This is a genomic window from Streptomyces sp. NPDC002888 (assembly GCF_042888465.1).
Lineage (GTDB): Bacteria > Actinomycetota > Actinomycetes > Streptomycetales > Streptomycetaceae > Streptomyces.
The window spans coordinates 171,770-284,185 of the sequence record NZ_JBIAPU010000001.1; the positions used below are offsets into that span (position 1 = coordinate 171,770).

The following is a 112,416-nucleotide window of genomic DNA, read 5'->3' on the forward strand; positions in this document are numbered from 1 at the left end:
GACTCCTCCGCCCGGCACATCAGCTTCATCGAGACGGGCCGCTCCCGGCCGAGCGAGGAGATGGTGCTGCGGCTGGCGAAGCACCTCGACGTCCCCGTCCGGGAGCGCAACGCGCTGCTGCTGGCGGCCGGTTACGCCCCGCACTATCCGGAGACCCCGCTCGACGACCCGGCGCTGGACGCGCTGCGCGCGGGCATGGAGCGACTGATCCAGGGTTACGAGCCCTACCCGGCGATGGTGGTCGACGCGACGTACCACGTGGTCGCCGCCAACCGAGGCATCACGATGCTGCTGGACGGCGTACCGGAGTCCCTGCTCACGCCTCCGCTGAACGCGATGCGGCTGACGCTGCACCCGCAGGGGCTCGCACCGCGCATCCGCAACCTGCGCGAGTGGCGCGGTCATCTCCTCGCGCAGATGGAGCGGCAGATCGCCCTGTACCGGTCGGAGCAGCTGCGTGCGCTGTACGAGGAGGTGGCGGCGTATCCGGTGCCCGAGGCGGCGCCCACGGCCGAACCCGCCGAGCCGGTCCCGTACTTCGCGCTGCCGATGCAGGTCGAGTACGAGGGCCGGACGCTGTCCTTCATCTCGTCGATCTCCACCTTCAACACGCCGATGGACGTGACCGTCGCCGAGCTGGCCATCGAGACGCTCCTCCCGGCCGACCCGGCGACGGTCAAGTACCTTCACTCGCTGATCACCTGACGTGCCTTCAGCGCGATGTGCTGGAGCGCGGCGAACCCGGCGACGGTGAGCGCCTGGAGCACCGTCCACACCGCGCCGACCGCGGTCGGCGACAGCCAGAGGGCCAGGGCGACGCAACTGACCACTGCCCAGGCAAGGTTGGCTTCGATCACGACCCGCACCGGCAGTGCGGCGGGCCGGGCGCGGGAGGCGAGCAGGCCCACACCGGACGCGAACACCGCAAGGAACGCGCCGAGTTCGAGGAGCAGTCCGGAGCCGACTCCGAGGAGACGGCCGAGGGGGCCGGATGCGGCGAGATAGGCGAGGCCGTTCGCGCCGGTCACGACGGCGTCCAGGGCGAGGAAGCGGCGCAGCATGGTCTGCGGCTCGGAGGTGCGGGCGAGTGGGGCGAGCTGGGTTGCGGACATGACGAATCACCCTCCGTCGAGGTCGGATCGCTGCTGTCGGGGCCCGGGTCCCGGGCCGGAGTGCGCCGGCTCGGAACCCGGTGCCTCCACGATCCCGCCGCCGGGCCTGGGGGTCGATTACCCACGGGGTAATGCCACGCCCACGGCCAGTACTACCGGGAGTAACGGCGTCTCCCGCGCCACGCGTGACGAGTTCCTCCTCGCCGTCCCCGTGAGATGGCGGCCGGAACATGACACACTGACTCGGATCCTTCGGCGCGTAGGGGAGACGTGGCGTGAGTGAGCGGCGGCCGGCACCCACGGTGGGCCAGGTGGTGCTCGGCAAACGGCTTCAGGAGCTGCGGGAGGCGGCCGGCCTCAAGCGTGAGGAGGCGGCACGCGTCCTGCACGTGGCTCCCGCGACCGTGCGGCGGATGGAGATGGCCGAGGTCTCCCTGAAAATTCCGTACCTCCAGGTGCTCCTCGAGGCGTACGGGGTGCCCGAGGCCGAGGCGGCGGCCTTCGTGACGCTGGCCGAGGACGCGAACAAACCGGGCTGGTGGCAGCGGTTCCACGATGTGCTGCCCGACTGGTTCAGCCTGTTCGTGAGCCTGGAGGGCGCGGCGCGGATGATCCGCTCCTACGAGCCGCACTTCGTGCCCGGGCTGCTGCAGACCGAGGAGTACGCGCGTGCCGTGCTCGACTCCGGCACGATCGGGCAGACCACGCCGGAGTCGATCGAGCGGCATGTGTCGCTGCGTATCGCCCGGCAGCGGCTGCTGGACGGCCCGAACCCGCCCCACCTGTGGGTGATCATGGACGAGACGGTGCTGCGGCGCCCGGTGAGCATCCGGGGCGAGGTGATGCGGGAGCAGCTGGACAAGCTCCTCGAGTACGCCGAGCGCGACCGGGTCACTCTCCAGGTCGCCGAGTTCGCGGACGGACCGCACCCGGGGACGTACGCGCCCTTCTCGCTGTTCCGCTTCGCCGAGCCGGAGCTGCCGGACCTGGTGGTCACCGAGTATCTGACCGGTGCCCTGTACCTGGACTCCCGCGCGGAGGTCTCCGCGCACCTGGAGGTCCTGGACCACATGACGACGCACGCCGCGTCCGCGGAGCGCACCAAGAAGCTGCTGCGCGAGTGCCGCGAGAACTTCTGAGCAGGCCGGACAGGGCACGGCCTGCGGGGCCATACTTGGGATACGACCTGGCGGGGGGCTGACGCACACTCATGACGACTCCGAGACCGTCCGGCACAGTCGTGTCCGCGAGCCCGTGGAGGCTCGGCGGGGAGCGCCGTCGGCTCGCGCAGGCGCTGGCCGAGTCGGTGGTGACCGACGTGGCCGCCGAGGAGCTCCCGCTGTTCGAGCGGCGTGCCCGGAGCCACTTCCGCCCCCGGCTGTGGAGCCGTAGGCCCTTGTCTGTCGACGTCTTCGGGCTGGCGACCGACGTGGTGACGCCTGCGGCGCTGTCGGCGGCGGCCGGGGTGCTCGGGGTGATGTCGGCGGAGTTGGTGAGCCGGTTGACCTCGCGCCTCGTGGGCCGGGTGGCGCGCCGTCGGCGGCGGGCCGAGGTCGAGCCGGCCGAGCCGTCCGAGCCCGCCGCGCCGCCGGTGGCGGCGCCCGCCCCGACCGCCGGGGAGCTGGCCCGCTGGCACGCGGCCGCGCTGTCGGGCGCCCTGCGTCACCTGTCCGAGCAACAGGCAGCCGAACGCGTCGCCGACTCCGTGCTGGCGGAACTCGTCCGGATGCTGGCGACGGACACCGACGCCCCCGACCGGCCCTCGGACGAGGCCAGCGGAAACGCGGGCGGGCAAGGAAACACCGACGGCGACGGAGACGGTCCAGCGGCGACCGGGCACTGACGTGGTCGTCCGCGCGCTCCTCTTCTGTGTCGCCCTGATGGCCGCCGCCGTCACGATCGCCCTTCCGGCCACCACCAGTCGACAGGAGGACAACTACGCAGCCTACGGCCGGTGTTGGCCGGGGGCGTTCAGGGAGTTCCAGTTGACCCTGCCAATGGATCCGGTGGAACGCGAGATCCTTCGGCAGGCGCCCGTCTGGCCTCCGCAACCGGTGCCGGACGCGTACGCCCCGGCCCTGAAGCGATACCTGCGGGACCACTGCCCGGCGCGGACGGCCAACCCGCGCGAGTCGCGGGCCGGGCTGGCGCTGGGGGTACTGGGGGTGGGCGGCTTCGTCCTGTACTGGCTCAGCCCGTACCAGCAGATCCTCTTCCGGCGGCTGCTGCGCCTGCACCCCACACCGCGCACGGGAGCGCCCCGCGGCTACCGGCCCGACGTCGCCGACGCCGTGCTCCGGCTGGCGGACGACGCCGGGGTGACCGTCCACGGTGTGTGGCTGAACGCCTCCGACTACACCAAGAACGCGGTGGCGTTCGGGCACTGGCGGCGTCGGCACGTCGAACTCGCGAGCGGCATGGTGACGCTGTTCGACACGGATCAGGGCACCTTCGAGGTCGTCGTCCGCCATGAACTCGGCCACATCCGCCACCGGGACCTCGACGTCACCCATGGCGTCACCGCGTTGTGGGGCGCCTTCAACGTCCTGCTCGCCGCCACGTTCTGCTTCGCCGTGTCCGGGTACGCCGGCGACGGCACGTACCTGCTTCGGCTCTCCTTCCATCTCGCTCTGCTCGCCTGCACGCTCTACGCGGCCCGCAACACCTTCCTCCAGTCACGGGAACTGCACGCCGACGCGTTCGCCGTGCGGGGTCCCGCCGGAACGGGCCGGGGGGAGGAACGGCGACGGAAGCTGGACACCTTCTTCGTCGATCTGGCCGCGGTGCGCGGCGGTACCGGTCTGCCGTTCGCCACCCATCCCGCCCTCCAGCGCCGCAGGGCGGCCCTGCGCCACCCCGCCCTGGCGGGTGAACTCAGTGTCTGGGAAGCCGCGTTGACCGGCTGTGTCGCCCTGTTGTCCGTCAACCTGCTGCTGGGCGACAGCTTCGACGTGATGCTGACCGGGCTGCAACGGGGCTTCCTGGAGCTCGACACGCTCCGCCCCGTCTACACCTGGCTGGCGCTGCCCCTGCTCCTCCCGGCCGGTGCCGTCCTGGGCTCCGGCATCCGGCACACGGTCGCCGCGTGGGGCGGTGCCCGTGGTGGGCGCGCCCTGGCGGGACGGCTGGCGCTCCTCGCCGTGGGTCTGTGGGCGGGGCTGTGCGCCGGGTGCGCGCTCCATCCGACGCAGGCGTTCGGGTCCGGCCGGTCCGTGCAGCTCGGCACGATGTGGTGGGGCGAGATCACCGGCGTCCTCGGTCTCGGCCTCGCGCTGACGGCGGCTCTGACGGTCCTGGCGCTCTCGTTGTGTGCCCTGGTGTGCGACGCCGTGTGCGGGCCGCGGGCGGCGTCCTGGTGGGTCGGGGCGTACGGCGTGCTCACCACGGTGGCCTGGTTCCCGACGGCCCTCCCCGACGGAAGCACCCCGTACGTGCGCGCCGTGGTGGTCGGCGTCGCGCTGCTGAGCGGCGCGCTGCTGCCGTTCCTGCGTCGCCGGGCCCGACGGCCCGCTCCCGTGCCGCTCTTTCCCGCGGAGCCGGTGACACGGACCGAGGCTCCGGACACGACGGGCCCACGGCTCCTGCTGGCCCATGCCGTCACCGTCGCGACGGCCGTCGGGGCGATCGTCGCCGCCGGCCGCCTCCTCGTGGACACGCCGGACGCACCGCTCTTGCTGGTGGCCTGTCTGGGGCTGGTCTGCCACGTCGCCGTCCTCGCCGGAGCGGCCGCCGCGCCGCACGACGCCGAGTTCCGGTGGCGGCTCCGCTGCGCCACCGTCTGCTTGGCCGTGGGTGCGAGCGCGGCCTTTCTCGAGTACCTGATGCGCGCCGTCCTGGGCGTCCTGCCGGGCCTGCTGCTCGCCGGGGCGGCGGTCGGCATGGTGGCGGCCGGCCGGATCTCGGCGGCCGCCCTCTACGCCTCCCGCCACCGCCGGAGCGTGCCGGCACCAGCGCCGCCGCCCGCCCGGTCCGACACCACCTCGCAGCCGTCGTCGTCAGGACCGCGCGGTAAGCACCGGTAGGGCCCGGCGCGCGGCGTAGCGGCACTGCGGACCAGCGAGGCGCCGAGCGCCGAGCCGCTGGAAACGGCCCGGGGGAACCGAACTACGCCGCCCCGCCCTTCGCGTCCCGGTCCTCGTCGTCGACGATCTCCGCGTCCACCACCGTTTCGTCGTCCTGCTGGTCCGGTCGTGGTGGGGTGTCCTCCGTCGGCGTCTCCTGCTGGGCCTGGGCGTACATGGCCTGGCCCATCTTCTGGCTGACGCCGGCGAGTTTCTCGACGCCGTCGCGCAGGGCGGCGGTGTCGGCGTTCTGTTCCAGGAGCTGCTTGAGCTCTGCGACCGCGGACTCCACCTCCGACGTGGTGTCGGCGGGGATCCTGTCGGCGTTGTCGCGCAGGAACCTCTCGGTCTGGTAGACGAGTTGCTCGGCCTGGTTGCGGGTCTCGGCGGCCTCCCGGCGGTTGCGGTCCTCCTCGGCGTACTGCTCGGCCTCCCGCATCATGCGGTCGATGTCGTCCTTGGGCAGCGCGGAGCCGCCGGTGACGGTCATCTTCTGTTCGCGGCCCGTCGCGAGGTCCTTCGCGGAGACGTGCATGATGCCGTTGGCGTCGATGTCGAAGGCGACCTCGATCTGCGGGACGCCGCGCGGGGCGGGCGGCAGCCCGGTGAGGTCGAAGACGCCGAGCTTCTTGTTGTAGGCGGCGATCTCGCGTTCGCCCTGGTAGACCTGGATGCCGACGGAGGGCTGGTTGTCGTCGGCGGTGGTGAAGATCTCCGAACGCCGGGTGGGGATCGTGGTGTTGCGGTCGATGAGCTTGGTCATGATGCCGCCCTTGGTCTCGATGCCGAGGGACAGCGGGGTGACGTCGAGGAGCAGCACGTCCTTGACGTCTCCGCGGATGACGCCCGCCTGGAGGGCCGCGCCGACGGCGACCACCTCGTCGGGGTTGACGCCCTTGTGCGGGTCCTTGCCGGTCAGCTCCCGTACCAGCTCGGTGACAGCGGGCATGCGGGTGGAGCCACCGACGAGGATCACGTGGTCGATCGCGGACAGCTTGACGCCCGCGTCCTTGACTGCCTGGTGGAAGGGTGTCTTGCAGCGGTCGAGCAAGTCCTCGGTGAGCTCCTGGAACTGAGCGCGCGTCATTTTCTCGTCGAGGTGCAGGGGCCCCGCGGCGGAGGCCGTGATGTACGGAAGGTTGATGGTGGTCTCGGAGGACGACGACAGCTCGATCTTCGCCTTCTCGGCGCCCTCGCGCAGCCGTTGCAGCGCCATCTTGTCGTTGCCGAGGTCGATGCCGTTCTGTCCCTTGAACTTCTTGACCAGGTACTCGACGACCCGCTGGTCCCAGTCGTCACCGCCGAGGTGGGTGTCGCCGTTGGTGGCCTTGACCTCGATGACGCCGTCGCCGATCTCCAGCAGGGACACGTCGAAGGTGCCGCCGCCGAGGTCGAAGACGAGGACGGTCTGTTCCTCGCCCCGGTCGAGGCCGTAGGCGAGGGCGGCGGCGGTGGGTTCGTTGATGATCCTGAGGACCTTCAGGCCGGCGATCTCGCCGGCCTCTTTGGTGGCCTGCCGCTGGGTGTCGTCGAAGTAGGCGGGCACGGTGATCACGGCGTCCGTGACGTCCTCGCCGAGGTAGGACTCGGCGTCCCGCTTCAGCTTCTGCAGGACCCGGGCGGACAGCTCCTGGGCGCGGTAGCGGGTGCCGTCCACGTCGCCCTGATCGGGGAAGCGCCAGTGCGCGTCGCCCATGTGGCGCTTGACCGAGCGGGCGGTGCGGTCGACGTTGGTGACCGCCTGCCGCTTGGCGACCTCGCCGACGAGCACCTCGCCGTTCTTGGCGAACGCCACGACCGACGGTGTGGTCCTGGCCCCCTCTGCGTTCGCGATGACCGTGGGTTCGCCGCCCTCCAGGACGGCCACCACCGAGTTCGTGGTTCCGAGATCGATCCCGACCGGACGTCCCATCGTTGTCCCCTTCCGCCAGGAAGCCTCCCGCACTCCAGCTCAGAGGGTGAGTGGGCTCCTGTCAATGGGACACGTTCCCCGCCGCCGGGGTTCGATGCGGCTCGCCGCGCAGCTGCACGGCCCGCCGGGGCCGGTCGGTGACCAGCACGTCCACGCGCGGGTCGGTGAGGAAGGCCCGCATCGCGGTGTCGTCGTTGACCGTCCACACCATGGTGAACAGGCGGTGGCGGGCCGCCTCGCGCAGTACGTTGGCGCGTGCCAGGCGCTGGTGCACGGCGACCCCGTGGGCCCCGCAGGCCCGCAGGCGCCTCATGGGGAACAGTTCGCTCGCCCGGGTGCGGGCCAATCGTGCCGCCCCCACCTCCTGGCGGTCGCGGCCCAGGGACAGGGCGGTGCGGACCTGGGGAAAGGTGCTGGTGATCGCCGCGATCGACTGATCCTCCAGGGTGGTCGCGACGAACCCGTCGGGACCGAGCAGGGCGATCGCCCGGTCGATCAGCTCCCGCTCGTGACCGACCTCCTTCAGGTCGAGGTGTCCGACGAGCTTCCCGGCGATCAGCGCCATGACCTCGTCCACGGCGGGCACGGCGAAACCGGCGCGTTCGCTGAGCTCGGCGTGGGTGATCCGCGCCAGCTCGGGGCCGGTGCCGTTCACCCGGGGATCGTGGTGGACGACGAAGGCACCGTCCGCGGTCCGCCGGATGTCGAACTCGACGTACTCCGCGCCGGAGGCGACCGCGTCCTCGTACGCCTCCCGGGTGGCCGCGCCGAAGCGTTCGGAGCCGCCGCGGTGGGCGGAGACGGCGGGGCGTCGCGGCATGGTCACCTCCCGGATGAGGGGCGTGGGGCGGGCACGGGGGCCCGGGAGTCGTCGGGGGCGGCCAGGAGCGAGCCGGAGCGCCTGCCGGCCCGCCTGAGCAGCACGTAGCCGATCAGGACCAGGACGACGAAGGGCAGCCAGGCCACCACGTAGGCCGCGCCGTATTCTCGCAGGTCGAGGATGGAGCGGTGGTCGTCCACGTCGGTGCCGTTGACTCCGAAGAACGCCAGCAGCAGCGTCGGCGGCAGCGCGATCAGCGTGGCCGCGGCGACGAGACCCGAGATCGTACGGTCGCGGCGGTCGTCCCGGTCCGCGAGGGCGGCGTCGAGGGCCGCCGAGCGGGCGTTGATCACGGAGGTCAGCCGCTCGACCATGCGGGCGGAGTTGTCGAGGCTGTCGCGGACGCCGAGCGCGTCCCGCAGCGAGGACTGGAAGCCCTCCATGACCATCTCGGGGATCAGCAGGCTGTCGACGTAGGCCTCCACGCCGAACGCGAGGTCCAGTTGGAGTTCGTTGACGCCGGCCGACAGCCGGGAGATCAGCGAGCGGATCCCGGACGGGGAGTCCGCGGGCGCCTGCTCGTTGGCCCGCATCATCCCGAAGGCGGCCAGCCGGGTGCGCTGCAGGACGGCAAGGGCGGAGACCATGCCCAGGGCGACCAGGGCCAGGCCGTTCTCCACGTGCGGGGCCCAGCCCGCCTGGACGGAGACGCCGCGGCCGTGCGCGGAGACGGTCACGCCGTGGTTCCTCATGTGCTCCGGGACGATGACGCCGGCGTGGGCAGCGCCGTTGCTGGGGAGTCGGCCGCGGTAGATCATCTCGCTGAGCGGGGCGGACAGCCGGGGGTCGTCGTGGTCGGCCGCGCCGAGCAGGTCGCGGGCCAACCGTCCTCCTGGAAAGACGAGTTGGTGGACGTTCTGTCCGAAGGCGAGGGGTTCCGGCAGGCCGAGGCGTTCGGTCAGCACGTCGAGCAGCGGCCGGTCGCCGAGGGCGAGGCCGGCGCGGTCGAAGCAGGTGGCCGCGAGCCACGGGGCGAGCGCGTCGGACGGGGTCTCATCGGCGAAGTCGCAGTCCACGAGGAGCGTCGCGTCGCCGCGCGGGGTGGTGACGACCAGGACGCGCGCCCCGGCGAGGGCGAGCCCCCGCGCACCGGGCGGCAGTCGCAGCTCCTCGGGGGAGACACGCTCGGTGAGGATCGGTACCGGCAACAGCGGTTCGCTGGTGTGCAGATGGGGGGTGAAGCGGCCGAAGTCGAAGCCGTCGACGAGCCGTTGCCGCGCCCCGAGCTCCGGGGAGACCCGGCCGGCCAGGCTGAACAGCAGCAGGATCCGGGTGCGTTCCCGGACGGCGGAGTCGAGCACCCGGCCGTTGTCGGAGGTTCCCGGCAGCATCCTCATCCTTCCGACGCCCCTTCCGCCGTATCGGCGCAGGGCGTTATACCCCGCCCCCGGTCGCCGAACCGGCGAGCGCGTGGGCCGCCCCTGGGAGGGCGGCCCACGGTGCCGGGCGGTGCGCCGGTTCAGGCGAGCTTGGCCGACAGGGTGATCGTCGTGCCGGTGAGGGCCTGGCTGACCGGGCAGTTCTTCTTGGCGTCCTCGGCGGCGGCGACGAAGGCGTCGTTGTCGAGGCCGGGGACCGTGCCCTCCACGGTGAGGTGGATGCCGGTGATGCCCTCGCCCGGCTGGAAGGTGACGTCGGCGTTGGTGACCAGCTTGGTGGGCGGGGTGCCGGCGCCGGCCAGGCCGTGCGAGAGGGCCATGGAGAAGCAGCTGGAGTGGGCGGCGGCGATCAGCTCTTCGGGGCTGGTCTTGCCGTTCGCCTGCTCGGCGCGCGACGGCCACGACACCGGCTGCTGGCCGATGCCGGAGGAGTCGAAGGTGACGACACCGTTGCCCTCGAGCAGGTTGCCTTCCCAGACGGTGTGTGCGGTGCGCGTGGTTGCCACGGTTCTTCCTTCTTTCACGTGGGTTTCCCGTCGGACGGGTTTTCCGTGTCCCATCCGATCACACTCCGGCTCATCGCACGCGGAAGACCGGCCCCCGCGGGGTGAACGGCAGGCGACGGCCCTGCGGGATCAGGTAGGCGTGCTCGCGCCGCACCCGTACGACGTCGTCGCACCAGCCGTCCGTGATGATCAGGACGGGTGCGCCGGGCGGGAAGTCGTCCGCGCGGTGCAGCAGGTCGACGCCGGGCTGCAGGACCGTGCCGCCGCGGCCGTGCACCCGTACCCGGCCGGCGATATCCGTGACCGGCACATAGCCGGCGTCGTACGGGGCGGAGTCGCAGAAGACGACCCGTGCGGCCGGTACGTCGCGGGCCTCGGCGTAGGAGGCGATGGCGCCCAGGGCCTTGCCGAGGAGGGTGCGGTCCATGGACCCGGAGGTGTCCAGGACGACGCCGAAGGTGCAGCGGGCGATCTCCTCGGGCGGGAAGTAGCGGCCCGCGCGGGGGATGTCGGGGGTGGCGGACTGGCGGCGGGAGGGGCGGGCGTAGGACCGTACGGGCTCGGGGCGGGGCACGAACTCGTCGAACCAGCGGGCCAGCTTGGCGTCCCAGTCCAGCGGCGGGTGGCTGAGGGCCCGGATCTCCTCGACGAGGCCGCCCGGGAGGAAGCCGCGCTCCTGCTGCTCGTGCAGGTCCATACCCTGGGCGAGGCCGCGGCGGTAGAACCCGTCGAGGTCCACGTAGTCGCCCGCCGGGCACAGCGGGGCGCCCAGGATGTCTCCGGCGCCCTTGCCGCGCAGGGTGGCCAGGCGGCGCATCCGGCGCAGGTCGCCGGCGATGCGGTCGTAGACCTCCTCCGCGGAGAGGTCCTTGAGCTCGGGGTCGTACAGCAGCCCGTCGGGCATGGTGCCGACCTGCATCTCGCGCAGCCAGCCGTTGATGACGTAGTCGCAGGCGATGTTGAACAGGTAGGGGTCGCGGGGGCCGCAGCGGTCGCCGTGGCGCAGGGCGGCGTGCAGCATCTCGTGGGCGAGGATGAAGCGCCACTCCTCGTCCTCGAACCCCCGGAGCGGGTTGATGTAGATCTCGCCGGCCTCCGCGTTGACGGCGGCGACGGCGATGCCGTGGGCCCGGGCGAGTTCGGCGTCGGCGACGAGCTTGATGCCGGCCGCGATGCCGCCGAGCAGCGGGAAGGAGGAGACGAACCAGCTCAGGGCCTGCTCCCAGGGGCGTTGCACGGTGGCCTCGTCGTCGAGGGAGTCGCGGCGGCCGCCCGCCATGTCCATCGCCGCGGAGACGGTGCGGGTCAGGGCGGTGGCGAAGGCCAGCTGCCAGTCCTTGGGCTGCTGCCACCGGTCCTCCCACGGCATGAGGAGCTGGTCGGCCTGCGCGCCCGCCGTACCGCAGCGCTCGTACGCCGCCGGCAGCCCGTCGCGTCGCCAGCGGGCGGCGAGCTGTTCCTCGTCGCCGTCGGGGTAGGACAGCGGAAGCTCGTCCGGTGCGCGGCCGACGGGGAAGGACAGCAGGAAGCGGTTGACGACGACACAGCGGGCCGCGAGGTCGTGGCGGTCGGGCTGGACCCGCTCGCCCCTGACCTGCGGGACGTGCCCGAAGCCGAGGTGGAGTACGGCGTGGGCGAGGGACCAGGCCCAGACGGCGGGCTCGGCGAGGCGCGCAGGGTGGGCGTGCAGGACGCCGTTGGAGCTGACGCGGACGAGTCCGTCGCGCGGCGCGAACGCGCACTCCTCCTCGCGGCAGATGATGAAGTCGACGGCGAAGAGTGCCAGGTGGGCGCGGACCAGCCGCATGCCCTCGGTGAACGCCTCCTCGGCGAGGTCCCGCTTCTTGCGCCCCTTGCCGCGGGCGGGGCTCATCGACGCGCCTCGACCAGTCGGGGCATGTCCCGGGCCGCCTCGACGAGGAACCAGGCGGGCAGCACCGGGTTGCCGTCGGCGTCGGAGGCGATGACGGTCTGGGCGACCTCGACGGAGATCTCGGCGAGCTGCACCAGCAGGGACTTGGCGCGGTACGCGGTCTCCCGTCCGTTCGCCGACATGTGCTTCTTGTCGGCGGGCAGTTCCTTGACGAGCCGGCCGCGGAAGGACTCGGCGAGGTAGTAGAGCAGGTCGCGGTCCTCGACGCGGTGCGGCCAGCGGGCGTCGCCCCGGATGACGGCCTCGATGCCGTACTGGCTGCGCACGATCTTGACGTAGCCGCAGAAGGCGGTCGCGTGCGCGGGTGTCAGGGTGCCGTGCGCGAGGACCTTCAGGGTCGGCTCGTCGAGGTCCTGGCCGAAGGAGTGCAGGGCGTCGGAGAGCATGTGCCAGGAGCGGGGCGTGGAGAACGGCTCCTCGGTCTTCGGCGGCTTGGACCACAGGTGGTCGGGCCGGTCGGTGAGGTGGTCGACGATCCAGGGGTGGATGCCGTTGTTCGCGGCCCAGGCCAGCCAGTCCTTGGCGGAGGCCTCCAGGTGGACGTGGGTGAGGCGGTTGACCAGGGCGGAGGCGATCGGGCGGGCGAGGGCGTTGTCGGTGGCCCGGTTGCCGGCGCCGATGACGATGGAGCCCTTGGGCAGCTCGTAGGTGCCGATGCGGCGGTCCAGGATCAGCGAGTAGAACGCCTTCTGCACGTCCGGCGTGGCCGCGTTCAGCTCGTCCAGGAACAGGCAGTACGGCTCGTCACGGGCGATCGCCTCGGGCGGGCAGAACACCGACCGTCCGTCGCGGATCTGCGGGACGCCCATCAGGTCCTCGGGCGCCAGCTGGGTGCCGAGCAGACTCACGCACTCCAGTCCCAGCGACTCGGCGAACTCCCGCACCAGGGAGGACTTGCCGATGCCGGGGGCGCCCCATACGAAGACCGGCCGCACGGTGGCGAGACCGAGCAGCAGGTCGGGTATGCGGGAGGGCGTGACGGTGACGGCTGCCTGCACGCATCCCCCCTTTTGCGCCTGATCCGGCGCCGCTGTCGCGGACGTGGTTGCTCGCCGTCGAGGTTCTCAATTGATGGTTGCGGTCGTCACCCGATTTTTCTGGCGGCACCGCCGACGACGCTGCGCTCAGGCCGCCCTGCGTTCTTCTCGGGCCGTGATCGGCCCCTCGGCGCCGTCGGACTCCTCCAGCCAGCGCCGCAGGACGTGGTGGACCTGTTCGGCGCCGACGAGGTGCTCACCGTCCACGACGGCTGCGGAGAGGACGAGCGGGGCCAGCAGGAACGGCCTGGCCTGCGCTCCGCCGAGGCCGCCGTGGGAGCCGATCTGCTCCTCGAAGGCGAGGACTTCGCCGTCGGCCGGGTCGTGGAAGGAGTTGACCATGATGTCGGCGGTGTGCGGGAAGGAGTGGGTGCGGCGCACGGCGTCGGCGGCACCGGGGCCGAACCCGTCGAGCGGTCCGGGGTGGTCGTCGGTGAGTTCGTGCAGCGGTATCTCCGCGCCGCGCGCGCCGAGCACGAGCCCGCCGTGTTCCTCGCTGCGCACGAGCAGGAAGCCGACGCCGGGGTGGTTGGCGAGCGTGGTCAGCAGGGCGGGGTGGCGGGCGTCGATCTCCTCCTTGGTCATCCGGTGCGGCACGTCCGGGAAGGAGACCAGGCCGAGGTTGCCGGAGGCCAGCGCGATCGGCTCGGAGTCGCGGCCCGAGGGGTACTGGTGGGCGCGGCCCTCCTCGACGGGCCGGCGCAGCGCCGCGCGTACGGCGGCGCGGGCCTCGGCGCCGCTGCGGGTGCGCTCGGCCTTGCGGGGCACGGGCAGGCCGCAGCCGGCCCGCACCAGGTCGCCGAGGGTGAGGCCGTAGCGGGCGCGGAAGGTCTCGCCGGGGCTTTGTCCGTGGTCGGACAGGACGACGATCCGGTATCTGCGGGGGGCGTGCTCGGCGACGTTCTCGATGAGCTCGAGCGACCGGTCGAGGCGTTCGAGGACCTTCTCGGCGTCCCGGCTGTGCGGCCCGGAGTGGTGGGCGACCTCGTCGTAGGCGACGAGGTCGGCGTAGACGGCGGTGCGTCCGGCGAGCAGGTCGCCCATGACCGCGGCGACGACGACGTCGCGTTCGACGACGGTCGCGAAGGCGCGGACGAAGGGGTAGAGGCCGCCGCGTCCGACGCGCGGGCGCTGTCTGCGCAGACGGGCCCGGGTGGACTGGCCCATCTCGCGGCCCACCTCGGCGACGAAGGAGAGGGCGGTGCGCACGGCGTTGGCCGGGTCGCTGAAGTAGGCGAAGTAGCCCGCCCTGGAGCGGTTCTCGCGGCTGCGCCGGCGGGTGGCGATGGACAGCACCAGGGCCTGTTCGCCGGCGCCGCCGCTGAAGAGGTTGCCGCGGCTGGCGCCGTCGACGGCGAGCAGTCCGTCGTCGCCGGTGCGTTCGACCGCGCGGCGCTGGAGATCGGCGGCGCTGGTCGGGCGGTTGCTGACCATCACCTCGCCGGTGTCCTTCTCGTACCAGCGGAAGGCCGGGACGTCGTGGTTGCTGCCGTGCAGGATGCCGAGCTGGCTGGCGCCGGTCTGGCTGGACCAGTCGGTGCGCCACGGGGTGAGCCGGTGGGTGGGGACGCTCGTCGTGCCCTTGCCGAGCCAGCGGGCGACGGTGGGCATGAGTCCCGTGGCGACCGCGTCCAGCAGGACGTCGTGGCCGACGCCGTCGAGCTGTATGAAGACGGTGCCGGGGCAGGTGGGGCAGGGCGGTCCGCGTCTGCGGCGGCGGTCGGCGAGGCGGTAGAGCCGGCGGCGGTAGGCGTCGTCGTCGCGCACGGCCAGCGCGGCGCCGGTCGCGGAGGCGACGGCGGACATCACGGCGGCGACGATGACGGCGGTCTCGGGGGCGGCCTCGCTGTCGCCGGAGGGGTTGAGTCTCAGCGCGAGCAGCAGCAGCGAGCCGTTGAGGAAGAAGACCAGCAGGCCGAGGACGAGGGCCGGGACGAGCAGCAGGAGCCGTACGAGGAGCGGCCAGACGAGGGCGGACAGCAGGCCGAAGACGCCTGCGCCGATGCCGGCCGTGACGGCGAGTTGCGTGGTGCTGTCGTCGTCGGCGGACTGGAGCTGGAAGTCGGGCAGCAGGCCCGCGAGCACGAGCATGGTGACGGTGGAGACCGCCCACACGGCGACGCTTCGCCCGATCTGACTGACGGCCCGCCGCCAACGCCCCTCACGCACGCCCAGCACACCTCACGTCCCGGCCCCGCCGCCCGCGGGGGCTCGGTGTCCACCCTGTCACATGCCGTTGCCGGGCGATCCAGCGTCCCGCGTCCCGTGCTAGTGCCCCGGCAGGCAACGTTTGCCCGTCAAGGAGCGGCGTCCGGTGCGTGCTCTCGGCGTGCCGGGTGCACGTCCTCGTACTGGATGTACTTGGGCTTGTGCCCGGTGCGGCGAGAGGGCGTGCCGGGCGTCGCGACGGGGCGAACGTTGCCTGGTGGGGCACTAGCGGCCGTCGTACCCGGCCGTCGGCATCGACAGCCTGCGGTGCACCCGTGCCTTCATCTGTGCGTCGTACGACGGTTCCGCGCGGCCCACGGTCTCGACGCGCACCCCGCGGCGGGCGCACTCGGCGGTGAACTCGTCGACGGAGGACAGCGCGCTCTCCAGGACACGGCGGCTGGGGGCCACGAAGAGGTCGATGCCCGGCCGGATGCCGTCCCACAGCACGCAGTGGTCGGGGCGCAGGCCGCGCACCAGCAGTTCCCGGCTGACGACGAAGCCCCGCTCGGCGGCCCAGCGGGCGCACATCGCGTGCTGGCTGCGGGAGTCCACCAGGAAGGGATCGTCGTCCAGTTCCTCCAGCGGCGTCAGACTCGCGATCGCCGTCACATGAACCGGTCCCATGGCGTCCCCCTCACCTCCGGGTTTCGCCGCCGACCCTACTCCTGCCCGTAGGCTTCGGGGGAGTCGCGCGAAGGAGGCAAAGAGGTGCCGGTGGAGGTCACGTGGTGGGGTCACGCCACCTGCACGGTGCAGGATTCGAACATACGCGTGCTCACCGACCCTCTGTTCGTGCGTCGGCTGGCCCACCTGCGGCGGCGCCGGGGCGCGCTGCCCCCGCCCCATGCCTGGAACGTGGACGTGGCGCTCGTTTCCCACCTGCACGCCGACCACCTCCATGTGCCCTCCCTTGCGCGCCTTGCGCCGGGTACGCGCCTCCTCGTGCCCCGGGGTGCACCGCGCGCCGTGCCGGGGCTGCGTCGGCTGACGCGGCTGCGGGTGACCGAGGTGGCTCCCGGGGACGTGACCCGCGTCGGCGATCTGGCCGTGCGGGCCGTGCCCGCGCTGCACGACGGGCGGCGCCTGCCCGTCGGCCCGCACCGCTCCCCCGCCCTCGGCTACGTCATCGAGGGTGAGGCGCGGACGTACTTCGCCGGGGACACGGGCCTGTTCGACGACATGGCCGAGGAGGTCGGGCCGGTCGACGCGGCGCTGCTGCCGGTGGGCGGCTGGGGGCCGTACCTCGGCGAGGGGCATCTCGACGCGGGGCGCGCGGCACAGGCGCTGGCCCGGCTGGCGCCGCGCAGTGCCGTGCCAGTGCACTACGGCACGTACTGGCCGATCGGGATGGACGCCGTGCGCCCCCACGAGTTCCACGCGCCGGGCGAGGAGTTCGTTCGCCTCGCGGCGGAGCGCGCGCCGCAGGTCGAGGTGCACCGGCTCGGGCACGGGGAGAGCGTGCGGCTGGAGGCCCCGCGGTGACCTGGCTGGTCGCCGCCGTCCCGGCGGTCGTACCCACGGAGTCGACCCAGCAGGCGATCGGCTATCCGACGCTGTTCCTGCTGGTGCTGGTCGGCGCGCTGGTGCCGGTGGTGCCGACGGGGGCGCTGGTGAGTTCGGCGGCCGTGGTCGCCTTCCACCAGACGGCACCGTTCTCGCTGCTGCTGGTGTTCGTGACGGCGTCGCTGGCCGCTTTCCTCGGGGACGTGGCGCTGTACTGGCTGGGGCGGCGCGGGATGGGCTCGAAGAACGGCTCGCGGTGGCTGGAGGCGATCCGGTCACGGGCGCCCGAGGACCGGCTCGCGCAGGCTCAGGGGAAGCTGGCCGATCACGGGGTGGCGGTCCTGGTGCTGTCCCGGCTGGTGCCGGCGGGCCGGATCCCGGTGATGCTGGCCTGCCTGATGGCGAAGTGGTCGCTGCGCCGCTTCGCCCGCGGCAACCTGCCGGCCTGCCTGGCCTGGGCAGTGACGTACCAGCTGATCGGCATCCTCGGCGGCTCGCTGTTCAGCGAGCCGTGGGAGGGCGTCCTCGCCGCGATCGCCCTGACCCTGCTCCTCGCCGCGATCCCGAGCGTGTGGCGCCGGGTGCGCGGGACGCGGGCTGCCTAGTGCCTGAGGGTGCGCGGGGAATTCGGGCCCGCGCCGTGTGGCATACTGGATCTTGTGAGCACGCCACAGAACTCCTGTGAGTGCGCCGCGCGTTGGTGGTCCAAGGAAAGACGTCCCGCTTCCTGCGGGAAGATGCAGGTGCAAGGCCTGCCCGGCGCTCCAGAAGGCCCCGCCCCGGTTGTCCGGGGCGGGGCCTCTTGCATGCGGCTTCGGCGCCCTACTCCAGGATCCGGGAGCCTCCTACCGGCAGGTCCCAGAGGTTCTCGCGCGCCAGGCCCGCCTTCTCCCAGGCCGCCCGGACGCGGGTGAGCGGTTCGAGGACGGGTTCGGCGGACAGTACGAAGGTGGCCCAGTGCATGGGAGCCATGCGGCGGGCGCCGAGGTCCTGGGCCGCGCGGACGGCCTCCTCCGGGTCGCAGTGCACGTCGCTGAGCCACCAGCGGGGGTCGTACGCGCCGATGGGGAGCAGGGAGAGGTCGATGCCCGGGTAGCGGCTGCCGATGCGGGAGAACCAGTGGCCGTAGCCCGTGTCGCCCGCGAAGTGGACGCGCAGGCCGTCGGGGGCGGTGAGGACCCAGCCGCCCCACAGGCTGCGACAGGTGTCGGTCAGGGTCCGCTTGGACCAGTGGTGGGCGGGGACGAAGTCGAAGCGGACGCCGTCCAGTTCGGCCGCCTCCCACCAGTCCAGCTCGGTGACCCGGGTGAACCGGCGGCGACGGAACCAGCGTCCGAGGCCGGCCGGCACGAACACCGGGGTGTCGCGCGGGAGCCGGCGCAGCGTGGGGGCGTCCAGGTGGTCGTAGTGGTTGTGGCTGATGACGACCGCGTCGACCGGTGGCAGCGCGCCCCAGGGGACGCCGACGGGGGTGATGCGGGCCGGGGTGCCGAGGATGCGGCGGGACCAGACCGGGTCGGTCAGGACGGTCAGGCCGCCGATCTGCACCACCCAACTGGCGTGCCCCGCCCAGCTGACGGCGAGGGTGCCCGCGTCGACGCGGGGCACGGGGGCGGGTTCGACGGGCAGCCGCGGGATGTCGGCGAGGCCCTCCCGGCCGGGCCGTACGGCGCCCTCCCGGGCGAAGCGGGCGACGGCCTTGAGGCCGGGCAGCGGGGCGGTCAGCCGGTCGTGGAACGACCGCGGCCACACCCGGCGTTCACCGAGCGCTCTGGGGGCGGCGAGGGGCGGGAAGGCGGGGTCGAAGGGCGACGTGGCCGCATGAGGGCCGGCTTCCTGGGTGCTCGGACTCGTGGTGGGCGACTCGGGCTGCTGCGTCATCGAGGAGGCTCCCATCGCTGAGCGTCGTCGCGGAGATCGTCGAAGACCGACCTCAAGGTGATCAACGCGCGTTGCACGTGAGGCAGTTCCAACGGCGAGGGTGAAGTGAGGGATTCCGCGCGCTCCTCGGGCGTACCGCCCAGCAGCGGGCCGGTGGACAGCCTTACGCGCAGCGCCTCGAGGTCGTCGCCGAAGCGGTGGCCGCCCGGGGCGGGCATGCCGAGCCGGGCGGCGAGGAAATCCTCCAGGTCCTGCGCGTCGCCGACGCCCTGCGCGGAGAGCGCGGAGCGCAGCGGGCCGAGGTCGACATACAGGTGGCGCCCGGCCTGCGGGGGCAGGGACAGGGCTCCGGCCGCCACGACGACGCCGTGCGCGGCCTCCGCCACGCGCGCGTGCAGGCGTACGGAGGCGGCCACGCGCGCGGTGACCGGTTCGGGCTCGCCGAGGGCGTGTCCGGCCGCGACGGCCACCGGGGCGGCGACGCGGGCGCCGAGCGCGGTGAGCACGTCGAGCACACGCGCGTGGAGGCCGTCGCCGGTGGGTCCGGTGGGGAAGCGGGCGACGGCGGCGGGCCAGCCGGAGGGGAGCAGCGCGCCGGCCAGGTCGGTGATGACGGTGACCCGGTCCGGCAGCATCTCGGCGGGGCTGAGCAGGACGGTGTCGTGCGGGGCGTGCACGGTGTCACGCCAGGTCTCGTCGCTGACCAGGTGCAGGCCCTCCCCCGCGGCGGCCTCCACGGCCTCGTGCAGCACCTCGGGGGGCGCCACGGTGGCCGTGGGGTCGTCGGCGACGGACAGCACGAGCAGCCGCGGGTCACCGCCCTCGTCACGCACGCGGCGCACGGTCTCCAGGAGGGCGAACGGGTCGGGGACGCCGCCGCACTCGGCGGGTGTCGCCACGTGGAAGACGGGTCTGCCCAGCAGGCGCGCGTACGGCGCCCACCAGGCGGCGCAGGGCCGGGGTACCAGGACGTCACCGCCGAGCGCGGCCGTCAGCGCGACGAGCAGTGCGGGGGCGCCGGGGGCGGCCGCGGTGCGGTCGGGGCCGCAGGTCAGGCCGCGGCGCTCCCAGTAGCCGCACGCGGCCTCCAGCAGCGCGTGGCCGCCCCCCACGGGCTCGCTCTCGGGCCGGGCGGCGGCCGCGGCGAGGAGCGCGGAGAGCTCGGGCAGGACCGGCAGTCCGTCCTCGGGGAGCGGTGGGCCGTAGCGGACGGGGCCGTGCCCTTCCGGGTCCGTCCGCCGCATAGGTACCTCCGCGCAGTCGCTGGTCCCGGTGCCGTCGGCGTCGGGCGTGTGCTCTTGTGCCGCCTGGGCTGTGTCGCCGGTGGCCTGCTGGTGCGCATGACTCCGGTGTGCCCTCGGCGTCCAAGTACCCAGGGTGCCCCCACCCCATGGCCGTCCGCACGGGTTGCGCTGATCACAGCGGCCGACGTGGCACTGGCACCGCCGCCGGTTCACGGGTCAGCGGCCCGCGGGATCCCGGTGGCGCACCCGGTGCACGGCGGCACCGGCCGCGCCGGCGATCAACAGCCCGCCGACGGCCAGCGCGGGCACGGAGGCGCCGAGGGACCCGCCCTCTCCGGCCCGCACGCCGCGCTGGATGACGGCGGCGCAGTCGCGGGGGGCCTGCGGGCCGTGGGGCTGGGGGCAGGGTTTGGCGGTGGCTGTGGCGGTGGCGGTGGCGGTGGCGCAGCCGTGGGTGGGCTCGCTGCCGTGGGACGGCGTGCAGGGCTTGGTGGTGGGGGTACCGCAGCCGTGGGTCGCGTCTGTCATGTCGGTCGCCTCGGTGCCGTACGGCTGGGGGCAGGGCTTGACGGGGGCGGGGGCCGGGCCGGTGGTGCCCCGGGACACGTCGAGCGTCGCGCTCCAGGGCTGGCCCTGCCCGCCGGGCGGCGCGGGGCAGGTGCCGTCGACGGTCCACGCGGAGTCGCCACCGGCGACCTCGGGAGCGACGTCGGCCTCCTGGTCGTCCTCGTCGTCCTTGTCGTCCTCGGTGGGGGCGATGCGGGCGGTGCCGGTGTAGGCGGGGCCGGACAGTTCGTCGTCGTCGCCCGGGACGTGCTCCAGCTTGACCGTACCCCCGTCGAAGGCCGCCGAGGTGGCCTCCAGGGTTTCGGGAGCGGGGCCGCCGAGGGGGTCGCACGAGATCGAGACGGTGACGTCGCCACCCGCGGAGGCAGTGCTCGGGCTTACCTCGACGTCCGGGTCCGCGGACACGACCGGCGCGGCGGCGACCAGGGCCGCCGCCGCCAGGGCGGCGACGGACAGGGCGCGGGAGGTGCGGCGCATGGGACGAACTCCTTCGACCAACGATCACGGGACCCGAGGTTCGCGCCCCGCAGCCATCACAGCCCGCCCGCCCCCACCCCGCGCGCGGCCGGACACCATTCGCGGGACGGGGGGCGGCCGAGCGGGTGAGATTTTGGGGGGGGGCGGGGCCCGGGGCTGAGCAAGCGGGGCCGACGGACGGAGGCAGCAGGCAGCAGGCAACAGGCAACAGGCAACAGGCAGGCGAGACGGTAAGCCCGAGTGGCGTAGCCCCATACGGCAGGCCCAGGCGACCGGCCGGACCGCGGGGGCCGGGCGTGAGCCAAGCGGACGGGCCCGGGCGCTGTGGGCGCGGCGCGCGCAGCAGGCGCCGTGGGCGCGGCCGGAGGGAGGCGGATCGGCCTTGCCGACCTCGTCCGCGCCGGTCGAGTCGACGTGGAGACAGGGCGCCGGGTGGGCAGCCGGACGTAGGCGGAACGAGGCGAAGCCGGGCCGGACCCCGCGCGTGAGACCGGCGGCGGGCGCGTGACGCTGCGGGGCCGGGCCATCCGAACCGAGGCACCCACCACGATCCCGGCACGGTCAGGTACGCACCAGGACCGCGACACGGCTACGGCCGCACAGGCACCGCAGCCGCCCACCAGCGGCCCGCCCGGCGGGCACCCGGCCCGCGGGACGACGGGCGAAACCCGAGCGGAAGAGTCGGGCGGGGCGCCCCGGGCGCATCAAGGCCGGGCCGGCAAGACAGGCCGGCCGCGGCGGGCGGGGCGGTGAGCCGGCCGCCCCGGACGAACTCAGTTCAACAGTGCCGCCAGGTCCCGTTCCAAGCCCCTCCCGCGTCGGCCCACCACCGCCGAGGCGACGTCGAAGAGTTTGCGGTTGGAGTCCTGGGAGACGCGGCGGAGTACGCCGAAGGCGGTGTCGGGGTCGCATCCGAGGACGTGCATGACGATGCCGCAGGCCTGGTCGACGACGGGTCGGGAGCGCAGGGCCGTGCCGAGCTGGTCGAGCTCGGTGAGGGCTGCGCGGTAGGAGCGGTCGCGGACCAGGCAGGTCGCCGTGACGTCACCGAGCGCCCGCGCGGGCCCGTGCGGGACGTCCGCGAGCGCGCCGGGCCGGAAGCTGTAGAGGCTGAGGGTGATCGTGAGCCCCCGGCGCCGGAACGGCAGCGTCACGCTGGAGCGGACCCCTGCGTCGAGCGCCACGGCGCGGTACTCCGGCCAGCGTTCGTCGCGCAGCAGGTCCGCGCTGTCCACGGGCGTTCCGCGGTCGAGCGCGGCCGGAATCGGCCCGTCCCCGCTGCGCAGTTGCACGGCGACGAGCGCCCCGAGGTCGGGATGGGTGACGGTCGCGTGCCGCTCGGGACTGCCCTCGGCCACCATGCTGCTCGCCCCGCAGCAGTCGGCGGTGCAGCGCACGGCCTGTTCGACGAGCTCCGACAACCGTCGCCCCGGCAGGGCCGATTCGGGGGATTCGGCCCCCTCCGTCTCCCACCGGCCGGGACCTTTCGTGGCCGACATGCCGCCCCCTCCTCTCCACCGCCCGCCGTCTCTCCCCCGCGCCTTCCCGACACCCCACCACGGAAACCGGGTTAGGTTCGTCGCATGACGCAGACGGAGGAATTCGGTGAGGAACTCGCGGACTTCGTGCGCCGGGTCGCGGAACTCAAGGCCTCACGGTCCGTGTCGGTGGGCGACCTGCCGAACGTCCTCGATGCGGCTATCTTCGAACTCGACCATGTGGCGGGCCAGTTGTGGCCGTGGTACGAGCGGCTGTCCACGGAGGGCACGCATCGCACCGCTCCTCCCGACCGTCAGGAGCAGCAGTTGCTGCGCGCGGTGTTCCAGAGCGTCCCGGTACCCGTCGCGCTGATCGACCGGGAGACGGTCGTGCGGCGGCTGAACCTCGCGGCGACCGCCCTCACGGGAGCCCGCGCCGGCTACGCGACGGGCCGCCCGCTGACCGGGCTCCTGGCCCACGCCGACCGCGCGGCGTTCCGCTCGCAGGCCGCCGCCGTGGCCCGCGGCGAGGGTGACCGCAGCCTCACCGTCCACCTCCAGCAACGTCCGTCCGTACCGGTCCACGCCACCCTCGCAGGCGTCCACCCGCCCGGCGAGCCCCGCACCGCGGTCCTCGTGGTGCTCCGGCCCGCCGGCGCCCAGTCGCCGACGGCACCCGACAGGCCGTCCGCCCAGGCCCCCGACCTGACCGAGGCGACTCGCCACGCGACCCTCATGGACCTCCTCGACGCGATGACGACGAGCCTCCTCACCGCCCCGCCCGGAGACCACGAAGCAGTCCTGGAAGGCGCGGCCCGCGTCCTGCACGCCCGCTTCGCCGACTGGGTCATCGCCGACGCGGGACGGCTCAGACTCTCGCGCGCGGCCACCTTCGCCCCCTCGGAACAGGAGGCGGCCGCGCTCTCGGGCCAGGACCCGATCGACAACCCCCTGGTCGTCGAAACGGCCCGCAGCGGCATCACCTCACTCCAGATCCGCCCCGAGGACCCGAAGTCCTTCGGCCAGGACGCGACCGGAACCCCGTTCCTCGTCACGGCCAACGTGACGTCACTGGTGTGCGTACCCCTGAAGGCCGAGGAGACCGTGCTCGGCGTCCTGACCCTCTTCCGCTGCGGCTCCCGCCCCCCGTTCTCACTGGCGGAGGCCCAGACCCTGGACACGATCGCCCGTCACATCGCACTGACGCTCGGCCGATCCGCGTAGGGGTGCCGAGAAGTCACCCGCACCCCTAAGGCTCCCAATGCCTCACGCCACGTCGTGCATGACCTGGTCCCGCAACCGATCGCAGCACCGGCTGATCAGCCGCGACACATGCATCTGCGAGATCCCCAGCTGCTCGGCGATCCTGCTCTGCGTCATGTCCCCGAAGAAGCGCATGTAGAGAATCGTCCGCTCCCGCTCGGGCAGCGCGGCGAGCCGCGGCTTGACGGCCTCCCGGTCCACGACCGTGTCCAACGCCGGATCGGGTGAGCCGAGCGCGTCGCTGAGGGAGTACCCGTCCTCGCTGCCCGGCAGCTCCGCGTCGAGAGACAGCGCGGTGAAGCTCTCCAGCGCCTCAAGACCGACCTTGACGTCTTCCTCGGTCATGTTCGCGTGCGCGGCGATCTCGGCGATGCTGGGCCGGCGGTCGGAGACGGACTGGGACAGTTCCTGGCAGGCGAACCGCACGCGGTTGCGCAGGTCCTGGACCCGGCGCGGTACGTGCAGGGTCCACATGTGGTCGCGGAAGTGCCGCTTGATCTCACCGGTGACGGTGGGCACGGCGTAGCTCTCGAACGCGTTGCCGCGCTCGGGGTCGTAGCGGTCGACGGCCTTGACCAGACCGAGGTAGGCGACCTGGCGGAGGTCCTCGTAGCTCTCGCCGCGGCTGCGGAAGCGCCCGGCGAGCCGTTCGGCCATGGGCAGCCAGGCTTCGATGATCTGGTCTCGGAGGGTGTCGCGCTGCTGGCCCGGGGGGAGCGCGGCGAGCCTGCGGAACGCCTCCGAGGTGTCGGGGGCGTCGTCGTGGGGGTGCTGCTTCGCGCTCGCTCGGTTTCGCATGGTGCGTCGCATCTCCCTTGGAAGGGTGCTCTGGGTGGACGGTCACCGTGGGCGTGCGCACAGCCCGGACAGATGTGCCGGGGGCTGTAGAAAGCACCGCTCTCCCACGGACGTGCCTCCTGTCCGAAGCACTGGTTCCGCGCCTGCCCCCCGCCCCTGCCCGCAAACTCCCCCGCAGGTTTTCCGTTCGCGGCGGGGGTGACTCGGCACCGTGCCAGGACGCATGTCACGACCGGGAGGTCCGTATGAGCACGCAGGTGTCCGACCACATCCTCGAACGACTACGCGAGTGGGGTGTGGAGTGTGTCTTCGGCTATCCGGGTGACGGCATCAACGGGCTGCTCGCCGCCTGGGGCCGGGCCGAGGACCAGCCGCGCTTCATCCAGTCCCGCCACGAGGAGATGGCCGCGTTCGAGGCGGTCGGCTACGCCAAGTTCAGCGGCCGTCTGGGCGTGTGTGCGGCGACGTCAGGACCCGGCGCGATCCACCTCCTCAACGGCCTGTACGACGCGAAGCTGGACCACGTTCCGGTGGTCGCGATCGTCGGCCAGACGCATCGCACGGCGATGGGCGGCTCGTACCAGCAGGAGGTGGACCTGCACACGCTGTTCAAGGACGTCGCCTCCGACTTCGTGGAGACGGTGACGGTCCCCGAGCAGCTGCCGAACGTCCTCGACCGGGCGATCCGCACCGCGTACGCGCGCCGCGCCCCCACGGCGGTCATCATCCCCGGGGACGTGCAGGAGCTGGACTACTCGCCGCCCACGCACGAGTTCAAGATGGTGCCGTCCAGCCTGGACCAGAGCACGTGGACGGCGGTTCCGGACGAGGAGTCCCTCCGGCGGGCGGCGGAGGTCCTCAACTCCGGTGACAAGGTGGCGATCCTGGTGGGTCAGGGCGCGGCCGGCGCCCGGCGGGAGGTGGAGCAGCTCGCCGAACTGCTCGGTGCGGGCGTGGCGAAGGCGCTGCTCGGCAAGGACGCCCTGAGCGACGAACTGCCGTACGTCACCGGCGCGATCGGGCTGCTGGGCACCCGCCCGTCGTACGAGCTGATGCGCGACTGCGACACCCTGCTGACGATCGGCTCGTCCTTCCCGTACACGCAGTTCCTGCCGGAGTTCGGCAAGGCGCGGGGCGTGCAGATCGACATCGATCCGCACATGATCGGGATGCGTTACCCGTACGAGGTGAATCTCGTCGGCGACGCGCAGGCGACGCTGAAGCGGCTGATCCCGATGATCCGGGGCGAGGAGCGCGGCCGCGAGTGGTACGACACGGTGTGCGACAACGCGCGGCGCTGGCGCGAGGTGATGGAGCGGCGGGCACAGCAGTCGGCCGACCCGATCAACCCGGAGTACGTGGCGCACGTACTGGATCCGCTGCTGCCGGGGAACGCGATCGTCACCTCGGACTCGGGGTCGGTGGCGAACTGGTACGCGCGGCACCTGACGATGAGGCCCGGCATGCGCGGCTCGCTGTCGGGGACGCTGGCGACGATGGGCTGCGGGGTGCCGTACGCCATCGGTGCGAAGTTCGCCCATCCGGACCGGCCGGCGATCGCGCTGGTCGGGGACGGCGCGATGCAGATGAACGGGCTGGCGGAGCTGATCACGGCGGCGAAGTACCGGGACCGCTGGGAGGACCCGCGGCTGGTGTTCGCCGTGTGGAACAACCACGATCTCAACCAGGTCACCTGGGAGATGCGGGCCATGGGGGGCGCCCCGTCCTTCCTGCCCTCGCAGGAGCTCCCTGACGTGCAGTACGCGGCGTTCGCCCGTTCCCTGGGGCTGACCGGGGTGCGGGTGGAGAAGCCGGAGGACGTCGAGGCGGGCTGGCGTACCGCGCTGGAGGCGGACGGGCCCGCGGTGGTGGAGTTCCTCACCGACCCCGCCGTGCCGCCGATCCCGCCGCACGCGAGCTGGGAGCAGATGGAGGCTACGGCCGCGTCGATCCTGAAGGGCGACGCGGACCGAACCTCGATGGTCCGGCAGGGACTCAAGGCGAAGGTGCAGGAGTTCCTGCCGGGGCGGGAGAAGAAGGAGAAGTAGGCAGCGCCGGGGGCGGCGCGAGACGCGTCGCCTCCTTCTCGGCGGGCAGCAGCATCTCCTCGTAACGGCCCAGTGCCAGCACGATGCCGAGCATCAGGACCGGGATGAGCACAGCGAGCAGCTCCATCGTCCGTCCTTCCCCAGGTGGGACCGTGGGGGGTGTGATCCGGGTCTCCCCCGATCGGACGGACAAACCCCACGTTGATCCGGACGGGGGACCTCACGCCGATGCGCCCGGCGGGCCCCGGGTCGCTCGGCCTGGCGGGCCCCGGGTCGCTCCCCCGGGCGGACGACGTGTGGATCCGCCCGGCGGACGACGTGTGGATCCGCCCGGCGGACGACGTGCAAATCCAGCCGATCGGCCGCGTGTGGATCCGGCCATCAGCCGGGCGTGGAGCCGACCCCGGATCCCCATGTCGAACCGGCCGACAATCCCCATGTCGAACCGGCCGACGATCCCCGTGTCGATCCGGCCGACAATCCCCGTGTCGGCGTCCGCTCCTCGGGTACGCGGTGGCCCACCCCCGAAGCTCTGGAGGGAGACATGCAGCGAGGCAGCGACCGGCTGAGCGTCCACCGGGACGAAGAGATGAAGCACGAACTGCAGGGGTTGCTCAGGTCTGGGCACCCCACGCGGACCGAGGAGTGGAACGACCCGGAGCCGACCGCCGACGACGACCCCGAGATCTGGCGCGGACCGGTGGCGCCGGGGAGTTCGCACGCCTCCCTGGAGTCGGTGCGCCTGGAGCTGGCCCGCATCCTGGGCCGCAGCTCCTTCCCGGCGAGCCCGAGCGAGCTGACCGGCGTCCTGCGCCGTAAGAACGCTCCGGACGACCTGGTCGACGCGGTGCGGGATTTGCCGCGCTCGACGCGCTACCCCAACGTCCAGGCCCTGGCGGAGGCGCTCACCACGCCCGGTTCGGGCGGGCAGGAGGGCTCGCGGTGAGGAGGGAGCGCGTGCGCGACGTGATGACGCCGGGCGTGGTCACCGTGCGCCCCGACGCCTCACTCGTCGAGGCGGCCCGGCTGATGCGGGCGCAGGACATCGGGGACGTCCTCGTCGCCGACGACTGGCGGGTCGTCGGCGTGCTCACCGACCGTGACATCGCGGTGCGCGCGGTCGCCGAGGGCGTCGACCCGCTGGCGGTGCCCGCCGAGGCCGTGTGCACCCCGCGCCCGGTCGTGGTCGGCCCGGACGACGCGGCGGAGACCGCGGTGGAACTGATGCGGGAGCACGCGGTACGACGGCTGCCGGTCGTCGAGGACGGCCGGCCCGTCGGCATCGTCAGCCTGGGCGACCTGGCGCTGGCGCGGGACCCGGACTCGGCACTCGCCGACATCAGCCGGACCGATCCGGACGCCCGGGGCCGCGCGACCAGGTGAAGTCGCCGGCCCGCGGGGGACGGGGCGATCCGCACGCCTGGCGCCTGGTGCCGCGCCGGCGCCCGCTGTCGCGCGGGGATCGCGGTCGCGATCGGCGCCTGCGTGGCCCTGCCGTACGGCGAGGAGCTGCTGCGCTGCCTGCGTACGGCCAGGAAGAAGAACAGGCGCGCCAAGGGCGACGCGGCCCGTTGGCGTGCCACGGAAAGCCGATGACCGAAAGGACGTTGACCAGTATGCGCATCGCTTTTCTGACGGCACCCGAGGGCGTCGAACAGGTCGAGCTCACCGACCCCTGGCAGGCCGCCAAGGACGCGGGCCACCAGCCGGTGCTGGTGTCCACGCGGCCCGGCGAGATCCAGGCCTTCAACCACCTGGACAAGGCGGACACGTTCCCCGTGGACGAGGTCGTCGGTGAGGTGCCGGCGGAGTCCTTCGGCGGGCTAGTCCTGCCGGGCGGGGTGGCGAACCCGGACTTCCTGCGCATGGACGAGAAGGCCGTCGCCTTCGTCCAGGCCTTCTTCGAGCGGGGCCGCCCGGTCGCCGCGATCTGCCACGCCCCGTGGACGCTGGTCGAGGCGGACGTCGTACGGGGCCGGGTGCTGACCTCGTGGCCGAGCCTGAAGACGGACATCCGCAACGCGGGCGGCTCCTGGGTGGACGAACAGGTGCAGATCTGCGACCACGGACCGAACAAGCTGGTCACCAGCCGCAAGCCGGACGATCTGAAGGCGTTCTGCGAGGCGTATCTCGACGTGTTCGCGCAGGAGGCCGCTTGATGTCCTCCCCGGACGAGCGCACGCAGGAGCAGCGCGAGGCCTTCCGGGCGGCCGACCCGGCCGACGGGCCCCTGACCACCGACCAGGGTGTGGTGGTCGACCACACCGACGACTCACTGACCGCCGGCGCGCGCGGTCCGACGCTGATGGAGGACTTCCACTTCCGGGAGAAGCTCACCCGCTTCGACCACGAGCGGATCCCGGAACGGGTGGTGCACGCCCGGGGGGCGGGCGCGTACGGCTACTTCGAACCGTACGAGTCCTGCGCGGAGTTCACCCGGGCGGCCTTCCTCCAGGACCCGTCGGTGCGCACGCAGGTGTTCGTGCGGTTCTCGACGGTGCAGGGCCCGAAGGGCTCGGCGGACACCGTGCGGGACGTGCGCGGTTTCGCGACCAAGTTCTATACGTCGGAGGGCAATTACGACCTGGTCGGGAACAACTTCCCGGTGTTCTTCATCCAGGACGGCATCAAGTTCCCCGACTTCGTGCACGCGGTGAAGCCGGAGCCGCACAACGACATCCCCACCGGCGCGTCCGCGCACGACACGCTGTGGGACTTCGTGTCGCTCCAGCCGGAGACGCTGCACGCGATCATGTGGCTGATGTCGGACCGGGCGATCCCGCGCAGCTACCGCATGATGCAGGGCTTCGGCGTGCACACCTTCCGCTTCGTGAACGCGGACGGCAAAGGCACGTTCGTGAAGTTCCACTGGAAGCCGAAGCTGGGCGTGCACTCGCTGGTGTGGGACGAGGCGCAGGAGTGCCAGGGCCGCGATCCGGACTTCAACCGGCGCGACCTGTGGGACGCGATCGAGGCGGGCGAGTACCCGGAGTGGGAGCTCGGCGTCCAACTGGTGCCGGAGGAGGATGAGTTCGCCTTCGACTTCGATCTGCTCGACGCGACGAAGGTCATCCCGGAGGAGCAGGTGCCGGTGCGGCCGGTCGGCCGGATGGTGCTGAACCGCAATCCGGAGAACTTCTTCGCGGAGACCGAGCAGGTCGCCTTCCACACGGCGAACGTGGTGCCGGGCATCGACTTCACCAATGACCCGCTGCTGCAGGCCCGTAACTTCTCCTACCTGGACACGCAGTTGATCCGGCTGGGTGGCCCCAACTTCGCGCAGCTGCCGGTGAACCGGCCGGTGGCGCCGGTACGCAACAACCAGCGCGACGGCTACCACCAGGGCACGATCCACCGGGGCACGAACTACTTCCCGAACTCCCTGGGCGGCGGCTGCCCGGCGCACGCGGGCGGCGACCCCGAGGCCTACCGGCACTATGCCGAGCGGGTCGACGGGCACAAGATCAGGCAGCGCAGCGAGAGCTTCAAGGATCACCACAGCCAGGCGGCGCTGTTCTGGAACAGCATGACGGACTGGGAGAAGCAGCACATCGTCGAGGCGTTCCGGTTCGAGCTGGGCAAGGTCGACGCGCGGACGATCCGGGCCCGTACGGTCGAGGAACTGGCCAAGGTGGACGGCGAGTTGGCGGCGGCGGTGGCGCGGGGCGTCGGGATACCCGCACCCTCCGGGAGTCAGGCGGCGTACAAGCTCGCCTCCCCCGCCCTCAGCCTCGACGCGGAGTCACTGCACGGCGACGGCTCGATCCGCACCCGGCAGATCGCGGTGCTGGTCAGCGATGGTGTGGACGCCGAACAGGTTACCTCGGCGCGGGAGGCACTGGCCGCCGAGGGGGCGATCGTGGAGGCGCTGGCGGATACGGACGGCACCGTGACGGGTACCGACGGTGAACAGTATGCGGTCGACCGCGCACTGCCGACCGTCGCCTCCGTGCTGTACGACGCCGTCCTCGTGCCCGGCGGGCCGCTGGACACTCCGCCGGCGGCGGCCGACCCGGACGCGATGCGTTTCGTACGGGACGCCTACCGGCACGGCAAGCCCATCGGCGCGCTCGGCTCCGGCGTGGGCGTGGTGGCGGCGCTGGAGCCCGAGGGGCTAGCGGTGTCGACCGAGTTCCACCGCGCTTTGAGCGACCGGGGTGTCGTGACGGACACCTCGCCGGGAGCCGCGAGCGCGGAGTTCATCCAGGCGTTCGTGGACGCGATCGCCCAGCACCGGCACCGGGACCGGCCACCGGTGCGCGGCTGAGTCACCCGGTCCGCGGCCGGGTCACCGGGCCACTGGCTCGTGCGGCCCCGGTGGGTTCACTTCCCGCCGGGGCCGTTCGTCGTTCTCCGGCCCCACTTGCCCACCAGTTCGTGCTGTTCCCTGCCCCGCTCGCGGGCGCCCTCGCGGGTGCGGCCCTGGGCGACGAAGCGGCGCGGATTGCGGCGCAGGTACTCGCCCTCCAGCTGCGCCATGCGTTCGTTGTGGGCCCGCAGTGCGTCGTTCGAGCCGTGCAGGAGGGTGTCGTGGCGTGTGCGGTGGATCGTCTCCAGCTCTTTCATGAGCTGCTGGTCGTCCAGCCGGTCGGGGTCGACTCCGGTCATCGCGATGTCCCGCTCGTCGTGTTCGTTCATGCGGTTCGGGTACCCGCCCGGGAGCACTACCCACGAGCGGTATTTGGGAGGGAGCCATGGATCTCGCTTTTCTGCATCCACTCTACGAACATTCCGGCCCTTGGGCCTCTGTGTACGTCGACACCTCCCGTCACACGGAGAGCACGCCCCACGAACGGCATCTCACAGCCGCCGCGCTGGCCAGGGAACTGTCCGGTCAGGGCGCCGACGAGGCCACCTGCCGGGCCGTGGAGGACGCCGTGGAGGACCTGCGGCACTCCCCGGAGCCACACGGGCGGGCCCTGTTCGCCCGCGCGGGCCAGGTCGTCCTGGATCCGCCGCTGGCCAAGGCCCCGGAGGGCAGCTGGGCCGAGTGGGCGCCCCTGCCGAGGGTCACGCCCCTGCTGGACCTGGCCGACCAGGAGCCGATCTGCGTGGTGGCGTACATCGACCGCAGGGGCGCCGACTTCGAGCTGCGCACCGCGCTGGGCAGCCAGAAGGCCGGGTCGGTCACCGGACGGCAGTGGCCTGTGCACCGCACGTCCACGGTCGACTGGTCGGAGCGGCACTTCCAGCTGAAGGTGGAGAACACCTGGGAGCACAACGCGGCGGAGATCGCCGACGCGCTCACCGTCTGCCAGGAGGAGACACGGGCCGACCTGCTGATCCTGGTCGGTGACGACCGGGAGCGACGGTCCGTGCACGAGCGGTTGCCGCAGCGGCTGCACGACCGGGCGGTCGAGAGTGCCCACGGCACCGGCAGCAGGCTTCTCGACGATGAGGTGGAGGAGGCCCGCGCCGAGCACGTGCGCCGGCGGACGGAGACCGAATTGGAGCGGTTCCTGGCTGCCCGCGCCCCGGACGCCGAGGGGCGCTCCGGTGCGGTCGAGGGCGTGCCCGCGCTGGTCGAGGCGGCGCGTGAGCACCGTATCGACGAGTTGCTGATCCGCACGGACGGCCCGGACGCGCACCGCGAGGTGTGGATCGGCGAGGACCCGGACCAGCTCGCCGTGCGCCGTACGGAGCTGAAGGCCCTCGGCGAGCAGCACTCCTGGGCGGCCCGCGCCGACGATGCCCTGGTGCGCTGCGCGGTGGCCACGGACGCCCCCGCCCTCGCCGTCCCCACAGCGGCCGAGGAGGCCCCGGTGGGCGGCCTCGGCGCGCTGCTCCGCTGGAAGTGACGCCCGAGCCCCTCGGCGCGCGGCCACGAAGACGCCCCGCCCGACCGCAGCCCCCGCGGGGGCCGGCTTCCACGCCGGCCCCCGCACCCGGCTGTCCTCACACGCCCCAGGAAGACCCCCGGGCGCTAGCGGGCCCGTTCCACGCGTCGTTCGTCCCAGACCGGCGCCGGGGTCTCGCGGACGTGGCCGTCGCTGCCGAAGACGAGGTAGCGGTCGAAGGAGCGGGCGAACCAGCGGTCGTGGGTGACGGCGAGGACCGTGCCGTCGAAGGCCTCCAGGCCCTCCTGGAGTGCCTCGGCGGACTCCAGGTCGAGGTTGTCGGTCGGCTCGTCGAGGAGCAGGGCGGTGACTCCCTGCAGTTCCAGCAGGAGGATCTGGAAGCGGGCCTGCTGGCCGCCGGAGAGGCGGTCGAAGCTCTGCTCGGCCTGCTGGGTCAGTTCGTAGCGGCGCAGCCGGGACATGGCCGCGCCCCGGTCCTGGGCATGCTCCTTCCACAGGATGTCCAGGAGGGTGCGGCCCTGGAGTTCGGGGTGGGCGTGGGTCTGGGCGAAGTGGCCGGGGACGACCCGCGCGCCGAGCTTCCACTCCCCCGTGTGCGTCACGTCGTCACCGGCGAGCAGGCGCAGGAAGTGCGACTTGCCTGAGCCGTTGGAGCCGAGGACGGCGACGCGTTCGCCGTAGAAGACCTCCAGGTCGAAGGGCTTCATCAGGCCGGTCAGCTCAAGTCCCGTGCAGGTGACGGCCCGTACGCCGGTGCGGCCGCCCTTGAGGCGCATGGTGATGTCCTGCTCGCGCGGCGGCTCGGGCGGCGGCCCCACTTCCTCGAACTTGCGCAGCCGGGTCTGGGCGGCCTGGTAGCGGGAGGCCAGCTCATGGCTGATGGAGGCGGCCTGACGGAGGTTCAGCACCAGCTTCTTCAGCTGGGCGTGCTTCTCGTCCCACCGCCTGCGCAACTCCTCGAAGCGGGCGAAGCGTTCACGGCGGGCCTCGTGGTAGGTGGCGAAGCCGCCGCCGTGCACCCAGGCGTCGGCGCCGGCCGGCCCCGGTTCGACGGAGACGATCTTCTCGGCGGCGCGGGCGAGGAGTTCACGGTCGTGGGAGACGAACAGGACCGTCTTGCGGGTCTCCTTCAGCCGTTCCTCCAGCCACCGCTTGCCGGGCACGTCGAGGTAGTTGTCGGGCTCGTCGAGGAGCAGCACCTCGTCGGTGCCGCGCAGCAGCGCCTCCAGCACCAGCCGCTTCTGCTCGCCGCCGGAGAGGGTGCGGACCTCCCGGAACTGCGCCTTGTCGTACGGCACCCCGAGCGCGGCCATCGTGCACATGTCCCACAGCGTCTCGGCCTCGTACCCGCGCACCTCGGCCCAGTCGGCGAGGGCCTGCGCGTACGTCAGCTGGGCGGCCTCGTCGTCGACGGTCATGATGGCGTGCTCGGCCTCGTCGACGGCTTTGGCAGCCTCGCGGATGCGGGGCGGCGCGACGGACACGAGCAGGTCGCGTACGGTCGTCTCGTCCCGTACGGAGCCCACGAACTGGCGCATCACACCGAGCCCGCCGCCGACGGTGACGGTGCCGCCGTGCGGTTTCAGTTCGCCGGAGATCAGCCGCAGCAGGGTCGTCTTGCCGGCGCCGTTGGGTCCGACGAGCGCCACGACGGCGCCTTCGCCCACCCGGAAGGACACATCGCCGAGCAGGGTCCTCCCGTCGGGGAGGTGGTACTCGAGGTGCGCGGCTTCCAGATGTCCCATGAGGACGCATTCTGCGGCGCAGGGACCGGCCGGGCAAACTCTTATGCCGGGCAGACTCTCATTCGGTGGCGTCCAGTGGCCGTCCGGCCGGGCCGCCCTCGCCCGCCGGGGTGACCGTCGCGCCCGCCCACGACAGCGCCTTCCAGCCGTCGGACGGCGAGCCCTCCAGGACCACCACGCCGGTGTTGTCGAGGCGGTGCGCGGCGGCGAACGGCACGTCGACGTTGTCCGCGCGGGCGGCCGACCACATGCGGATCGCCGCGCCGTGGCTGACCAGGGCGACCGCCTGGGCCCCGCTCGCGGCGGCCTCCGCGACCACGGCGTCGTAGCGCGCGAGGACCTCGGCGCCGCTCTCCCCGCCCGGCATCCGCAGCGCGGTGTCCCCGGCCGCCCAGGCGAACACGGTCCGCATGTAGAGCTCGCCCTCCTTCGACTCGCCGGGCAGCATCTCCAGGTCGCCCGCGGAGATCTCCCGGATGCCGTCCCGGACGAGGACGTCGAGGCCTCGGGCGGCGGCCAGCGGGGCGGCGGTGAGCTGGGTGCGGACCAGGGTGGAGGAGTAGAGGGCCTCGATGTCTTCGCCGACGAGGGCCTCGGGCAGCTTCGCCGCCTGCTGTTCGCCGAGGGCGGTCAGGCCCGGCCCGGGCACGGCGGTGTCCAGGAGGTAGTCCACGTTCGTGGGGGTCTGGCCGTGGCGGACGAGCAGCAGGCGCATGCGGTGATCCTCTGTGCGGTTGACGCCCCGGACGTGACGCCCGGACAAGAAACGGCCACTTCAGGGTACCCGCCACGATATGAGCCCAGACGTCGACCTCACCGTGCCGAAGCCCGGACCGCATCCCCTTCGTGACCGGCTGCTCGCCCTGGACTGCCGGGTGTTCGAGTTCGCCGCCGAGCGCCGCTGGCCCGGTGCCGAGCGCGTCCTGCCGCGGCTGAGCCGGAGCGCGAACCACGGTGTGCTGTGGTTCGCGACGGCGGCCGCGGTGGCGGCGGTCCGCACGCCCCGGGCCCGCCGGGCCGCCGCCCGCGGGCTCGCCTCCCTGAGCCTGGCCTCGCTGACCATCAACACCGTCGGCAAGCGCTCGGTGCGCCGCACCCGGCCCGTCCTGGACCCGGTGCCTCTGGTGCGTCAGCTGAAGCGGCAGCCGATCACCACGTCGTTCCCCTCGGGGCACTCGGCGTCGGCGGCGGCCTTCGCGACCGGCGTGGCCCTGGAGTCCCCGGCCTGGGGCGCGGTGGTGGCTCCGGTGGCGTTCTCGGTGGCGATGTCCCGCGTCTACACGGGCGTGCACTTCCCGAGCGACGTCCTCGCGGGGGCCGCTCTGGGCGCGGGCGCCGCGTTCGCCGTACGGGCCATGGTGCCGACACGCGCCCAGATCGCCTCGTCGGCCCGGCCCCGCGCCGAGGTGCCGGTGCTGCCCGACGGCGAGGGCCTGGTGGTCGTCGCCAACACCGGCGCGGGCACCGCCGACCGGGTGCGGGCGCTGCGGGACGCGCTGCCCCTGGCTGAGGTCGTGGAGTGCGAACCGCAGGACGTGCGGGGCGAGTTGGAGAGGGCGGCGGCCCGCGCCCGGGTGCTCGGTGTGTGCGGGGGCGACGGCACGGTGAACACGGCCGCCGAGGTCGCCCTGCGCCGCGGGCTGCCCCTGGCCGTGGTGCCCGGCGGCACCCTCAACCACTTCGCCCACGACCTGAGCGTGGAGGACGTACGGGACCTGGCGCGGGCGGTGCGCGGCGGCGAGGGCGTGCGGGTGGACCTGGGCCGGTTCACCTGCGGGGACCGGCAGGGCGTCTTCCTCAACACCTGCAGCCTGGGCGTCTATCCGGAGCTGGTGCGCGAGCGGGAGCGCTTCTCGAAACGGATCGGGGGCTGGCCGGCCGGGGTGCTGGCGGCCCTGCGGGTGCTGCGCGCCGACCGTCATCCGCTTCAGGCCGAAGTGGGCGGCCGTCCCCACCCGTTGTGGCTGCTGTTCGCGGGCAACGGCACGTACCACCGCATGGGGCTCGCTCCCGGTCGCCGCGTCGACCTGGCGGACGGGAAGCTCGACGTCCGGGTGGTGCACGGCGGGCGCAGGCCCGCGCTGCGGCTGTTCGCGGCCGCCGTCGCGGGCCCGCTGACCCGCTCCCCCGCCCATGCGGCGGTCCAGGTCGGCCGGCTGCGGCTGAACGGCGTCGCACCGGGCACACTCCTCGCGCACGACGGCGAAGTCACCGAGGTGCAGGGCGAGGTGACGCTGGAGAAGCTGCCGCAGGCGCTGACGGTGTACCGGCCCCTGGCATAGAATTGACACTCCGTCAGTCCACATAGCAAAACAAACTGTCTCAGTATTCGGCTGCTCGCGTACCGTGAAGCATGTCGCCCCGGGCTCTTCGGAGCCTGGGGTCCGGTACGAGGAGAAGGGCACAGCCATGCCGAAAGCGCGGGAGACCGCCGTCTACACGCACGGCCACCACGAGTCCGTACTGCGTTCGCACACCTGGCGGACGGCCGCCAACTCGGCGGCGTACCTGCTCGGTTCGCTGAAGCCCCACATGAAGATCCTGGACGTCGGCTGCGGTCCGGGCACCATCACGGCCGACCTGGCCGCTCTGGTACCCGAGGGACACGTCACCGGTGTCGACCACGCGGAGGGGATCCTCGGCCGGGCGCGGGCCACGGCCGCCGAGCGGGGCCTGACGAACGTCGACTTCGCGGTCGCCGACGTCCACGCCCTCGACTACCCGGACGACACGTTCTGCGTGGTCCACGCCCACCAGGTGCTGCAGCACGTCGGCGACCCGGTGCAGGCGCTGCGCGAGATGCGGCGGGTCACGAAGCCCGGCGGGATCGTCGCGGTCCGCGACTCGGACTACGCGGCGATGACCTGGTACCCCGAGTCGGCGGGGATGGACGACTGGCTGGACCTGTACCGCAGGGTGGCCCGTGCCAACGGCGGTGAGCCGGACGCCGGACGCCGGCTGAGGTCATGGGCGCTGGCGGCGGGGTTCACGGACATCACGGCCACCTCCAGCACCTGGACGTTCGCCACACCTGACGAACGCGCGTGGTGGAGCGGGCTGTGGGCCGACCGCACGCTCGCGTCGGAGTACGCGCGACGGGCCACGGAGAGCGCGCACGCGACCGAGGAGCAACTGCGGGCGGTGTCGCGGGCATGGCGGGAGTGGGGGGAGCGTGAGGACGGCTGGTTCAGCGTCCTGCACGCAGAGATCCTCGGCCGGAAGTAGCCCGATCCGCCGGAATCCGCGTGGTCATTCCCGCGTGGTCATTCCCGCGTGGTCATTCCCGCGTGGTCATTCCGGCGTGGTCATTCCCGGGGAAGCAGGGGACCGAGCGGCCCGAGGTCCAGGTTCAGGTCCTCGGGCCGCAGCCCGTAGCGCTCGCGCAGCTCGGTCATGCGGTCGTCGAGCAGCATCAGGGTGAGCCCGATCCGCTCCTCCTGCTCCTCGGACAACTCGCCCGAGTCGAACCGGCGCACGGCCTGCCGTTCCATCAGCTGACGCAGCAACTCCACGACAGTGAGGACGAGTTTGACGAGATCGCGCTCCACGGTGTCGGGTTCGAGATCCATCCTGTTGCGGCGTTCGGTCACGTCAATTCCCCCCACGGCGAAGGAACCTGTTCGTTCACCGAGCTGATCAGCGCGTTCAGGTCGATGCGGACGAGATCGACGTCCGCGATGCGCAGGGTGATGTCCCCCGTGATGACGACGCCGCCGGCCAGCAGCCGGTCCAGCAGGTCCACGAGGGCGACCTCACGGCGTTCGACGACGGTCACTCTTCCGCGCCTTCCGTGAGTTCGCCGGCGAAGGAATAGGCCGCCCAGGGGCCGGTGAGTTCCACGCGCATTCCGGAGGCCTCGGCCCTCGTGTCGTCCTTCGTACGGTCCACCAGTTCCACGAACTCCTCGGAATCGCGCCGCGGCACCAGATAGGCGGCGTTCAGCACGTTCCGTCCGGAGACCCCGGACAGGGCGGCGTTCTGGGGTGCGTGCAGCTTGGAGTCCTCGGCGTACGCGGACAGCTTTTCGTGCAGGCGGGTCGCGAACTCCTCCGCCTTCTGCCACATGTCCTCGTTCGCCCGGACGTGCCGGCGCCGCTGCCGCAGGTAGTCCCGGCCCGAGGCCGCCTTCTCGGCCGGCTGCTCGGTCTGCTCGGGCTCCGGTTCGGCGTACACCTTGACGCCCCACTCGACGCGCCCCTCCAGCCGGTCGAGGGTGCGCCGGAACTCGTCCTCGCGCGCCTCGATCATCACACGTACGCCGCTGTCGTCCCGGAAGACGGTGCCGAGCCGCAGCGGCAGCGGCGTGGTGACGACGGTGAGGGCGTCGATCACGCCCTGGTGGGCCCTGGCGGTGTCGGACAGCCAGTCGAGGTCCTCCAGGTGGGCGTGGAGCGGCTTCTCCGCGAAGTCACGCTCCGGCACATGACTGACCACGGCGATCAGTCCGTGATGGGGCAGCATCCTGGCCGGGGCGCCGACCACGCCCGTCAGTTCGGCCTGCAGCGGCGCGCCGAGGGGGCGGCAGACGGCGTACACGTACCGCAGTCCCGTCATGGGGCCTCCTTCTTCTCGGCCCGGTCGGCCGTCTCGGTACGGTCGGCCGTCTCGGTACGGTCGGCCGTCTCGGCACGCTCGACCTTCTCGGCACGGTCGGCGCGGCCGGTCTCCAACTGGTCCAGCCGGGCGAGCCGCTCACGCAGTTCGGCGTTCTCGCGGGCGAGTTCGTTGCGGCGGGCTCGGGAGGACAGCGCGGGGTCGTCCTCCCACCAGTCGATGCCCATCTCCTTCGCCTTGTCGACGGAGGCGACGATGAGGCGGAGCTTGATGGTGAGGAGCTCGATGTCCAGCAGGTTGATGCGGATGTCGCCCGCGATGACAATGCCCTTGTCGAGCACCCGCTCCAGGATGTCGGCGAGGTTGGCGCCGCTGCTGGAGGGATACGGCTCGGGCATTCTGCTGGGCATGCTCATCGACGGCTCCCGGCGTCGGCGTACTCGTCCTCATCCTGGGACTCGTACTCCTCCTCCGGCTCCTCCTCTTCCTCTTCTTCCGCTTCCGGCGCCTCTTCCTCGTCGTACTCGCCGCTCTCGTCCTCGGCGCTGGGGCCTTCCTCCTCGTCCTCGTACTCCTCCTCTTCCTCCTCCTCGGGCGCCTCCTCGTCCCGGGCCTCGGAGTCCTCCTGCTCCTCTTCCTGCTCCTCCTCCGCCACAGCGTCCTCGTGGCTCTTGACGACCTCGCCGTCGCGGATCTCACCGCGCCAGCCGTCCTCCGCCTCGCCCTTGAGCGTGATGTGACGGGCGAAGTTCTTCAGGTCGAGCCGGGCCCGGCGGCCCTGGGCGCGCCAGATGTTGCCGGTCTTCTCGAAGAAGCCCGAGGGGTAGTACTCGATGACCAGCAGGACGCGGGTGAGGCTGTCGGCGAGCCGGTGGAAGGAGACGACGCCCCTCGTGGTGCCCTTGGCGCCCTCCGACGTCCAGGAGATCCGGTCGTCGGGGATCTGCTCGCCGGTGTGGCCCTTCCAGCTGCGGCTGGACCAGAGCACCTTGAGGTTCCAGTCGGAGTCGATGTCGTCGGTGCGGTTCGCGCTCTTGACGCCCTTGGCGAAGGTGCTGAAGTCCTGGTACTGGGTCCACTGGTCGTAGGCGGTCCGCAGGTCCACCCCGACGTCGATGGACTCCATGATGACGGTGGGCTGCTGGCCTCCTCCGCCCTTGCGCTTGCCCTTGCCGCCGCCGAGGTTCTTGAGCGCGCCCATCGCCTTGTCCTTCATGTGGGTGGCGCCGGTTTCCAACGCCGCGCGCAGGGGTCCCTTGCCCTCCGCGAGCTTGCGGCCGCCGTCGAGGGCGAGCTTGGCGAGGCCGGGGCTCTTGCCCTCGGCGATGTCGGTCAGCTTGACCGTGGTCTCGCCGAGTTTGCGGCCCGCGCCGACCAGCACGCGCTGGGCCTGGGCGGCGAGGTACTCCTGCAGCTCCGCCTTGAGCCGGTCGGCGGCCTCGCTCTGGGCCAGTCCGGTGAGGGGGTTGTCCGTCGCCTTGCCGGTCGCCTTGCCTGCCCCGTCCCGTGCGTTTCCGAGAGTCTCGGTCATCATGCACCGCCGCCCTTCGGCAGTCGGCCGCCGGCCCGGCGGGCTCCGCCGCCTGCCGATGCCGTCTTCCTGCCGGCCGTCTTCTTCGTGGCGGTCTTCTTGGCCGCCGTCTTCTTGGCCGGGGCTTTGCTCGCCGCGCTCTTCTTCGAGGGCGCCTTCTTGGCGGCCTTCTTCGCCGCCTCCTTGCGCGGCGGCTCCGGCTCTTCCTCTTCCTCCTCCTCGTCTTCCTCCTCGTCCTCGGCGGAGGCCTCGTCCTCTTCGGGGGCCTCCTCCTCGTCTTCCTCCTCGTCCTCGGCGGAGGCCTCGTCCTCTTCGGGGGCCTCCTCCTCGGGGGCCTCCTCCTCTGCGGTAGCCTCTTCCGGCTCCTCCTCGTCCTCGGGCTCCGACTCGCCCGGCACGGCGCCCGCCAGCTGGTCGCGGACCTGGTCGGTACGGCCGTGCAGCCGGTCGGCGAGCGCGCTCATCTGGCGTTCGACCATGGCGCCCGAAGCCGCCTTGCCGACCCCGCGCAGGTCCTGGCGCATCTGGTCGCCGATCTCCTTGAACTGCGGGTTGTTCTGCAGTTGCTGGGAGACCAGGTCCGCGATGCCCTTCGGGGTCAGGTTCAGCTTCTTGCCGGCCACGAGGGAACCCACTGCCATGGCCAGCTTCATCTTCTTGGTACGTCCGAGGACGTATCCGGCCCCTAGCGCGAGGCCCAGTCCCACTCGGTTCATCGTGCCGTCACCTCGCCTGTTCCCGCGCCCCCGCCCAGGCCGATCTCCAGCCGGTCGAGAAGCTCGTCCTCCTGGCGGTCGAACTCGTCCTCGTCGATCTCGCCCGCCTCCAACCGCTCCTCCAGACGGGAGAGTTCAGCCCGGACCGTGGCGGGGTCGTAGTAGATCCGTTCCGCCTCGTTCAGCACCTGTCTGATCGCCCACGCACTGCCGCGCACCGGTGCGAACGGCAGCAGCAGCACCTCCGAGATGAGTCCCATCACTCACTCACTCCTCCGCGCTGTCGGTGCCGGCCGTGCTGCCCGCGGGCTCGGCGGGGCCGGGCTCGACGAAGCTGTACGGCGGCAGCGGGCCGTTGACCCGCAGATCGAGGTGGGGGTGGCCCTTGCGGACCTGCTCCACCGCGGCGAGGAACGTCTCGGACGAGTCGCGCTCCACCAGGAAGGACACGTTGGCCAGCCAGCCCGTGGACTCGGGGCCGACGCTCACCGCGGCGGCGGCCGGTTCCAGCGTGTGCTGCACATCCACCGAGTCCTCGGACTCGCGGGCCTTGACCGCGGCCGCCACCATCTCGCCGAGCTGAAGCCGCTGCTCGTAGGTGCCGCCGCCCGCCTCACGGTTGGCTTCCGCCAGGGCCCGCAGCTCCGGGTTCTCGGACATCACGCGGTGCAGCACGGCCTGCTCGTCGTGCGTGGCCTTGACGTTGTACTCGACCTTGCCGTCCAGCGTCCGCAGCCGCTCCTGGTAGTGGTCGGCGCGTTCGGCCAGCACCCCGGTGACGGCGTCGTCGTCCGGGGCCAGACTGCCGAACCGCATGGGCAGCACCACGCCGCCCCCGCCCGCCTCGGCGAGCACGTTCTGGTGGGCGAGCAGCTCCCTGCGCTTGGGCCGCAGGTTCTCGGGCGCGTCACTGACGACGGCCGCCAGCTCGCCTTCCTTCAGCACGCGCACGGGGCGCGCCGGATCCCCGACGCCACCCATGTCCTCGGGCAGCGAGGGGTGGGAGGCGGCAGTGATGCCGTAGACGTACGTGCTCACTCCTGTTCCTCCTTCCGGCGCGACGCCGTGGACTTGCGGGCACGTGGCCTGGACTCCGTCTGGCCCTCCTCACGTGCCTCCTTGAAGGCGCCGGATATGGTCTCGGCGGCGCCGGTCAGCGCCCCCTTGGACTTGCCGCGCGCGCCGGACTCGGTCATCTCGCCGACGAGGTCGGGCAGGCCCGGGTCCTTGCGCGGACCGGCCTCGAGGTCGAGGCGGTTGCACGCCTCGGCGAAGCGCAGGTAGGTGTCGACGCTCGCCACGACGACCCGTACGTCGATCTTGAGGATCTCGATGCCCACCAGGGACACCCGCACGAACGCGTCGATCACGAGCCCCCTGTCGAGGATGAGCTCCAGTACGTCGTAGAGACCGCTGCTGCCGCCTCCGCCGCCGGTCTGCTGTGCCGGGACAACGGTCATGCCGACCCTGCCTCCTTGTCCGTGGATTCGTGAGCTGTCTGTGTCGCGGGTGGGCGACCTAGCGGCCGCCGGGCCGGTGTGAGTCGGCCCGCCCGCGTTCGTATCGGCGAACGCGCCGGTAGCCGGTGAGCTGACCCTGCGGGTCGAGGTCGACCTGGTAGCCCGCCATCAGGCTCATCGTGTCGGGCACGCGAGGCAGCTCCAGGACCTCGACCTCCAGCGCCCAGCCGTCCTCCGTCTGCTCGAAGGACGACACGCTCTCGGCGGCCTTGCCGGTCAGCTCCGCGAACTGGGCGCGCGCGTTGCGCAGCACCTCCATGGGGCTGGGCCGGTCGTCCGCCACGCGCTCTTCCTTACGTTCGGGGTTCCGGGATTCGCGGGGTTCGTGATGCCGCTCGTCGCGACTTCGGCGATTCCGTGAATCCTGTGCCTGTGGTGTGTTCCTTGTGTTCGACATGGCCACCTCTTCCTTCGGGTGGCCGCTTGGCCATTGGCCAAACCTTCGGGATCTCATGCGTCGGAGACGGGACGCGTTCGGGCCGCGTCCCGCCCAGTACGTGGTTCAGCCACGCAACTTGTTGAGCCTGCGGCGCGCCGGTCCCAGGGCCCGGCCGGTCCGCAGGACGTCGGCCCAGGGGTTGGTGCGGGCCTGGTCGACGGCGTCCGCGACGGTCCAGCGGCGGGCGTCGAGGTCGAGGTCGTCCAGCTGGGACCAGGCGATGGGCGTGGCCACGGGTGCGCCGGGCCGGGCACGCACGGTGAAGGGCGCGACCGCGGTCTGCGCATAGGCGTTGCGCTGCACGTCGAGGTAGAGCCGCTCGCCGCGCTCCTTCTTGCGAGCCGCCGTGGTGAGCCGGTCGGGATGGGCGGCGGCGAGGGTGTCGGCGGCGTCCCGGGCGAACGCGCGCACCTCGTCGAAGTCGTGGCGGCCGTTGAGGGGCACGACGACGTGCAGTCCGCGCGAGCCGGTGGTCATGGGCGCCGAGGGCAGCTTCAGCTCGTCGAGCAGCTCGCGCAGCAGCCGGGCCGCCTCCCGCACCGCCGGGAAGTCGTCCCCGGCCGGGTCGAGGTCGAAGACCAGCCGGTCCGGCCGGTCGACGCCGTCGACGCGGGACAGCCAGCGGTGCAGGGTGAGACTGGCCTGGTCGGCGAGGTAGAGGAGGGTGGCGGTGTCGTCGCAGACGGTGTGGCAGACGGTGCCGCCCTCCTTGGCCACCTCGACGCGGGTGATCCACTCCGGGTAGTTCTCCGGGGTGTTCTTCTGCATGAAGCGGGGGCCGTCGATGCCGTCCGGGTGCCGCTCCAGCATCAGCGGGCGGCCGCGCAGGTGCGGCAGCATGAACGGGGCGACGGCCCGGTAGTAGTCAACGAGGTCGCCCTTGGTGTACTCCTTCGCGCCCCCGCCGCCGGGGAAGAGCACCTTGTCGGGCCGGTGCACCTCGACGGAGCGCCGGCCCGCCCGAACGGTGCGCGCCTCGCCGCCGCTCACCGCACGATCGCCTGCTCCACCAGCAGCCGGCCGGCCGCCGCGATCGACTCGGCGTCGATGCCCGCGGCATGCAGCTGCTCGTCCGGGGACGCCGAGCCCGGCATCGTACGGACGGCGAGCCGCACCAGGCGCGGCACGGGGCGCCCGTCGAGGAACGCGTCGAGGACGGCGTCCCCGAGGCCGCCCTCTTCGTGGTGGTCCTCCACGGTGAGCAGGCAGCCGGTGTCCTCGGCGGCCCGGCGCAGGGTGGCCCGGTCGACGGGCTTGACCGAGTACAGGTCGACGACCCGGATCCGGATGCCCTCGGTTTCCAGCGTGTCGGCGGCGGCCAGCGCCTGGTGCAGGGTGACGCCGGCCGCGACCACGGTCAGCCGGTCCTGGTCGGAGGAGCGCAGCACCTTGCTGCCGCCGATCGGGAACTCCTCGTCGGGGCCGTAGATCACCGGGCTCTCACCACGCGAGGTGCGCAGGTAGCGGATGCCCTCGAGGTTCGCCATCGCCTCGACCAGATGGGCTGTCTGGTTGGCGTCGCAGGGGTACAGCACGGTCGAGCCGTGCACCGCGCGGAACATCGCCAGGTCCTCCAGACCCATCTGCGAGGGCCCGTCCTGCCCGATGGCGACACCCGCGTGGGAGCCGACCAGGTTGATGCCGGCACCGCTGACGGAGGCCATGCGCACGAAGTCGTACGCGCGCGTGAAGAACGCCGCGAACGTCGAGGCGTACGGCACCCAGCCGCGCGTCGACAGGCCCACCGCGGCCGCGACCAGCTGCTGCTCGGCGATGTAGCACTCGAAGTAGCGTTCGGGGTGCTCCTTGGCGAAGAACTCCGCGCGGGTGGAGTCGCCGACCTCGCCGTCGAGGGCGACGACGTCGCCGCGGCCGCTGCCGAGGGCGGCGAGCGCCTGGCCGAAGGCGTTGCGGGTGGCGACGCCCTTCTCGGGGTCGCCCTTCTCGAAGCGGGGCAGCTCGACGTGCCCGGTGCGTACGGCGTGCAGCAGGCGGGCGGCCGGGGGCTCGTGCACCTCGACGCGGATGTCGCGGATCCCGCCGAGCTCCTCGATCGCGTCGTCGGCGTTCTTCAGCGGCTTGCCGTGCAGGCCCTCGCGGTCCTCGGCGTCGGTCACGCCCCTGCCCTTGAGGGTGCGGGCGAGGATCGCGGTCGGCTGGCCCTTGGTGGAGGCGGCCTCGCCGTAGGCGCGGTCGACGGCGTCCACGTCGTGGCCGTCGATCTCGACCGTGTGCCAGCCGAAGGCCTGGAAGCGGCGGGCGTAGGCGTCGAGGTTGTGGCCGTGCCGGGTCGGGCCGCGCTGGCCGAGCCGGTTGACGTCGACGATCACGGTGAGGTTGTCGAGGTGCTCGTGGCCCGCGTGCTCGGCGGCCTCCCAGACGGAGCCCTCGGCGAGCTCGCTGTCGCCGCACAGCACCCACACCCGGTAGTCGGCCCGGTCCAGCCGCTTGCCGGCCAGCGCGATGCCGACGCCGACGGGCAGGCCCTGGCCGAGCGAGCCGGTGGCCGTCTCGACCCACGGCAGCCGCTGGGGCGTGGGGTGCCCTTCGAGACGGCTGCCGAGCTTGCGGTACGTGGTCAGCAGCTCGTCCTCGTCGATGGCACCGGCCGCCTTGTACGCGGAGTACAGCAGCGGCGAGGCGTGGCCCTTGGAGAGGACGAAGCGGTCGTTGGCGGGGTGGTCGGGGCGGTCGAAGTCGTAGCGGAAGTGGTTGGCGAGCAGTACGGCCATCAGGTCGGCGGCGGACATCGAGGACGTCGGATGCCCGGAGCCCGCGGCGTCGGCCGCCCGCACACTGTCCACGCGCAGCTGCTGTCCCAGTTCGACGAGTTCACCGGTGTTCATGAGTCTCCTTCCGCTTGCGCGGGAGTGTCGGTTCGCTTCACGGGGCCCGGGGCGGGGTGCTCCTCCGCCGACTCGGACCGGTTGCGGGCAGGGGCGGGGCCGGGTTGGTTCTTGGCGGGCTCACCGCCGGGCTGGTTCTTGGCGGATTCGGGACCCGGTTGGTTCTTCGCGGGCTCACCGCCGGGCTGGTTCTTGGCGGGCTCGGGGCCGGGCTGGTTCTTGGCGGGCTCGGGGCCGGGCCGGCCCTTCGCGGGCTCACCGCCGGGCTCGTTCTTGGCGGGTTCGTCGCCCGGCGTGTCCGTGTCCGCCTTGGTCGCCGCGCCCGGTCCCGGCTTCGCCTTCTTCTGGCGCTGGTGCCGTTGCTGCGGCTCCTTCTCGTGCTCCCCGGGCTCCCGCTTCTTCTTCTGTTGCCGTCCCTGCCCCTTGCTCCGCTGTCCCCGTCCCTCGCGGCGCTCCTCGTCCCGCGGCCCGCCCGGCACCCGGGCCAGTTCCGGTGATGCCGTGTCGAGCGGTACCGACCAGGACCGTACGAGGCCCAGTTGGACGGCCTGGCGCGGCAGGACCGCGTCCAGGAGCCAGTCGGCGGCGACGCGGACGCGGTTGCCGGGCATCGCCGCGAGGTGGTAGCCGCGGGTGACCAGGCCGGCCGCCGGGCCGGAGAGGGCCACGCCGAGCGGGTTGGCGGCGGCCTTCACCCCGCCGAGGTCCACGACGAACCCCATGTCGCTGTGGCGGTAGGGGCGCCGCTCCCCCACGCCGAGGGAGGCGGCGACGTTGCGGGCGCAGACCTTGCCGTGCCGCCAGGCGTGCTGCGCGGTCATCGGCGTGTACTGGCCCGGCCGGCTCAGGTCGGGCACCGCGGCCGCGTCGCCGCACGCGAACACCTCCGGCCGTCCCGGCACCTGGAGGTAGGGGTCGACGAGCAGCCGACCGCGTTCCATGGGCAGCCCGAGGGACTCCGCGAGCGGATCGGGCCGTACGCCCACACACCACACGACCGTGCGCGTCGGGACGAACTCGCCGTCGGTGAGCAGCACGCCGTCGTGCGTGGCCTCCTTCACCGAGGTCCCCATCCGCACGTCGACGCCCCGCTCCCGCAGCACGTCGTCCGCGGTGCGCGAGAGCCTCTCGTCCAGCTCCGGCAGCACGCGCGGCGCGACGTCCAGCAGCAGCCAGCGCGGCCGCATGCCCTGCCGCAGCGGGTGCCCGCGGACCTGCGCGTCGGTGAACAGCTTCCCGTGCGCGGCGACCTCGGTCCCGGTGTAGCCCGCGCCGACCACGACGAACGTGCACCGCGCGGCGCAGCTCTCGGGATCGTCGGAGGCGGCCGCGAGTTCCACCTGCCGGGTCACGTGGTCGCGCAGGTACAGCGCCTCGGGCAGCCCGCGGAAGCCGTGCGCGTGCTCGGCGACCCCGGGGATCGGCAGCAGCTTGTTGACGCTGCCGGCGGCGATCACGAGCCGGTCGTACTCCAGCGTGCCCTCGTCCCCCTCGGGGTCGGTGTAGTGCACGGTGCGTCCGTCGAGGTCGATGCCGTCGGCCTCGCCGAGCACCAGCCGCACCTCGGGCAGGGTGCCTGAGAGGGAGACGGTGACCCTGCGCGGTTCGAGGATGCCGGCGGCCACCTGCGGCAGCAGGGGCAGGTACAGGAAGTAGTCCGTCGGGTTCAGCAGGGTGATGTCTGCCTTGCCCCGGGACATCCGCGCCAGGGTGCGGGCCGTGCGGTACCCGGCGAAGCCGGCACCGACGATCAGGATGCGGGGTCGACTCACGGTTCGCCTCCGGCGGTGGGCGCGTACGAGGGCGTACGGCGTTGGCGCGTACGAGGTTTTCCGCGTCCCCCTGGCCAGGGCACCCAAACGTCCGCCGGTTTCCGGCCCGGCCGCCGGGTACTCGGACGGCGTCCCACTGACCCGCCCCGTCGCGGAGGTACCCCCCATGCCCGAATACGGCTACTTCCTGTCCTGCGAGGAGTTCGGCCCCGCGGATCTCATCGAGCAGGCGAGGATGGCCGAGCAGGCCGGATTCCAGTCGCTGTGGATCTCCGACCACTACCACCCGTGGAACGACGCGCAGGGACAGAGCCCCTTCGTGTGGTCGGTGATCGGCGCGATCTCGGAGGCGGTGTCGCTGCCGATCGAGACGGCGGTCACCTGCCCGACGGTCCGGATCCACCCGGCGGTGGTGGCGCAGGCCGCCGCGACCAGCGCGGTGATGACGAACGGTCGTTTCCGCCTCGGCGTCGGATCGGGCGAGGCGCTGAACGAGCACATCCTCGGGCATGTGTGGCCGCCCGCGAGCGTCCGGCTGGAGATGCTGGAGGAGTCGGTCCAGATCATGCGCCGACTGTTCACCGGCGAGGAGGTCAGCCACTACGGCACCCACTACAAGGTGGAGAACGCCCGCCTGTACACGGTCCCCGACGAGCCCGTCCCGATCGACATCTCCGGCTTCGGCCCGGCGGCGACCTCGCTCGCGGCCCGGATCGGCGACGGCTACATCACGATGATGCCCGAGGAGTCGATGGTGGAGCAGTTCCGCAAGGGCGGCGGGGGCACCAAGCCGGTGCTCGGCGGGACGAAGGTCTGCTACGGCACCGACCGCGACGAGGCCCTGCGGACCGTCCAACGGCTGTGGTTCAACCAGTTCCTGCCCGGCGAGATGGGCCAGATCCTGCCCTCACCGAAGCACTTCGAGCAGCTTGAGCCGCTGGTCACCGAGGAGATGGTGAGCGAGAAGGCGGTGTGCGGGGACGACGTCGACGAGCACGTCGCCGCGCTCAACGCCTTCGCCGAGGCCGGCTTCGACCGGGTCTACGTCAACCAGATCGGACCCGACCAGCGCGGCTTCTTCGACTTCTACCGCACGAAGGTGCTGCCGCAGCTCCAGCGCAACGGGCGCTGAGGACGCCGGATCGGTCCCGCACTCGCCGAGCAGGGCGTGGGCTGGTTCGAGGAGCCGGTGTCCTCCGACGACCTGACGGGACTGCGCCTGGTCCGGGACGCACTGGTCTGCGACGTCACGGCCGGGGAGTACGGCTACGACCTGCCCTACTTCGCCCGCGTGATCGCGGCCGGCGCGGTGGACTGCCTCCAGGTCGACGCGACCCTCCCCACTGCCTTAAGGGCGTGGGGGGACCCCCACCGGCGGCCTGACGGAGTACCTGCGCGCGGCCGCCCTCGCCCAGGCCCACGGCCTGGAGATCTCCGCCCACTGCGCCCCGCACGTGCACGCCGCCGCCTCCGCCGCCCTCCGCGACGTCCTCCACCTGGAGTGGTTCCACGACCACGTCCGCATCGAGTCCTTCTTCTTCGACGGCGCCCTGGACCCCACGGGCGGCACGGTACGTCCCCTGGAGGGCCCGGGCCTCGGCCTGACACTGAGGACGGAGGACGTGGAAGAGTGCAGGGCGGCGTAGCGGCGGCGTCCGCTTCTCATGTCCGCCGCGACGGTGACCAGCCACGACGGCGCAGCCCCGCGGTCACCACGGCCCCCAGCCCGCCCACCAGCAGGCCCGCCCCCACGCGCCCCCGGTTCCGCGAGGCCCACTCCTGCGGGCTCCCGGACACGGCCTCCCCGTCGAAGCGCCCGTGCGCCCCGAAGTCATGTCCGTGCGGCCCGTCGGCCGGGCTCCACAGGTTCCCGGGCCCCTGATGGCTCCCCTCCTCCTGCTGCTGCTCCTGCTGCGCGTCGAACCCGGTCCGCGCGAGGTACCGGTCCAGGACCCCGGGCGCCACCGCGTTGGCGATGAGCGTGGCCACCGTGGAACCCCCGACCCAGTACTCCCGCCGCCGCCCGTGCGAGGCAGCGTGCACGACCGCCCGCGCCGCGACCTCCGGCTGATAGACCGGAGCGACCGGCCGCGCCCGCCCCGGCATCCGGTTCAACACCCACTCGAACTGCGGTGTGTTGACGGCCGGCAGCTGCACCATCGTCGTACGGACCCCGCTCCTCGCGTGCAGCAACTCGCACCGCAGCGACTCGTTGAAGCCCTGGATCGCGTGCTTGGCCCCGCAGTACGCCGACTGCAGCGGCACCCCGCGATACGCCAGCGCGGAGCCGACCTGCACGATCGTGCCCCTGTCGCGCGGCAGCATGTGCCGCAGCGCGGCCCGCGTGCCGAAGACGTAACCCAGGTACGTCACTTCGGTCACCCGCCGGAACTCGTCCGGGTTGATCTCGGTGAACGGCGCGAAGACCCCGGCGAAAGCGTTGTTGACCCACACGTCGATGCGGCCGAACGCGTCGGCCACCTTCTGGGCCGCGTCGTCGACCGCCTTCGCGTCGGCCATGTCGACGGTGACGACGAGCGCCTCACCGCCGGCCCGCTGCACCTCGTCGGCCGTCGCGGCCAGACCCTCGCGTCCCCGGGCCAGGAGGGCGACCCGGTCGCCCCGCGCGGCGAAGGCCAGAGCAGTCGCCCGGCCGACGCCGCCGCTGGCGCCGGTCACCACGACCGCCCTGCGCCCCTTCGTCAGCGGTCCCGTCCAGGAGGTACGCACGAGGCATCACGCCCGGTGACGCGGCGACTCGGGGTCGATGTCGTCCTGGCGGGGCGCCGCCGGCCCGGTCGTGCCGAGAGTGCCGGGCGGCACCGGCGGGTACGGCATGCCGAGTCCGCTCGGGGGCGAGGCCGGGGCGGTGCCACCGATCGTGCGTCCGTGGCCGGCGTCGAGCTCGGCCTCGTGCTCGGGCGTCGGCCGCGACGCGTGCGGGTGGGCGGCGCCGCGCAGCACGTAGGCCGCCACGCCCAGGAGCGCCGCGGTGACCAGTGCGGCGGCCCAGTCCGGCAGCCCGATGGCCAGGGCGAGTCCCACGGCGAGCGCGAGGGCCGCGCCCGCGTACAGGGCGACCGCTCCGGAGGCCGCGTACAGCATGGCCTTACGGCGCTGCCTGCGGGTCTGCTCGCGCAGTTCCTCGCGGATGGTCTCGCGCGCCACCTGCGCCAGTTCGTCGACCAGGTGCTTGTCCAGATGCTCCAGGTGATCCATGCGGTCCATGGTCGGCGGGTACCCCCGGTGACGGACGCGTAACGCCCTTCGGGGGGAACCGCGAAGCACCGGAAACGCCGGAGGAGATCTCCTCCCCGGCGGACCAACTAGGCTTTTCCCATGGACATTCTGGGAGCCACGCTGCGCATCTGCGTCGACGACCTCGAGTCCGCGATCCCCTTCTACGAACGGCTCGTGGGCAGCCAGGCCCTCCGCTTCGAGCGCGGCGGCGTCCAGGTCGCCGCGCTCGGCTTCTTCCTGCTGATGAGCGGACCCGAGGCCGAGCTGGAGGTGCTGCGCAAGGTCGCCGCGACGATCGCCGTCACGGACGTCGACGAGGCACACAAGACCCTCACCGAACTGGGCGCCGACGTCATCGCCGGCCCGGTCCCCACCCCGGTGGGCCGCAACCTGATCGCCCGCCACCCGGACGGCACGATCTACGAGTACGTCGACAGACGCCGCGCCTAGCGCGTGTCGCGGATCACCTCCGCACCCTCGAGGCCATCGCCTGGAACCACGGCACCAACTCACCCTGGCCTCAGTCCACGGTCGTCGTCCCCGAGAGTGTCAGGCCCGGTCCCTGGCCGTCGCGGGGTTCGGCGGTGAGCTTCCAGGTGTACGCGCCGCGCGGCGCCCTCGCACCCGAGGTCGTAGTGGCGTCCCAGGACGGACGGACCGCCGCCGCCGTGGAGGTGCCGGTCAGGGTGCGCACCACGGTGCCGGAGGCGTTGGACAGGGTCAGGGTCCAGGTGGACGGCTTGTTCAGCTGCCACACCGGCCGCCAGGGCTCAGCGACGGTCGGGCCGGGCTGGGGGTCGGTCTGTGCCTCCATCTGGGCCAGCGGCGAGGTGGGAACCCCGGCGGTGACGAGCGCGATCTGGCCTCGTTCCTTGCGGTAGGCGATGTTGCCGCCGAACCGGTCGACCGTCCAGCGGCCGGTGTTGCCTCCGCCGTCCTGGTCCGCGGCGGGCAGGACGGCCACGGTCCGGGTGGTCGCCGTGCCGGTGTGGAAGTCGGTGAGCAGCAGTTCGTGGGTGGTGCGGTTCTCGCGGATCAGAAAGCCGTCGGCGAGACGGGCCTGTCCCGCGGGCACGGTGATCGCGCGGCCGGCGGCGCGGTCGTACACCCCGGCCGGCCCACTGGCGCCGCATGACCAGTACAGCCAGGCGTTGACGGCCTGGATCTCGTTGGGGGTGCAGGGGGCACCGGTCTCGACGGTGGCCACGGTGCGCTTGGCCTTCAGGTCGTAGGCGACCACGCTGCCCTGGGTGGCGCCCGGCGTCCACAGGCGCTGGCCCCAGATGGCCGCCGCGGTACGGGAGCGACTGAGGACGATCTCGCCGTTGGCACCGCGCGCGAAGTCGGCAACCTTCTGGGTGTTGCCGTTGTAGAGCACATAGCGGCCGCTTCCGGCGCCGACGCGGCCCGCGGAGTCGTCCATGGCCGCGTAGGCGTAGGAGTTCGGGCTGAGGCCGGCGACGTTCACCGACTCCTGGTCACTGTCGGGGCTGGTGGAGAGGTAGGCGAAGCGGCCGTCGCCCAACGCCTCGTACTGCGGGCAGGCGGCGTCGCCCGCCAGGCACGGGGAGACGTTCACGTCCGTCGAGCGGCGGACCTGCGGCCCGGTGGGCTTCCCGGCGGCGTCCAGCGGCATGGCGTACACACCGGCGATGCTGAGGGTCGGGTTGCCGTGCATCAGCAGTTCGCCGCCGGACAGCATCAGACCGTCGACCGGCGCGTATCCGGCGGGCACGGTCAGCACGGGCGAGGCCGAGGCATCGCCGTCCGCGGTGGCGGTGACCCGGTGCACATGCCAGTCGGTGCTGGACGGCCCGGCCGTGGCGAGCGCGCCGCCGTCGAGGGTGGGAGCGATGGACCCGTAGGAGTTGTCGAGGAGCGTGCGGGTGGTGCCGGTGGTGAGCGAGACGGCCTGCAGCTTCGGTGTGTCCCCAGCGGGCAGGAAGTCCGCGAGGCCGGTGAGGACCTGCTCGCCGACGACGGCGAGGGGACGGCCGAAGTAGCTGCCGACGATCTTGGTGGCCGTGGTGCCGGGCGCCGCGTCCGCCTTCAGGAACTTGTTGCCGACGACGAACCAGCGGTCGTTGAACTGGACGTTGTCCGAGCCGGGGACGGATGCGCCGAAGGTGCCGTCCGCGAGGTCGACGAGGCCGGTCGAGACCGTCGTGTCCACCTTGTAGACCACGGCGAGGCGACGGACCGAGCCGCCGGTGACGACGGTGCCGGTGAGTTCGGCGCCCGCCGGGAGGCCGGTGACGGGCAGGTCCGCGGTCGTGCCGTCCGGTGCCGCGCGCAGCACGTGCAGGGCGGTTGGGTCGGCGTTCTCCACGGTGAGGACGCTCCAGCCGACGGCTGCCTTGTAGGTCTGTCCGGCCGGAATCGTGACCGTGGCGGTCGTACCGACGGAGCGGTGCCTCTGGCTGACGGTGGCGCCGCCCGCGCTCCGGGAGTTGGTCACGTCGACGCCGGTGGCCAGGTCCTCCGGGCCCGCCTGGTCCGGGGGTGTGACACCCGGGTGGTCGAGCCAACTCGTGGCGCCCGAGCCGCTGTTCGGGTACCAGTACTGAAATCCGGAGGCCCCCGCCCACACGTATTGGATCTCGGTCGGTCTGGTCTTGCTGAGCTGGGTGACGGCGACCGGGGTGTCGGCGGCCGGTGCGGCGGCCGCCGGGGTCGCCAGGACGGTGCCCGACAGGGCCAGAGCGCCGCTGAGGACTGCCGTGGCGATTCTTCGTGAACGGTGCATGTTTTCTCCCCCTGCAACATGGCGAACAACTGAAGCAGGCGTCCGCCTGGACATCCAATGCCGCGCCGGAAAGCGGGAGTTGAGCGGAGAGGTGAACTCCGGGTGACGTGTCGGCACACGACAGGGGGCGGCGTCCGGTGCGAACGCCGCCCCTGCGTCGAACAGGATGTCCGCCTGGGCGACGCCTACCAGGACCTGCCCAGGTCGCTCTACGTGAACGCGTCGACCACGACGTCCGCCAGCAGCGCGCCCGCCGTGCCCTCGGGGTCGAGGTCGGGGTCGTAGATGGTGACGTTGAGGCCGGCGCAGTGCGGGGAGGCGAGCAACGGGCGCAGCAGGGCGACGAGTTCGTCGGGCAGGAGCCCGTCGGGGTCGGGGCTGTCGACGGCGGGCATGACCGTCGGATCGAGGACGTCGGCGTCGAGGTGGACCCAGAACCCGTCGAGCTGCGGGACCTCGAAGGCCTGCGCGGTGGCCCGGGCGAGGGCGCCCGCGCCCCACTCGCGCAGGTCCCCGACGGTGACGACCGGCATCTTCAGGGAGGCCAGCTCGGCGATGTCGTCGTCGAAGGCGTCGCGGATGCCGAAGAACCGTACGTCCTCGTCACGCAGGTAGGGCTTGAGTCCCTCCAGGTTCGTCAGGTCCTCCTGCCCCCGTCCCGTCGCCAGCGCGACCTCCTCGCCGCCCGCCGCACCGATCCGGTCGGAGTTCCCCGGATGCCGGAAGTCGTGCGAGGCGTCCACCGCCACCAGCCCGTACCGTCCGATGCGGCGCAGCGCGAGCGAGGCGCCCAGCTGGATGGAGCAGTCGCCGCCGAGCACGACGGGGAAGTCCCCGGCCCGGACGTGCGTCTCGATCCGGTCGGCGAGCCTGCGGGTGTACGCGGCGAGGGCGGCCGCGTTGAAGACGCCGTCGCCCTCCTGCCAGTCCCCCCGGTCGTAGCGCGGCGGCACCACCACGCCGCCCTCCCTCGCACCCAACCGCTGCACGATCCGCTGCTCCCGCAGGGCACCGGCGAGCTTGTAGCAACCGGGCACGGTGCCGGGGGCGGGCGGACGCAGGCCCAGGTTCGAGGGGGCGTCGAGCACGACGAAATTCCGCATGCGGTTCATCCTCGTCGACGTAGAGTCGGGCCTTCAACGGGACATCCAGCGGGTACGGAGGACAGACGCGTGAGCGAGCGGCACACCTACCGGGTGATCGTCCGGGGGACCTGGGACGGCCTCACCGAACAGGCCCGGGCCCGGCTGCTCGCCGAGGCCGGTGACCACGGGCTGACCAGCATGCGGTTCACCGAAGAGGGCTCCCTGACGTACGAGCCGGCGCCGCTGAAGCACTTCTCGATGCGGTACGTCGTCGTGTCGGACGCGGCGGACGGCGAGGAGATGGCCGCCGCGATCGCGGAGGACCGGGCCGAGACCACCCTGAGGGACCTCGGGTACGGCTTCGGCGAGCTGAAGACCGCCGTCACCGACCTCGACACCATGAAGATCAACCGGAAGTCCGCATCTCGGCGGTGATCGCCCACCGCTCGTGGTCCCGCCAGGCACCGTCGATCCAGAGCATCTTCGGCGAGAACCCCTCGAGCCGGAATCCGCAGCTGCGGGCGAGGCCGATCGACGCCACGTTGCCGGGCTGCGCGTTGATCTCCAGCCGGTGCAGCCGCATCGGCCCGAACGCGTACCCCACCACGAGGTCGAGCCCTTCGCGCATCAGCCCCCGTCCGGCGGCGTGCGCGAAGACGCCGTAGCCGAGCGCCCCGCTGAGGAAGGCGCCCTCGACGATGTTGTTGATGTTGACGAACCCGGCGATGGCCCCGCCGCCGTCGTCCGCGTCCTTCTCGCACACGAGGAACCCCGCCTTCGTCGGGTCCTCGATCAGCCGTCCCGCGTAGGCGGCGTACGCGGAGTCGGTGTCCGGCGGGAAGAGCCACGGCCGGTGCAGGTGCTTGGTCTCGTGCACACGGGCGACGAACTCGGCGCCGTCCTCGTAGGTGAAGTGGCGTATGCCCACGCGGGGGCTCTCGGCGAGGTAGCGGGAGGCGATGTGCGGCATCCGGCCACCTTACGGCGAACCGGCCCCGCTCCTCCGGCTCATTCGGCAGCTCAGCGCAGCGCCGGTTCGTCGAGCGTCACCGTGCCGGCCTCCGCGTCCAGCTCGGCCGCGACGCCGAACGGGATCGTCAGTGCCCCTTCACAGTGCCCGAAGCCGAACTCCTCGACCACCGGTACCCCCAGTCCGCCGAGTCGGTCGGCCAGCATGGGCCGCACCCGGTCGTAGGGATCGCACCGCTCCCACGAGCCGAGCAGCACGCCCCGCACCCCGTCGAGCCAGTCGGCACGCAGGAGTTGGGTGAGGCAGCGGTCCAGGCGGTACGTCGGCTCGCCCACGTCCTCCAGGCAGAGCAGCCCGCCGCGGGCCGAGGCACGGGCCTGCGTGGTGCCCACCTCGGCCGCGAGCAGGGACAGGCACCCGCCGAGGAGCACACCCCGCGCCCGCCCGGGTGCCAGAGCGCTGCCACCGGAGGTGATGACCCGGACCGTCTCCGGGGCGAAGAGCGTGGCCCGCAGGTGTTCCTGCGCCCGAACGTTCTTGATGAAGTCGACGCCCGCCGCCGCGGGCCCGTGCAGCGTGACCAGGCCGAGCCGTACGGCGAACGCCTCGTGCAGCGCCGTGACGTCGCTGAAGCCGACCAGCACCTTCGGCCCGGCGGCCCGCATCGCGTCCCAGTCGAGCAGGTCGACGATCCGCTGCGCTCCGTATCCGCCCCGCGCGCACAGCACCGCGTCGACGGACGGGTCGCACCAGGCGCCCTGGAGGTCGGCGGCCCGGTCGGCGTCCGTGCCCGCCAGGTACGTGAACTCCGCGTGCCGGTCGAGGACATGGGGTGCCACCACCGGGTCGAGGTCCCAGCCGCGCAGCAGGTCGAGCCCGGCCTGCAGCCGCTCCTCGGGCACGGGGCCGCTGGGCGCGACGACGGCGACGCGGGCGCCGGGGGCGAGTCGGGACGGGCGCACGAGTTCCTTCACCTGGGTTCCTTCATGTGGTCAGCTTCAACGTCGGGACGCCTGGCGGCCGGAGCCCGAACACCTGGGCGTACAGCGAGAGTTCGGCCTCCAGTGCGCGCACCATGGTCTCGGCGCGCCGGAAGCCGTGGCCCTCTCCCGCGAAGGCGAGGTAGGCGTGCGGCACGCCCCGCCCGGCCAGGCGGTCGAGGAACCGCTCGCACTGGGCGGGCGGGCAGATGACGTCGTCCAGGCCCTGGAGCAGCAGGAAGGGCGCGGTGACGCGGTCGGCGTGCTCGACGGGTGAGCGCTCGGCGTACCGTCCGGGCACCAGGTCGGGCGGTCCGACCAGGGTGTCGAGGTAGCGCGACTCGAAGTCGTGGGTGCCTCCCGCGGCCCAGCCGGCGAGGTCCAGGACGGGATAGATGATCGTGCCGCAGGCGTAGACGTCGGTCGTGACGAGGGAGGCCGCCGCGGTCCAGCCGCCCGCGCTGCCGCCGCGGATCGCGAGCCGACCCCTGTCGGCGGTGCCCTCGTCGGCGAGGGCGAGTGCGACGGCCGCGCAGTCCTCGACGTCGACGACGCCCCACTGCTCGCGCAGCTGGTCCCGGTAGGCGCGGCCGTGCCCGGTGGAGCCGCCGTAGTTGACCTCCGCGACACCGATCCCGCGCGAGGTGAAGTAGGCGATCTCCAGGTCGAGCACGAGCGGGGCGCGGCCGGTGGGCCCGCCGTGAGCCCACACGACGTACGGCGGCAGCTCGTGGCTGGGCGCCGCGCAGCCGGGGTGGTGGGGCGGGTAGACATGGGCGTGGATCTCGCGTCCGGCGGGTCCGGTGAAGGTGCGGATCTGCGGCTCTGGGTAGTGCACCGGGTCGACGGCGTCGTCGTGGGCGGCACCGATGACACGGGCGTGGCCGGTGCGGGCGTCCAGCTCCACCACCTCGTACCCGCTGCGCGGACCGGCTCCGACGGCGACGACCCTCCCCCACCCTCCGGGCGGGGGGACCCCCGTCTCGCTTCGCTCGCCGTGCGCCGCGAGGGTCGGCGCGAACTCGGTCCAGGGGCCCGCCGCGTCGACGACCTCGCCGGTGTCCGGGTCGAGGATGCCGAGAGCGGTGGCGCCGCGGCCGTGCACGACGGCGATCAGTCCGCCTTCCAGGGGCGCGAACCAGCGGTGCCCGAGCTTCCACAGCGGCCCGCCGAACTCCTCCTCGCGGGGGCACACCGGCTCGTGGTCGCGGTACAGGTTCCACCAGCCCGTACGGTCGGATGCGTGCAGGAGGCGGCCGTCTGTCGACCAGTCGACCTGCGCGATGGACTCCTCCGGCCCGCCGGCCACCGTGCGCGGCTCGCGCAGCAAGCCCTCCGCGTCGACCTCGGCGACGACCAGCTCCGTGCCGTCCCACGGCATACGGGGATGGTCCCAGGCGAGCCAGGCGGCGCGCCGCCCGTCCGGCGAGAGGCGCACTCCGGTGACGAACCGGTGCCGGTCGTCGGTGAGTTCGCGTACGGCGTCCCGCTCCCCTGCCGCCGAGCCGTCCAGCGGCACCGCGGCGATCACCCGGCGCACGTCGGTGGGGCCGTCTCCGGTGAACTCCTCCAGCACACACCACACTTCACCGAGGCCGGGGCGCAGCAGCGGCTCCGCCCAGCGTAGTCCGCCGCCCACCGACGAGACGGGGGTGAGGGGTTGGGGCTCACCGCCGGGTTCGTACCGGTACAGCCGCTGGTCGGCGAAGTTCACGAAGACCACGAGCGGCCCGCCGCCGTCCCGTACGACTCCGGCCCAGGGGTGTCCGCCGTACTCGATGACGCGGCTGCGCACGTTCCACGGGGCGGGCAGCACCGACTCCTCGCCGCCGTCGGCACGTCGTCGTACGAGGGCGCGGCGGCCGCCCTCCGAAGGCCGCGGCTCGGTCCACCAGGCCTCGTCGCCGACGAAGCCGACGTACTCGGGATGCCCGTCGTGCGCGGCGGCGAGGCCAGCGTCGACGGGCGAGGGCCACGATCCGTACGCCAGGGTCCGCACGTTCTCCCCCTCCCCCCTCAGGCCGTCCGCAGGAAGCGGTCGAGGACGTCGACACCGAAGTGGAGCGCCTCGACGGGGACGCGCTCGTCGACGCCGTGGAAGAGGGCCTGGTAGTCGTATCCCTTCGGGAGCTTCAGCGGCGCGAACCCGTAGCCGGTGATGCCGAGTTGGGAGAACTGCTTGGCGTCGGTGCCGCCGGACATGCAGTACGGCACGACGTGTCCCTCGGGCGCGAACTCCTGCACGGCGGCGCGCATTCTGGCGTAGAGAGGGGCATCGAGGGGGGCCTGGAGGGCGACCGAGTGATGGCGGAACTCCCAGTCGACGTCCGGGCCGGTGAGTTCGTCGAGGGTCGCGCGGAACTCGTCCTCGGCGCCCCAGAGATACCGTCCGTCTACGTACGCGACGGCCTCCTCCGGGATCACGTTGACCTTGTAACCGGCTTCCAGCATGGTGGGGTTGGCGCTGTTGCGGACCGTCGCCTCGACGAGGGAGGCCGCCGGGCCGAGCTTGCGCAGCAGGGCGTCCACATCGTCGAGGGAGGTCTCGATGCCGTAGAGCGCGGCGAGTTCGGTGAGTGCGGCGCGAACGGTGGGGGTGAGCCGCAGCGGCCACTCGTACGCGCCGATCCGGGTGACGGCGGCGGCGAGGCGGGTGACGGCGTTCTCCCGGTTGACCTTCGAGCCGTGTCCGGCGCGCCCGCGCGCGGTGAGCTTCAGCCAGCCGGTACCGCGCTCCCCCGCCGCGATCGGGTAGATCTCACGGCCGGCGCCGTCGTGAAAGGTGAACGCGCCGGACTCGCCGATCGCCTCCGTGCAGCCCTCGAACAGTCCCGCGTGCCGGTCGGCGAGGAACTGTGCGCCGTCCTCGGCGCTGGCCTCCTCGTCGGCGGTGAAGGCGAGGACGAGGTCACGCCGGGGCCGCACACCCTGCCGCGCCCAGGCGCGCACCACGGCCAGGATCATCGCGTCCATGTTCTTCATGTCGACCGCGCCCCGGCCCCACACCACCCCGTCGCGGACCTCCCCGGAGAACGGGTCCACGCTCCAGTCCCGGGCCTGAGCCGGCACCACGTCGAGATGGCCGTGGACCAGCAGCGCGTCCGCCGAGGGGTCGGTGCCCTCGATCCGGGCGACGACGTTGGTCCGCCCCGGGCTGCGCTCGAGCAGCGCGGGCTCGACACCGGCCTCCGCCAGCCGCTCGGCCGCGTACTCGGCGGCGGGCCGCTCCCGGCAGTCCCCACCACCCCGGTTGCTGGTGTCGATGCGAATGAGCTCCGAGGTGAACCGGACGACCTCGTCCCTCGCCTGTGCGTCAGCCATACTCCTCCTCCACCGCCGCCGCCACGATCGTGGTGACCGCCTTGAACGTGCGGATCCCCTCGTACATGGTGCCGCTGGTGTACGCCACCTTCCGCTCCCCGACACGGCCCACGCCCGGCACGACGGTCGACGCCATCGCCAGGTGCTCCGCGTCGAACTCCACGACGACGGTGAACGGCCCGCCGTCCACCGGTTCATGACGTGCCGCCAGCTGGGCCGCCTGCTTCGCCGCCGCCCGGATGTCGGCGGTGGTCCGGGCCGGCGTCCGGCACACGGCCGCGTACCGCGACACATGGTCCTTGACCGCCACCTTCAACGCCTGAGGCGCGTACCCGAGCGCGTCCTCGCAGGCCACGTCGTCCCCGGTCACCAGCACCACCGGCACCCCGTACTCGGCGACGACCCGCGCGTTCAGCAGCCCCTCGCTCGCCCGTACGTCGTTCAGCCACACCCCGGTGACGGAGTTGGCGAGGTAGGTGTGCGCGAGCACGCCCTCCATACCGGCGCCCGCGTGATAGCCGACGAACGCGACCCCGTCCACGTCCCCGTACTGCACGCCCTCCACCATCGACAGCGCCTTGTGCCGCCCGGTGAGCATCTGCGCCCGCTCGTCGAGCTCCTCGAGCAGCAGGTTGCGCATCGTCCAGTGCGCCTCGTTGATGAGCACCTCGTCCGCGCCGCCGTCGAAGAACCCCAGCACGGCGGCGTTCACGTCCGAGGTGAACATCGACCGGCACCGCTCCCACTGCGGCGTCCCCGGAAGCACGTCGGCCGGCCAGGTGACGCCGGTGGCGCCCTCCATGTCGGCGCTGATGAGGATCTTCATGCTGCGCCAGGCTACGCGCCGCCCGAAGTGCCTGCACCCCGGACCCGACCATTCGCAAAGCTGTACAATTCGCACTTTTCGCTCGTGCGAATGGGTTCTACGCTCAAGTACATAAGGCGGGCGGATGGCCGGCCTGTCGACCACCGTCGCCTGTTACCGAGCGGAGGCGGAAATGAAAGCGTCGATACGGCGGTCCGCGATCTTCGCGAGCGCGGCTGCTCTGGTCATGGCCGTCTGCGGCACGACGGGCACAGCGCGGGCCGACCCCGGTGATGGGGAACTCCAGTTCGGGTACGTCCTGCCCGAGACGGGACAGCTGGCCTACCTCGGTCCACCGCAGATCGAGTCGTTGAAGTTCGCGATACAGACGATCAATGACGCCGGTGGCGTACTGGGCGAGCCCGTGCCGACCGTGGTCTCCAGTGACGAGGCGGGCCAGGAGGCCGTCGCGGCGCAGTCTGCCGACCGGGTCCTCGCGGCGGGCGTGGACGCGGTCATCGGCGCCGCGGCCTCCGGCATGTCACTGGCGTTCATCGACCGGGTGACCGGAGCGGGCGTCGTGCAGTGTTCGGGGGCGAACACCGCACCCACCTTCACCGACTACGAGGACGACGGGTTCTACTTCCGTACCGCGCCGAGCGACGCGTTGCAGGGGCCTGTCCTGGCGGACGTCGTGCGCGACGACGGCCACGACCGGGTGGCCCTGGTCGCACGGGCGGACGACTACGGACGCGGCCTGCTGGAGAGCACACGGAAGTCGCTCGAGGAGCGCGGTGCGACGGTGGCGCTCGCCGAGACGTACGACCCGGAGGCGAGCAACTTCGACCAGGTCGTTCAGCGGGTGGAGAACTCCGGGCCGGACGCCGCCGTGGTGATCGCGTTCGAGGAAGGCACCCAGATCCTGCAGGGCATGATCGAGTCCGGGCTGGGGCCCGACCGGATCGGTGTCTACGGCGCTGACGGACTGCGCAGCGAGGAGCTGCCCTCGCTGGTCTCCCCGGGCCGGCCGGAGAGGCTCGCCGGGATGAAGGGGACCGCGCCGGCGTCGGCGACGAACGAGCAGTACGTGAAGGATCTGCAGGAGTTCGCGCCCAAGCTGAAGGAGCTGCAGTTCGCGCCGCAGGTGTTCGACTGCGTGACGACGATCGCGCTCGCCGCCGAGAAGGCGGGGTCCGACGACCCGGGCGAGTACGTGAAGGAGATGAACGGGATCACCAGGGACGGCGACAAGTGCACCACGTTCGCCGCCTGCAAGGAGCTGCTCGCCGACGGCAAGAACATCGACTACGACGGTGTGAGCGGCCCACTCGACTTCACCGACAAGGGCGAACCCGGCCAGGCGACGATCGAAGTGTACGGCTACAACAACAAGGGACAGTTGCAGACCCTGCGTACCGAGATCAGCACGGCTCAAAAGTGACAGGGAGGACTGCCAGGTTCAACGGACGCGGGCGAGCGTGCCGAGGTAGAGCTCGATCACCTTCTCGTCGTGCAGCAGGGCCGCACCCGTGCCGCTGTACGCGTTGCGGCCCTGGTCGAGGACGTAGCCACGGTCACAGAACTGCAGACACCTGCGGGCGTTCTGCTCGACCATGAGCACGGCGACGCCCGCGCTGTTGATCATTCGGCACCGGTCGAAGACGTGGTCCTGATGCAGCGGCGACAGCCCGGCCGACGGCTCGTCGAGCAGCAGCAGCTGCGGCTCGGTCATCAGTGCGCGGGCCATCGCGAGCATCTGACGTTCGCCGCCGGACATCGCGCCGGCCTTCTGCTTCCGGCGGTCGGCCAGCACGGGGAAGAGTTCCTGGACCGCCGCGGCCCGCCGCGCGTAGTCCCTGGGCCGCAGATAGACGCCCATCCGCAGGTTCTCCTCGACGGTCAGCGGGGGAAACACGTTCTGCAGCTGCGGTACGTAGCCCACGCCCCGCCGGACCAGTTCGTGCGCGGGCCGGTCGGTGACGTCCTCTCCGCGCAGCCGCACGGTCCCACCGCGCACCCGCAGCAGCCCGAAGACGGCCTTGACCAGCGTCGACTTGCCGGCGCCGTTGGGGCCGATCACGCCGACCACCTCGCCCGGCCGCACCTCGATGGTGCATCCGCGCAACACGTCGACGCCGGGGACGTAGCCGGCGACGATGTAGTCGGCCGCCAGCACCGGTGGATGCTCTTCGGCGGACATCGCTACTCCTCCCTCTCTTCCCTCTCGGTCTCCTTCTCCATCTCCTCGGCCGTCTCCGGTTCGTCGTGCCGCTTGCCCAGGTAGGCGTCCACGACGGCGGTGTTGCGGCCGATCGTGTGCGGTGGGCCCTCGGCCACGAGGCGGCCGTCGGCCATGACGGCCACCCAGTCGCTGATGCCCATCACCACGTCCATGTCATGCTCGACGAAGCACACCGTCAGCCCTTCGTCGCGCAGCTGGATGATGTGTCCGAGCAGCGACTGGGTCAGCGCGGGGTTCACCCCGGCCATCGGCTCGTCGAGCAGGAGCATGACCGGCCGGGCCATCAGCGCGCGAGCCAGTTCAAGCAGTTTGCGCTGACCGCCGGAGAGCGTGCCGGCGTGGTCGTCACGCAGGGGCCCGAGCCGGAACCGGTCCAGCAGCTCGTCGGCCCGGCGCTCGAGCTCCCGCTCCTGCCCGTGCCACAGCGGTCGCAACAGCGCGGGCAGCACCCGCTCGCCGCGTTGCCCAGGCGCCGCGAGCAACATGTTCTCCAGCACGGTGAGCCGGGCGAGCGTCCTGGTGAGCTGGAACGTACGGACCAGTCCCCGCCGCGCCACCCGGTGTGCAGGGGAGCCGGTGAGCCGCTGTCCGTCGAACGACCACTCGCCACCGTCGGCCCGGTCGAACCCGCTCACCACGTTGAACAGCGTGGTCTTGCCGGCGCCGTTGGGACCGATGAGCGCCGTGATGGCCCCGCGCTGCACCTCCAGGTGTGCGACGCGCACGGCGACGAGGCCGCCGAACGTGCGGGTCATATGGTCCAGGACCAGCAGCGGATCGGGCTTGCGTACCCCCGGCTCGGGAACGATCGCGGAGAGCCGGCCGGTGTGGGGCACGGCGGAGTCAGCGGCCACTGAGCAGCATCTCCTTCCGGCTGCCGAGGATGCCCTGCGGCCTGAACGCGACCAGGAGCATCAGGGCGACCCCGACCAGTGCGAAACGCACCGCGCCGACCTCCGACGTACTGATGAGGTCCGGCGGGATGTATTTGGCATCGATGGCCTGGCGGAGCGCGCTGTCGAGGAAGCTGAGGACGAACCAGAACAGGATCGAGCCGACGACCGGCCCGAGGATCCGCCCGGCACCTCCGAGGACGAGCAGCGTGTACAGGAAGAACGTGACGCTCGGATCGTAGTTGTCCGGGTTCACGGACTGCACCTGGATCGCCTGCATCATGCCCGCGACCGCCCCGATGACGCCGCCCAGCACGAGGCTCTGCATCTTGTACGCGTACACGTTCTTGCCGAGGCTGCGCGCGGCGACCTCGTCCTCACGGATCGAACGGATGACACGGCCCCACGGGCTGTGGATCAGCAGGGCGAGCAGACATCCGACCACGAGCACCAGCGCCCATCCGACGATCATCACCCACAGGTCGCGGGAGCCGAATCGCACCAGCCACACGCCATAGGTGCCGCGCTCGACGGGGCTGAGCGCGTAGAAGTCGTTCGCGAACCTCTGGAGCCCGAACACCCCACCGGTGACCGGCTCGGCCCAGCTGGACCGGTAGAACAGCCGTAGCGTCTCCCCCGCCGCGATCGTGGTGATCGCGAGGTAGTCGGCGCGCAGCCGCAGGGTGGGCAGACCGAGCAGCAGGGCCAGCACGATCGCGCAGGCGATTCCGCCCAGGACGCCGAGCCACATCGGGCCGTCGTACGTCGACACCGTGACGGCGAGCCCGTAGCCGCCGACCAGCATGAATCCGACCTGACCGAAGTTGAGGAGCCCCGTGTAACCGAAGTGCAGGTTCAGCCCCATCGCGGCGAGTGCGTAGATGGCCGCGATGGGGCCGATCCCGGAGCGCAGGGCGTCGGAGACGATGGCCGAGAAGTCCATGGCTCACCCCTCACCCGACGCGTTCCGCCCGGCCGAGGATCCCCTGTGGCCGGACGAGCAGGACCACGATGAGGACGAGCAGCGCCCACGCGTACTGCAGGTCCACCGGGAACCACAGCGTGGACATCTGGGCGACGACGCCGATGACGAGGCTGCCGACCATCGCGCCGTAGGCGGAGCCGAGACCGCCCAGGATGATCCCCGCGAACATGAGCAGCAGGAGCTTGAAGCCCATGTCCCAGGTGACGATCTCGACCAGGCCGAAGAAGACCCCGCCGAGTGCGGCCAGTGCGCCGGAGAGCATCCACACGAACAGCACCACCCGCTGCACGTCGATGCCCGACGCCTCCGCGAGGTCACGGTTGGCGGAGACGGCTCGCACAGCCGTGCCGATCCGCGTCTTCTGCAGGAGCGCGGCGATGCCGAGCAGCACCAGGACGGCGAGCAGGGTGACCGTGAGGTCCCGGGGGGTGATGCCGACCGGCCCCAGGTCGATCGCGCTCTGGATGTCGTACTGCGCGTAGGAGGCGGGCCGGGTCCCGTACAGCACGAGCACGACGTGCCGCAGCAGCAGCGAGAGCCCGATGGTGACGATGAACATGTTGATCAGCCCGGTGCCCCGAGCCCGCAGCGGGCGCCAGACGCAGCGCTCGACGGCCCCGCCCAGCAGGGCGCCGAAGGCCACCGCGGCGATGGTGGCGGGGATCAGGTGCCAGCCCGGGCCGGCCGCGGAGACGTTGAGGAAGAACGCGAAGGCGGCGCCGATCGTGACGAACTCACCGTGGGCGAAGTTGATCAAATGGATGGTGCCGAAGATCAGCGAGAGTCCGACCGATGTGATCGCGATGATCACCCCGAACTGGATACCGTCGATCAGCGCCTGCAGAGTGCGCGCGCCGAACGTGGGGCCGCGCGGGACTCCCTCACCCTGCGCCCGCGCGGAGATCGCGGGAACCGCCACGAGGACCAGGGCGAGGGCCGCTACGAGCATCCGATGATGGCGCACGACGATTCCGGTATGTCACGAACATCCCTTGTGGCTCAGTGTAAGTGCAGGCCGGGGCGGTGACCCGGACATCGAGCCAGGGATGGCTGCCTCACGGAGAGCGAAGGATGCGCGATGAGTGACAGCGAGGACATCGCGAGTGCGTACAGCGACGACAGCGTGCTCTTCCGGGTGCTGCGCCACCTGGGCTGGGACAGCCTGGCCGACATCGGCTACTTCACGCTGCCCACCCTGCCGTTCGCGGCGGCGGCCGGGCCGGTCCCCTTTCAGCGCCGTCTGGCCCGCCGGTCGCTGGCGCTGCTGGACGCCCGGCCGGGGCAGCTCGTCCTGGACGCCGGTTGCGGTCGCGGTGACACCACGGCGCGGTTGGGCACCGCGGGATGCCGGGCGCTGGGGGTGGACATCCAGCCCGCGCAGATCGACCAGGCACGTCGCCGGTTCGGCGGCTGTCGCGGCGCGCGATTCGCCGTCGCCGATGCCGCCGATCTGCCGCGCCGAGCAGCGGAGATCCCGCTGACCGACGGTTCCTTCGACCGAGTGCACTGCCTGGAGGCCGCCTTCCACTTCGGCCACGCGGGCCGTCGGTCGTTCCTGGGCGAGAGCTTCCGGCTGCTCCGCCCCGGAGGCCGACTGGTCCTCGTGGACGTCACCTCCCCTACGGAGCAGGAGCCGATCGGGACCCTCGACCCGAGCGGCCTCGTACGCGGCACCTGGCGCTTCGACGGCCTTGAGCCGTACGAGCGTTATCCGCTCATGGCTTCCGCGGCCGGCTTCACCACGTATCGCGTCCTCGACTGGACCACCCCGGTGCTCCGCAGGGCAGCCCATCTCTGTGCCCTGTTCACCGGCACCGCGTCCACCCGGGTCGGCCAACAGGCCCTGTGCCTGCGGTGGCCCGGCCTGAGAACGCTCGACGCACGGGACTGGGACGAGGTCGTCACCGTCGTCCGAGCCCACCGGGCCGTCGCCCGCGTCGCCCGCTACACGGCGTACGTCTTCGACAAGCCCGCAGAGGGTCTCCTTGTCCCTCACCGAGACCACCAGCGGTGATCATCGGGAGCTACGATCACAGCGTGACCGGAGCCGCACGCACGGAGGACGCGACCGATGACCACGTACGCGCTGCCCGCCGAGCGCTTCGAAGCGGACCGGCACCATCTGCGGGCGGTGGCCTACCGGATGCTCGGCTCGCTCAGTGAGGCCGAGGACGCCGTGCAGGAGGCGTGGCTGCGGGCCGCCCGCGCCGATGTCGCCGGTGTGGAGAACCTCACCGGGTGGCTGACCACGGTGGTGGGCCGGGTGTGCCTGAACATGCTGCGCTCGCGTCGGGCTCGGCGTGAGGAGTCACTCGACCTGGGGGTGACCGACCCGGCCGTCGGTCCGGGGGGCGGAGGCGATCCGGAGGAGGAGGCGCTGCTCGCCGACTCGGTCGGTGTGGCGCTGCTGATCGTCCTCGACACCCTCGCCCCGGCCGAGCGGCTGGCGTTCGTCCTGCACGACATGTTCGCGGTGCCGTTCGACGACATCGCCCCGCTGATCGAGAAGACCCCGGCGGCCACGAGACAGTTGGCGAGCCGGGCCCGCCGCCGGGTCAAGGGCGCCGCACCCGCTCCGGCCGACGCGTCGGCCGCCGTCGATCTGGCCCGGCAGCGCGAGGTCGTCGGGGCGTTCCTGGCGGCCACGCGGGGCGGGGACTTCGAGGCGCTGGTGTCGCTGTTGCACCCCGACGTCGTCCTCACCGCCGACCGCTTCGTCGTCCCCACTCCCGAGCCGATCGTGGTCGGCGGTGCCCGGACGGTCGCGGAGGGCGCGATGGCCGCCACGGGAAGGGCGCGCTTCACCGGCGTGGCGCTGCTCGACGGGCGGGTCGGCCTGGCGATGGCGCCGCAGGGGCGCCTGCGCCTGGTCCTGGCCTTCACCGTCACCGCGGACGGCATCACGGGGATCGATGTCGTCGCGGACCGGGAGCGGCTGGAGCGGATGGAGGTCGCGGTGCTCGCCGCCTGACGAACGTACGAGGGGTGAGCGGCGGGCGCGCCGGTCACCCCTGCCGCTCGCTCAGAACCCGAGGACCAGGGACGCGGCCGCCGGCGCCGCGTACAGCAGCGGGAACGGCACGTGCGAAAACCAGCGTGCCCGCAGGACGGTGACGACGGCGCCCAGGAAGTACAGCACCAGCCCGGCCCCGGCCAGCACGCCGACGACCGGCACGAGCAGGCCCACGAGCAGACCGGCGGCCCCGGCGGCCTTGGCGGCGCCGAGCCAGGGCCACCACGAGCGCGGGACGCCGTAGTCGGCCAGCGGCTTCACCGTCCACTCGGCGTTGAAGAAGATCGAGGCGGCCGAGAAACCCGCCATGACGGCTCCCAGGACGGTGACGACGACGTAGGTGGTGGACATGGCGGACGCTCCTCGTTCGGGTCGCGACCGGGGTGCTGTCGCCCCGGCCCGCTTCATCGGCTTCCTTCACTGCCCTGACACCCCGCGCCGCGGGAGTGTGACAGCAGGAGCGACCCACTTCGCGTGACGGCAGTCACACCGCGCGCGTCGCCACCAGCCACGTCGACGGCAGCACGATCCGGGTGCCGTCCGGCTCGTACTCGGTGGTGGTCAGCGGCAGTTCACCGCTCGCCAGGACGGTGAGCCCGGCCGCGCGCAGGAAGTCGGGCACCGCGTCGTCGGCCACCTCGGCGGGGGCGATGCCGTGCCGCAGGACGGGCGCGAGTTTGGCCGGCGGGCCGTCCGGGCGTTGCGCCAGCTCCAGGAGGACGGGGCCGGCGGCCTCGGAGGGTTCCACGAGGAAGGCCCGGCCGCGCTCGCCGACGAGCGTGGCGATCCCGTCGACCAGCGGCTGCCGGTCCTCCGGTTCGCACTGGTGGAGCACGCCCCGCATGTACACGTTGGTGTCGCCCAGTTCGGCGTGCAGCGTCTCGGTCTCGTTCTTCTCCGCCGCGTCCAGCAGCCGGTACGTCGCCTGCCTCGCGGGGTCGGCGCGGCAGGCGTGGTCGAGGGCCGCGGCGGCCAGATCGGTGCCGACCACGTACGGGAAGCGGTCGGCGAGGAAGCGCGTCTGGGTGCCGTTACCACAGCCGAGGTCCACCAGCGGCAGCCCGGGATCGGTCAGCAGGGGTTCGAAGAGCGCGAGGTGGGGGCCGACGGTCAGGGTGGGCTCCGCGTCCCAGAACACGGCGCCCGGTTCGTCGGTGGCCTCGCTCCAGAAGCCCTCCCAGGCCTGGCGGTACCGGCTCGATACGCTCATGACCACTCCCCAGGGTACGGCGTCGGTCCGTCGTAAGTGATGGGCCAGTACGGTCTACCGCCGCCCGGGTACGGCGACAAGCGTGGTGCGCATACCTTCACGCGGCGTTCGAGCCGTGTGCGCGGAAACTCCCACCGCGCGCGCCGTGTTCAGGACGCGTACGCGGAGAATCTGCGCCCCGCTCAGCGGCGCGGCAGTGTGAGTTCGAACCACACGGTCTTGCCCGCGCCCCGGCGGCTGGCCCCCCACTCGCGGGCCAGCGTGCTCACCACGCGCAGCCCCCGCCCGAACTCGTCGCCGGGCCCGGTGCTCAGCAGCGTCGGCAGGTCGTGTTCGTCGTCGTCCACCTCGCACAGCAGCGTGTCACCGCGCACGAGGCGCAGTTCGACGGGGCGGCTGTGGGAGTGCCGTACGGCGTTGGTGACCAGTTCACCCACCAGCAGCTCGGCGCTGTCAGCCAGCTTTGCCAGGCCCCAGTCGTGGAGCTGTTCGCGGACCGCCGCGCGGGCCCGGCCGACCTCGGCCGGGTCGAGGGCGAGCCGCCACTCCGCGACGTCGTCGGGCTCGATGCCGCTCAGCCGGGCCATCAACAGGGCCACGTCGTCCTTGCGACCGCCGCGGCCCGCTTCTGCGAAGGTCACAGCGAGGGCGCGGATGATCGTGTCGCAGGCGTCGTCCATGGAGGCGGCCGGGTGGGCGGCGGACTCGCACAGTGCCGCCAGGCCCACGCCGATGTCCTCGCCGCGCACCTCCACGAGGCCGTCGGTGCACATCACCAGCCGGTCGCCGGGCGCCACGCGCACGCGTACCGCTTCGAAGGGCACCCCGCCGACCCCGATGGGCGCACCGGTCGGCAGGTCCAACAGCTCGCTGCGGCCGTCCTCGGCGCGGACCAGCACCGGTGGGATGTGGCCCGCGTTGGCGAGGTGCAGCTCGCTCGCGATCGGGTCGTACACGGCGTACAGGCAGGTCGCGAGGTAGGTGTCGCCGAGGCGCTGGGCGAGGTCGTCGAGGTTGCGCAGCAGCTGCGCGGGCGGCAGGTCGAGGGCGGCCATGGTCTGGACGGCCGTACGCAACTGGCCCATCATCGCGGCCGAGTTGAGGCCGTGGCCCATGACGTCGCCGACGACGAGGGCGGTGCGGGCGCCGGGCAGTTTCACCGAGTCGAACCAGTCGCCGCCGACGCGTCCGAGCAGCGTGCCCGGCAGATAGCGGGTGGCGATGTCGCAGCCCGCCATGCGCGGCGGGATGTGCGGCAGCATGCTGTCCTGGAGGGTCTCGGCGACGCTCTCCTGGTGGGTGTACATGCGCGCGTTGTCGAGCACGAGGCCCGCGCGGGCGGCGAGTTCGGCTCCGGTGACGCGGTCCATGTCGTTGAACTCGGCGCGCTCGGGGTGGCGCAGCAGGATCATGAAGCCGAGGACGACGTTACGGGCCTTCAGCGGCACGACCAGCATCGAGCGGCCCGTGATGAGCGGCCGGATGTCGCGCTTCTCGAACTGCGAGGCGATGGCGTGCCCCATCTGCTCGCTGATGCGCGGCACGAGGACGGGCTCGCCGGTGGTCATGCACTGGAAGAACGGGGTGTGCGCCGGGAACGGCATGGCCTCGCCGACGGGTACGACGTCGTCCCAGCGGCCGGGTTCGTCGGTGTGCTCGACGGCGACCCGGTGCCACATCGTGGTCGTGTCCGGCACGCCCTCGGGGAAGCCCTCCCCCGCGACGACCTGTTCGCGCAGATAGGTGCCGGCGACGTCGGTGAAGCGCGGGACGACGGCCTCGCTGACCTCGATGATCGTCCGGGAGAGGTCGAGCGAGGTGCCGATCCTGCCGCTGACCTCGTTGAGGAACTCCAGGCGTTCACGGACGGCCGCGTACTCGAGGTCCTCGCCCTCGTCGGCGACGTCCTCCGGTACGGGCAGCCCCTCGGCCGCGGCCCGGGCGGCCCGCTCGCGGCGCGCCTTGCGCTCCACCCGCCGGGCCACGCCCCAGTCGGGGGTGACGGGCACCCGGTCGTTCTGGCTGAACTCCAGGACGGGGTATCCGAGTTCGAGGACCTGCGCGACGATGCGGGCGCTTTCCTCGACACTCATGCTGGGCAGGATCTCGGGCAGCCTGCGGGCCAGCTCCTCGGCCCCGGGGAAGTCGGTGTGCAGGGCGAATCCGGGCGCGATCCGCTCCACGGCCACGGCGTCGGTTTCACCGGCCCGCAGCCCCGCCGCGTCCGCCGCCAGTACGAGCAGCCGCTCTCGGCCCGGGCCGACCAGGGGGTACGCCCACCACAGCACGTCGACGCGATCGCGGTCGCGGTCGGGCGCGGTGAGGCGGGCACGGCCGGCCGCGGGGTAGGACAGCCGGCCGTCGAGGGAGGACTCGAGACCGGGCCCGAGACCGTCGTAGGCGGCGAAGGCCCCGTAGGAGGGTTCGTCCTCCTCGTCGGGGAGCACGCCGGAGACGGGGAGCAGGTCGAGGGCGGACCGCCCGACGGCAGCCTCCCTTGCGACGCCGAAGAGGCGGCGCGCTCCCGTGCTCCAGTGGGAGACCAGGCCCTCGCGGTCGACCACCACCACGGCCAGCGGGACGCGCCCGGCGCCGGCGAGGTCGGTGGCCGGGCCGAAGCCGGCTCCGCGCCCGGGAGGTGCGTCCCTCTCCATGCCACGGTCCATGGCCCAGGCCCTCCCCAGAGCTGCGCAAGATCTGCCCCCGCGCGACCACGTTACGGCCGGGTCCGTTCGCCATGTGCGGCATTTCTGGAATTGGTTCCACCCAGTGCGCTCCGGCGCACGGGCCCGCGCGCGGGGCGCGCAGTCACTCCTCGTGCCCCAGGTGGAGGTCGCGTTCCGTGGGCCCTCCGCCGGCCACCTGGAGCACGGTGGCCACGGGCGGGTAGCCGGTCGCGATGACCGTGTACTCGCCGGAGGCGAGGTCGGCGAACCGGAACGTTCCGTCGGCCCCGGTGGTGAGTGTGTCCACGACGTTCCCGGTCAGGTCGAGCAGCGTCACGCGCGCGTCCTCGACGGGCCGCCCGCCGCGGCCGCGCACCGTGCCGCGCAGGACGGCGCCTCCGGCGAGTTCGACGTCCTGGCGGGTCTCCCGGGAGGCCCGCACCGTGACGGGGAGCGCGGCCGGGCGGAACGCGGGGGCGCTCGCGGCGAGGGTGTACTCCCCCGCCACCAGTTCGGGGATGGCGTAGCCGCCCTCGCGCCCGGTGCGGGTGGTGGCGACGACCTCGCCGTGGACGTCGGTGAGGGTGATGATGGCGTCCGGCACGGGCGTGCCGTCCGCGGTCCGTACCCTCCCGGCGAGACGTCCGGCGCCGCCGCCGAGGACGATGTCCAGCTCGACGGGGCGGTCCCCGAGGGTCACCGAGATCGCCTGCGGCTGGTGGCCGCCCGCGGCGGCGATGAGCACGTACGCCCCGGATCCGGGTGTGGTCAGCGTGTACCTCCCGTCCTCGTCGCTCGCGGCCCGCCCGATCTGCTGTCCGGCGACGTCGATGAGGGTGAGGGCCGCGCGGGGCACGACGGTCCCGTCGGGGTGCTGCACCATGCCGCGGACGGGGGCGGCGGCGTACGGCGAGTGAAGCGAGATGGGGGTCCCCCCGCCCGAAGGATGGGGGAGGGTCGGCGGGACGGGGGCGTTCACCCCGGTCATCTGCCCGGTCTCCTCGTCGGTGGCGGGGGCGTCGTGGGGCACAAGGGGCTTCTCCTTGAGGAAGCAGGCGATGAGCAGGCCGACGACGAGCACCGGCACGAGGTAGAGGAAGATCCGCGGCATGGCGTCGGCGTACGCGTGGGCGTAGGCGTCGCGCAGCTGTGGGGGCAGGGCGTGCACGAGCTGCGGGGTGAGCGCCTCGGGGTCGGGCAGCCCGGCGCGCGCGGGCAGCCGTTCTTCCAGGGCGTCGGCGAGGCGTCCGGCGAAGAGGGTGCCGAAGATCGCCACGCCGACGCTGCCGCCGATCTGCCGGAAGTAGTTGTTGGCGTTGGTGGCGGTGGAGAGGTCGGCCGCGGGCACGGAGTTCTGCACGGCGAGGATCAGTACCGGCATCACCATGCCGATGCCGGCGCCGAGGACGGCCATCCAGACGCTGTACTGCAGGCGTGGCGTGTCGGCCTCGAGCCGGGACAGCAGCCACATGCCGAGGACGGAGAGGGTGCTGCCGAGAACCGGGTAGATCCGGTAGCGGCCGGTGTGGCTGATGAGTTGGCCGCAGACGACCGAGGCGCCGACGATGCCGCCCGTCATGGGCAGCATGAGCAGCCCGGACTCGGTGGCGCTCGCCCCGTCGACCATCTGCAGGAAGGTCGGCAGGTAGCTCGCGGCCCCGAACAGCGCGACGCCGACGACCAGGCCCACCAGGCCGGTGACGTTGAAGACGGAGTCCCTGAACAGCCTGAGCGGGATGAGGGGTTCGGCCGCGCGGTGCTCGGTGACGAGGAAGAGGACGGTCGCAAGGGCCGCCCCGGCGCCGAGCCCGAGGACGACGCGGGAGTCCCAGGCGTACTCGGCGCCGCCCCAACTGGCCAGCAGGACCAGGCAGGTGGAGGCCGCGGCGAGCAACAGCGCGCCGAGCACGTCGATGCGGGCCCTGCCCCGCGGCTTGGGGAGTTTGAGCGCGACGGCGACGACGGCCAGGGTCAGCAGGCCGAAGGGGACGTTGAAGTAGAAGCACCACCTCCAGGAGAGGTGGTCGGTGAAGTAGCCGCCGAGGAGGGGTCCGGCCACGGAGGCGACGCCGAACGCGGCGCCGATGAGGCCCATGAACCGGCCGCGCCGGCGGGGCGGCGCGATGTCGGCGATGATCGCCTGTACGCCGATCATGAGCCCGCCCGCACCGACGCCCTGGACCGCGCGGAAGGCGATCAGCTGGTCCATGGTCTGCGCGCGGCCCGCGAGCGCGGAGCCGACGACGAAGACGACGATCGCGAACTGGAAGACGCCCTTGCGGCCGAGGAGGTCGCCGAGCTTGCCGTAGACCGGCAGTCCGACGGTGGCGGTGAGCAGATAGGCGGTGATCGGCCAGGGCATCCGGTCCACGCCGTGCAGTTCACCGACGATCTCCGGGAGCGCGGTGGCGACGATCATCTGCTCCAGGGCGGCCAGGAGCAGGGCGAGCATCAGCGCGAAGAAGACGACCAGTACGCGCCGTGGACTCGGTCGCGGTTCGGTGGCCGATGCCGGAGGCGGGCCTTCGCAAGCGCCCGCCGAGGCGGGTTCGTCCCGGGCTTCTTCCCGCAGTTCGCCGTGCACCAGAGTGGTTCCGCCCACGTGCCGCTCCCCTCGTCGCGCCTGCCGCACAAGTCCCGCGTAAGGCGACAACCACGAGTGAGCGCGCCGGGTTACGGCACGACGGCAAGCCCCCCGGAAGATCCACTCGAACCGGTGAGGGGATCAACACCCGGGGGGCATCTGTGGCTTGGGGAGCCTGGGGCTACTTCTCGACCTCGGTCGCGAGGTTGGCGAGGATCGCGTCGTAGATCCGGCCGAGGCCCTTGGGCGCGAAGGTCTTCTCGAAGAAGCCACCCACGCCGCCGGCGCCCTTCCAGGTGGTGGTCACGAGGACACGGGAGGCGCCCTCGCCGGCCGGGGTGACCCGCCAGGTGGTGACCATGGAGGAGTTGCGGTCCTTCTCGACGAGCTCGCCGTCGGTGGGCTCGGAGACCTCCAGGAGGCAGTCGCGGACGCGCTTGCTGGTGGCCTGGAGCTTCCAGTGGACGAGGGTGCCCTCGCCGTCGCCGCCCTCGCGCACCTCGTACTCGCTGAAGTGTTCGGGCAGCAGCTTCCCGCGGGTGCCGCTGTAGTCGGCGAGGGTGTCGAACACCTTCTCCGGGTCCGCCGCGACGACCCGCTCGGTAGTGGCCTCGACCTGCGCCATCGGATTCCTCCAGGGACCTGAATTCTCGGGGTTGGGGCAAGCCAACCACCCCGGTCCCCGGCCGCCAAATCGGGGTCCCGGATGTGACCGATCGGATGCCGTACGGCGACCGGGAATGACGCCCGCACGATCATGGGAACACATGTTCTATTGTGGGGGCAGCGCTACCGAGGAGGCCTCATGCGCTGGGAGAACCTCACAGTGGAGCCGGGCGAGCACGGCCGGGCCGACGCCGCGCTGTTCGGCGCGGACGCGGTGACCACCCGCACCTTCGACACCCCCGAGTTCCGTGGCATCACGTTCCACGAGATCCGGGCCCGCTCGGTCATCAACCGGGTGCCGGGCGCCTCACGCATGCCCTTCGAGTGGACCGTGAACCCCTACCGGGGCTGCACCCACGCGTGCGTGTACTGCTTCGCCCGCAAGACGCACAGCTACCTCGACCTCGACACGGGCCTCGGCTTCGACACCCAGATCGTGGTCAAGGTGAACGCGCCGGAGGTGCTGCGCCGTCAGCTCGCCTCCCACCGCTGGCGGGGCGAGCACATCGCGATGGGCACCAACGTCGACTGCTACCAGCGCGCCGAGGGCCGCTACCGGCTGATGCCGGGCATCCTGGCCGCCCTGCGCGACCACGCGAACCCCTTCTCGATCCTGACCAAGGGCACGCTGATCCTGCGCGACCTCGACCTGCTGACGCAGGCAGCCGAGGTGACGGACGTCGGCATCTCCGTCTCGGTCGGCTTCACCGACGCCGAACTGTGGCGCACCGTCGAGCCGGGCACACCGGCCCCGGAGCGCCGCCTGGACGTCGTACGGACCCTGGGCGAGCACGGCATCGGCTGCGGGGTTCTGATGGCACCGGTGATCCCGTTCCTGAGCGACCAGCCGGACCGACTGCGCGAGACCGTGCGGGCCATCGCCGCGTCCGGAGCCACCTCCGTGACCCCGCTCGTGCTCCATCTGCGACCCGGTGCGCGCGAGTGGTTCATGGCCTGGCTCGGGCAGCACCACCCGTACCTGGTGCGCCGTTACGAGCGGCTGTACGCGGAGGGCGCCTACGCCCCGAAGTGGTACCAGCGCCGGATCACCCGTCAGGTCCACGACCTGGCACAGGAGTACGGCATCGGTCCCACGCGGGCGGAGATGCCGCGACGGATCAGGCAGCCGGAGCCCGAGCGGCCGACCACACCCGAGGCGACCCAACTGTCGCTGATCTGAGAGCGTTCGAGCGCATCCGGCGGACCAATTGGGTCAAGTATTGACATAATATGTTCTTTCAGTCGCACATCCCGGGACGATGCGGCAAGGACCGTGACCTCCGCGGTCCGACATCCCGCCGTCCTGGGAGGACTGGATGAGGAAACGCGCAGCCGCGCTGTGCGGTGCCGCCGTGGTCGCGGCCGCAACGTTCACGGCCGTGCCCGCGGCCGCTGGTCCGTCGCATCCCGCACACGCGGCGCCCGCCTCGGAACTCGGCTGGAAGAACTGCGCCACCACCACCTACCCGACGCTCCAGTGCGCCTCCCTGAAGGTGCCGCTCGATCACGACGACCCGCGCGGGCAGCAGATCACGCTCGCGCTGTCCCGCGTCCCGCACACCGCCAAGAAGTACCAGGGCCCGCTGCTGGTCAACCCCGGCGGCCCCGGCGGCAGCGGCCTCACACTCGCCGGGTTCGTCGCCTCGTCCCTGCCCAAGGCGGTGGCGGCGCAGTACGACGTGATCGGCTTCGACCCGCGCGGGGTGGGCGCCAGCAGACCCGCCCTGGACTGCGCCCCCGGCCACTTCGGCCCGGTCCGCCCGGACTCCGTGCCGAGCACGCCCGCGATCGAGCAGGCGAACCTCACGCGCGCGAAGTCCTTCGCCGACGCCTGCACCCAGAAGTACCCGAGCCTGCTGCCGCACATCGACACGGTCAGCGCCGTACGGGACATGGACTCCATCCGCGCGGCCCTCGGCTCGCGCCAGATCAACTACTTCGGCTACTCGTACGGCACCTACCTCGGCGCGGTCTACGCGAAGCTGTTCCCGGAGCGCGTGCGCCGCCTCGTCCTGGACTCGATCGTCGACCCCGCCGGCATCTGGTACGAGGACAATCTCGCGCAGGACCACGCCTTCAACGACCGCCATCGCGCCCTGATGGCGTGGATCGCCCGGCACGACACGACCTACCGGCTCGGCACCGATCCGGAGCAGGTCGAGGCCAGGTGGTACGCGATGCGCACGGCGCTCGCGAAGAAGCCCGCCGACGGCAGGGTGGGCGCGGCGGAGCTGGAGGACACCTTCATGCCCGGCGGCTACTACAACGGCTACTGGCCCTACCTCGCCGAGGCGTTCGCGGCGTACGTCAACGACAAGGACGCCGAACCGCTGGTCGAGGCGTACGAGCACTTCGCCGCGGTCGACGCGACCGGGGACAACGGCTACAGCATCTACACCGCGGTGCAGTGCCGGGACGCGGACTGGCCGCGCAGCTGGGAGCGGTGGCGCGTGGACAACTGGGCGGTGCACGAGAAGGCGCCGTTCATGACCTGGAACAACGCCTGGTACAACGCGTCGTGCGCGTTCTGGCCGACGCACTCCGGGCACCCGGTGAACGTCGCCAACGGCGATCTGCCTCCGGCCCTGCTGTTCCAGGCGACGAACGACGCGGCCACCCCGTTCGAGGGCGGCGCGACGGTCCACTCCCTGCTGGGCGGCTCCAGCCTCGTGGTCGAGGAGGGCGGCGGCAACCACGGCGTCACGCTGAGCGGGAACAGCTGCCTGGACAAGCACCTGGCGGCCTATCTGAGGGACGGCACGGTGCCGCGCGGCAGCGACGAGGCCGACGCGGTGTGCCCGGCCCTGCCCGACCCGAAGCCGCTGAGTACGAAGGCGGCGTCGGCGTCGTCCCGCGGCTCGACGCTGCACGGTCTGCTCGGCTTCCGGGGCTAGGAGAGCTTCCTGACGGCCCGTCGGGGGCGGTGTCAGACCCATGGTCCACCATGGACGCATGAGTGAGCTGACCAGGATTCCCGCCCCCGACGGCGTCGCCGCCGCCGCGCAGTACAGCCACGTCGTCATCGGCACCGGCCGCTTCGTGGCGATAGCGGGCCAGCTCCCCCTCGACGAGCACCGCAGGCTGGTCGGCGAGGGGGACCCTGAGGCCCAGGCCCGGCAGGTCTTCGTCAACCTCGGGCGCTGCCTGGCGGCCGCCGGCGCCGGCTTCGACGACATCATCAAACTCACCTACTTCGTCACGGACATGGCGCACATGCCCGCCATCCGCGCGGCCCGCACCGCGCACATACCCGACGACCGCCTCCCCGCCGCCTCGGCCGTGCAGGTCGCCGCGCTGGTCCGGCCGGACGTCCTGATGGAGATCGAGGCGTTCGCGGTGGTCCCGGAGTGAGCGGGCTCCGCACGTCCGGTCTCCACGTGCGGGACATGACGCTCCCCGACTACGCCAGTGCGTGGCCCTCGGACACGAGCGGATGTACCTGTGGGTCCTCAGGGAGAACACCCGCGCCCGCGCGTTCTACGAGCGGGCGGGGTTCTCCGCGGACGGCGCCGAGGAGCCCTTCGAGGTGGACGGCGCCGAGGTACCCGAAGTGCGGTACGAGAAGCGACTGGGGGGCTGAGACAACTCACCGCTGCTTCGGGATCTGCGCCAGCGCGTGTACCGCCGCCTCGGCCAGTGCCGGGTGGGCGAGCGCCTCGTTCAGCACGGGACGGGCGCGGGCGTCGCCCAGCGCGCCCAGCCCCTCCACGCACGCCAATGCCACCTTCCGGTAGGGATCGTGCGGGCGCAGCCGTCGCTCCAGGGTGGTGATCAGCGCGGGCGCGGACTCGGGTGCGCGCAGCCGGGTCAGGAGCCGAACCGGGTGCAGGGCGTAGGCGACGCGCAGTTCGTTGGTGGCGAGGGCGGCGGCCGCGCGGGCGGTGCGGGGGTCGCCGAGACGGGCGAGGGCGTACGCGGCGGAGGCGCAGCGCGGCGGGTCACGGTGGTTGAGGAGCAGGACGAGAGCTTCGAAGGCCCGCCGGTCGCCCGCGAGCCCCAGCCGGAACGCGGTCAGCTCCCTGGCCCACAGCGGCTGCCCGGGCTCGGTGAGCACTCCCGCCAGTTCGTCGTGGTCCTCGGTGGCCACCAGCCGCTCGTACATGGCCGTCCCGCCGGACTCCCGCCGTAAGCGCTCCGTGAGCGATCGCAACTCTTCGTCCATGAACCCGAGATTAGAGGGGCCGCCCGCGACGCGGGACCTACATCACAAACTCGGGGGTGGCGTGCTCGTTACCCACCGGTTAAGCTCATACGAGCGAGTTACCCACTCGCACCCCTCCTCGCGGTGGCCTGGTGACGCAGCCGCCACGAGAGCAGTCGGTTCGGTACCCCGTGTACCGCAGTTCGACCCGGCCACGGGACAGGGCCGGTCGGTTGAGCCGTTCCCCGGACGTGTGCACGTCCACGGCGACGGCACCGGGCGTGTGCGCTTGCAGCCCGGCACCACACCCGCACTCCTTCCGCACCCCGGTGCGCCCTCGGCGCACCCGGGCGCGTTCCCAGTCGTCACCCTCATTTGGAGTCCCGCGATGGCCGCTCCCCTGCACGACGCCCCTCTGTCCCCGCTCAAGACCATTGCCGTCGTCGGCCTCGGCACGATGGGCACCGGTATCGCCGAGGTCCTCATCCGGGCCGGCCGCGAGGTCATCGGCATCGACATCAGCGAGGCCCAGGCCGCGAGGTCCCTCGCCGCCCTGGAGGCGGCCACCGCCCGCGCCGTGGAGCGCGGCCGGCTGACCGAACAGGAGCGCGCGGACGCCCTCGCCCGCGTCCGCACCTCCACCGACCTGCGGGCGGCGGCCGACGCCGACCTGGTCGTCGAGGTGGCCCCGGAGTCGTACGAGATCAAGCAGCAGATCTTCCGCGAGCTGGACGGGATCGTGCGCCCGGGGACGATCCTCGCGACCGGCACGAACGCGCTGTCCGTCACGCGTCTTGCCGCCGACTCGGCCCGCCCGGAGCGGGTGATAGGGCTGCACTTCTTCAACCCGGCGCCCGCGATGAAGCTGGTCGAGGTCGTCTCGTCCGTGCTGACCGCGCCGCAGACCGTCGCCGCGGTCACGGACCTCGCCGTCGAGCTCGGCAAAGAGCCCGTCGCGGTCGGCGACCGCCCCGGCTTCGTCGCCGACGGGCTGCTGTTCGGCTACCTCAACCAGGCCGCCGCGATGTACGAGGCGAAATACGCCTCCCGCGAGGACATCGACGCCGCGATGCGGCTCGGCTGCGGGCTGCCCATGGGCCCGCTCGCGCTGCTCGACCTGATCGGCGTCGACACGGCCCGTACGGTCCTGGAGGCCATGTACGCCGAGTCCCGCGACCGGCTGCACGCCCCCGCCCCGATCCTCAAGCAGCTCAGCGAGGCCGGCCTGACCGGCCGCAAGTCGGGCCGCGGCTTCTACACCTACGACGCCCCCGGCAGCGCCACCGTCGTGCGGGACGCGCTGACCCCGCTCGACGGCGCCGACCTCACCCCGGGCCGCCCCGTGCGCTCCGTCGGTGTCGCGGGCTCGGGCACCATGGCGTCGGGCATCGCCGAGGTGTTCGCCAAGGCCGGCTACGACGTCGTCCTCGCCGCCCGCAGCGAGGAGAAGGCGCAGGCCGCCAAGGCCCGTATCGGCAAGTCGCTCTCCCGCTCCGTCGACAAGGGCCGGCTGACAGCCGAGGCGGCCGCGCAGACCCTGGACCGGATCACCGCGGCGGGCTCCTACGACGCCTTCGCCGACGTCGACCTGGCCGTCGAGGCCGTCGCCGAGGACCTGGACGTCAAGCGGCAGCTGTTCGCGACCCTGGACAAGGTCTGCAAGCCGGGCGCGGTCCTGGCCACCACCACGTCCTCGCTGCCCGTCGTCGCCTGCGCCCGCGCCACCTCGCGCCCGCAGGACGTCGTCGGCATGCACTTCTTCAACCCGGCACCGGCGATGAAGCTGGTCGAGGTGGTCCGTACGGTGCTGACGGGCGACGACGTCCACGCGACGGTCCGCGAGGTGTGCGTCAGGATCAGGAAGCACGCGGTCGACTGCGGTGACCGTGCGGGCTTCATCGTGAACGCGCTGCTGTTCCCGTACCTCAACAACGCGATCAAGATGGTTGAGGAGCACTACGCGTCCCTCGACGACATCGACGCGGCGATGAGGCTGGGCGGCGGCTACCCGATGGGTCCGTTCGAACTCCTGGACGTCGTCGGCCTCGACGTCTCCCTGGCCATCGAGAAGGTCCTGCACCGCGAGTTCAGGGACCCGGGCCTCGCCCCGGCACCGCTCCTGGAGCACCTGGTGGCCGCGGGCTGCCTCGGCCGCAAGACGGGCCGCGGCTTCCGCGAATATGCCCGGCGCTGAGCGTCCGGCGGACCGGTTCGCGGGCACGGCGGACTGGGGCGGGCTGCTCGGCACGGCAGGCGGACCCCCGCCCGGAGAGGGCGGGGGAAACCCCCGACATGCACACCGAGCTGCGCACATGCAGTACGTTCAGGTCATGTCCCAGCCCGCGAAGTCCTCACGTACACCAGCGACGCCCGACGCATTCGTGAGTGCCCCGGGCAGCCGCGCGGCCGCCCAACGGCTCAGGATGCGCCGGGAGCTGGCGGCCGCCGCGATGGAGCTCTTCGCGACCAAGGGCTACGAGGCGACCACTGTCGACGAGATCGCGGCCGCGGCGGGAGTCGCCCGCCGCACCTTCTTCCGCCACTTCCGTTCCAAGGAAGAGGCGATCTTCCCCGACCACGACGACACACTGATCCGCGCCGAGGCCGTGCTCAACGCGGCGCCCGCGCACGAGCATCCGCTCGACACCGTGTGCCGGGGAATCAAGGAAGTCATGAAGATGTACGCGGCCCGGCCGGAGATCTCGGTCGCCCGCTACAAGCTCACGCGCGAGGTGCCCACCCTGCGCGAGGCGGAGATCGCGTCGGTGGCCCGCTACGAGCGCCTCTTCACCCGCTACCTCCTCGGCCACTTCGACGAGCACGCCCACGACGACGACGCCAACGACGACCCGCTGCTGGCCGAGGTCGCCGCGTCCGCCGTGGTCACCGCCCACAACCACGTCCTGCGGCGCTGGCTGCGGGCCGGCGCCCAGGGGGACGTCGAGGCACAGCTGGACCACGCCTTCGCGATCGTACGGAAGACGTTCGGCACGGGAATCGGGGCCGGGCGGGACACCACGGCCCGGCCGACGCCGACCGCCGCGACGGCACACGGAGAGGTCCTGGTGACGGTCGCGCGGACCGACGCCCCCCTCGACGAGGTCATGCGCACCATCGAGCAGGCCCTGAAGGAACATTCCTAGACATTCCCGTACGGGAGATACGGCTACGCGCCGATGATGGCACCCAGTGCCGCCATCGGCGCGTTTTTCATTGCCTACTCAACGGTAGCTTTGATCGATCATCGCTCATTTGTTACGTAAAGATTTCACCTGAGAGCAATTTCTGGCACCCAGTGCCTTGCGGGGTGACACGCCGTGCCATACGTTGAAGGTGTCCGGGCGGCCGGCGTGCAGAGACCTTTCGTACGTCGGCTGTCCCCTCAAGCCCCTCAGGGCCTGAGCGCCCGGACGCCTGCGTCACAGGCAACCTCCCGCGCCACAAAGCGCTGCCGAACAGCACCACCCGCCGAACCGACGGCACTTCCCCAACCCTCAGCAGCACCGACGTAACCCTCAGCACCCCTCCCTCAGGGTGCGTACCGCCGGAGGCAACACCGTGACCGTGAACGAGATCCTGGACGCGATCCAGTCCCCCGACTCGACGTCGGCCGACTTCGCCGCCCTGCCGCTCCCCGAGTCGTACCGGGCGATCACCGTGCACAAGGACGAGACGGAGATGTTCGCGGGCATGCAGACCCGCGACAAGGACCCGCGCAAGTCGCTGCACCTGGACGAAGTGCCGCTGCCCGAGCTGGGCCCGGGCGAGGCCCTGGTGGCCGTCATGGCCTCCTCGGTCAACTACAACTCCGTGTGGACGTCGATCTTCGAGCCGCTGTCGACGTTCGGCTTCCTGGAGCGCTACGGCAAGGTCAGCGAGCTCACCAAGCGGCACGACCTGCCGTACCACATCATCGGCTCCGACCTCGCGGGCGTCGTCCTGCGCACCGGCCCGGGCGTCAACGCCTGGAAGCCGGGCGACGAGGTCGTCGCGCACTGCCTCAGCGTCGAGCTGGAGTCGTCCGACGGCCACAACGACACGATGCTCGACCCCGAGCAGCGCATCTGGGGCTTCGAGACGAACTTCGGCGGGCTCGCCGAGATCGCACTCGTGAAGTCCAACCAGCTGATGCCGAAGCCGGACCACCTGTCGTGGGAGGAGGCCGCCGCCCCCGGTCTGGTCAACTCCACCGCGTACCGGCAGCTCGTCTCCCGCAACGGCGCCGGCATGAAGCAGGGCGACAACGTGCTCATCTGGGGCGCGAGCGGCGGCCTCGGCTCGTACGCCACACAGTTCGCGCTGGCGGGCGGCGCCAACCCGATCTGTGTCGTCTCCAGCGAGCAGAAGGCCGACATCTGCCGGGCCATGGGTGCCGAGGCGATCATCGACCGCACCGCCGAGGACTACAAGTTCTGGAAGGACGAGCACAACCAGGACCCCAGGGAGTGGAAGCGCTTCGGCAAGCGCATCCGCGAGCTCACCGGCGGCGAGGACGTCGACATCGTCTTCGAGCACCCCGGCCGGGAGACCTTCGGCGCCTCCGTCTACGTCACGCGCAAGGGCGGCACCATCGTCACCTGCGCCTCGACGTCCGGCTACAACCACGAGTACGACAACCGCTACCTGTGGATGTCGCTGAAGCGGATCATCGGCTCGCACTTCGCGAACTACCGCGAGGCCTGGGAGGCCAACCGGCTCATCGCCAAGGGCAAGATCCACCCGACGCTCTCCAAGGTCTACTCCATGCAGGACACCGGGCAGGCCGCCTACGACGTGCACCGCAACCTCCACCAGGGCAAGGTCGGCGTCCTGTGCCTGGCGCCCGAGGAAGGCCTGGGCGTGCGCGACGCGGAGAAGCGCGCCAAGCACGTCGACGCCATCAACCGCTTCCGCAACATCTGAGACATCCGGGGGCACAGATGACTGAGCGTCAGAAGGACCGGCCGTGGCTCATGCGCACGTACGCCGGTCACTCCACGGCCGAGGCGTCCAACGAGCTGTACCGGCGCAACCTCGCCAAGGGTCAGACGGGTCTGTCGGTGGCGTTCGACCTGCCGACGCAGACCGGCTACGACTCCGACCACATCCTCGCCCGCGGCGAGGTCGGCCGGGTCGGCGTGCCGATCGCGCATGTCGGTGACATGCGCCGGCTGTTCCAGGACATACCCCTGGAGCAGATGAACACCTCGATGACCATCAACGCCACCGCCATGTGGCTGCTGGCGCTCTACCAGGTCGTCGCGGAGGAGCACGGTGCGGACATCACCAAGCTCCAGGGCACGACCCAGAACGACATCGTCAAGGAGTACCTGTCCCGGGGAACGCACGTGTTCCCGCCGGGGCCGAGCCTCCGCCTGACGACGGACATGATCGCGTACACGGTCTCCCACATCCCGAAGTGGAACCCGATCAACATCTGCAGCTACCACCTGCAGGAGGCGGGCGCCACGCCGGTCCAGGAGATCGCGTACGCGATGTCCACCGCGATCGCCGTCCTGGACGCCGTGCGCGACAGCGGCCAGGTGCCGCAGGAGCGCATGGGCGACGTCGTCGGACGAATCTCCTTCTTCGTGAACGCGGGCGTCCGCTTCGTCGAGGAGATGTGCAAGATGCGGGCGTTCGGCCGCATCTGGGACCGCGTCACCCGCGAGCGGTACGGCATCGAGGACCCCAAGCACCGCCGCTTCCGCTACGGCGTCCAGGTCAACTCCCTGGGCCTGACGGAGGCGCAGCCGGAGAACAACGTCCAGCGGATCGTGCTGGAGATGCTGGCCGTGACCCTCTCGAAGGACGCACGCGCGCGTGCCGTGCAGTTGCCGGCCTGGAACGAGGCCCTCGGCCTGCCCCGGCCCTGGGACCAGCAGTGGTCGCTGCGTATCCAGCAGGTGCTCGCGCACGAGAGCGACCTGCTGGAGTACGAGGACATCTTCGAGGGCTCGAACGTCATCGAGGCCAAGGTGGGCGAGCTCGTCGAGGAGTCCTTCGCGGAGATCGAGCGGATCCAGGAGATGGGCGGCGCGATGGCCGCCGTCGAGTCGGGCTACCTCAAGTCGCAGCTCGTCTCCTCGCACGCCGAGCGCCGGGCCCGTATCGAGTCCGGCCGGGAGAAGATCATCGGCGTCAACATCTTCGAGACGACCGAGCCGAACCCCCTCACCGCCGACCTGGACACCGCCATCCAGACGGTCGACCCGGCGGTCGAGGCCCGCGTCATCGCCTCCCTCCAGCACTGGCGCGACACCCGCTACCAGCCGCCCTTCAACCACCCGCGCCCCTGCAAGGCGCTGGAGAAGCTGAAGGAGGCCGCCAAGGGCACCGACAACCTCATGGAGGCCACCCTGGAGTGCGCCCGCGCCGGGGTCACGACCGGCGAGTGGGCCGGGGCCCTGCGCGAGGTGTTCGGCGAGTTCCGGGCGCCGACCGGTGTCTCGTCGGCGCCGGTGGCGATCCCCGCCGAGGAGGGCTCGGCCCTGTCCGAGGTGCGCCGAAAGGTGGATCTGACGGCCAAGGACCTGGGCGTCGGCAAGCTGCGCTTCCTGGTCGGCAAGCCCGGCCTGGACGGGCACTCCAACGGCGCCGAGCAGATCGCCGTGCGGGCCCGCGACGCCGGGTTCGAGGTCGTCTACCAGGGCATACGGCTCACCCCGGAGCAGATCGTCGACGCGGCCCTCGCCGAGGACGTGCACGCGGTGGGCCTGTCGATCCTCTCCGGCTCGCACGCCCAGCTCGTCCCGGACGTGCTCGAACGGCTGCGTGTGGCCGGTGCCACAGACATTCCGGTGATCGCCGGTGGCATCATCCCCAACGGGGACGCCGAGCAGCTCAGGTCCGCCGGAGTTGCCGCGGTCTTCACCCCGAAGGACTTCGACATCACCGGAATCATCGGCCGCATCGTCGACGAGATCCGGAAAGCGAACAAGCTCGACCCCCTGGAGGTCCCCGCATGACCGTCAACCGTCTTCGTCCGCGGCGCTCCTGCCTCGCCGTACCGGGGAGCAACCCCCGCTTCCTGGAGAAGGCGCAGGGCCTCCCCGCCGACCAGGTCTTCCTCGACCTGGAGGACGCGTGCGCGCCGCTCGCCAAGCCCGAGGCGCGGCACACCATCGTCAAGTTCCTCAACGAGGGCGACTGGACGGGCAAGACGCGAGTCGTGCGGGTCAACGACTGGACGACCGAGTGGACGTACCGCGATGTCGTCACGGTCGTCGAGGGTGCCGGTCCGAACCTCGACTGCATCATGCTGCCGAAGGTGCAGGACGCCCAGCAGATCGTCGCGCTCGACCTGCTCCTGACCCAGATCGAGAAGACCATGGGCTTCGAGGTCGGCCGCATCGGCATCGAGGCGCAGATCGAGAACGCCCAGGGTCTCAACAACGTCAACGAGATCGCGCAGGCCTCCCCGCGCGTCGAGACGATCATCTTCGGCCCGGCCGACTTCATGGCGTCGATCAACATGAAGTCGCTGGTCGTGGGCGAGCAGCCGCCCGGCTACCCGGCGGACGCCTACCACTACATCCTGATGAAGATCCTGATGGCCGCCCGCGCCAACAACCTCCAGGCGATCGACGGCCCCTACCTCCAGATCCGCAACGTCGAGGGCTACCGCGAGGTGGCCGGCCGCGCCGCCGCCCTCGGCTTCGACGGCAAGTGGGTGCTGCACCCGGGCCAGGTCGAGGCGTCCAACGAGATCTTCTCGCCCTCCCAGGAGGACTACGACCACGCCGAGCTGATCCTGGACGCGTACGACTACTACACGTCCGAGGCGGGCGGCAAGAAGGGCTCCGCGATGCTCGGCGACGAGATGATCGACGAGGCCAGCCGCAAGATGGCCCTGGTCATCTCCGGCAAGGGCCGCGCCGCCGGCATGCAGCGCACCAGCAAGTTCGAGATCCCGGAGGCGTGACGGCCATGCAGTTCGGACGTACCTACGAGGAGTTCGAGGTCGGGGCGGTCTACAAGCACTGGCCGGGCAAGACGGTCACGGAGTACGACGACCACCTGTTCTGTCTGCTCACCATGAACCACCACCCGCTCCACATGGACACCAACTACGCGGAGAAGACGACCGACTTCGGCAAGAACGTCGTCGTCGGGAACTACATCTACTCCCTCCTGCTCGGCATGTCCGTGCCGGACGTCTCCGGCAAGGCGATCGCCAACCTGGAGATCGAGTCGCTCAAGCATGTGGCGCCGACCTTCCACGGCGACACGATCTACGGCGAGACGACCGTGCTCGACAAGTGGCCCTCGAAGTCGAAGAACGACCGTGGCATCGTCCACGTCGAGACCAAGGGCTACAAGCAGGACGGCACGCTCGTGTGCGTGTTCCGCCGCAAGGTGATGGTGCCGACCGAGACGTACATCAAGGAGCGCGGCGGCGAGCAGCCCGGCCGCCCCGAGCTCAAGTCGCAGGAGAAGTAAGCCATGGCCCGTCTCGCCCAGACCGCCGGTCTGACCGACGTCCAGCAGGAGATCCTCTCCACCGTCCGCGACTTCGTGGACAAGGAGATCCTCCCGGTCGCGACCGAGCTGGAGCACCGCGACGAGTACCCGCAGCAGATCGTCGACGGCCTGAAGGAGCTGGGCCTGTTCGGCCTGATGATCCCCGAGGAGTACGGGGGTCTGGGCGAGTCCCTCCTGACGTACGCGCTGTGCGTGGAGGAGATCGCCCGCGGCTGGATGTCGGTGTCCGGCATCATCAACACGCACTTCATCGTGGCGTACATGCTCAAGCAACACGGCACACAGGAGCAGAAGGACCACTTCCTGCCGAGGATGGCGGCCGGCGACATCCGCGGCGCGTTCTCGATGTCGGAGCCGGCTCTGGGCTCGGACGTGTCCGCCATCACCTCGAAGGCGGTGAAGGACGGCGACGCGTACGTCCTGAACGGCCAGAAGATGTGGCTGACGAACGGCGGAACGTCGTCACTCGTGGCCGTTCTCGTGCGAAGTGACGAAGGACACCCCGAGGGGACCGCGCCCCACAAGTCGATGACGACCTTCCTCGTCGAGAAGGAGCCCGGCTTCGGTGAGGTCCGCCCCGGACTGACCATCCCGGGCAAGATCGACAAGATGGGCTACAAGGGTGTAGACACCACCGAGCTGATCATGGACGGCCTGCGGATTCCCGAGAACCGCGTGCTCGGAGGGGTCACGGGCCGAGGTTTTTACCAAATGATGGACGGCGTGGAAGTCGGCCGCGTCAACGTGGCGGCGCGTGGCTGCGGCGTCGCTCAGCGTGCGTTCGAGCTCGGCGTCCAGTACGCCCAGCAGCGTCACACTTTCGGCAAGCCGATCGCGCAGCACCAGGCGATCCAGTTCAAGCTCGCCGAGATGGCTACCAAGGTCGAGGCCGCGCATGCGATGATGGTGAACGCGGCTCGCAAAAAGGACTCCGGAGAACGAAACGACCTTGAGGCTGGGATGGCGAAGTACCTCGCCTCCGAGTATTGCAAGGAGGTCGTGGAGGATGCCTTCCGGATCCACGGCGGCTACGGCTTCTCCAAGGAGTACGAGATCGAGCGCCTCTACCGTGAGGCTCCGATGCTGCTTATCGGTGAAGGTACCGCCGAGATCCAGAAAATGATCATCGGACGCAGGCTGCTCGAGGAGTATCGGTTCCAAGGCTAGATGTCCGGGTCCGGGGTGTTTTCTTCGAGAAGAAGATCACACCCCCTCAAACCCGCTCAGATGCCGACTCGGCTTCCTGACTTACCCAGTTGTGGCCCTGAACCGCTACGATCGCTGAAAGCCGCCGTCCCCCGTCAGAGTGCGGCATCATCCGCTACGAAGGTCATCCATGCCCCACAGCCAAACCTCTGCACCTCGCGACAGCCTGGTCGGCACACGCCTCGCGCGCGGAGCATCGCCGTGGCTTCTCCCGACCGTCGCCACCGCAGCCGTCAGCCTGGTCCGCGCACGCCGCTCGGGTGTCGCCAAGGCCGTCGCCGTACCCGCCACCGCTCTCGCGGCGGGCATGCTGTGGTTCTTCCGCGACCCGGAGCGCGAGATCGCGCCGGGACGGGTCATCTCTCCCGCCGACGGTGTGGTGCAGAGCATCATGCCGTGGAAGGACGGACGCACCCGCGTCGCGATCTTCATGAGCCCGCTCAACGTCCACGTCAACCGCGCGCCCCTCTCCGGCACGGTGACGTCGGTCGAGCACATCCCCGGTGGGTTCGTGCCGGCGTTCAACAAGGAGAGCGAGAACAACGAGCGCGTCGTCTGGCACTTCGACACCGAGCTCGGTGACATCGAGATGATCCAGATCGCCGGTGCCGTGGCCCGCCGCATCGTCCCCTACATCCCTGAGGGTACGAAGGTCGAGCAGGGCGACCGTATCGGGCTGATCCGCTTCGGCTCGCGCGTCGACATCTACCTGCCCGAGGGCGTGGAGATCGCGGTCGAGGTGGGACAGAAGACCGTGGCTGGGGTGACTCGCATTGACCGTGATTGATCCGCAGACACAGGCGGGCTGGGTGCCCGAGGCCGACGAGGTGGACGAAGAAGAGGAGATGCCCCTCTCTCTTCGTCTGTCGATAGCGGACACCCTGACGCTCGGCAACGCCACGTGCGGCTTCATGGCGGTGTACTTCACGACCACCGGCATCCTGATCCCGGACCTCACCGGCAGCCAGGAGTCCGGCATGGCGCGCAACAGCGCGGCCACGGCGGTCATCCTGATGCTGTGCGCGGCGGTCTTCGACCTGTTCGACGGCCTGGTGGCGCGCAAGCTGCGCTCCTCCCCCATGGGCGCCGAGCTGGACAATCTCTCCGACCTGATCAGCTTCGGCCTGGCGCCGGCGTACTTCGTCCTCGTCTACGGCATGGTGGCGGACGGCGCGTACCAGCGGGTGGCGGCGGTCGGGGCGATCGTGGTGCTACTGGCGGTGGTGCTGCGGCTTGCCCGCTTCTCGTGCGTGACAGTGAAGGACGGCACGTTCCAGGGCATGCCCTCCCCCTTCGGGGCTTTGACGGTCGTCTCGATCATCCTGCTCGAGCTGCCCTTCGTGGCGACGCTCCTGGCCATTCTGGGGACGGCCTGGCTGATGGTGAGCCGCGTGGAGTACCCGAAGCCGCGCGGCCGCCTCGCCGTGGCGATGCTCTCCTGGATCGTCCTGTCGATGGGCCTCCTGGCCGCCTGGGCCTTCGACGCCCCCAGCGGTCAGCTCCTCCTCCAGACGGGCTGCGCCCTGCAGCTGGTCATGGGCGCGGTGATCCCGCTGTTCGCCACGGCCCGCCGGGTGAACAACTTCCGCGACAACCGGCGGGAGGCGCGGGCGGCGCAGCTGCCGTAGCGCTCCGCTGAGAGGGCCCCGAACCGGGTTGGTTCGGGGCCCTTCGCTTTTGCCGGCACCCTGCGCTGATGCGGGCCTCGCTTGCCCATCCGACCCACCCGTTCACGGTCGGCCAGGAGGTGCACCTCTGCCTCAGCCCAGAAAGTCCCGGCCGATCCGCTCCGCGACCCGCTCCAGGATCGGCCCCGCGTCCGCGATGCACTTAGCCACGTCCGGCTCGACCGCAGTCAGCGGATACGCCCGTCCGATCCCGGCCCGCTCCAGCGCCTCCGGAGACAGCGTGAGCCGCCCGCACACGGCGACGACCTTCTTGCCGGCGGCCCGGGCGGCCGCGGCGACGCCTGCGGGGGCCTTGCCGTGCAGGGTCTGCTCGTCCAGCGAGCCCTCACCGGTGATCACCAGCTCCGCCCGCGCCAGGGCCGGCGCGAAGCCGAGCACGTCGAGCATGACCTCGATGCCGGCGCGGAACCGGGCACCGAGCAGCAGTGCGCCGTATCCGACGCCGCCCGCGGCGCCCGCGCCCGGTGCGGCCGCGTACTCCGCCGCCTTCGGGCCGACGGCCGCCTCCAGCACCTCCGCGTAGTGGGCGAGCGCCGCGTCCAGTGCCTCGACGTCGTCCGGGGAGGCGCCCTTCTGCGGCCCGTACACCGCGGGTGCGCCCTTCGGGCCGGTCAGCGGATTGTCGACGTCGCTCGCCAGGATCAGTTCCACGTCGGACAGCCGCGGGTCGACGCCCGACAGGTCGGCCCGTGCCAGCTCCGCGAGCCCCCCGCCGCCCGGCGCCACCGGCTCCCCGTCGGCGTCCAGGAAACGCGCCCCCAGCGCGGACAGCATGCCCGCGCCGCCGTCCGTGGTGGCGCTGCCGCCGACCCCGAACACGATCGTCCGCGCCCCGGCGTCCAGCGCGGCCCGCAGCAGCTCGCCCGAGCCGTACGTCGACGCCGTCAGCGGCGCGAAGGCGCCCGCCGGCAGCCGCTGCAGCCCGCTCGCCTCCGCCATCTCGACGACGGCCGTGTCCCCGCGCAGCGCGAACGCCGCCGTGACCTCGTGACCGAGGGGCCCGGCGACCCGTACCTCCCGCCGCTCGAACCCGGCCGCGACGGCCGCGTCCACGGTGCCGTCACCGCCGTCGGCGACGGGCAGCGTCTCGACGTCGACGTCCGGCACGACCCGGCGCAGTCCCGCCGTCACCCGCTCCGCGACCTGTACGGCCGTCAGCGACCCCTTGAACTTGTCCGCGGCAACGAGCACCCTTTGGGTGCCGTGCACAGCAGCGTCCGACACGTTGCAATCCCCTTGCTCTCCGGGCCCGTCGCACGTCAGGGCCAGTCGCGCCGCTGCGACCTTAACCGGCGGACGCCCCCGCCGTCATGCCCCGCCCACACCGCGGAAGGGTCGCCGCGTCCCAGCCCGCGCGGCCACGCCCGGAATCGGGTACACCTCACCTATGACCCCTGTCGGCACTGAGTCAGAGCTCGCCGGCCGCATCCTCGGGGGCTGGCTGGGCCGGATCGCGGGCAACATGCTCGGCAAGCCGGTCGAGCAGGGCGACCTGTGGACGCGGGACCTCATCGACCGCTACCTGAGACAGGCCGGCGCCCTGCCCCTCACCGACTACCTGCCCGAGCCGATCGGCGAGGGCGACGGCTTCGAGCTGCGCCCCGAGTGGCGCCAGTGCGTACGCGGCCGCATCCACGGCAGCTGCCGCGACGACGACATCGACTACGCCATCCTCGGCCTCGACCTCCTGGAGACCCACGGCTTCGACTTCAGCACCGAGCAGGTCGGCGACCTGTGGCTGCTGCGGCTGCCGTACCTGCAGACGTTCACCGCGGAGCGGGCCGCGTACCGCAACCTCGCCAACGGGCTGAAGCCGCCGCTGACGGCGACGTACGACAATCCGTACCAGGAGTGGATCGGTGCCCTGATCCGCGCCGACGTCTACGGCTGGACCTCCCCCGGCGTCCCGCGCCGCGCCGCCTCGCTCGCGCGTCGGGACGCGGTGCTGTCCCACACCGGCAACGGCGTGTACGGCGCGATGTGGGCGGCGGCACTGATCGCGGCGGCGTTCACGGCGGGCACGGTCCGGCAGGCGGTCGACGAGGCGCTGACGGTGATCCCGGCGAGCAGCCGCCTGGCCCGCATCGTGCGCCGGGTCGCCTCCCTTCACGAGGCCCGGATGGCCTGGGAGGACACCCTCACCACGGTCGCCGAGGAGACCGCCGGGCTCGGCTGGATCCACACCGTCCCCAACGCCGCCGTCCTCACCGCCGGGCTCCTCTACGGCGACGGCGACTTCACCCGCACCATCACGCTCACCGTCCGCGGCGGCCTGGACACCGACTCCAACGGCGCGACGGCGGGCTCCGTGGCCGGCGTACTGACCGGCGCGGACGCCATCCCGTCCCAGTGGAAGGACCCCCTGGAGGACACGGTCCGCAGCGCGGTCTTCGGCTTCGACGGCGTACGGATCAGCGAACTGGCGGAACGGACGCTGCGGCTGACGCGGACGGAGAGCTGACGCCGCCCCGGCGCGAGCCGACCGAGGACGCCACCGACATGTACCGGCGTACGAGCCGCTGCGCCCGGCGCGGGTGGCGAGGGGGAGCGCTCGGACGTGGGCCGGCGAACCGCGCGCTGCGGCGGACCGGGGCAAGGACGTGACGCCGCACCGGTGCGGCTGGCTACCCTTCCTGAATGACCACTCCTGACTACGCCACGTACATCGCCTCCCTCCCCCGTGTGCTCGCCGGAGCCGCCGCGCTGTTCCGCGACGCGGAGGGCAGGGTGCTGCTCGTCGAACCCAACTACCGGGAGGGCTGGGCGCTTCCGGGCGGCACGGTCGAGTCCGACGACGGGGAGAGCCCGCGGCAGGGTGCGCGCCGCGAGACCGCCGAGGAGATCGGCCTCGACCGGGAGCTCGGCCGGCTCCTCGTGGTGGACTGGGTGCCCGGCACGGGGCGTCCGCCGCTGGTGGCGTACCTGTACGACGGCGGAGTGCTCGGCGAGGACGACCTCAAGGCGATCCGCCTCCAGGAGGAGGAACTGCTGTCCTGGCGCCTGGTCGCGCGCGTGGACCTCTCCGATCACCTCCCCGGCGCCACCGGCCGCCGCGTCCTGGCCGCCCTCGACGTCCTCACGGAGAGCTCGGGCACGGTGGAACTGGAGAACGGCCACCGGGTCGGCTGACGCCGCCGGGCCCTACCCCTCGGGGTCCCTGGGCTTGACCTCCACCTCACGCAACGCCTCGTCCCGCGCGGCGACTCGCGCCTCTGTCCGGTGTCCCCGCGCGATGTAGTCGCGCACGACGAGTTCCACGGCGTCCTGCGGGTTGCCCACCCCCGACAACACCATGGCTTCCACGACGAGCTCGGCGTCGAGCGAGACGTTGACCTTGGCCATGCGGCGACGCTAGCACCGCCCCGCGCACCCGGATATCCGTTCGCCGCAACCGGATCCCCCGTCCTAACCTCGGTGACATGAGCAGACCCCTCGTCGCCCTCCTCAGTGGGGCCGGTATCTCCACCGACTCCGGTATCCCCGACTACCGCGGGCCCAACGGGCTGTGGCGGCGGGATCCGGAGGCCGAGAAGCTGGTGACGTACGAGTACTACATGGGGGATCCGGAGATCCGGCGGCGGTCGTGGCAGATGCGGCGCAAGAACCGGACGCTGCAGGCCGAGCCGAACACCGCGCACCGGGCGGTGGCGGAGCTGGAGCGCTCCGGTGTGCCGGTCAGGGTCATCACGCAGAACGTGGACGGGCTGCACCAGCTCGCCGGGATGCCCGCCCGCAAGGTCCTCGAACTGCACGGGACCGCACGGAGCGTGGTGTGCACGCAGTGCCATGCGCGCGGGCCCATGGAGGACGCCCTCGCCCGGGTCGACGCCGGGGAGGAGGATCCGGCGTGCCTGGAGTGCGGGGGCATCCTCAAGTCGGCGACCGTGATGTTCGGCGAGCGGCTCGACCCGGTGGTGCTCGGTGACGCCGTGGCGATCACCAAGGCCTGCCAGATCTTCATCGCCGTCGGCACCAGCCTCCAGGTCCAGCCCGCCGCCGGCCTCGCCGGCGTCGCCGCCGACCACAAAGCCCGGCTGATCATCGTCAACGCCGAGCCGACCCCGTACGACGACCGCGCCGACGAGGTCATCCGGGAACCGATCGGCACCGCGCTGCCCCGGCTACTGCGCCGGCTGGGCGGCGAGAGCGACTGAACACCCCGAGGATTCTGCTTCTCATACTGGATGTCGCCGAAACCAGCTGGCGTGCTCGACGATTGGCTCCAGTGACGGCCCCGCCCCGTTTCACGAGTCACCGACGGACGCGCAGGAGCGGACAGCAAGCGCAGGGTGGAACTGTATTCGTATGTGCCGACCGGGCAGACCACGACACGAAGGCCCTGGTGGAGACGGGTGTGACTGAGCGCTTCAGTTGGCCGTTCAGCGCGACACTCGGCCACATGGGCGCCGTAAGCCCGTGAGCGTTGTGGTCGGCCCGCGCGAGCAGTTGCGGTGGCCTGCGAGGGCTGGGGCGGGCGTGACAGGATCCTCGCCATGATGAGCGCCGGCAGAGGCCGAGGACTGGATTTCTTCCGTGGGGACGTCCCCATCTACACGCTGACCTTCGCCAAGGACGTGTCTCCGGTGGAACTGCTGACTCGGATGGGCGCTGATCCCGACAGCGTGGCCCTGCGCACTTACAGGGCCCTGGCTGACGAGTACGGCGACACTCTCCTCGATGAGGACGAGCCGGTGGTGACGACCGGAACCGACGGTGAGTGGACGTGGGCCTGGGAGCAGGGCGGCATGCACGGCCTCGACGCACGGATCCTCTCTGCGGTCTCGCAGGGGACAGACGCCGTTGCGTTGCACTACAACGAGAAGCCGATGTACTGGTTCAAGTACGCGGTGGGCGGTGACGTGCTCGTCGACTTCCATACGTTGGAGCCGTTGGAGCCGACCGGTCGGGCGCCGAAGCTTCTCGACGCGGCGATGCAGCCCCTGGGGCTCGTCCCCGGTCAGCCCGCCCCGTTCCACAGCGTGCTGGCTCTCGCCGAGAACGCCTTCGGGCTGCGCGTGAGGCCGGCGCGAGACGACGAAGAGCGCTGGACCGGCAACCTGTTCGCCCTTCCCGAGCAGGCCTAGATTTCAAGCCCCCACCCTCCAGGCGACCAAGCCTGAGAAAAGAAATAGTTGAAACCGTATCAGCCAGAACACGGATTAGCTCAGCTTGCATGATTCCGCAGGGCGATGCAGCATTAACAGTAGCTGATGCCGAGCTCGCTCAGCATAAGCCAGTACCATTTTCTCCGCAGATCGATCCCCAGGCGTCCTCATGATAGATCACGATGGTGACGTAGCCGAGAGCGGAAAGACGTCCTGGTATAAGCGCATGAGCGCCCACATCGCCGATCTCCAGGGCCAGATAAACAGCCTTGAAGCAATTCGAGGTGGGCCTGACGCCCAGGACTCGGCAATCATAGCGAAGGCGAAATCTCAGCTCAACGCGGCTCGAGAGTCCATACAGAGTAAAGATTATTGGGCCCGCTTCACGGGACGCTCAATCGATCGAGCATGGGCCAACATACATGAAGCGGAAGTTGCCATTCTGCGTGTAACCCCTGATGACAAGCTGCGATGGAAAGGTCTTCCAGTTCTCACTCAGGCACGCTTGCACCTCTCGCCCGATGATGCTCGCCTCCAGCAACTCGAAGCATTGATCCAGGCGCCGAATGGCACGGTTCGACAAATCTCAGCGGCAGACCGAGAACTGGCAGTCAACACTCTGCATTCCGCCTACCAGGCCGAAGAGGCAGAAAGAGCAAGAGTCCGCAGCTTCACCGCGATAGTGTTCGCTGCCACTGTCGTGATGGTAGTTCTAGCCGCAGGGTTCGCGATCTGGGCGTTCACCGATTCTGCAGGAATCTCCGAAAGATTTTGCTTCCCGAAAGACGCAGACAAAGTTGACTCTCCCTTGACAGTGTGCCCGCTGGGGGAGAAAGATAATTGGGAGGGCGTATGGTTCATTGAATTCGTCGGTATGCTGTCGGCTGCTGTAGCCGGCGCCGTGTCGCTACGAAAGGTCAGAGGGACCGCCGGGCCATACCACGTGGCAATGAGCCTATTACTGTTGCGACTTCCAGTCGGCGCACTCACCGCGATCTTGGGGCTTCTGCTTATGAGCGGAAGATTCTTTCCCGGATTGACGGCTCTCGACACCTCGTCGCAAATCGTCGCCTGGGCTATAGCATTTGGAATATTGCAAGAATCTGTTACACGCGCAGTTGACCGGCAGGGACAGCTGCTGCTGGACAATATTAAAGTTCCAGGACGCGACGTCGAAGGGACTCAGATACAAATCCGTCGGGCTCCCGCCGGGCTCCGCCGTCGCGACCGGGGCGGCACCATTACACGGATACGCAACATCATAACTGGAAGGCGCACGCGATCGGGTTCGCGGCATACGGCCGAGGAGGACACGCAATAGGCGTTCTCGTCCCGCGACGATCACCAAGGCGGGTCGGGGGTTCAGGGGCGAGGGTGGCTGCCGACGGTTCGCGGGCTGTTGCGAAGTCCGAGGGTGCGTGGGGCGGTTCGCTCGTAGATGGTTCCGCCAGGTGTGTACCAGCCGGCCTTCTTTCGGACCGCCGGGCTCGGGTCCTCGGTGTGGGACGCCTCCAGGGCGGCGAGTGCGCGGGGGTCGGTGTGGGCGAACTTGCCGACGAGTTCGGCGGCCCTGCTCCGGACGTGCGGGTCGGGGTCGTGGGCCAGGTGTCTCAGTGCGGGTGCCAGGACCTGCTCCGCGTCCGGTGCGCAGGTGTCGCCCTTGCATCGGTCGCAGGCCAGGGCGTGGAAGGCGGAGATCCTGACGCGGGCGTCGGGGTCGTCGGCCATGACGATGAGGTCGTCCATGGACTCGGTGGCGCTCCCCGGCCCACCGGGAAACCGGTGGGCCGGGGAGGGCCGGCTGTGGTCGTTACGGTGTGACCTGGTTGGCGCCGAAGGTCACGACCAGGCGGCCGTCCGAGGCGAAGGACCAGCGGAGGGCGCCGGAGTAGGCGGAGCAGCGGGAGCCGTTCGTGCCGGACCAGAACTGGTTCGAGCTGTCGACGTTGCCGATGGTCCTGTCGTTCGTGCCGCTGCCGCTTCGGCAGGAGGTGTTGCCCCGGAACACCGAGGTGCCGGCGTCGAACGAGAAGTTGCGCTGGGCGTTGTCGATGCTGATGTTGTCCGACACCGTCATCGAGCCGGGGTTGCTGTTGTAGGTGAAGCCGTGCTTGCCGTTGTGGTAGGCGATGCTGCGGCGGACGACGTGGTTGACCGGGATGTCCTCGCCGCCGAGCTTGTAGCCGTTGCGGTCGCCGTTGGAGTTCACAGTGCCGTCGCTGAGGGTGCCGTTGGAGTAGGCGAGGGAGTCCTCGATGGTCACCGGGCCGATGGCTCCGGTGTCGTCCTTGGTGTAGAGGTCCCAGCCGTCGTCGATGTTGTTGTGGGACACGGCGTAGCGGAAGACGTTGCCGGAGCCGACTGTGAGCTTCGCTGCGAAGCCGTCGGCGTCCTCGCCGTCGGAGTCGGCGTTGTCGTGGGACTCGGCGCTCACGACGAGGTTGTTGGACGGCCACTGGTCGCGGGGGGTGCTGGAGGCCATCCGGGAGAGCTGCAGACCGGTGTCGCGGTTGTAGCGGGTGATCGTGCGCTCGAAGATGTTGTTGCTGCCGCCGACGAAGATGCCGTTGTCACCGGCGCGTTCGACGACGATGCCCTTCACGTGCCAGTACGACCCGTTCACAGCGAGCCCGCGGTTGGCCGGGTCCTCGGTCTGGGCCGAGAAGTTGAGGACGGGGGTCTCGCCCGGGTAGGCGGCCAGTTCCGTACGGTCGCTCGCGGTGCCGTTGTTGCCCGCCGGGATGGTGACCGTCTGCGTGTAGCGGTACGTCCCGCCGCGCAGGTAGATCGTTCCGCCGGGGGTGATCCGGCTGATCGCGGAGGTGAGTGTCGTCGGGGCCGATTCCGTTCCGGCCGCGCTGTCGGTGCCGTTCGGCGACACGTACAGGGCGGAGCCCGACGGCGGCGGCGTGGTGGTGCCGCTCACCTCCGCGTCGAGGTAGTCGATGTTGGGCAGGCCGACGGAGGCGGTGGGGCTGATCCGGATGGTGTTGCTGCCCGAACTCACCGGCACCGTCAGCGTCTTCGTCGTCCACGCCCCCCACGTACCGGTGCTCTCGAACGACACCGACGTGGCCGACGAGCCGTTCACCGTGACGTTCGCGGGCCGGACCGTGGTGGTTCCGTTGGCGAAGCGGACCTTCAGGGTCGCCGTGCCCGCGGCGGAGGCGTTCACGGTGAACTGGGCGTAGGCGCCGACCGCGTTGTTGCCGTTGCAGAATCCGCTGCCGGAGTAGCCGGCCCAGTCGGAGTCGATGGTGCCGGTGCAGACCGCCGGGGAGCTCTCGGCCTCGTAACGCGTGGACGCGGCCTGCGCGGTGTTGCCGGACAGCGCGACGAGCGTGCCGGCCAGCAGGCTGACGCACGCGATGACGGGTCTCCGTTGCATCGTTTCTCTCCAGGTTGGTGGACCCGTCCGACGAGGGGTCGGTGCCGAGCCCTTTTCTGCGGGTGGTTCCGGGTGCGACGATCCGGTTCGGCCATGGTTCGACAGTGTGAACAGGCCGGAGGTCCGGAGACCGCATCCGGAGTGGAGAAAGCGCTTTCTGGGACGCTAGAGCCCTTGCCGTGAACGCGTCAATAGACGCGTACGTGATCCTTATTCATGGACATGAACCATTGAGGGCATGCAGGCGTGCGGGCATGCGAGCATGCGGGGGCTCCACACACACGGAAGACAAAGACGCGGCAGGCTGCTGCTTCGCGAGGAGGTTGGCCGTCCACAGCGGGACGAGAAAAGGCAAGGAGGAAAATACCCGCTCCTTGCCACTCTCAACGTATAGCGCACTGGGGGGCTTGCGGCAAGGCCCCCGTCGTGCCGCAGAATCTCCGGCCATAGGCCAGAACCTGCGGAAACGGGGAGTCGCGAAGTGCGTGTGTCGTTGGAGAGGTGCGAGCTGGTGACCGGGGCGACGGTGGCCGCGGAGCCGCTGCTCGACGCGGTCAGCCGGGAAAGGCCGGCCGTGCACCGCCTGAACCACTCGGGATCTTCGAGGCAGGACCCAGAACACGAGAACGTGCGAACGTCGGCGACCTGAACCGGCGACGGCCACGGTGGCCATGTCGGGCGGGGCGTTGCCCGTCATGGCCACCGGGTTCGTCACACCGGTCCTGACGTCTTGTCGTGCGCAATGGCCGCAAGCGGCCTCGATTCGGAGCTGATGTAGTGACCCCCCTGACCACCAGTGCGTTCGACCTTCCCGACCGCCTCTCCCCCAAGGCCGACCCGACGCTGATCGCCGGCGACGAGCAGCACTTCGCGGCCATCGCGGAGTGCCTCGAGCAGACGATCGCCGAACTGACGCACCTCCTCGACGCCGAGCGCAGGGCGCCCGGCGGCATGGGCCGGCACGCGATGGACCGGGACACGGAGATCCACCGGCTGACCTCTCGCCTGCGCGCACTGCGTCGCTTCGGCCTCGACCTGTGCCTCGGACACATGGTCGGCACGGACAGCGCCGAGCCCCTGTACATCGGACGACTCGGCCTTACGGACAGCGAGGGCCGTCGGCTGCTGATCGACTGGCGCTCCCCCGCGGCCGAGCCGTTCTTCGGAGCCACCCACGCCAACCCGATGGGTCTGGCGAGCCGCCGCAGGTATCGCTGGACGGGCGGCCGGATCAGCGACTACTGGGACGAGGTGTTCACCTCGGACGGGTTCGCCGGGCACGCCGCGCTCGACGACCAGTCCGCCTTCATCGCCAGCCTGGGGAGCAACCGGTCGGCACGGATGCGAGACGTCCTCGGCACCATCCAGGCCGACCAGGACGCCATCATCCGGGCCAGTTCCCGCGGCGCTCTCGTCGTCGACGGCGGTCCGGGTACGGGGAAGACCGTCGTCGCCCTGCACCGCTCCGCCTACCTCCTCCACTCCGATCCCCGCCTGGGTCACCGTCGGGGCGGTGTGCTGTTCGTCGGTCCGCACCGGCCCTACCTGGCCTACGTCGCCGACGTCCTCCCCAGCCTGGGAGAGGAGGGCGTGCAGACCTGCACCCTTCGGGACCTGGTCGCCGAGGGAGCCGCGGCATCGATCGAGGCCGACCCTGACGTGGCCCGCCTGAAGTCGTCCGCGGACCTGGTGAACGCGATCGAGAAGGCCGTCAGGTTCTACGAGGAGCCGCCCGCCAAGGGGATGACGGTCACGACCCACTGGTCCGACATCCGGCTGAGCGCCGCGGACTGGGCCGTGGCGTTCGAGGCAGCGGAACCCGGCACCCCGCACAACGAGGCCCGCGACCAGGTCCTGGAGGAGCTGCTCACGATCCTGGTGGACAAGCACGAGGGCGACGACGTCTCGCCCGACCTGCTCCGCAAGTCCCTGCGGCAGAACAGGGAGCTGCTCGCCGCCTTCAACCGCGCGTGGCCGCTGCTCGAGGCGGCCGACCTCGTGGGAGACCTGTGGTCGGTGCCCGCCTACCTGCGGCTGTGCGCTCCCTGGCTCGGCCCCGACGACGTACGGCGGCTGCAGCGCGCGGACCCCCAGGCCTGGACGGTGTCCGACCTGCCGATCCTGGACGCGGCACGGCAACGGCTCGGCGACCCGGAGGCGGCCAGGCGCAAGCGCCGGAACAAGGCCATCCTCGCCACCCAGCGCGAGCGCATGACACAGGTCGTCGACAACCTGATCGAGGCCACGGCCAACTCCGGCGCCGACGGTGACGACGGCGAGGGCCTGGTGACGATGCTGCGCGGCGAGGACGCCCAGGTCAGCCTGGTCAACGAGTCCGAACTGCTCACCGTCGACCCGGACCTGCTCGCGGGCCCGTTCGCGCACGTGGTCGTCGACGAGGCTCAGGAACTGACCGACGCGGAGTGGCAGATGCTGTTGCTGCGCTGCCCGTCCCGGAGCTTCACCATCGTCGGGGACCGCGCCCAGGCCAGGCACGGGTTCACCGAGTCGTGGCAGGAACGGCTCGAGCGGGTTGGGCTCGACCGGATCAACCTTGCCTCCCTGACCATCAACTACCGGACACCGGAAGAAATCATGGCGGAAGCCGAGCCGGTCATCCGGGCCGTGCTCCCGGACGCCAACGTGCCGACCTCCATCCGCGGCGGCGGCGTCCCCGTCGTACACGGTTCCGTCGCGGATCTGGACTCGATCCTCGACACCTGGCGCGCCGCGCACGCCGACGGGATCGCCTGCGTCATCGGCGATCCCACGTTCCGCACGACGTCCCGAGTCCGGTCGCTGACCCCCGAGCTGTCGAAGGGCCTCGAGTTCGACCTGGTCGTCGTCATCGACCCGGAGAAGTTCGGCACGGGCGTCGAAGGAGCGGTCGACCGCTACGTCGCGATGACCCGAGCGACCCGGCAACTCGTCGTCCTCACGAGCTCCTGACGGCTCTGGAGCGCCCCGAGCTGGAATTCCACTCCAGGAACGGGGCGCTCCAGAACGGGTGCTCTAGAAAAGGGCTGTTCCCCGTTCGAAGTCCAGCAGGCGCTGCTTGCGGTCCAGGCCGCCGCCGTAGCCGGTGAGGCTGCCACTCGCGCCGATGACGCGATGACAGGGGACGATGATGCCTACGGGGTTCCTTCCGTTGGCGAGGCCGACCGCTCGGGAGGCCTTGGGGTTGCCCAGGGCGTCGGCCAGTTCGCCGTAGGAGCGTGTCTCGCCGTAGGGGATCCGGCGCAGTTGGTCCCACACGCCGCGCTGGAACGAGGTTCCCTGCAGGCGCAGTTCGATCGTGAACTCCTTCAACTCGCCCGCGAAGTAGGCCTCGAGTTGTTCCTCGGCCTCGGCGAAGAGGGGGTTGTCGGCGCGGACGCCGAAGCTCTCCTCCGTCGGGCGGTGGCGCTGTTCGGTCATGTAGAGGCCGCACAGGACCCCGTCGTCGTCGGCGACGAGGGTGAGGGGGCCGTACGGGCTGTCGATGACGGTGTGCTGCTTCATGATGGGTCCCTGAGTTTCCTTACACGGGCAGGAAGTTGATGGGGTGGCTGTCCGTCGCCCACAGATACTGGACCACGTACGCCCGCCACGGGCGCCACGCCGCCGCGCGAGCGGTGAGGGCCGCGGGGGTGGACGGCAGGCCCAGCTCCTGTGCGGCACGGCGGATGCCGAGATCGGTGGGGAGGAAGGCGTCGGGGTCGCCGAGGGCACGCATCGCGATGACGTCGACCGTCCAGGGGCCGAAGCCGGGCAGAGCCAGGAGCGTGGCCCGGGTCTGCGGCCAGTCGCTGTCCGGCCCCAAGCGCAGGCTGCCGTCGGCGAGTTGGCCGACCAGCGTGGTGAAGGTCGTACGGCGGGTCCGTGGCATCGCCAGGGACTCCGGATCCACCACGGCCAGCGCCTCGGGCGTGGGGAAGAGGTGGGTGAGTCCGCCCTCGGGGTCGTCGACCGGGTCGCCGTGGGCGGTGACCAGACGGGCCGCGTGGGTGCGGGCGGCGGCGGTGGAGACCTGCTGACCGAGTACGGCGCGTACGGCGAACTCCGCCTCGTCGACCGTACGCGGAACGCGGCGGCCGGGGGCCTTGTCCACCAGGGGCGCGAGGAGCGGATCCGTACGCAGCTGGTCGTCGATCGCGACCGGATCGGCGTCCAGGTCGAGCATCCGGCGGCAGCGGCTGATGGCGACGGTCAGGTCACGCAGGTCACTGAGGGTGAGACGGCAGGCGATGTGGTCGGGCTTCGGCGTCAGCGCGACGATGCCGTGACCGTACGGCAGCCGGAGCGTGCGCCGGTACGCGCCGTCCCGCCACTCCTCGACCCCGGGTACCGCGGTCGCCGCGAGGTGGCCGAAGAGGTTGTCGGGGTTGAGGGGGGCACGGAAGGGGAGGCGGAGGGTGAGGGCACCCGGGGTGACATGGGGTGGCTGAGGGTTCTGGAGGGGCTGGGGGCTGTAAGGGCCCTGGGGGCTCTTGGTGCTTCTCTTCGGTGTCCGGTCGCGCAGTTCGCTCGGGGACAGGGCGAAGACCTCGCGCACGGTGTCGTTGAAGGCGCGGATCGAGGAGAAGCCGGCGGCGAAGGCGACCTCCGCCATGGGCAGCGGCGTGGTCTCGATGAGCAGGCGGGCCGTCTGGGCGCGCTGGGCACGGGCGAGGGAGAGTGGGCCCGCGCCCAGTTCCGCGAGCAGCTGGCGTTCGACCTGCCGGGTGCTGTAGCCGAGGCGGCCGGCGAGGCCGGGGACGCCCTCGCGGTCCACGATGCCGTCGGCGATCAGCCGCATGGCGCGGGCCACGAGGTCGGCCCGCTGGTTCCACTCCGGCGAGCCCGGGCTGGTGTCCGGCCGGCAGCGCTTGCAGGCCCGGAAACCGGCCTGCTGGCAGGCGGCCGCGCTCGGGTAGAACGTCATGTTCTCCGGCTTGGGCGGGACGACCGGGCAGCTGGGTCGGCAGTAGATCCGGGTGGTCAGGACGGCCGTGTAGAACCATCCGTCGAAGCGCGCGTCCTTGGACTGGACGGCGCGTACACAGTGCTCCCTGTCGGTGTGCATCCCGTTCTGCATGTGTCCAGCATCGTGCACCCACCCGGCCCGGGCTGGCGGAAATCCGACATCAAGCTCGGCTGTCCTGGGCCTGGGCGGATCGCCACGCGGACTCGCGCAGCAGCCGCAGCCCGTTCAGGCCCACGATCACGGTCGAGCCCTCGTGACCTGCGACTCCGAGTGGGAGGGGCAGGTGGCCGACCAGGTCCCAGACAACAAGGCCGGTGATGAACGTGCCCGCGATCACCAGGTTCTGCAGCACCAGGCGGCGGGCGGCGCGGGAGAGACGTACCACCGCCGGTACGGCCGTGAGGTCGTCGCGCACGACCACGGCGTCCGCTGTCTCCAGCGCGAGGTCGGAGCCCGCGCGCCCCATGGCGATCCCGGCGTGCGCGGCCGCGAGGGCCGGCGCGTCGTTGACGCCGTCGCCGACGAAGAGCACCCTGCGGCCGGCGCGCTGGAGGTCGCGTACGGCGTTCACCTTGTCCTCGGGGAGCAGGTCCGCACGGACGTCGGTGATGCCGGTGGCGGCGGCGACGCGGGCGGCGGCGTGCGCGTTGTCGCCAGTGAGGAGGGTGGGAGTGGTGCCTGTGAGGGCGGTGAGGGCGGCGGCGGTGGCCGGGGCGGCGGGGCGGAGGCGGTCGGTGAGGGTGAGGGTGCCGAGAGGGGTGGAGTCACGGGTGACGAGGACGGTGGTCGCGCCGGTGCCTGCGTCGACATCAACATCAACATCGGCATCAACATCAACATCGGCATCGGCATCGGCATCGACATCGACATCGACATCGACGGGATCCTGCATACCTTCGGCACGGTGCATACGGTCGACAGAAGCGTCCATATGCCGGACGGACGTCTCCATACGACTACTGGCCGTCTCCCTACGACTGCCGGACGTCTCCCTTCGGCCGACGGTCACCGTCCGCCCCTCGACCACCGCCGTGACCCCGTGCCCCGGCGTGGCCGCGAAGTCCTCGGCGATGGCGATCGGCAGGTTCCGTGCCCGGGCCGCGGCGACGATCGCGCGGGCCAGTGGGTGTTCGCTGGGGTGTTCGGCGGCCGCGGCGAGGGCGAGGAAGGTGTCCGCGTCGAGGCCGGTGTCCGGCAGGGGGCGTACGTCCGTCACCTCGGGGGCGCCCTCGGTGAGGGTGCCTGTCTTGTCGAGGGCGGCGGCGTCGATCTCGCCGAGGCGTTCCATGGCGACGGCGGACTTGACCAGGACGCCGTGGCGGCCGGCGTTGGCGATGGCGGACAGCAGGGGCGGCATGGTGGCGAGGACGACCGCACACGGAGACGCGACGATCATGAACGTCATGGCCCGGAGGAGGGCGTCGGTGAGGTCGGCACCGAAGGCGAGGGGGACGGCGAAGACGGCGAGCGTGGCGGCCACCACGGCGACCGCGTAGCGCTGTTCGACCTTCTCGATGAACAGCTGGGTCGGCGCCTTGGTGCGGGAGGCCTCCTCGACGAGGGTCACGATGCGGGCGATGACCGAGTCGGCCGGGTCGCGCTCGACGCGGACGCGCAGTGCGCCGGTGCCGTTGAGGGTGCCGGCGAAGACGTCGTCGCCGGGGCGCTTGACGACGGGCAGGGGCTCGCCGGTGATGGTGGCCTGGTCGGCCTCGCTGGTGCCCTCCAGTACGCGTCCGTCGGCGCCGATCCGCTCCCCCGGGCGGACCAACAGGACGTCCCCGACGGCGAGTTCGGTGGTCGACACAATTTCCTCGCGGTCGTCGCCGCCTCCTCCGTCGCCGTCCTTGCCGATGAGCCGGGTCGCGGTGTCGGGGGCGAGGTCGAGCAGGCCGCGCACGGAGTCGGCGGTGCGGGCGGTGGCCAGGGCCTCCAGGGCGCCGGAGGTGGCGAAGATGACGATCAGCAGGGCGCCGTCCAGGGCCTGTCCGATCGCGGCCGCACCGAGTGCCGCGACGATCATCAGCAGGTCGACGTCGAGGGTCTTCTCGCGCAGGGCGCGCAGGCCTTCGAGGGCCGGTTCCCAGCCGCCCGACACATAGGCGACCGCATACAGGATTCCGTACGTCCAGGACGGTGCACCGCCGACATCCAGCGCGAGACCCAGCAGGAAGGAGACGGTCGCGGCGAGCGCCCAGCGGGCCTCGGGGAGGGCGAGGAGACGGGTGCGGCGGCGGGGGGCCGTCGGGGTGCGGGTGGGGGGCGTCGTGGGGGCAAGGGTCGTTGACACGCGGCCACCATACAGGAACATATGAAGACTCATTCATCTGTTCATGCGTGGTCGGTAGGATATGGCCATGGGTCATGGAGCGGTCACCACCACTGCGGCGGAACGGGTGCGTCTGGACGCCGACAACGTGGCGAAGGTGGCCACCACGCTCCAGGCCCTGTCGACGCCCTCCCGCCTGTTGATCCTGGCGCGCCTGCGCGAAGGGCCGCTGCCGGCCACGGAGTTGGCGGCGGAGGTGGGCATGGAGCAGTCGGCCTGCTCGCACCAGTTGCGGCTGCTGCGGAATCTGGGGCTTGTGGTGGGTGAGCGCCGGGGGCGGTCGGTGGTGTACGCGTTGCACGACCACCATGTCGCCGAGCTGCTCGACCAGGCCGTTTATCACGTGGAGCATTTGCGGCTGGGGCTCAGCGACGCGGCGGAGGAGTAGCGGCGGCGTTGTCTGGTAAACGGCCACACGGCATGCCGATGTGCACCGTCTCACAGACGTTTTTGCCCGCCGCCGGTCGGGACGCGGCGGGACCCCATCGGGTCCACGCCGGCGGGAGCCTCAGCCGGCGGTCAGCGCCGTGTCCGGTAGACCCAGGTACCGGCGGAGGGCGGCGCGTCCGTCGTCCGTCAGTCTTACGACGCGCGTGGCGTTCTCGTGCACGATCCACGACTGCTCGACCGCGTGCCGGAAGACGGACGCGCCCACACCGCCTGCCAGGTGCAGACGTTGCTCCGTCCAGTCGAGGCAGGTACGGACGTGCGGTCGGTGCGGCGCTTCGGCGGCTTCGTCGGCGATGCCCAGCTCCCTCAGCCATCGGGCACCCGAAGGGGTGAGAGCCGGCCCGTAGTGCCAGGTCAGGAACCCCTGGCTGGTCATCGCATCGGTGATCGCGATCGCCAGCGACCCGGCCAGGTGGTCGTAACAGATGCGCGCGAAGGCCAGAGCCCGGTGACGGCGGGCCGCGGTGAGCGAACGCACCGGCACCGGACGCCGAGGTGCCCGTGCGGCAAGCCCCTCGATCATCTCCGCGATGTCCGGGTCGGCGAGCCGGACGTAGCGGTTGCGGCCCCGTCGTTCCTCGGCCAGCAGACCGCCGGCGACCAGCCGGTGCAGATGGCTGGTCGCGGTGGACTGGGCGACTCCGGCGAGCTGGGCCAGTTCCTTCGCCGTCCAGGCACGGCCGTCGAGGAGGGCGAGGCAGAAGGCGGCGCGTGTACGGTCGGCCAGGAGGGCCGCCAGGGCGGCGAGGTCCGGCTCTTCGGCGTACACGTCGGGGCTGGTCACACGTTCATTGTCCGTGACCGTCCCTTCGACGCCCGTCGAAGGGTCCCGCGCCTAGCGTTTTTGCATGACGACTGACACGCATCGAGTGATCCGGCCGAGCATCCTGTATTTCGGAACGCCGGTGGTCCTGCTCACCACGGAGAACGCGGACGGCAGCTTCAACCTTGCTCCGATCTCGTCCGCCTGGGCGCTGGGACAGCATGTTGTCCTGGGTCTGGGCAGCGACAGCCAGACGGTGCGCAACCTGGCTGAGCGACCGGATATGGTGATCAACCTCGCCTCCCCGGATCTGTGGGAGCGGGTGGAGCGCCTCGCGCCGCTCACCGGCGCCGCTCCGGTGCCGGAGAGCAAGCGGGCGGTGTACCGCCACGAGCCCGACAAGTTCTCCGCCGCCGGGCTGACCCCGCGCTCCTCGGACCTCGTACGGCCGCCCCGGGTGTCGGAGTGTTCCCTCCAGTTGGAGGCCAGGGCCCTGGCACTGACTCCGGGCGGGGAAGGGCGCTTCCTCGCGGTCGAGTGCGAGGTGGTCCGCGTGCACGCCGACGAACGCGTCATCGTGCCCGGCACGCACCACATCGACCCCGGCGTCTGGAGCCCGCTCATCTACAACTTCCGTCACTACCACGGGCTCGCCCCCGAGCTAGGAGCGTGTCCCAGTAACCGACGCCGGGCTGGTTCTGGCATCGGATGATCGTTCCCTCGCCCGAAACGCGATGTCGCATTTCCGCCAGTGCCAGTGGCTCGCTCACGAGAGAGTCAGCGAAGGCTCGTGTTCCCGATCGCGGGCCTGTCCGTCTGGCACTCCGCGAAAGGCACAGCGCATGCACGTCGTCCCCGGGCTCAAGGTCCTGTACTTCGGAACTCCGGTGGTGCTGATCAGCTCACTCAACGAAGACGGCACGGCGAATCTCGCGCCGATGTCCTCGGCGTGGTGGCTGGGCCAGTCCTGCATGCTCGGTCTCGGCAACAACGCCCAGACCACCGCGAACTTGCTGCGGGAGGGCGAGTGCGTGCTCAACCTGCCCTCGTCGGCGATGGTCGATGCTGTCGACCGGATCGCGCTCACCACCGGGAAGCAGGCCGTGCCGGACTACAAGAAGGAGCAGGGCTACCGGTACGAGCCGGAAAAGTTCTCGGCAGCCCACCTGACCGAGCAGGCATCGGACCTGGTCCGGGCCCCCAGAGCCGCGGAATGTCCGATCCAGCTGGAGTGCAAGGTCGCCTCGGCCCATCCCTTCGGCGGCCCCGAGTCGCACGCCACCGCCTTCGAGGTCGAAGTCCTTCGCGCCCATGTCGCGGAAGACCTGGTCATCCCGGGGACGCACTACGTGGACCCGCTCGGCTGGGACCCGCTGATCATGAAGTTCTGCGAGTTCTTCGGCGGTGGCCACAACGTTCACCCGTCGAGGCTCGCCGAGGGCTGGAACATGCCGCACCAGCTCCAGTCGACGGCCACCTGAGCAGGCATCCGGCGGCCACCCGCCTGCGTCTCGTGACCATTCGTGCGAGATGATCACGGTATGCGCCACACGGACGGGTTATTCGATGCCGAGCCGGTCGAGCCGAAGCAGCCGCGGGCACGTCCGACGGTGGTGGACAAGCGGTTCCGGGCATTCGACCCGCACCAGGTCCTGCTGCTGCCGCCGTCACTGGACGACTGGCTGCCCGAAGACCACCTGGCCCGCTTCGTCGCCGACCTGGTTGACCAGGCGCTCGACCTCGCGCCGATCCTGTCCGACTACACCGAGAAGCGCGGCTACCCGCCCTACGACCCGCGGCTGATGGTGCGCCTGCTGATCTACGGGTACACCACCGGTGTCCGCTCCTCACGGGTCATCGAGCGCAAGTGCGCGGACGACGTCGCCTTCCGGTTCCTGGCCGCGGACCAGACCCCGGACTTCCGCTCGATCGCCCGGTTCCGCCGCCGCCACCGACGCGCTCGCCGACCTGTTCCTCCAGTCCCCGCACCTCGCGCAGAAGCTCGGCATGGTCAAGATGGGCCGCGTCGCCCTGGACGGCACCAAGCTGGAGGCCAACGCCTCCAGACACAAGGCCATGAGCTACGGGCGGCTGGTCGACAAGGAGGAACGGATCGAGGCCGAGATCGCCGAACTGGAGACCAAGACCGCCGCCCTGCTTGCCGACGCCGAAGCCGTCGATGCCGCCGAGGACGAGCGGCTCGGTATCGACGGCAAAGAGCTCGACCTGCCAGCCGAGATGGACCGCCGTGAGAAGCGTCTCGCGCGGCTACAGGCCGCTCGCGCCCAGATCGAGGCCGAGGCCGCCGATAGAGCCCGCCGCCATGCCGAGGACAAAGAACGCCGCCGCCAGGCACGCACCGGCTCCTCTGACGAGCAGGTCGTCACCGACGCCGGCGAGCAGGCCGACGGCCGGGCCCGCCCGAAGCCGAAAGCCCAGGCCAACTTCACCGACCCCGACTCGCGGATCATGAAGAACAGCGACGGCGCCTACATCCAGGCCTACAACGCCCAGGCCGTCGTCGACGACGCCCACCAGATCATCACCGCCGCCGACGTGACAACCAACGCCTCCGACGCGCTGAACTACACCACGATGCTCGACCAATCCGCCCAGAACACCGGCCGCCACCCCAAGCAGGCCCTCGTCGACGCCGGCTACTGCTCCGAGACCAACCTCGAAGCCGCAACGGAGCGCCAACTCACCTGCGGTACTGACACGTTCATGGCCACCGGCCGACTCGGGCACGACGAACAGGTCCCGCCCGCACCACGCGGGCGCATCCCCAAGAACGCCACACTCAAGGAGCGCATGGCCCGCAAGTTGCGGACCAAGCCCGGCCGGAAGGCATACAGCCGTCGCAAGGCCATCGTCGAACCCGTCTTCGGACAGATCATGACCTGCCAGAACGGCCGCCAACTCCTCCTGCGCGGCGAGGAAGACGCTCGAGGAGAATGGCGCCTCCTTGCCGCCTGCCACAACCTTAGTAAGATCTTCCGGCACACCGGCACAGCAGGGATCCCCGCCCTGGCCGGCTGACCAGCCTGGCCTCCCCGGCCACATCACGAGCCCTGCCGGCCGGACACCCTGCGGGGCAGACCCCCACCGGAGCTCCACAAGCCGCGACAGGGCCGCCGCGACCGATCCGCCGACCACAGGAAGCCGACGCTTGCTCGTTACTGACCCACGCTCCTAGGCCACGGCTTCCGTTGGGAGACGGCCAGGGCGGCGGAGCGCGTCACGCGGGGCCGGTGAGCCTCGTGGCGGACCGTTTGTCGAACGTCGCCGCCAGGACGGCTGCCGTGATCCCGGTGATACCGAGGACGAGAGGCAGCCGTACGTCCAGACCCGTGAGAGAACCGGCGAGGGCGGTGCCCGCGGATCCCGACGTGATCTTGAGTGCCGCGACCCAGATGAAGACCTGGCCGCGCACCTTGGCGGGCGCGTACTCGGTGCGGGCGGCGAGAGTGGCGGCGAAGAAGAGGGCGTTGAGGATGCCGGTGACCCCGTATGCCGCCACCGACAGCACGAGGCTGTGGCTCGCCGAGATCAGGCCGAGACCGATGACGACCCCCAGGGCGAGGCGGCGCATGAGGAGGTCGGGGTCGCCGGTGAGCGGGGCCACCATGACCGCCACGGAGCCGGTGAGGTTGCCGAGTCCGTAGGCGGCGGTCAGCACCGCCGCGGTGGACGCGCCGACCCCAAGGATCTCCGTCATGTGCACCGCGGTGATCGGCAGCGCGGCGACGCCCAGCGCGACGATCATGGTCAGGTAGACGGTGCGCCGCAGAGGGCCGGTGCGGGCCACCAGGACCAGGGTGGGGCCCGGCTTGAGAATCGCGGCTCTGTCCCGGCCGACAGCCGCGGGCGCGTGGGGCAGAAGGAGGACACACCCCGCCGCGACACCGGCGCCGCCCGCCAGGGCAAGGGCGGCGACAGCGGGGGAGGTCCCGCCGGACAGGGCCGCCACCAGGGACGGACCGACGGTGCCGCCGATACCGTACGTGGCCACGTCCCAGCCCTGCGCCCGGCGCTGGGTGCGCAGTCCAGGACCGGCGATGGCGGGCAGCCGGCTGCTGATGCCGCCGGTCAGCAGGGGGCCGCAGGTGCCGGCCACAGCCAGCAGCAGCGCCGTCACCGGGGCGGGCACTGTGGCGTACGTCAGTACACCCGCGGTCAGCGCGGCGGCATACAGCAGACAGGCCACGGCGATGACCTTGCGTCCGTCCCGCGCGAGGTCCAGCGGGCGGGCCACGAAGGGGCCGAACAGGTGCGGTGCGGTGATACACGCGCCGAGCACACCGGCGAGCGTCCCCGCACCTCCCGACGAGGTGACGAGGAGGACGACGGCGACGACCGCTCCTCCGTCGGCAGTCCGGGCCAGGGCCGCGGCGACGACGTAGCGCGCCAGGCCGCCCCTGCGGACGGCGAGTGGAGGCGACACGCCGGTCGCGTTCGCCCCGGTCGCGGAGTGCTGACGATTCATGGCGCGCTCAGGAAGTGAGCCCGAGGGCGTCCAGCGTGGCGACAACGCCCTGACGTGCTGCTTCGTCCAGCCCGCGCAGGGGACGCGGCAGATTCGGCTCCCTCGTCAGGCCGAGGTGCGAAGCGGCGGCCGACATGACACGCAGACCGCCGTGGCGGCGGAACAGCGCCCACAGCGGCTCGAGTTCGTCGGACAGCTCCGTGGCCGTGCCCGCATGACCGGCCTGGGCGGCACGGGTGAGGGCGAGCGCGGTCTGCGGGAAGGTGCCGCCGAGGACCGAGTACCAGGCGTCACACCCCGAGTTCAGACCACGGGCGGCCGTCCAGTCGCCGCTCACACCGATGGTGACCGTCTCGGGGACCAGCGTCCGCAACGCGTCGACGCGGGCCTTCGCCCGTGCCGGGTCGTCGGGCACGCCGGGGATCTTGATCGAGCGCACGTTCGGCAACCGGGCGATCCCGCCGTGCAGCTCGTCGCTGAAATCGACGTGCGTGGTCCTGGGGTTGTCGTACACGCACAGCGGCACCGACAGCTCGCGGGTGACCTCCTCGTACAGACCGAACACCTCGTCCTCGGTGAGCGGCTGATACGTCATCGGTGCGAGCAGCACGGCTGAGGCCCCGGCCCGCTGCGCGTCCTCGGCCAGCGCCAGGACGTCCGCGGTGCGCAGCGCGCCGATGCCGACCATGACGGGAACCCCGCCGGCGGCCTCGACCGCGATCCTCGCGGCGTGGGCCCGCTGCTCCCGGGTGAGGTAGGCGTAGCCGCCGGTGGAACCGAGCGCGCCGATGGAGTCCACCCCCGAGGCCGCGAGGCGGGCGACGAGCGCGGCGTA

Annotated in this window: 102 protein-coding genes and 3 pseudogenes (2 of these 105 only partly in view); 45 read left to right on the forward strand and 60 right to left on the reverse strand. The window is 71.4% G+C overall.

Annotated elements, in window-relative coordinates; genetic code table 11:
* Positions 1–705, forward strand: partial view of a helix-turn-helix domain-containing protein gene (locus ACFYWX_RS00720; RefSeq protein WP_389421841.1) — the 3' portion only. It extends 123 nt beyond the left edge of the window; 705 of the gene's 828 nt are visible here — the last part of the coding sequence; its start codon lies off the left edge, out of view; its stop codon occupies positions 703–705.
* Here the strand turns inward: ACFYWX_RS00720 and ACFYWX_RS00725 are convergent.
* On the reverse strand, positions 687–1,112 hold the full coding sequence (locus ACFYWX_RS00725; protein WP_389421842.1) for a hypothetical protein: 426 nt from the start codon (positions 1,110–1,112) through the stop codon (positions 687–689). The genes ACFYWX_RS00720 and ACFYWX_RS00725 overlap by 19 nt on opposite strands.
* Before the next feature lie 275 nt (positions 1,113–1,387).
* On the opposite strand from ACFYWX_RS00725, the gene ACFYWX_RS00730 reads away from it, so the two are divergent.
* The 3 genes from ACFYWX_RS00730 to ACFYWX_RS00740 all read left to right on the forward strand — a co-directional run bounded on the left by ACFYWX_RS00730 (position 1,388) and on the right by ACFYWX_RS00740 (position 5,134).
* On the forward strand, positions 1,388–2,251 hold the full coding sequence (locus tag ACFYWX_RS00730) for a helix-turn-helix domain-containing protein (RefSeq protein WP_389421843.1): 864 nt from the start codon (positions 1,388–1,390) through the stop codon (positions 2,249–2,251).
* A 101-nt stretch (positions 2,252–2,352) separates the two neighbouring features.
* Entirely contained in the window at positions 2,353–2,955 is a 603-nt protein-coding gene (locus ACFYWX_RS00735) for a hypothetical protein (protein WP_389421844.1), read from the forward strand.
* A 142-nt stretch (positions 2,956–3,097) separates the two neighbouring features.
* A complete protein-coding gene (locus ACFYWX_RS00740) occupies positions 3,098–5,134 on the forward strand; it encodes a M48 family metalloprotease (RefSeq protein ID WP_389421845.1) in 2,037 nt (678 codons plus the stop codon).
* 82 nt (positions 5,135–5,216) lie between these two features.
* Here the strand turns inward: ACFYWX_RS00740 and dnaK are convergent, their stop codons facing one another.
* The 8 genes from dnaK to ACFYWX_RS00780 form a co-directional block, all read right to left on the reverse strand.
* Positions 5,217–7,085 carry a molecular chaperone DnaK gene (gene dnaK, locus ACFYWX_RS00745; protein ID WP_389421846.1) on the reverse strand — a complete coding sequence of 623 codons (1,869 nt, stop codon included), beginning with the start codon at positions 7,083–7,085 and terminating at the stop codon, positions 5,217–5,219.
* A 61-nt stretch (positions 7,086–7,146) separates the two neighbouring features.
* Positions 7,147–7,905 carry a glycerophosphodiester phosphodiesterase family protein gene (locus ACFYWX_RS00750; RefSeq protein WP_389421847.1) on the reverse strand — a complete coding sequence of 253 codons (759 nt, stop codon included), beginning with the start codon at positions 7,903–7,905 and terminating at the stop codon, positions 7,147–7,149.
* 2 nt (positions 7,906–7,907) lie between these two features.
* Entirely contained in the window at positions 7,908–9,302 is a 1,395-nt protein-coding gene (locus ACFYWX_RS00755) for a hypothetical protein (protein ID WP_389421848.1), read from the reverse strand.
* Between the two features lie 122 nt (positions 9,303–9,424).
* Positions 9,425–9,850, reverse strand: a complete 426-nt coding sequence (locus ACFYWX_RS00760) for an OsmC family protein (RefSeq protein ID WP_037673638.1) — start codon at positions 9,848–9,850, stop codon at positions 9,425–9,427.
* Between the two features lie 70 nt (positions 9,851–9,920).
* Positions 9,921–11,723, reverse strand: a complete 1,803-nt coding sequence (locus ACFYWX_RS00765) for a hypothetical protein (protein ID WP_389421849.1) — start codon at positions 11,721–11,723, stop codon at positions 9,921–9,923.
* The gene (locus ACFYWX_RS00770) at positions 11,720–12,781 is read right to left on the reverse strand and encodes an ATP-binding protein (protein ID WP_389421850.1); all 1,062 of its coding nucleotides are present in this window, start codon (positions 12,779–12,781) and stop codon (positions 11,720–11,722) included. Before ACFYWX_RS00770 ends, ACFYWX_RS00765 begins: the two co-directional genes overlap by 4 nt.
* 126 nt (positions 12,782–12,907) lie before the next feature.
* Positions 12,908–14,989, reverse strand: coding sequence for a phage holin family protein (locus ACFYWX_RS00775; RefSeq protein ID WP_389421851.1), 2,082 nt, complete (start codon positions 14,987–14,989; stop codon positions 12,908–12,910).
* 264 nt (positions 14,990–15,253) lie between these two features.
* A complete protein-coding gene (locus ACFYWX_RS00780) occupies positions 15,254–15,655 on the reverse strand; it encodes a hypothetical protein (protein WP_389421852.1) in 402 nt (133 codons plus the stop codon).
* 84 nt (positions 15,656–15,739) lie between these two features.
* Here ACFYWX_RS00780 and ACFYWX_RS00785 point away from each other — a divergent pair, with 84 nt between their 5' ends.
* Both ACFYWX_RS00785 and ACFYWX_RS00790 read left to right on the forward strand, forming a co-directional pair.
* Positions 15,740–16,513, forward strand: coding sequence for an MBL fold metallo-hydrolase (locus ACFYWX_RS00785; RefSeq protein ID WP_389421853.1), 774 nt, complete (start codon positions 15,740–15,742; stop codon positions 16,511–16,513).
* Positions 16,510–17,139 (forward strand): DedA family protein, encoded by a 630-nt coding sequence (locus tag ACFYWX_RS00790; RefSeq protein WP_389421854.1) that lies wholly within the window; start codon positions 16,510–16,512, stop codon positions 17,137–17,139. Before ACFYWX_RS00785 ends, ACFYWX_RS00790 begins: the two co-directional genes overlap by 4 nt.
* A gap of 217 nt (positions 17,140–17,356) precedes the next feature.
* Here the strand turns inward: ACFYWX_RS00790 and ACFYWX_RS00795 are convergent, their stop codons facing one another.
* The 4 genes from ACFYWX_RS00795 to ACFYWX_RS00810 all read right to left on the reverse strand — a co-directional run bounded on the left by ACFYWX_RS00795 (position 17,357) and on the right by ACFYWX_RS00810 (position 22,202).
* Positions 17,357–18,415, reverse strand: a complete 1,059-nt coding sequence (locus tag ACFYWX_RS00795; protein WP_389421855.1) for an MBL fold metallo-hydrolase — start codon at positions 18,413–18,415, stop codon at positions 17,357–17,359.
* Positions 18,412–19,659, reverse strand: a complete 1,248-nt coding sequence (locus ACFYWX_RS00800) for an aminotransferase class I/II-fold pyridoxal phosphate-dependent enzyme (RefSeq protein ID WP_389421856.1) — start codon at positions 19,657–19,659, stop codon at positions 18,412–18,414. Before ACFYWX_RS00800 ends, ACFYWX_RS00795 begins: the two co-directional genes overlap by 4 nt.
* A 216-nt stretch (positions 19,660–19,875) precedes the next feature.
* On the reverse strand, positions 19,876–20,703 hold the full coding sequence (locus ACFYWX_RS00805) for a hypothetical protein (protein WP_389421857.1): 828 nt from the start codon (positions 20,701–20,703) through the stop codon (positions 19,876–19,878).
* 773 nt (positions 20,704–21,476) lie between these two features.
* On the reverse strand, positions 21,477–22,202 hold the full coding sequence (locus ACFYWX_RS00810) for an ANTAR domain-containing response regulator (RefSeq protein ID WP_389421858.1): 726 nt from the start codon (positions 22,200–22,202) through the stop codon (positions 21,477–21,479).
* Positions 22,203–22,286: 84 nt separating this feature from the next.
* Here ACFYWX_RS00810 and ACFYWX_RS00815 point away from each other — a divergent pair, with 84 nt between their 5' ends.
* A complete protein-coding gene (locus ACFYWX_RS00815; protein WP_389421859.1) occupies positions 22,287–23,405 on the forward strand; it encodes a GAF domain-containing protein in 1,119 nt (372 codons plus the stop codon).
* Positions 23,406–23,447: 42 nt separating this feature from the next.
* On the opposite strand, the gene ACFYWX_RS00820 is transcribed toward ACFYWX_RS00815, so the two are convergent.
* Positions 23,448–24,242, reverse strand: coding sequence for an RNA polymerase sigma factor SigF (locus tag ACFYWX_RS00820; RefSeq protein WP_389421860.1), 795 nt, complete (start codon positions 24,240–24,242; stop codon positions 23,448–23,450).
* 245 nt (positions 24,243–24,487) lie between these two features.
* On the opposite strand from ACFYWX_RS00820, the gene ACFYWX_RS00825 reads away from it, so the two are divergent.
* Positions 24,488–26,290 (forward strand): thiamine pyrophosphate-requiring protein, encoded by a 1,803-nt coding sequence (locus tag ACFYWX_RS00825; RefSeq protein ID WP_389421861.1) that lies wholly within the window; start codon positions 24,488–24,490, stop codon positions 26,288–26,290.
* Here ACFYWX_RS00825 and ACFYWX_RS00830 read toward each other — a convergent pair.
* Complete coding sequence (locus tag ACFYWX_RS00830) at positions 26,238–26,417, reverse strand: hypothetical protein (RefSeq protein ID WP_389421862.1); 180 nt, start codon at positions 26,415–26,417, stop codon at positions 26,238–26,240. The two genes, ACFYWX_RS00825 and ACFYWX_RS00830, sit on opposite strands and share 53 nt — an antisense overlap.
* A 417-nt stretch (positions 26,418–26,834) precedes the next feature.
* Here ACFYWX_RS00830 and ACFYWX_RS00835 point away from each other — a divergent pair, with 417 nt between their 5' ends.
* The 4 genes from ACFYWX_RS00835 to ACFYWX_RS00850 all read left to right on the forward strand — a co-directional run bounded on the left by ACFYWX_RS00835 (position 26,835) and on the right by ACFYWX_RS00850 (position 30,557).
* A complete protein-coding gene (locus tag ACFYWX_RS00835; RefSeq protein WP_389421863.1) occupies positions 26,835–27,236 on the forward strand; it encodes a DUF2795 domain-containing protein in 402 nt (133 codons plus the stop codon).
* Between the two features lie 23 nt (positions 27,237–27,259).
* A complete protein-coding gene (locus ACFYWX_RS00840) occupies positions 27,260–27,673 on the forward strand; it encodes a CBS domain-containing protein (protein ID WP_389422158.1) in 414 nt (137 codons plus the stop codon).
* Positions 27,674–27,906: 233 nt separating this feature from the next.
* Positions 27,907–28,449, forward strand: a complete 543-nt coding sequence (locus ACFYWX_RS00845) for a type 1 glutamine amidotransferase domain-containing protein (RefSeq protein WP_389421864.1) — start codon at positions 27,907–27,909, stop codon at positions 28,447–28,449.
* Positions 28,449–30,557, forward strand: a complete 2,109-nt coding sequence (locus ACFYWX_RS00850; RefSeq protein ID WP_389421865.1) for a catalase — start codon at positions 28,449–28,451, stop codon at positions 30,555–30,557. Before ACFYWX_RS00845 ends, ACFYWX_RS00850 begins: the two co-directional genes overlap by 1 nt.
* Positions 30,558–30,613: 56 nt before the next feature.
* Here the strand turns inward: ACFYWX_RS00850 and ACFYWX_RS00855 are convergent, their stop codons facing one another.
* Positions 30,614–30,928, reverse strand: a complete 315-nt coding sequence (locus tag ACFYWX_RS00855; protein ID WP_389421866.1) for a DUF6158 family protein — start codon at positions 30,926–30,928, stop codon at positions 30,614–30,616.
* A gap of 56 nt (positions 30,929–30,984) precedes the next feature.
* Here ACFYWX_RS00855 and ACFYWX_RS00860 point away from each other — a divergent pair, with 56 nt between their 5' ends.
* Positions 30,985–32,088: a Vms1/Ankzf1 family peptidyl-tRNA hydrolase gene (locus ACFYWX_RS00860; RefSeq protein WP_389421867.1), complete on the forward strand. Its 1,104-nt coding sequence runs from the start codon at positions 30,985–30,987 to the stop codon at positions 32,086–32,088.
* Between the two features lie 125 nt (positions 32,089–32,213).
* Here the strand turns inward: ACFYWX_RS00860 and ACFYWX_RS00865 are convergent, their stop codons facing one another.
* Positions 32,214–33,833 carry an ATP-binding cassette domain-containing protein gene (locus ACFYWX_RS00865; protein WP_389421868.1) on the reverse strand — a complete coding sequence of 540 codons (1,620 nt, stop codon included), beginning with the start codon at positions 33,831–33,833 and terminating at the stop codon, positions 32,214–32,216.
* Between the two features lie 58 nt (positions 33,834–33,891).
* Positions 33,892–34,548, reverse strand: a complete 657-nt coding sequence (locus ACFYWX_RS00870) for a histidine phosphatase family protein (protein ID WP_389421869.1) — start codon at positions 34,546–34,548, stop codon at positions 33,892–33,894.
* Positions 34,549–34,627: 79 nt separating this feature from the next.
* Here ACFYWX_RS00870 and ACFYWX_RS00875 point away from each other — a divergent pair, with 79 nt between their 5' ends.
* Both ACFYWX_RS00875 and ACFYWX_RS00880 read left to right on the forward strand, forming a co-directional pair.
* Positions 34,628–36,115, forward strand: coding sequence for a bifunctional phosphatase PAP2/diacylglycerol kinase family protein (locus ACFYWX_RS00875; protein ID WP_389421870.1), 1,488 nt, complete (start codon positions 34,628–34,630; stop codon positions 36,113–36,115).
* A gap of 127 nt (positions 36,116–36,242) precedes the next feature.
* Positions 36,243–37,058 (forward strand): class I SAM-dependent methyltransferase, encoded by an 816-nt coding sequence (locus ACFYWX_RS00880; RefSeq protein WP_389421871.1) that lies wholly within the window; start codon positions 36,243–36,245, stop codon positions 37,056–37,058.
* An 80-nt stretch (positions 37,059–37,138) separates the two neighbouring features.
* Here ACFYWX_RS00880 and ACFYWX_RS00885 read toward each other — a convergent pair whose 3' ends face one another.
* The 13 genes from ACFYWX_RS00885 to ACFYWX_RS00945 form a co-directional block, all read right to left on the reverse strand.
* Entirely contained in the window at positions 37,139–37,423 is a 285-nt protein-coding gene (locus ACFYWX_RS00885) for a gas vesicle protein K (protein ID WP_389421872.1), read from the reverse strand.
* Complete coding sequence (locus ACFYWX_RS00890) at positions 37,420–37,608, reverse strand: gas vesicle protein (protein WP_006376647.1); 189 nt, start codon at positions 37,606–37,608, stop codon at positions 37,420–37,422. The genes ACFYWX_RS00885 and ACFYWX_RS00890 overlap by 4 nt, the downstream gene beginning before the upstream one ends.
* Positions 37,605–38,387, reverse strand: a complete 783-nt coding sequence (locus tag ACFYWX_RS00895) for a GvpL/GvpF family gas vesicle protein (RefSeq protein WP_389421873.1) — start codon at positions 38,385–38,387, stop codon at positions 37,605–37,607. Before ACFYWX_RS00895 ends, ACFYWX_RS00890 begins: the two co-directional genes overlap by 4 nt.
* The gene (locus tag ACFYWX_RS00900; RefSeq protein WP_389421874.1) at positions 38,384–38,803 is read right to left on the reverse strand and encodes a gas vesicle protein; all 420 of its coding nucleotides are present in this window, start codon (positions 38,801–38,803) and stop codon (positions 38,384–38,386) included. Before ACFYWX_RS00900 ends, ACFYWX_RS00895 begins: the two co-directional genes overlap by 4 nt.
* Positions 38,800–39,918, reverse strand: a complete 1,119-nt coding sequence (locus ACFYWX_RS00905) for an SRPBCC family protein (protein WP_389422159.1) — start codon at positions 39,916–39,918, stop codon at positions 38,800–38,802. The genes ACFYWX_RS00900 and ACFYWX_RS00905 overlap by 4 nt, the downstream gene beginning before the upstream one ends.
* Positions 39,918–40,634 carry a DNA primase gene (locus tag ACFYWX_RS00910; RefSeq protein ID WP_389421875.1) on the reverse strand — a complete coding sequence of 239 codons (717 nt, stop codon included), beginning with the start codon at positions 40,632–40,634 and terminating at the stop codon, positions 39,918–39,920. The genes ACFYWX_RS00905 and ACFYWX_RS00910 overlap by 1 nt, the downstream gene beginning before the upstream one ends.
* Entirely contained in the window at positions 40,631–40,894 is a 264-nt protein-coding gene (locus tag ACFYWX_RS00915; protein WP_389421876.1) for a gas vesicle protein GvpG, read from the reverse strand. Before ACFYWX_RS00915 ends, ACFYWX_RS00910 begins: the two co-directional genes overlap by 4 nt.
* 7 nt (positions 40,895–40,901) lie before the next feature.
* On the reverse strand, positions 40,902–41,672 hold the full coding sequence (locus tag ACFYWX_RS00920; RefSeq protein WP_389421877.1) for a GvpL/GvpF family gas vesicle protein: 771 nt from the start codon (positions 41,670–41,672) through the stop codon (positions 40,902–40,904).
* Positions 41,669–42,094, reverse strand: a complete 426-nt coding sequence (locus ACFYWX_RS00925) for a gas vesicle structural protein GvpA (protein ID WP_389421878.1) — start codon at positions 42,092–42,094, stop codon at positions 41,669–41,671. The genes ACFYWX_RS00920 and ACFYWX_RS00925 overlap by 4 nt, the downstream gene beginning before the upstream one ends.
* A gap of 58 nt (positions 42,095–42,152) precedes the next feature.
* Positions 42,153–42,551: a gas vesicle protein gene (locus ACFYWX_RS00930; protein ID WP_389421879.1), complete on the reverse strand. Its 399-nt coding sequence runs from the start codon at positions 42,549–42,551 to the stop codon at positions 42,153–42,155.
* Positions 42,552–42,656: 105 nt separating this feature from the next.
* Positions 42,657–43,583: a non-homologous end-joining DNA ligase gene (gene ligD, locus ACFYWX_RS00935; RefSeq protein WP_389421880.1), complete on the reverse strand. Its 927-nt coding sequence runs from the start codon at positions 43,581–43,583 to the stop codon at positions 42,657–42,659.
* Entirely contained in the window at positions 43,580–45,439 is a 1,860-nt protein-coding gene (locus tag ACFYWX_RS00940; protein WP_389421881.1) for a transketolase, read from the reverse strand. Before ACFYWX_RS00940 ends, ligD begins: the two co-directional genes overlap by 4 nt.
* The gene (locus ACFYWX_RS00945; protein ID WP_389421882.1) at positions 45,436–47,211 is read right to left on the reverse strand and encodes an FAD-dependent oxidoreductase; all 1,776 of its coding nucleotides are present in this window, start codon (positions 47,209–47,211) and stop codon (positions 45,436–45,438) included. The genes ACFYWX_RS00940 and ACFYWX_RS00945 overlap by 4 nt, the downstream gene beginning before the upstream one ends.
* Before the next feature lie 166 nt (positions 47,212–47,377).
* Here ACFYWX_RS00945 and ACFYWX_RS00950 point away from each other — a divergent pair, with 166 nt between their 5' ends.
* On the forward strand, positions 47,378–48,343 hold the full coding sequence (locus ACFYWX_RS00950) for an LLM class F420-dependent oxidoreductase (RefSeq protein WP_389421883.1): 966 nt from the start codon (positions 47,378–47,380) through the stop codon (positions 48,341–48,343).
* 6 nt (positions 48,344–48,349) lie between these two features.
* Positions 48,350–48,857, forward strand: a pseudogene (locus ACFYWX_RS00955) (enolase C-terminal domain-like protein); the annotation flags it as partial.
* A gap of 16 nt (positions 48,858–48,873) precedes the next feature.
* Here the strand turns inward: ACFYWX_RS00955 and ACFYWX_RS00960 are convergent.
* Both ACFYWX_RS00960 and ACFYWX_RS00965 read right to left on the reverse strand, forming a co-directional pair.
* On the reverse strand, positions 48,874–49,941 hold the full coding sequence (locus tag ACFYWX_RS00960) for an SDR family oxidoreductase (protein ID WP_389421884.1): 1,068 nt from the start codon (positions 49,939–49,941) through the stop codon (positions 48,874–48,876).
* 6 nt (positions 49,942–49,947) lie between these two features.
* Complete coding sequence (locus tag ACFYWX_RS00965) at positions 49,948–50,439, reverse strand: phage holin family protein (protein WP_389421885.1); 492 nt, start codon at positions 50,437–50,439, stop codon at positions 49,948–49,950.
* A 111-nt stretch (positions 50,440–50,550) separates the two neighbouring features.
* Here ACFYWX_RS00965 and ACFYWX_RS00970 point away from each other — a divergent pair, with 111 nt between their 5' ends.
* Positions 50,551–50,901: a VOC family protein gene (locus ACFYWX_RS00970; protein WP_389421886.1), complete on the forward strand. Its 351-nt coding sequence runs from the start codon at positions 50,551–50,553 to the stop codon at positions 50,899–50,901.
* Between the two features lie 70 nt (positions 50,902–50,971).
* On the opposite strand, the gene ACFYWX_RS00975 is transcribed toward ACFYWX_RS00970, so the two are convergent.
* On the reverse strand, positions 50,972–53,197 hold the full coding sequence (locus ACFYWX_RS00975) for a FlgD immunoglobulin-like domain containing protein (RefSeq protein WP_389421887.1): 2,226 nt from the start codon (positions 53,195–53,197) through the stop codon (positions 50,972–50,974).
* Between the two features lie 209 nt (positions 53,198–53,406).
* Positions 53,407–54,300 (reverse strand): arginase family protein, encoded by an 894-nt coding sequence (locus ACFYWX_RS00980; protein WP_389421888.1) that lies wholly within the window; start codon positions 54,298–54,300, stop codon positions 53,407–53,409.
* Between the two features lie 69 nt (positions 54,301–54,369).
* Here ACFYWX_RS00980 and ACFYWX_RS00985 point away from each other — a divergent pair, with 69 nt between their 5' ends.
* Positions 54,370–54,717, forward strand: coding sequence for a DUF6204 family protein (locus ACFYWX_RS00985; protein WP_389421889.1), 348 nt, complete (start codon positions 54,370–54,372; stop codon positions 54,715–54,717).
* On the opposite strand, the gene ACFYWX_RS00990 is transcribed toward ACFYWX_RS00985, so the two are convergent.
* Genes ACFYWX_RS00990 through ACFYWX_RS01010 form a run of 5 tightly spaced genes read right to left on the reverse strand, consistent with a single transcriptional unit; the run spans position 54,689 to position 60,379 of the window.
* Positions 54,689–55,252 carry a GNAT family N-acetyltransferase gene (locus ACFYWX_RS00990; RefSeq protein ID WP_389421890.1) on the reverse strand — a complete coding sequence of 188 codons (564 nt, stop codon included), beginning with the start codon at positions 55,250–55,252 and terminating at the stop codon, positions 54,689–54,691. The genes ACFYWX_RS00985 and ACFYWX_RS00990 overlap by 29 nt on opposite strands.
* Positions 55,253–55,302: 50 nt before the next feature.
* Positions 55,303–56,226: an LD-carboxypeptidase gene (locus ACFYWX_RS00995; protein WP_389421891.1), complete on the reverse strand. Its 924-nt coding sequence runs from the start codon at positions 56,224–56,226 to the stop codon at positions 55,303–55,305.
* 10 nt (positions 56,227–56,236) lie between these two features.
* A complete protein-coding gene (locus ACFYWX_RS01000) occupies positions 56,237–58,231 on the reverse strand; it encodes an LpqB family beta-propeller domain-containing protein (RefSeq protein WP_389421892.1) in 1,995 nt (664 codons plus the stop codon).
* Positions 58,232–58,248: 17 nt separating this feature from the next.
* The gene (locus ACFYWX_RS01005) at positions 58,249–59,553 is read right to left on the reverse strand and encodes a M20/M25/M40 family metallo-hydrolase (protein ID WP_389421893.1); all 1,305 of its coding nucleotides are present in this window, start codon (positions 59,551–59,553) and stop codon (positions 58,249–58,251) included.
* Entirely contained in the window at positions 59,546–60,379 is an 834-nt protein-coding gene (locus tag ACFYWX_RS01010; protein WP_389421894.1) for a M55 family metallopeptidase, read from the reverse strand. Before ACFYWX_RS01010 ends, ACFYWX_RS01005 begins: the two co-directional genes overlap by 8 nt.
* A 172-nt stretch (positions 60,380–60,551) precedes the next feature.
* Here ACFYWX_RS01010 and ACFYWX_RS01015 point away from each other — a divergent pair, with 172 nt between their 5' ends.
* Positions 60,552–61,799 (forward strand): ABC transporter substrate-binding protein, encoded by a 1,248-nt coding sequence (locus ACFYWX_RS01015; RefSeq protein WP_389421895.1) that lies wholly within the window; start codon positions 60,552–60,554, stop codon positions 61,797–61,799.
* An 18-nt stretch (positions 61,800–61,817) separates the two neighbouring features.
* On the opposite strand, the gene ACFYWX_RS01020 is transcribed toward ACFYWX_RS01015, so the two are convergent.
* Genes ACFYWX_RS01020 through ACFYWX_RS01035 form a run of 4 tightly spaced genes read right to left on the reverse strand, consistent with a single transcriptional unit; the run spans position 61,818 to position 65,427 of the window.
* Positions 61,818–62,558, reverse strand: a complete 741-nt coding sequence (locus ACFYWX_RS01020) for an ABC transporter ATP-binding protein (protein WP_389421896.1) — start codon at positions 62,556–62,558, stop codon at positions 61,818–61,820.
* Positions 62,559–62,560: 2 nt separating this feature from the next.
* A complete protein-coding gene (locus tag ACFYWX_RS01025; RefSeq protein WP_389421897.1) occupies positions 62,561–63,454 on the reverse strand; it encodes an ABC transporter ATP-binding protein in 894 nt (297 codons plus the stop codon).
* On the reverse strand, positions 63,444–64,436 hold the full coding sequence (locus tag ACFYWX_RS01030) for a branched-chain amino acid ABC transporter permease (RefSeq protein ID WP_389421898.1): 993 nt from the start codon (positions 64,434–64,436) through the stop codon (positions 63,444–63,446). The genes ACFYWX_RS01025 and ACFYWX_RS01030 overlap by 11 nt, the downstream gene beginning before the upstream one ends.
* 10 nt (positions 64,437–64,446) lie before the next feature.
* The gene (locus tag ACFYWX_RS01035) at positions 64,447–65,427 is read right to left on the reverse strand and encodes a branched-chain amino acid ABC transporter permease (RefSeq protein ID WP_389421899.1); all 981 of its coding nucleotides are present in this window, start codon (positions 65,425–65,427) and stop codon (positions 64,447–64,449) included.
* A gap of 129 nt (positions 65,428–65,556) precedes the next feature.
* Between ACFYWX_RS01035 and ACFYWX_RS01040 the strand changes: the two genes are divergently transcribed.
* A complete protein-coding gene (locus ACFYWX_RS01040; RefSeq protein WP_389421900.1) occupies positions 65,557–66,492 on the forward strand; it encodes a class I SAM-dependent methyltransferase in 936 nt (311 codons plus the stop codon).
* A 57-nt stretch (positions 66,493–66,549) separates the two neighbouring features.
* Positions 66,550–67,449 carry a sigma-70 family RNA polymerase sigma factor gene (locus ACFYWX_RS01045; protein ID WP_389421901.1) on the forward strand — a complete coding sequence of 300 codons (900 nt, stop codon included), beginning with the start codon at positions 66,550–66,552 and terminating at the stop codon, positions 67,447–67,449.
* 51 nt (positions 67,450–67,500) lie between these two features.
* Here ACFYWX_RS01045 and ACFYWX_RS01050 read toward each other — a convergent pair whose 3' ends face one another.
* The 5 genes from ACFYWX_RS01050 to ACFYWX_RS01070 all read right to left on the reverse strand — a co-directional run bounded on the left by ACFYWX_RS01050 (position 67,501) and on the right by ACFYWX_RS01070 (position 74,576).
* Complete coding sequence (locus ACFYWX_RS01050; protein WP_389421902.1) at positions 67,501–67,842, reverse strand: DoxX family protein; 342 nt, start codon at positions 67,840–67,842, stop codon at positions 67,501–67,503.
* Positions 67,843–67,975: 133 nt separating this feature from the next.
* Complete coding sequence (locus ACFYWX_RS01055; RefSeq protein WP_389421903.1) at positions 67,976–68,701, reverse strand: class I SAM-dependent methyltransferase; 726 nt, start codon at positions 68,699–68,701, stop codon at positions 67,976–67,978.
* 182 nt (positions 68,702–68,883) lie between these two features.
* On the reverse strand, positions 68,884–71,367 hold the full coding sequence (locus tag ACFYWX_RS01060; protein ID WP_389421904.1) for a SpoIIE family protein phosphatase: 2,484 nt from the start codon (positions 71,365–71,367) through the stop codon (positions 68,884–68,886).
* 142 nt (positions 71,368–71,509) lie between these two features.
* Complete coding sequence (locus tag ACFYWX_RS01065; protein ID WP_389421905.1) at positions 71,510–73,969, reverse strand: MFS transporter; 2,460 nt, start codon at positions 73,967–73,969, stop codon at positions 71,510–71,512.
* A 163-nt stretch (positions 73,970–74,132) separates the two neighbouring features.
* The gene (locus ACFYWX_RS01070) at positions 74,133–74,576 is read right to left on the reverse strand and encodes an SRPBCC family protein (RefSeq protein ID WP_389421906.1); all 444 of its coding nucleotides are present in this window, start codon (positions 74,574–74,576) and stop codon (positions 74,133–74,135) included.
* 180 nt (positions 74,577–74,756) lie between these two features.
* On the opposite strand from ACFYWX_RS01070, the gene ACFYWX_RS01075 reads away from it, so the two are divergent.
* From ACFYWX_RS01075 to ACFYWX_RS01090, 4 genes and pseudogenes are all read left to right on the forward strand, one after another.
* Positions 74,757–75,797 (forward strand): Rv2578c family radical SAM protein, encoded by a 1,041-nt coding sequence (locus ACFYWX_RS01075; protein WP_389421907.1) that lies wholly within the window; start codon positions 74,757–74,759, stop codon positions 75,795–75,797.
* Positions 75,798–75,933: 136 nt separating this feature from the next.
* A complete protein-coding gene (locus ACFYWX_RS01080) occupies positions 75,934–77,511 on the forward strand; it encodes an alpha/beta hydrolase (protein WP_389421908.1) in 1,578 nt (525 codons plus the stop codon).
* Positions 77,512–77,569: 58 nt separating this feature from the next.
* Positions 77,570–77,968 (forward strand): RidA family protein, encoded by a 399-nt coding sequence (locus tag ACFYWX_RS01085; RefSeq protein WP_389421909.1) that lies wholly within the window; start codon positions 77,570–77,572, stop codon positions 77,966–77,968.
* A 52-nt stretch (positions 77,969–78,020) separates the two neighbouring features.
* A pseudogene (locus tag ACFYWX_RS01090) lies at positions 78,021–78,197 on the forward strand (GNAT family N-acetyltransferase); the annotation flags it as partial.
* Positions 78,198–78,203: 6 nt separating this feature from the next.
* Here ACFYWX_RS01090 and ACFYWX_RS01095 read toward each other — a convergent pair.
* Positions 78,204–78,779: an adenylosuccinate lyase gene (locus ACFYWX_RS01095; RefSeq protein ID WP_389421910.1), complete on the reverse strand. Its 576-nt coding sequence runs from the start codon at positions 78,777–78,779 to the stop codon at positions 78,204–78,206.
* Between the two features lie 367 nt (positions 78,780–79,146).
* Here ACFYWX_RS01095 and ACFYWX_RS01100 point away from each other — a divergent pair, with 367 nt between their 5' ends.
* The 9 genes from ACFYWX_RS01100 (at position 79,147) to pssA (ending at position 90,055) form a co-directional block, all read left to right on the forward strand.
* The gene (locus ACFYWX_RS01100) at positions 79,147–80,952 is read left to right on the forward strand and encodes a 3-hydroxyacyl-CoA dehydrogenase family protein (protein WP_389421911.1); all 1,806 of its coding nucleotides are present in this window, start codon (positions 79,147–79,149) and stop codon (positions 80,950–80,952) included.
* Between the two features lie 136 nt (positions 80,953–81,088).
* Positions 81,089–81,901 carry a TetR family transcriptional regulator gene (locus ACFYWX_RS01105; protein ID WP_389421912.1) on the forward strand — a complete coding sequence of 271 codons (813 nt, stop codon included), beginning with the start codon at positions 81,089–81,091 and terminating at the stop codon, positions 81,899–81,901.
* Positions 81,902–82,316: 415 nt separating this feature from the next.
* Positions 82,317–83,660: a crotonyl-CoA carboxylase/reductase gene (gene ccrA, locus ACFYWX_RS01110; protein WP_389421913.1), complete on the forward strand. Its 1,344-nt coding sequence runs from the start codon at positions 82,317–82,319 to the stop codon at positions 83,658–83,660.
* A gap of 17 nt (positions 83,661–83,677) precedes the next feature.
* Positions 83,678–85,705 (forward strand): protein meaA, encoded by a 2,028-nt coding sequence (locus ACFYWX_RS01115; RefSeq protein WP_389421914.1) that lies wholly within the window; start codon positions 83,678–83,680, stop codon positions 85,703–85,705.
* Positions 85,702–86,661, forward strand: coding sequence for an HpcH/HpaI aldolase/citrate lyase family protein (locus ACFYWX_RS01120; protein ID WP_389421915.1), 960 nt, complete (start codon positions 85,702–85,704; stop codon positions 86,659–86,661). Before ACFYWX_RS01115 ends, ACFYWX_RS01120 begins: the two co-directional genes overlap by 4 nt.
* Positions 86,662–86,666: 5 nt before the next feature.
* A complete protein-coding gene (locus ACFYWX_RS01125; RefSeq protein WP_389421916.1) occupies positions 86,667–87,179 on the forward strand; it encodes a MaoC family dehydratase in 513 nt (170 codons plus the stop codon).
* A gap of 3 nt (positions 87,180–87,182) precedes the next feature.
* Positions 87,183–88,388, forward strand: coding sequence for an acyl-CoA dehydrogenase family protein (locus ACFYWX_RS01130; protein ID WP_389421917.1), 1,206 nt, complete (start codon positions 87,183–87,185; stop codon positions 88,386–88,388).
* Positions 88,389–88,557: 169 nt separating this feature from the next.
* Positions 88,558–89,214, forward strand: a complete 657-nt coding sequence (locus ACFYWX_RS01135) for a phosphatidylserine decarboxylase (protein ID WP_389421918.1) — start codon at positions 88,558–88,560, stop codon at positions 89,212–89,214.
* 22 nt (positions 89,215–89,236) lie between these two features.
* The gene (gene pssA / locus ACFYWX_RS01140) at positions 89,237–90,055 is read left to right on the forward strand and encodes a CDP-diacylglycerol--serine O-phosphatidyltransferase (RefSeq protein WP_133930976.1); all 819 of its coding nucleotides are present in this window, start codon (positions 89,237–89,239) and stop codon (positions 90,053–90,055) included.
* Between the two features lie 132 nt (positions 90,056–90,187).
* On the opposite strand, the gene ACFYWX_RS01145 is transcribed toward pssA, so the two are convergent.
* Positions 90,188–91,306 carry a glycerate kinase gene (locus ACFYWX_RS01145; protein WP_389422160.1) on the reverse strand — a complete coding sequence of 373 codons (1,119 nt, stop codon included), beginning with the start codon at positions 91,304–91,306 and terminating at the stop codon, positions 90,188–90,190.
* A 196-nt stretch (positions 91,307–91,502) separates the two neighbouring features.
* Here ACFYWX_RS01145 and ACFYWX_RS01150 point away from each other — a divergent pair, with 196 nt between their 5' ends.
* Both ACFYWX_RS01150 and ACFYWX_RS01155 read left to right on the forward strand, forming a co-directional pair.
* Positions 91,503–92,576: an ADP-ribosylglycohydrolase family protein gene (locus ACFYWX_RS01150; RefSeq protein WP_389421919.1), complete on the forward strand. Its 1,074-nt coding sequence runs from the start codon at positions 91,503–91,505 to the stop codon at positions 92,574–92,576.
* Between the two features lie 176 nt (positions 92,577–92,752).
* Positions 92,753–93,244 carry an NUDIX domain-containing protein gene (locus ACFYWX_RS01155; RefSeq protein ID WP_389421920.1) on the forward strand — a complete coding sequence of 164 codons (492 nt, stop codon included), beginning with the start codon at positions 92,753–92,755 and terminating at the stop codon, positions 93,242–93,244.
* A gap of 12 nt (positions 93,245–93,256) precedes the next feature.
* Here the strand turns inward: ACFYWX_RS01155 and ACFYWX_RS01160 are convergent, their stop codons facing one another.
* The gene (locus tag ACFYWX_RS01160; RefSeq protein WP_389421921.1) at positions 93,257–93,457 is read right to left on the reverse strand and encodes a type II toxin-antitoxin system VapB family antitoxin; all 201 of its coding nucleotides are present in this window, start codon (positions 93,455–93,457) and stop codon (positions 93,257–93,259) included.
* A gap of 77 nt (positions 93,458–93,534) precedes the next feature.
* Between ACFYWX_RS01160 and ACFYWX_RS01165 the strand changes: the two genes are divergently transcribed.
* The 3 genes from ACFYWX_RS01165 to ACFYWX_RS01175 all read left to right on the forward strand — a co-directional run bounded on the left by ACFYWX_RS01165 (position 93,535) and on the right by ACFYWX_RS01175 (position 96,541).
* Positions 93,535–94,269, forward strand: a complete 735-nt coding sequence (locus tag ACFYWX_RS01165; RefSeq protein WP_389421922.1) for an NAD-dependent deacetylase — start codon at positions 93,535–93,537, stop codon at positions 94,267–94,269.
* 342 nt (positions 94,270–94,611) lie between these two features.
* Positions 94,612–95,199, forward strand: coding sequence for a DUF6461 domain-containing protein (locus tag ACFYWX_RS01170; RefSeq protein ID WP_389421923.1), 588 nt, complete (start codon positions 94,612–94,614; stop codon positions 95,197–95,199).
* 247 nt (positions 95,200–95,446) lie between these two features.
* Positions 95,447–96,541 (forward strand): hypothetical protein, encoded by a 1,095-nt coding sequence (locus ACFYWX_RS01175; RefSeq protein WP_389421924.1) that lies wholly within the window; start codon positions 95,447–95,449, stop codon positions 96,539–96,541.
* Positions 96,542–96,582: 41 nt separating this feature from the next.
* Here ACFYWX_RS01175 and ACFYWX_RS01180 read toward each other — a convergent pair whose 3' ends face one another.
* On the reverse strand, positions 96,583–96,966 hold the full coding sequence (locus ACFYWX_RS01180) for a HEAT repeat domain-containing protein (protein ID WP_389421925.1): 384 nt from the start codon (positions 96,964–96,966) through the stop codon (positions 96,583–96,585).
* Between the two features lie 64 nt (positions 96,967–97,030).
* A complete protein-coding gene (locus tag ACFYWX_RS01185; RefSeq protein ID WP_389421926.1) occupies positions 97,031–98,608 on the reverse strand; it encodes a carbohydrate-binding protein in 1,578 nt (525 codons plus the stop codon).
* A 777-nt stretch (positions 98,609–99,385) separates the two neighbouring features.
* On the opposite strand from ACFYWX_RS01185, the gene helR reads away from it, so the two are divergent.
* Positions 99,386–101,557, forward strand: coding sequence for an RNA polymerase recycling motor ATPase HelR (helR, locus tag ACFYWX_RS01190; RefSeq protein WP_389421927.1), 2,172 nt, complete (start codon positions 99,386–99,388; stop codon positions 101,555–101,557).
* A 63-nt stretch (positions 101,558–101,620) separates the two neighbouring features.
* Here helR and ACFYWX_RS01195 read toward each other — a convergent pair whose 3' ends face one another.
* Genes ACFYWX_RS01195 through ACFYWX_RS01205 form a run of 3 tightly spaced genes read right to left on the reverse strand, consistent with a single transcriptional unit; the run spans position 101,621 to position 105,864 of the window.
* Positions 101,621–102,109 carry a methylated-DNA--[protein]-cysteine S-methyltransferase gene (locus tag ACFYWX_RS01195; protein ID WP_389421928.1) on the reverse strand — a complete coding sequence of 163 codons (489 nt, stop codon included), beginning with the start codon at positions 102,107–102,109 and terminating at the stop codon, positions 101,621–101,623.
* Positions 102,110–102,128: 19 nt separating this feature from the next.
* A complete protein-coding gene (locus ACFYWX_RS01200; RefSeq protein ID WP_389421929.1) occupies positions 102,129–103,664 on the reverse strand; it encodes an AlkA N-terminal domain-containing protein in 1,536 nt (511 codons plus the stop codon).
* A 49-nt stretch (positions 103,665–103,713) separates the two neighbouring features.
* Positions 103,714–105,864: a heavy metal translocating P-type ATPase gene (locus ACFYWX_RS01205; protein ID WP_389421930.1), complete on the reverse strand. Its 2,151-nt coding sequence runs from the start codon at positions 105,862–105,864 to the stop codon at positions 103,714–103,716.
* Between the two features lie 46 nt (positions 105,865–105,910).
* Here ACFYWX_RS01205 and ACFYWX_RS01210 point away from each other — a divergent pair, with 46 nt between their 5' ends.
* Positions 105,911–106,270: an ArsR/SmtB family transcription factor gene (locus tag ACFYWX_RS01210; protein WP_389421931.1), complete on the forward strand. Its 360-nt coding sequence runs from the start codon at positions 105,911–105,913 to the stop codon at positions 106,268–106,270.
* 120 nt (positions 106,271–106,390) lie between these two features.
* On the opposite strand, the gene ACFYWX_RS01215 is transcribed toward ACFYWX_RS01210, so the two are convergent.
* Positions 106,391–107,116 (reverse strand): ArsR/SmtB family transcription factor, encoded by a 726-nt coding sequence (locus ACFYWX_RS01215; RefSeq protein ID WP_389421932.1) that lies wholly within the window; start codon positions 107,114–107,116, stop codon positions 106,391–106,393.
* A 64-nt stretch (positions 107,117–107,180) separates the two neighbouring features.
* Here ACFYWX_RS01215 and ACFYWX_RS01220 point away from each other — a divergent pair, with 64 nt between their 5' ends.
* The 3 genes and pseudogenes from ACFYWX_RS01220 (at position 107,181) to ACFYWX_RS01230 (ending at position 110,134) form a co-directional block, all read left to right on the forward strand.
* Complete coding sequence (locus tag ACFYWX_RS01220) at positions 107,181–107,807, forward strand: flavin reductase family protein (RefSeq protein ID WP_389421933.1); 627 nt, start codon at positions 107,181–107,183, stop codon at positions 107,805–107,807.
* Positions 107,808–107,937: 130 nt separating this feature from the next.
* Complete coding sequence (locus tag ACFYWX_RS01225; protein WP_389421934.1) at positions 107,938–108,576, forward strand: flavin reductase family protein; 639 nt, start codon at positions 107,938–107,940, stop codon at positions 108,574–108,576.
* 60 nt (positions 108,577–108,636) lie between these two features.
* Positions 108,637–110,134, forward strand: a pseudogene (locus tag ACFYWX_RS01230) (IS1182 family transposase).
* A 199-nt stretch (positions 110,135–110,333) separates the two neighbouring features.
* Here ACFYWX_RS01230 and ACFYWX_RS01235 read toward each other — a convergent pair.
* Both ACFYWX_RS01235 and ACFYWX_RS01240 read right to left on the reverse strand, forming a co-directional pair.
* Positions 110,334–111,581, reverse strand: a complete 1,248-nt coding sequence (locus ACFYWX_RS01235; protein WP_389421935.1) for an MFS transporter — start codon at positions 111,579–111,581, stop codon at positions 110,334–110,336.
* Between the two features lie 7 nt (positions 111,582–111,588).
* A protein-coding gene (locus ACFYWX_RS01240; protein ID WP_389421936.1) for a dihydrodipicolinate synthase family protein crosses the window boundary here: on the reverse strand, positions 111,589–112,416 show its 3' portion. The gene runs 66 nt beyond the window's last position; only the last 828 of its 894 coding nucleotides appear in the window; its start codon lies off the right edge, out of view; its stop codon occupies positions 111,589–111,591.

Bases quoted from the DNA above. Each gene is read 5' to 3' on its own strand.
- ACFYWX_RS00865 (WP_389421868.1), bottom strand. From the start codon at position 33,833: ATGGGACATCTGGAAGCCGCGCACCTCGAGTACCACCTCCCCGACGGG.
- ACFYWX_RS01200 (WP_389421929.1), bottom strand. From the start codon at position 103,664: ATGCAGAACGGGATGCACACCGACAGGGAGCACTGTGTACGCGCCGTC.
- dnaK (WP_389421846.1), bottom strand. From the start codon at position 7,085: ATGGGACGTCCGGTCGGGATCGATCTCGGAACCACGAACTCGGTGGTG.
- ACFYWX_RS01060 (WP_389421904.1), bottom strand. From the start codon at position 71,367: ATGGACCGTGGCATGGAGAGGGACGCACCTCCCGGGCGCGGAGCCGGC.
- ACFYWX_RS00910 (WP_389421875.1), bottom strand. From the start codon at position 40,634: ATGAACCGAGTGGGACTGGGCCTCGCGCTAGGGGCCGGATACGTCCTC.
- ACFYWX_RS00830 (WP_389421862.1), bottom strand. From the start codon at position 26,417: ATGGAGCTGCTCGCTGTGCTCATCCCGGTCCTGATGCTCGGCATCGTG.
- ACFYWX_RS01175 (WP_389421924.1), top strand. From the start codon at position 95,447: ATGAGCGCCCACATCGCCGATCTCCAGGGCCAGATAAACAGCCTTGAA.
- ACFYWX_RS00725 (WP_389421842.1), bottom strand. From the start codon at position 1,112: ATGTCCGCAACCCAGCTCGCCCCACTCGCCCGCACCTCCGAGCCGCAG.
- ACFYWX_RS00765 (WP_389421849.1), bottom strand. From the start codon at position 11,723: ATGAGCCCCGCCCGCGGCAAGGGGCGCAAGAAGCGGGACCTCGCCGAG.
- ACFYWX_RS00875 (WP_389421870.1), top strand. From the start codon at position 34,628: ATGAGCCCAGACGTCGACCTCACCGTGCCGAAGCCCGGACCGCATCCC.
- ACFYWX_RS00820 (WP_389421860.1), bottom strand. From the start codon at position 24,242: ATGCGAAACCGAGCGAGCGCGAAGCAGCACCCCCACGACGACGCCCCC.
- ACFYWX_RS01210 (WP_389421931.1), top strand. From the start codon at position 105,911: ATGGGTCATGGAGCGGTCACCACCACTGCGGCGGAACGGGTGCGTCTG.
- ACFYWX_RS01040 (WP_389421900.1), top strand. From the start codon at position 65,557: ATGAGTGACAGCGAGGACATCGCGAGTGCGTACAGCGACGACAGCGTG.
- ACFYWX_RS01080 (WP_389421908.1), top strand. From the start codon at position 75,934: ATGAGGAAACGCGCAGCCGCGCTGTGCGGTGCCGCCGTGGTCGCGGCC.
- ACFYWX_RS00815 (WP_389421859.1), top strand. From the start codon at position 22,287: ATGACGCAGACGGAGGAATTCGGTGAGGAACTCGCGGACTTCGTGCGC.
- ACFYWX_RS00905 (WP_389422159.1), bottom strand. From the start codon at position 39,918: ATGACCGAGACTCTCGGAAACGCACGGGACGGGGCAGGCAAGGCGACC.
- ACFYWX_RS01205 (WP_389421930.1), bottom strand. From the start codon at position 105,864: ATGTTCCTGTATGGTGGCCGCGTGTCAACGACCCTTGCCCCCACGACG.
- ACFYWX_RS01105 (WP_389421912.1), top strand. From the start codon at position 81,089: ATGTCCCAGCCCGCGAAGTCCTCACGTACACCAGCGACGCCCGACGCA.
- ACFYWX_RS00825 (WP_389421861.1), top strand. From the start codon at position 24,488: ATGAGCACGCAGGTGTCCGACCACATCCTCGAACGACTACGCGAGTGG.
- ACFYWX_RS00795 (WP_389421855.1), bottom strand. From the start codon at position 18,415: ATGACGCAGCAGCCCGAGTCGCCCACCACGAGTCCGAGCACCCAGGAA.
- ACFYWX_RS00930 (WP_389421879.1), bottom strand. From the start codon at position 42,551: ATGTCGAACACAAGGAACACACCACAGGCACAGGATTCACGGAATCGC.
- ACFYWX_RS01195 (WP_389421928.1), bottom strand. From the start codon at position 102,109: ATGAAGCAGCACACCGTCATCGACAGCCCGTACGGCCCCCTCACCCTC.
- ACFYWX_RS00900 (WP_389421874.1), bottom strand. From the start codon at position 38,803: ATGAGCATGCCCAGCAGAATGCCCGAGCCGTATCCCTCCAGCAGCGGC.
- ACFYWX_RS00965 (WP_389421885.1), bottom strand. From the start codon at position 50,439: ATGGACCGCATGGATCACCTGGAGCATCTGGACAAGCACCTGGTCGAC.
- ACFYWX_RS00800 (WP_389421856.1), bottom strand. From the start codon at position 19,659: ATGCGGCGGACGGACCCGGAAGGGCACGGCCCCGTCCGCTACGGCCCA.
- ACFYWX_RS00925 (WP_389421878.1), bottom strand. From the start codon at position 42,094: ATGACCGTTGTCCCGGCACAGCAGACCGGCGGCGGAGGCGGCAGCAGC.
- ACFYWX_RS00950 (WP_389421883.1), top strand. From the start codon at position 47,378: ATGCCCGAATACGGCTACTTCCTGTCCTGCGAGGAGTTCGGCCCCGCG.
- ACFYWX_RS00780 (WP_389421852.1), bottom strand. From the start codon at position 15,655: ATGGGACCGGTTCATGTGACGGCGATCGCGAGTCTGACGCCGCTGGAG.
- ACFYWX_RS01045 (WP_389421901.1), top strand. From the start codon at position 66,550: ATGACCACGTACGCGCTGCCCGCCGAGCGCTTCGAAGCGGACCGGCAC.
- ACFYWX_RS01120 (WP_389421915.1), top strand. From the start codon at position 85,702: ATGACCGTCAACCGTCTTCGTCCGCGGCGCTCCTGCCTCGCCGTACCG.
- ACFYWX_RS00855 (WP_389421866.1), bottom strand. From the start codon at position 30,928: ATGAACGAACACGACGAGCGGGACATCGCGATGACCGGAGTCGACCCC.
- ACFYWX_RS00805 (WP_389421857.1), bottom strand. From the start codon at position 20,703: ATGCGCCGCACCTCCCGCGCCCTGTCCGTCGCCGCCCTGGCGGCGGCG.
- ACFYWX_RS00850 (WP_389421865.1), top strand. From the start codon at position 28,449: ATGTCCTCCCCGGACGAGCGCACGCAGGAGCAGCGCGAGGCCTTCCGG.
- ACFYWX_RS01150 (WP_389421919.1), top strand. From the start codon at position 91,503: ATGACCCCTGTCGGCACTGAGTCAGAGCTCGCCGGCCGCATCCTCGGG.
- ACFYWX_RS01225 (WP_389421934.1), top strand. From the start codon at position 107,938: ATGCACGTCGTCCCCGGGCTCAAGGTCCTGTACTTCGGAACTCCGGTG.
- ACFYWX_RS01050 (WP_389421902.1), bottom strand. From the start codon at position 67,842: ATGTCCACCACCTACGTCGTCGTCACCGTCCTGGGAGCCGTCATGGCG.
- ACFYWX_RS00980 (WP_389421888.1), bottom strand. From the start codon at position 54,300: ATGCGGAATTTCGTCGTGCTCGACGCCCCCTCGAACCTGGGCCTGCGT.
- ACFYWX_RS01155 (WP_389421920.1), top strand. From the start codon at position 92,753: ATGACCACTCCTGACTACGCCACGTACATCGCCTCCCTCCCCCGTGTG.
- ACFYWX_RS01135 (WP_389421918.1), top strand. From the start codon at position 88,558: ATGCCCCACAGCCAAACCTCTGCACCTCGCGACAGCCTGGTCGGCACA.
- ACFYWX_RS01095 (WP_389421910.1), bottom strand. From the start codon at position 78,779: ATGGACGAAGAGTTGCGATCGCTCACGGAGCGCTTACGGCGGGAGTCC.
- ACFYWX_RS01160 (WP_389421921.1), bottom strand. From the start codon at position 93,457: ATGGCCAAGGTCAACGTCTCGCTCGACGCCGAGCTCGTCGTGGAAGCC.
- ACFYWX_RS01085 (WP_389421909.1), top strand. From the start codon at position 77,570: ATGAGTGAGCTGACCAGGATTCCCGCCCCCGACGGCGTCGCCGCCGCC.
- ACFYWX_RS01130 (WP_389421917.1), top strand. From the start codon at position 87,183: ATGGCCCGTCTCGCCCAGACCGCCGGTCTGACCGACGTCCAGCAGGAG.
- ACFYWX_RS00895 (WP_389421873.1), bottom strand. From the start codon at position 38,387: ATGACGGGACTGCGGTACGTGTACGCCGTCTGCCGCCCCCTCGGCGCG.
- ACFYWX_RS01070 (WP_389421906.1), bottom strand. From the start codon at position 74,576: ATGGCGCAGGTCGAGGCCACTACCGAGCGGGTCGTCGCGGCGGACCCG.
- ACFYWX_RS01165 (WP_389421922.1), top strand. From the start codon at position 93,535: ATGAGCAGACCCCTCGTCGCCCTCCTCAGTGGGGCCGGTATCTCCACC.
- ACFYWX_RS01170 (WP_389421923.1), top strand. From the start codon at position 94,612: ATGAGCGCCGGCAGAGGCCGAGGACTGGATTTCTTCCGTGGGGACGTC.
- ACFYWX_RS00915 (WP_389421876.1), bottom strand. From the start codon at position 40,894: ATGGGACTCATCTCGGAGGTGCTGCTGCTGCCGTTCGCACCGGTGCGC.
- ACFYWX_RS00990 (WP_389421890.1), bottom strand. From the start codon at position 55,252: ATGCCGCACATCGCCTCCCGCTACCTCGCCGAGAGCCCCCGCGTGGGC.
- ACFYWX_RS00870 (WP_389421869.1), bottom strand. From the start codon at position 34,548: ATGCGCCTGCTGCTCGTCCGCCACGGCCAGACCCCCACGAACGTGGAC.
- ACFYWX_RS01115 (WP_389421914.1), top strand. From the start codon at position 83,678: ATGACTGAGCGTCAGAAGGACCGGCCGTGGCTCATGCGCACGTACGCC.
- ACFYWX_RS01005 (WP_389421893.1), bottom strand. From the start codon at position 59,553: ATGGCTGACGCACAGGCGAGGGACGAGGTCGTCCGGTTCACCTCGGAG.
- ACFYWX_RS01035 (WP_389421899.1), bottom strand. From the start codon at position 65,427: ATGCTCGTAGCGGCCCTCGCCCTGGTCCTCGTGGCGGTTCCCGCGATC.
- ACFYWX_RS00970 (WP_389421886.1), top strand. From the start codon at position 50,551: ATGGACATTCTGGGAGCCACGCTGCGCATCTGCGTCGACGACCTCGAG.
- ACFYWX_RS01100 (WP_389421911.1), top strand. From the start codon at position 79,147: ATGGCCGCTCCCCTGCACGACGCCCCTCTGTCCCCGCTCAAGACCATT.
- ACFYWX_RS00880 (WP_389421871.1), top strand. From the start codon at position 36,243: ATGCCGAAAGCGCGGGAGACCGCCGTCTACACGCACGGCCACCACGAG.
- ACFYWX_RS01030 (WP_389421898.1), bottom strand. From the start codon at position 64,436: ATGGACTTCTCGGCCATCGTCTCCGACGCCCTGCGCTCCGGGATCGGC.
- ACFYWX_RS01055 (WP_389421903.1), bottom strand. From the start codon at position 68,701: ATGAGCGTATCGAGCCGGTACCGCCAGGCCTGGGAGGGCTTCTGGAGC.
- ACFYWX_RS00810 (WP_389421858.1), bottom strand. From the start codon at position 22,202: ATGTCGGCCACGAAAGGTCCCGGCCGGTGGGAGACGGAGGGGGCCGAA.
- ACFYWX_RS01125 (WP_389421916.1), top strand. From the start codon at position 86,667: ATGCAGTTCGGACGTACCTACGAGGAGTTCGAGGTCGGGGCGGTCTAC.
- ACFYWX_RS01075 (WP_389421907.1), top strand. From the start codon at position 74,757: ATGCGCTGGGAGAACCTCACAGTGGAGCCGGGCGAGCACGGCCGGGCC.
- ACFYWX_RS00860 (WP_389421867.1), top strand. From the start codon at position 30,985: ATGGATCTCGCTTTTCTGCATCCACTCTACGAACATTCCGGCCCTTGG.
- ACFYWX_RS00940 (WP_389421881.1), bottom strand. From the start codon at position 45,439: ATGAACACCGGTGAACTCGTCGAACTGGGACAGCAGCTGCGCGTGGAC.
- ACFYWX_RS01015 (WP_389421895.1), top strand. From the start codon at position 60,552: ATGAAAGCGTCGATACGGCGGTCCGCGATCTTCGCGAGCGCGGCTGCT.
- ACFYWX_RS01020 (WP_389421896.1), bottom strand. From the start codon at position 62,558: ATGTCCGCCGAAGAGCATCCACCGGTGCTGGCGGCCGACTACATCGTC.
- ACFYWX_RS01220 (WP_389421933.1), top strand. From the start codon at position 107,181: ATGACGACTGACACGCATCGAGTGATCCGGCCGAGCATCCTGTATTTC.
- ACFYWX_RS01185 (WP_389421926.1), bottom strand. From the start codon at position 98,608: ATGCAACGGAGACCCGTCATCGCGTGCGTCAGCCTGCTGGCCGGCACG.
- ACFYWX_RS00975 (WP_389421887.1), bottom strand. From the start codon at position 53,197: ATGCACCGTTCACGAAGAATCGCCACGGCAGTCCTCAGCGGCGCTCTG.
- ACFYWX_RS00750 (WP_389421847.1), bottom strand. From the start codon at position 7,905: ATGCCGCGACGCCCCGCCGTCTCCGCCCACCGCGGCGGCTCCGAACGC.
- ACFYWX_RS00845 (WP_389421864.1), top strand. From the start codon at position 27,907: ATGCGCATCGCTTTTCTGACGGCACCCGAGGGCGTCGAACAGGTCGAG.
- ACFYWX_RS00755 (WP_389421848.1), bottom strand. From the start codon at position 9,302: ATGAGGATGCTGCCGGGAACCTCCGACAACGGCCGGGTGCTCGACTCC.
- ACFYWX_RS01180 (WP_389421925.1), bottom strand. From the start codon at position 96,966: ATGGACGACCTCATCGTCATGGCCGACGACCCCGACGCCCGCGTCAGG.
- ACFYWX_RS00840 (WP_389422158.1), top strand. From the start codon at position 27,260: ATGACGCCGGGCGTGGTCACCGTGCGCCCCGACGCCTCACTCGTCGAG.
- ACFYWX_RS01235 (WP_389421935.1), bottom strand. From the start codon at position 111,581: ATGAATCGTCAGCACTCCGCGACCGGGGCGAACGCGACCGGCGTGTCG.
- ACFYWX_RS00835 (WP_389421863.1), top strand. From the start codon at position 26,835: ATGCAGCGAGGCAGCGACCGGCTGAGCGTCCACCGGGACGAAGAGATG.
- ACFYWX_RS01010 (WP_389421894.1), bottom strand. From the start codon at position 60,379: ATGAAGATCCTCATCAGCGCCGACATGGAGGGCGCCACCGGCGTCACC.